The organism is Aminobacter sp. LjRoot7 (assembly GCF_964252895.1).
Taxonomy (GTDB): Bacteria; Pseudomonadota; Alphaproteobacteria; order Rhizobiales; family Rhizobiaceae; genus Aminobacter; species Aminobacter aminovorans_B.
On the sequence record NZ_CAXUPX020000001.1, the window covers coordinates 331407 to 446749 of the forward strand.

Consider the following 115343-nt stretch of genomic DNA (forward strand, 5'->3'; position numbering starts at 1 on the left):
GCTAGTTCCCGCACAAAAGAAAAGCCCGGAGCGACTGCTCCGGGCTTGCCTCCTCCCGCAACTTTACTGGGCGGGTGCAGCCGGCTCGACAGGCTTGGGCTGCATCGGATCGGTGTTCTGCATCTCGCCGCTCGTGCCGCTGTCCGGCGCAGGCGTGATGCTCTTGGTCGTGGTGTTGTCGGTCGCCGGCGGCGAAACCTCAGGCGTCGCGGGTGCAGGCGTCACAGGTGCCGGCTGCTCGGTCACAGGCGGCTTCACGCTTTCGGTGGTGGTGCTGTCGGTATTGCTGTCGCTACAGGCGGCGACGCCAAACAGCGCGATGGCGGAAACCGAGGCGAGAATGAACTTCTTCATAACAATCTCCTTTCGAGAACGGCCCGTCGAACGGGCGTCGGAGATGAAATGCACAGGCAGCCCAGCGGTTTCGTAACGTTCGGAGTCGGCCTGTCACATAAGACCTGTCGTGCCGCCGTCATCACTCCGTCACCGCGCTGTCACGCCGGTACGTTACCCGCTGCGCCCAACAACGAAGCGGGGAATCGCATTTCCATGACCGACGTTTCCGGAGAACTTGTCTTTCGTCGCGGCAAGAAAGTTGGAAAGGCGGTTTACCAGAACCGCGCACTTTCGAAAGAAGGCCTGTCCGAGCGACTGTTCGCCCTTCTGTTTTCGGGCCTCGTCTACCCGCAGATATGGGAAGACCCCGACGTCGACATGGAGGCGATGCAGCTTGGCGAGGGCCACAAGGTCGTCACCATCGCCTCGGGCGGCTGCAATATCCTCGCCTATCTGACCCGCTCGCCGGCACGGATCGACGCCGTCGACCTCAACGGCGCCCACATCGCGCTGAACCGGATGAAGTTGGCTGCCGTGCGTCACCTGCCGACGCAAGGCGATCTCTTCCGCTTCTTCGGTGAAGCCGATGTCGAGCACAACTCGCACGCCTATGACCGCTTCATCGCGCCGCATCTCGATGCCTCGAGCCGCGCCTATTGGGAGCGCCGCAGCTGGCGCGGCAAGCGCCGTATCGCCACCTTCGACGGCAATTTCTACAAGACCGGCCTGCTCGGCCTGTTCATCGCCGCCGGCCATCGCATCGCCAAGCTTTACGGCGTCGACCCGGCGGCCATCATGGCGACGGGCAGTCAGCAAGAGCAGCGCCGCTTCTTCGACGAAAAGATCGCGCCGGTGTTCGAGCGCCGCATGCTGCGCTTCATCACCGCGCGCAAATCCTCGCTGTTCGGTCTCGGCATCCCACCGGCGCAATACGACTCGCTGCTGACCTCGGGCGACGGCTCGATGGCCGGCGTGCTCAAGGCCAGGCTGGAGAAACTTGCCTGCGACTTCCCGCTCGACACCAACTACTTCGCCTGGCAGGCCTTCGCTCGCCGCTACCCCAAGCCCGGCGAAGCTGCCCTGCCCGCCTATCTCGAGCAGGACAACTACTCAACGATCCGCGCCAACGTCGATCGCGTCGCCATCCACCACGCCAACTTCACCGAGCTTTTGGCCGGCAAGGATGCCGGCTCGGTCGACCGCTACATCCTGCTCGATGCCCAGGACTGGATGAGCGACGACCAGCTCAACGCGCTGTGGACCGAAATCACCCGCACCGCCGCATCAGGCGCCCGCGTCATCTTCCGCACCGCGGCCGAACCCAGCCTGCTGCCGGGCCGCCTGTCGCCGGCACTGCTCGACCAATGGACCTACGAAGAGCAGGCCTCGCGCGACTACACCGCCCGCGACCGCTCGGCCATCTATGGCGGCTTCCACCTCTATATGAAGAAATCCTGATGAGCGCGCCCGAGCTTTCGGCCGGCCATTCCGGCCTGATGGACAGCGTCTACCGGCACCAGCGCCACATCTACGACCTGACGCGCAAATACTACCTGCTCGGCCGCGACCGCATGATCTCCGAGCTCGCCCCGCCCAAGGGCGGCACCGTGCTCGAACTCGGTTGCGGCACAGGACGCAACCTGATCCTCGCTGCCAGGCGTTTTCCCGACGCCCATTTCTATGGCCTCGACATATCGGCCGAGATGCTCGCGACGGCCAGGGCGTCGATCGCCCGTGCCGGCCTGTCGGATCGTATTTCACTGGCGGAAGCCGACGCGACCTCGTTTGACCCGGCAGCCCTGTTCGGCCGCGCCGGCTTCGACCGCGTCTTCATTTCCTATTCGCTGTCGATGATCCCCGGTTGGGAACGCTCGGTGTCGGCGGCTCTCGCTGCTTCCACGGGCTCAGTCCACATCGTCGATTTCGGCCAGCAGGAAGGCTTGCCCAACGGATTCCGCAACCTGCTGCGCGGCTGGCTGGCAAAGTTTCATGTCGCCCCGCGCGAGACGCTCGCGTCCGAAATCGCCGCCCAGGCCCGCGCCGTCGACAAGAGCTGCCGCTTCACCTCGCTCTACCGTGGTTACGCCTGGCTCGTCGTCGTTGGCGGGCCCAAGCCTATTTGAGTGCCGCCACCAGCGCCGACAGCATCGCCTGCGGCTTGTAGCGCAGCTTGGACGGCGTCAGCCCAAGCCGCACGACGACCACATTGGCCGACGGCACCATCGCCACCGTCTGGCCGTCATGGCCCTGCATCCAGAAGGTGTCGTCGGGCAGGTCGAAGCCGACATCGGGGTCCTCGCCTTCCGGCGTGCCACCCTCCGGCCCCTGCAACCACAGCTGGCCACGGCCGTACTCGCCAATCGGGGCAGCCGGCGCCTTCTCGCGCATCCAGGTCACATAACCTTCGGGCAGGATGCGCGAACCGTTCCACACACCGTCCTGCAGCAGGAACTGGCCGAAGCGCGCCCAGTCATGCGCCGAGGCGTAGAGATAGGACGAGCCGGCGAAGGTGCCGCGCGCATCGGCCTCCAGCACGGCACTGGTCATGCCGAGCGGCCCGAACAGCTTTTCGCGCGGCCAGGCCAAGGCCTTGGCCGGGTCGCTGACGGCATCCTGCCACAGCCGCGACAGAAGCAACGTCGTTCCGCTGGAATAGGAGAATTTCTTGCCGACGTCGGCAGCCAACGGCTTGGCTGCGGCGAAACCTGCCATGTCGGGCTCGAGATAGAGCATGCGGGTGACATCGGTGACGTCGCCGTAATCTTCGTTGAACTCCAGCCCGCTCGACATCGCCATGAGATCGGCCAGGCTGATTGCCGCGCGTCCGTCGGCCTTCCACGGCTCGAACAGCGCGGTCTTGTCGACCGACATCTTGCCGTCGCCGACGAGCGTGCCGATGATCGCGGCGGTCACCGTCTTGGTCATCGACCAGCCGAGCAGCGGTGTCGATGCAGCAAATCCCTCGCCATAGCGTTCGCCGACGATCCGGCCATTCTGCACCACGACGATGGCGCGCATGCCCGGACCGGCCAGCGCCGCATCGTCGAGAACGGCAGCAATCGCCGGGTTCTGCGAGGCATCAACCTTCTCGCCCTCCGGCCACAGCGCCTCGGCATTGGCCGCGGGTGCCGCAGGAACAGCGCCGAGTGCTGCCGCAGTGATGTCGCCGTCGGGCACGTTGCTGCAGCCAGCACCGTCATGGGCAACCGCCAGCCCCCTGCCGAAGACGCCGAACAGGCCCGCGCGCACCGTGCCCGCACTCTGGTCGACGCTCACCGACATCAGCCTGAGCAACGGATGGCCCGGCGCCTGGACATCGTCGGCCAGCACCTGATTGGCGTCACGACCGGCAATGAAGACGTTGGAACAGACGATCTTGGCAGCATAACCGGAGCCGACGCGGATCAGCGCCGGTGGCGCGAAGTAGAGCCAGGCTGACATGCCAGCGACCGCCAGGACAATGAGGGCGACCAGCCATTTCAGAATCTTGCCGATGATACGCATTGCTTCCCCCGCCCCCGACATCATCCGTCCGCCATGGAATTGCCGTCATTCCTCCGCCAAATCTTTGAGGCTGTCGAGCGCGATCAACGGTTTATCAACCATGATCGGCGATCACAGAGGGGGATGTGCGGTGTCTCGGGGAAACCGCTGATCCATCGGAATAGTATCCGGGCCGCAGGGCCCGCCCCATAAACGATGTGCTCTGGCCGGCTCCCGCCGGTCGCAAGGAGAAGTAATGCGCCGCGCTTCGGCTCTTGTGCTGCTCGCCTTCCTCGGCGCTTGCTCGACTTCCGACACCCTTTCGCTTGGCCCTGTCGGCAACCCCGGCAGCATGGCCTCCGTCTCGGTCAAGAACCCGCGCTTCAGCGACAGCGACCCGCATCAGTGGGAAAGCGGCGCGCCCTGGACCTACGCCATCCACGGCACCGACGTCTCCAAGTACCAGACATCGATCGACTGGCAGCAGGCCAAGGGCAGCGGCATTTCCTTCGCCTTCATCAAGGCGACCGAGGGCGGCGACCGCGTCGACGACTATTTCGCCGAGCACTGGCGCGAGACCAAGTCCGCCGGCGTGCCGCGCGGCGCCTACCATTTCTACTATTTCTGCCGGCCTGCCGCCGAACAGGCGCGCTGGTTCATCCAGAACGTGCCCAACGAGCGCTCGTCGCTGCCGCCGATCCTCGACATGGAATGGAACCCGCAGTCGCCGAGCTGCAAGCTTCGTCCGCCCGCCGCCACCGTGCGCAGCGAGATGAAGATCTTCCTCGAAATGGTCGAGCAGCACTACGGCAAGAAGCCGATCATCTACACCTCGATCGATTTCTTCGACGACAACAACCTGTCGACGTTCCGCGGCTACCCCTACTGGCTGCGTTCGGTCGCCGGCCATCCGACATCGCGATACGGCAGCCACCCCTTCACCTTCTGGCAGTACACCGGCACCGGTGTCGTGCCTGGCATCAGGGGCGACGCCGACATCAACGTCTTCAACGGCAGCGAATCTCACTGGAAGAAGTGGCTCGCCGCCAACACCAGATAGCCCGGACTGCACCGCCGGGCTGCGCATTTCGCATGGCAGATGCGACAAGAAGAGGGGGTGCGGCCCTCGCCCGGGTTCTGTAGAAGGCGCGGCAAGACATTGAGCTGGCCGTCTGCCTGCTTTCGCCGTTCCGCGAAGGCCTGACCGGTCAAGCAGGAGAGCTGCCCATGAAACTGCTGAGCAAGGCGCTGGTCGCCGCCCTTTTCGCCACCGCCGCACTGCCGGCAAACGCGCAGAATACCGCTGCCGTCACCCCGGCCGCGCCCGCGGTGACCTCCGAATGCGGCGACGACTTCGCCACCTGGAAGCAGAACCTCGCCAACGAGGCACGCGCTGCCGGTGTCGGCGAAAAGGGCCTGTCTGCCCTGGCAAACGCCACCCTCGATCCCAAGGTGCTCGAGCGCGACCGCGCCCAGGGCGTGTTCGCCCAGACCTTTACCCAGTTTTCCGAGCGCATGATCAGCGACTATCGGCTGAAGCATGGCGCCGCCAACCTGCAGAAATACGGCCAGTACTTCACCATGGCCGAGCAGGAGTTTGGCGTGCCGGGCCCGGTCATCGCCGCCTTCTGGGCGCTGGAAACCGACTTCGGCGCGGTGCAGGGCAATTTCAACTCGCTCAACGCACTAGTCACATTGGCGCATGACTGCCGCCGCCCGGACCTGTTCCGGCCGCAGGTGATCCCGCTGATCACCCTTATCGACCGCAACGTGCTGCCCGCCGACGTCCAGGGTGCCTGGGCCGGCGAGATCGGCCAGACCCAGATCCTGCCCTCCGACTATCTGGCGCGCGGCGTCGATGGCGATGGCGATGGCATTGTCGACCTCCGCAACACACCTGCCGACGTCATCCTGACGACCGGCAAGAAGATCCAGTCGCGCGGGTGGAAGCGCGGTGAGCCATGGATCGAAGAGGTCAAGGTACCGGCCGAGATGGCCTGGGAAGAAACCGGCCGCACCAACAAGCAGCCGCTGTCGAAGTGGGCAGCTATGGGCGTGACCATGCGTGACGGCACGCCGCTCAAGGACACCGGCCTGAAGGCAGGCATCGTGCTACCGATGGGCCGCAAGGGCCCGGCTTTCCTGACCTATGACAATTACGACGTCTATCTCGAGTGGAACCAGTCGGCGACCTACACGCTGACGGCAGCCCACCTCGCCGCCCGCCTCGCCGGCCAGCCGGCCTTCGACCGCGGCAACCCCGACGCTGGTCTCACCGGCGACGCGATGAAGGCCCTGCAGCAGAAGCTGCATGACAAGGGTTACGACGTCGGCGGCATCGACGGCATCCTCGGCACCAACACCCGCGAAGCCATCCGCCAGGAGCAGATGCGTCTCAAGCTGCCGGTCGACGGCTGGCCGACGGACGAGCTGCTGGCGGATCTGTGAGGGAATAGGGAAGGATTGCCAACGCCTTGCCGTTGGAACCTTCCCTGCCCGTCACATCGCGCTATTCGCTACTCACCATTCCCACTTCGCTTCTTCAAAACAACGCCGCGGCGCGCTCGTGCCACGGCTTCCAGCCGAGCTCGGCACGCGCCTTGTCGCCGCTCAGCCGCTGGCTGATGGCATAGCCGCGCGCCCACTCGCCAAGCCGCTCCGCAGCCTCGTCGACAGCCGTAGCCCGGACTTCGGGCAGCGCCGTTCCCATATGCTGCGCCACGGCTGAGACGATGTCCCCCACGCTCATGCCTTCAATGGCCGAGCCATTGTAGACGGAGCCAGGCCGAGCCTTCTCCATGCCCCGCACATACAGGTCGGCAAGATCCTCGGCATGGACGAGCGGCCAGACCACATCAATCGATCCGACAACGTCGATGCCCCCGCCCTCGCGGATCGCCTCCATGAACGACGAAAACACCCCGCCCTCACCGGAATAGACCATCGCAGGATGAATGACGGTGCCCTCGACCTCCGGTGCTGCCAGCACGCGGCGCATGTTGTCGATCATCCAGCCAAAAGCCGGCAGCGGATCGAACGGGCTGTCCTCCGTGGCCACCTGCTCCCCAGTCGCCCCGAACAGCCAGCAGCCGCCGGTGTAGACGAAGCGCGGCCGCTTCGGCATGGCGCCGAGCACAGGCAATAGCGCATCGAGCAGCGCCGTCTCGACCTCGCCCATGTCGTCGCCGAAATCGGCGGCGGCGTGGATCACGGCGTCCACCGGCGGAAGCTTGCCAGCCCATTCCCCTGCCGCCCGCAGGTCACCGAGTAGCGGAGTGGCACCTGCTGACCTCAGGCGCTCGGCCGACGCCTCGGAACGCGCGAGGCCGATCACCTCATGGCCGCCCTCGACCAGGCGCTGGAGGATATGGCGACCGATGAAGCCGGTGCCGCCGAGAAGGAAAACATGCATGGGGATGGTCACTTAGCGAATGATGAGACGGTAGTGAGTTGCGTAGATCGGAGCAGCCGCGCGGCAATTCAAGCCGCGCGCCCTATTCCCCACTCACTATTCCCTATTCGTCTCCCTCACTCCGCCGCCATCGTCTCCAGGCTGGCAAAGCCTTGCGGCGCGTCGCCCTCGTCGAACGGCGTCGTCACCTCAACGAAGGTGTCGGGGTAGAAGCCGTTGAAGCGGGTCCTCAGCGACAGCGAGTAGGCCCCGATATGACCAATCTCGATCCAGTCGCCGGTGTCGATCGTCTCCGGCAGCCAGAACGGCCGGGACAGGATGTCGACGGAATCGCAAGTCGCGCCGCACACCTTGAATGGCACGATGTTGCTGGCGTCGCCGTTGCGGGTGCGGATCGCCGGATCGGGGATGAAGCGCGCCGGCAGTGTGATCTTGCCGGTCCATGAGTCCGACAGCGACGCCCAGATGCCGTCATTGATGTAGAGCCGCCTGCCCTTGCGCAACAGCACGCGTACTATCAGCGACAGGCAGCGCGCAACGATCACCCGGCCCGGTTCGGCGACGAGCGGCATCTCGTCGAAATTGTACTCCGTCAGGTCGCCGCGCAAGCGCGACATGATCTGCCCGATCGAAGGCATGACCGGCTTTTTCGAATTGGGGTCATGGCCATATTCGGCGGGAAAGCCGCCGCCGACGTCGAGCCCGGCAAGGTCGAACGATACGCGATTGCGCACCCAGTCGACCGAGGCCAGCGCCCGCTCATAGGTGTCGGGGTCCTCGATCTGGCTGCCGACATGGAAGCACAGGCCGACCTTGTAGCCGTTGCGGTTGAGCCGTTCACAGAGCTCTACGGCATTGGCCGGCCCGGCGCCGAACTTCTTCGACAGCTCGTAGGCCGCCGAGCCCTTGGTCTGCACACGCACGAAGACGGTGATCGCACCGGGATCGATGTCGAGTGCCCTGACGACACGGTTCAGCTTGTTGATCTCGTCTTCGTGGTCGACGGCGATCACCCGGATGCCATAGGTCTCGAGCGCCAGGCGGATGTCGGACTGCGCCTTGACCGGGTGCATGTAGATCATCTCGGCTTCGGCAGAGACCTCCCGCACAGCGGCGAACTCGCCGGGTGAAGCGACGTCGAACATCGTCACGCCGGCCTCGACCAGCGCCTTGAGCACAATCAGTTCGCCATTGGTCTTGACCGCATAGGCGGTCCTGCCTGGAAACATCTCCATGAAGGCCCGGGCGTCGGTCTTCAGCACTTCGGGCCGGAAGCAATAGACCGGGGCGTCGGGGCGAAGAGCGAGGGCTGCCTCGCGTGCATTTTCGAATCGCTGCATGGAAGCTCCTCGTTTGCCGGCCGAAATCTAAACCAAGCGGTCCGCGATGCAACCCGACAGGGCTTGGCAGGAGTGTTGCGTCAGCCAAAGGAATCGGGTGGCCCTACCCTGGAATCGCGCGTAGCTGTCGAATGTGACGAAGCGAAGAAGGAGCGGACATGAGTGCACGCGATTGGGCCAGGCTGTTGCTTCTCGGCGCCATCTGGGGCGGGTCGTTCTTTTGCGTGCACATTGCGGTCGCCGAAATCGCGCCGCTCAAGCTCGTGCTGTTCAGGGTGCTCATCGCGGGAGCGGCACTCCAGCTGTTCCTCCTGCTGCGCGGCCCCTCCTTCCGCCTCGCCTTTCCCCACATCGGCACACTGTTCGTGCTCGCGGTGCTCAACAACGTCATTCCGTTCACGCTGATATGCCTCGGCCAGACCGAGATCGGCGCCGGCCTCGCCTCGGTGCTCAACGCCACGACGCCGTTCTGGACGCTTGTCATCGCAAACGCCTTCACCAGCGATGAGAAGCTGAACTGGAACAAGCTGGCCGGCATCGGATTGGGAATCGCCGGCACCGCCATCATGGTCGGGCCGGGTATCGTCGCCGGGCTTGGCGGCCCGGTCTGGGCCAAGTTCGCCCTCGTCGGTGCCTCGCTGTCCTACGCCTGCGCCCTGATGGTGGCGCGCCGGCTGAGGGGCGTGCCGCCGGCCATCATCGCCACTGGCCAGCTGACGGCCTCATCGGTCATCATGATCCCTATCGTGCTGGCGATCTACGGCACGTCGGGCCTGTTTGCGGCCAGCACCAATGCCTGGCTGGCAACTTTTGCGCTGGCGCTTGTCGCCACCGCCTTCGCCTACATCCTGTTCTTCAAGCTGGTGGCCTCGGCCGGCGCCACCAACACCTCGCTGGTGACGCTGATCGTTCCGGCGAGCGCCATGCTTTTGTCGGTAAGTTTCCTCGGCGAGCGCCTCGAAGCCTTCGAACTGGGCGGCATGGCGCTCATCGCGCTTGGGCTCATCACCATCGATGGACGGCTGTTCAAGCGGCGCCAGCCGGCGGGCGCATGAGCGAAAAATCGGATCGGCGTTCGGGAAGGTGATGCCTGGATCAGGATGCTGCAGCGCCGTCTTTCGCCCCTCCGAAGCGGCGGTCGGCGCTGTCGTGGCTAATCGATTTGCCACAATTTCTCCACAACCCTTGCCGGCGCGTTTACCAAGCAAATCCAACGGCTAAGCGCGGAAAACGCGTCGCATTTTCCACAATCTTGTCGCAATGCAGCACATTTTTCGCTTGTGTGTGACCGAAATGACCCTAGATTCCGGCCTGTGGCTTGCAAACAGGAGGCTATGCATGGGACTGACTAGGTCAATCAATGCAGTCATGATTTGCGCTGCCTTTGCCTTCATCGGCGCGCTTATTGTTGGAGTTCTTCCATAGGCCGCTCAACGGCGGAAGACCAAAGCACCTCCAAGGGAAGCTTCGAAAAGGCCGGGATCACCCTCCCGGCCTTTTTGATTCCGCCTTGCCACTTCCGACTTACCGTCAGGCAGCAGCGGATCCCTGCACCACCGGCTGCGGCCGGATGCCGATCATGTGGCACACCGCCACCACCAGGTCGGCGCGGTTCATGGTGTAAAAGTGGAAGTCGTTGACGCCGCGCTCGACGAGGTCGAGCACCTGCTCCACCGCCACGGCCGACGCCACCAGCGCATGCGTCTGCGGGTCCTTGTCCAGGCCCTCGAAGCGCTCGGCCAGCCAGCCCGGGACATGCGCGCCGCAGCGCGAGGCAAAGTTGGCAACCTGCGTGAAGCTGTGGATCGGCAGCACGCCCGGCACGATCGGGATGTAGATGCCGGCCTTGCGGGCCCGCTCGACGTAACGCTCGTAAAGATCGTTGTCGAAGAAGAACTGGGTCACGGCGCGCGTCGCGCCATTGTCGACCTTGCGCTTCAGCATGTCGAAATCAGTGACGAAATCGGGGCTTTCCGGGTGCTTTTCCGGGTAAGCCGAGACCGAGATGTCGAAGTCGCCCTGCGCCTTCAGCGCGCCGACGAGCTCGGCGCCATTGGCGTAGCCGCCGGGATGCGGCTGGTAGGCAGCGCCCACGCCCTCCTTCGGGTCACCGCGCAGCGCCACGAAGCGCTTCACGCCCATGGCGGCAAACTCTGCGATCACCTGGTCGACCTCCTCGCGGGTCGCGTCGACGCAAGTCATGTGCGCGGCGGGCGTCAGCGTCGATTCCTCAAGGATGCGCTTGACCGTGCGGGCAGTGCGCTCGCGGGTCGAACCGCCCGCACCATAGGTCACCGAGACGAACTGCGGGCGAAGCGGCTCAAGGCGGGTCACGGTCTCCCAGAGACGCGCTTCCATGTCGTCGTTCTTGGGCGGGAAGAACTCGAAGGAAACCCGGATCTTGTTGCCGATGTCGGAACGCCTGGAGAGCGGAAATTGGTTCATCAGGCGGTTTCCCTTTGGGCTTGCAATTCAGGATTGGGATCGGCGACCAGCAGGCGCTTGTCGCGCGCCAGCCAGAGCTTCACGGTCAGGCTGGCCTTGGCCGAGCCGCGCGGTTCGAATTCCAGGGTCTCCTCGAGCTCCAGACCAGCCTCGGACAGCCAGTCCTCAATCTGCCGGTCGGAGAAGCCGAGGCGCGCATGCGCATGCTCGGAGCGCAGGAAATCGAGCCCGTGCGGAGCAAAGTCGACGATCACCAGCCGACCCGAAGGGCGCAGCAGCCGCGCCGCTTCCTGGATGGCGCGGGCCGGATCGTCGAGATAATGCAGCACCTGGTGGATGGTGACGAGGTCGAAGGCATCGCGCTCGACCGGCGGCGAGAAGATGTCGCCCTGGCGCACCTGGGCATTGGCCACGCCCGCCTTGTCGAGATTTGCGCGGGCAACGGCCAGCATCTCGCGTGACTGGTCGATGCCGACACCGCGACGATAGAGCGGGGCGAAGATTTCAAGCAGCCGGCCGGTGCCGGTGCCGAGGTCGAGCATCGACTGGAACGGCCGCTTGCCGACCAGCTTGACGAGTGCGGCTTCCACGGCGCGATCAGGTGCATGCAGCGAGCGCAATTCGTCCCAGCTCGCGGCATTGGCGCTGAAATAGCGGGCGGCGCGTTCCTGGCGCTTGTGCTTGACGTCATCGAGGCGTTCGAAATCGCGCACCACCTGGCTGTCGGAAGTGTCGATGCCTGACACCAGCCCCTGCACGAAACCGCGCGCCTGGTCGGCATCCGACAGGCGGAAGAACGCCCAGGAACCTTCCTGGTAGCGGTCGATCAGGCCTGCTTCGAGCAACAGCTTGAGATGGCGCGAAACGCGCGGCTGCGACTGGCCGAGGATCTCGGTCAGGTCGGAAACCGTCAGGTCGCCGCGCGAAAGCAGCGTCAAGATGCGAAGTCGGCTGGATTCGGCCGCCGCCTTCAAGGTATCTACCATGGTGTCGAGCGTCACATGCATCGGCTTTGGTTCTCGCCAAAAGACATAAACATATCTTTATGTGACGCAGCGGATGATTGCAACGCCCAATGTCGCATGCGGGCAAGAAAATGGCGCGACCGTGGGAGGCGGCATGAAGATGTTCGAACAGCGCGAGGGCGAAATCCCGCTGGCCGGCGATCCGGCGGCGGATGCCGACGACGCCCGCCTCGCCTATATCGGCCGCATCGCCTCGCCGTGGAAGCAACGCGAGGACTGCCCCAAGAACATGAATGCCGCGCGCGAGCGTGGCGGCGGCGCGACGGTGACAGTCGACGCCCCCTATCGCGCTGGCCTCGCCGGCCTCAGCGGCTTCAGCCATGTCATCGTTCTCAGCTGGTTCGAGCAGGCGCCACGGAATCTGATTGTCCAGAAACCGCGCCATGCCTCTGACGCCAAAGGCGTTTTCGCCTTGCGTTCGCCGGCACGGCCGAACCCGATCGGCCTGCATGTCGCAGCGGTCCTTTCGCTCGACATCGAAAACGGCGTGATCGAGCTCGATGCCATCGACGCGCTCGACGGCACGCCGGTCATCGACCTGAAACCCTATTTCGCCTCGGTCGACGCCATCCCCGACGCCAAGCGTCCAAACAAGGACGCCTGAGCATGCCAGCCTCCACCGGCCGCCAACGCGCCGTGGCCAAGGCGCTGACAGCGCTTCTGCCGCTAGCGCCCTATGCCGACACGGAAGTGATCCGCACCGATGCGCTCGCCGTGCATCTGAAGACGCTGCCGCCGACAATCGCCGTGTGGCTGGCGACAGTCGCCCATGTCCGCCATGCCCACACCGACTACGAGAAGCTGCTGTCGGAGGGCTATGATCGCGATTCCGCTCGCTTCTTTGTCATAGACCAGGTCAACACCACCCTCACCCGCTGGCGCGCCACCCGCCTGCTCGACGCTGATGACGACGCGGAATGATGGAAAAGCCACTGGCCGCCTCATCTGGCCCGGCATTTTGACCGAAATGGCGTATCGCGGGGCGGCATAGTCCAGCCGATCATCCTGTCAGTGGAGAGCGCGCCTCATGGACTTCAAGCCAATGCAACTGCCTGCACTCAAAAGCCGCCACGTCGATCCGCACGCCTACCCCTCAGGCGTGGCGTTCCTGGACGGGCAGTACCTGCCGATGTCGGAAGCGAAGATCTCGGTGCTCGACTGGGGTTTCCTGCATTCCGACGCGACATATGACACCGTCCATGTCTGGAACGGCGCCTTCTTCCGGCTCGACCTGCATATCGAGCGCTTCTTTGGCGGCCTGGAGCGGCTGCGCATGTCGATCCCCTTCGACCGGGCCGGCGTCACCGAGATCCTGCACAATTGCGTAGCACTTTCGGGCCACCGCTCGGCCTATGTCGAGATGCTGTGCACGCGCGGCGCCTCGCCGACCTTCAGCCGCGACCCGCGCGACGCCATCAACCGCTTCATGGCCTTCGCCGTGCCGTTCGGCTCCGTCGCCAACCCTGGTCAGCTCGTTCGTGGCCTGCATGTGTCGATCAGCCAGCGCGTGCGCATTCCGCCGGCCTCGATCGACCCCGCGATCAAGAACTACCACTGGCTCGATCTCGTGCGCGGTCTCTATGACGCCTATGACAACAACGCTGAGACAGCGCTCCTGCTCGACTTCAACGGCAATGTCGCCGAAGGGCCGGGCTTCAACGTATTTGCCGTGAAGGACGGACGCCTCGCGACGCCAGCCATCGGCGTCCTGCCCGGCATCACCCGGCGCAGCGTCTTCGACCTATGCGCGGAAGCTAGCCTTGCCGCCGATGCCCAGGATGTCAGCGTCGAGGCACTGCTTAGTGCCGACGAGGTGTTCATCACCTCGACCGCCGGCGGCATCATGCCGGTGACCAAGATCGACGGAGCGCCCATTGCCAATGGCAAGGTCGGCCCGATCACCACGAGGCTGAAAGACGCCTATTGGGCGAAACACGACGACCCCGACTGGTCGTCGCCGGTCGCCTATCCCTGAGCGGCAGGGGCTGCACTCACGCCCTGTAAATCCACTGCTCCGGCACGCGTACGGAAACCTCTTCGCCCGCAGCAATGACGCCGGGCTTCTCGACCCAGCCGACAAGCCCGCGCAAGCGACGCGAAACCTTCGGAAACAAGAGCGAGCCGGCGTCGTGATCGGCCATGCCGGCATGCTCGGCAATCGAGCGGCCGGCGACGCGGCATGGTGCGTTCTGGCCGTCGATCTTGATCGTCACCCCGCCCTTGAAGAACAGCATAGCGCCCGAAGGCAGCATCGACAGCATTGGCACGCCCTCGAGCAGGAGGTTGGCGCCGATCCACTCTGGCTTGATCTCGGCCAGCCCCATGCGTTCGGCGACGATCGCCATCTCGTCGGGTGCCACGATCGACAGCTGGCGCTCGTTGCGCATCTCGGTGCCGCGCGGGTACCACGGCTCGCGCCCGCCCGAGCGCCTGGTATGGCCGGCATGGACGTCGCCGATGATGCCCTCGAAGGTCAGCGGCAGCGTTTCCACCGCCCGGGTGACGAAATGGTCCGCCGGCGCGATGTAGACGCCAGCGACGCGCGCGGCGAGCTTGCGGCCAGGCAGGATTTCAGGTTCGCCCTCGCGGTGCATTGTCGGATCGAGCATCTTTGGCCTCTCGGTTTCGGACTGCTGCTTTGAACGGCATGTGACCACAAATCCAGACAAAAAGCCTGAACCTTGGGATCATCCGAAATGATGGATCCCCAGGGACCCGCTCACATCATGCGGACCAGCGCGCCACCGATCGAGTAGCCGGCGCCGAAGGCGCAGATCAGCCCGTGGTCGCCTGGCTTCATGTCCTCGTGATTTTCCTTGAGCGCAATGACAGCACCTGCCGCCGCCGTGTTACCCAGTCGCTCCAGCACCATAGGTGCCTTGTCGTGGTCCGCGTCATGGCCGAGCGCCAGCTTCAGGATCATGGCGTTCATCCGCGCATTGGCCTGGTGCAGCCAGTAGCGCCTGATGTCGGACGGCGTCATGCCATGGTCGGCAAGGAAGGCGGTTATGAAGCGATGCGCCGCATGCGTCACCTCCTTGAACACCTTGTTGCCGACCTGCTTGATCATGTTGCCCTCCATCTCGACGACGGAGGTGTTTTCCTGACCAGTGCGCAGCAGGAAGCCGAAATTGGTGCGGATGTTGTTGGAGAACTGCGTCCAGTTGCGCGTGTCGAGCAACTCGAAGCGCCCCGGCCGGGTCTCCTTCGGCCCGATCGCCTCGACCACCATCGCCACCGAGGCGTCGCCGAAGATGAAATGCGTCTGCCGGTCGCGGAAATTGAGGTGCCCGGTGATGATCTCGGGCGTCACGATCAGCACGCGCTTCTGCCCGCCCGAGCGGACGAGATTGAAGGCGACGTGCAGGGCGGCCGCCGCCGACGAGCAGCCGAGGCTCATGTCGAAGGCAGCGCCCTCGATGCCAAGCTCCTTCTGGATCTCGATCGAAATCGCCGGATAGGGCCGCTGCTGGTGCGAGGCAGCGCAGATCACCATGTCGATGTCAGCGCCGGTCAGCCCGGCATGGGCCAGCGCCTTGCGCGCCGAGGCGACGCCGAACTCGGCCTCGACCGACAGATCATCGTCGGCGCGTGGCGCGATGCGCGGCGTCATCCGTTCAGGGTCGAGTATGCCGTCGAGCGTGTGGACGTGCCGGTTCTTCACGCCGGAGGCATAGACGATGAATTCGCTGTCCGATTTCTTGATCGGCTCCTGCCCTGCCGCCTCGCGCCTGGCATTCTCGATATCGGCCCAGGCATTGAAGCTTTCGACGAGTTCATCGTTGCTGATGGTGGCCTCGGGGATTTCTACGCCGATACCGCTGATGATGACGCGATGCATTAGACCGTCCATGCCTGAATTCCCGAAGCATGCCCGATAGCAGTTACCGCTTCGGAAAAACCCATGCCCCAGCGACAAAAATGGAGCCATCGGGCCCCGGCGCGTCCTGTCCCCGTCTCACCGGACCCGCCATTTGGCAGCTTACGTCACATGGAGGCGTTCGAATACGCCCCGCGCGCAACACTCGCCCCGATATCCCGCCTCATCTTCGGCCTACCCTCTCTGGGCGACCATGAAAATCCGGGGGAAGCGCAACAGCACCTTGCCGTCGGCGGCGGGCGGATAGGCAGCGGCGATGCGCGCCGTGTAGGCGGCGAGATAGGCTTCGCGCTCGGCTGGATCGAGCGGATCGACGAAGGGCTTGAGCCCCGTGCCCTTGACCCACTCGACGATCGCGGCCGCGTCGGCCAGCGGATGGTTGTAGACCGTGTGCCAGATGTCGACCCGTGCCGACAGCGGCACGAGCAGGTCATAGTAGGACGCGACCGACGGCAACTTTTTCCGCGCAGCACCTGCGATCTTGGCGGCGAACGGCGCGGCCGCAGCCGTCTCGCGCATCGCCACATGCGACGGCTCGCCGATATTGTCGGGCATCTGCACCGCAAGGTACCCGCCCGGAGCAAGCAGCGTCATCAGTCGGGTAAGAACGGCCTGGTGGTCCGGCAGCCACTGGAACACGGCATTGGCGAAGATCACGTCGACAGGTTCGTCCGGCGTCCAGTCTCGCGCATTGGCGAGCTGGAACTCGACGCCCGGCAGCCGCTGCCTGGCCTGGTCGATCATGTCGGGCGACGTGTCGAAGCCGGAAACCTCTGAACCCGGCCAGCGCTTGACCAGAAGCTCGGTCGAATTGCCCGGCCCGCAGCCGATGTCGACCACTCGCCTCGGCCGCTCCAGCGGGATCTGCGCCAGAAGATCTCGGGACGGCCGCGTCCGCTCGTCCTCGAACTTGAGATATTGCGCGGCGGACCAGTCTTTCATGTCGCGAACTCCGGAAGGTATGCCGAAAACAAAAACGCCCCGCTTTGGGCGGGGCGTTTTCAGAAACTTTAGCGCGTCAGGCGCTTGTGGCTCATCCGGTGCGGGGTGGCCGCATCGGCGCCGAGACGACGGATCTTGTCCTTCTCGTACTCTTCGAAGTTGCCTTCGAACCACTCGACATGCGCGTCGCCTTCATAGGCCAGCATGTGGGTGGCCATGCGGTCGAGGAACATACGATCGTGGGAGATGATGACGGCGCAGCCGGCATATGCTTCGAGTGCGTCTTCGAGCGCGCCCAACGTTTCGGTGTCGAGATCGTTGGTCGGTTCGTCGAGGAGCAGAACGTTGCCGCCGTTCTTCAGCATCTTGGCGAGGTGGACGCGGTTGCGCTGACCACCCGACAGGTTGCCGACCTTCTGCTGCTGGTCGCCGCCACGGAAGTTGAACGACGAGCAATAGGCGCGGCTGTTCACTTCGTGCTTGCCGAGCTTGATGACTTCAGCGCCGCCGGAGATCTCTTCCCAGACCGTCTTGGTCGGGTCGAGCGCGTCGCGGCTCTGGTCGACATAACCGAGCTTGACGGTCTCACCGACGCGGATCGAGCCGCTATCGGGCGTTTCCTGGCCGGTGATCATCCTGAACAGCGTGGTCTTGCCGGCGCCGTTGGGACCGATGACGCCGACGATGCCGCCGGGCGGCAGCTTGAAGTTCAGGTTTTCGATCAGCAGTTCGTCGCCATAGCCCTTGTTCACGCTATCGACCTCGATCACCACGTTGCCGAGGCGTTCGCCGGCCGGGATGACGATCTGCGTGTCGGTCGGCTTGCGGTTCTGCGACTGCTCGACCAGTTCCTCATAGGCCTTGATACGCGCCTTGGACTTGGTCTGGCGTGCCTTGGGCGAGGATGCGATCCACTCGCGCTCACGCCAGATCGCCTTCTGGCGCGAATCGTCTTCGCGGCCTTCCTGGATCAGGCGCTTGGCCTTGGCGTCGAGATATTTGGTGTAGTTGCCCTCGTAAGGAATGCCGCGGCCGCGATCGAGTTCGAGGATCCAGCCGGTGACGTTGTCGAGGAAGTAGCGATCGTGGGTGATGATCAGCACCGAGCCCGGATAGTCGCGCAGGTGCTTTTCCAGCCACGCCGTGGTCTCAGCGTCCAGATGGTTAGTCGGTTCGTCGAGCAGCAGAAGGTCAGGCTGTTCGAGCAGCAGGCGGCACAACGCGATGCGGCGGCGTTCGCCGCCCGACAGCTGGGTCACTTCGGAATCGCCGGGCGGGCACTGCAGCGCGTCCATCGCCATCTCGACCTGCTGTTCCAGGTCCCACAGGTTGAGACGATCCATCTCGTCCTGCAGCTTGGCGCCCTCGTCGGCGGTCTCGTCCGAGTAGTTCATCATCAGCTCGTTGTAGCGCTCGATGATGGCGGTCTTCTTGGCGACGCCGTCCATGACGTTCTCGAACACGGTCTTGGCCGGGTCGAGATGCGGCTCCTGCGCCAGGTAGCCGACGGTCGCGCCGTCAGCCAGCCAGGCTTCGCCCGACCATTCCTTGTCGAGGCCGGCCATGATCTTGAGCACGGTCGACTTGCCGGCGCCGTTGGGGCCGAGGATGCCGATCTTGGCATCCGGGTAGAACGACAGGTTGAGGTTTTCCAGCACCTTCTTGGTGCCGTAGGACTTGGTCAGTCCCGACATGTGATAGATGAACTGGCGTGCCACGCGCGCGTATCCTGCTTCAGGTGAACGGAGATTTGCGCGCTATGTAGGCCATCCCACCCCAAACGGCAAATGCTTTCGGGGCATATGTGACGGCGATGCGCTGCAAAGGCGGACAGCTCACCGCGCCTGCCCGACGGCGGGCGGCACCAAGCCTTAACGACAATCCGGCCGGTCCAACATCGCTGGTTGCCAATGGCTGCCATGGGTCTAAATTGCCGTGGCTAGAAAGTGCTTATGGGGGGATGCAATGCTCCGCTTGGGTAATACTTACCAGCACCTTGTCCATGGAACCGGCTGCGGCTGCTTCAGCCCCGAGATCCAGCAAGCATCACGACGCCTTGAGGCCCTGACGCGACGCGGCTTCATGGCGGGCATGGGAGCAACCTTTGCCGCTCTTGCCTCGCCGTCCCTCGCCCAGACACCCGGCCCGTCACAAAAAACCCTGTTCCGGCAGGTCAGGCTGTTCGACGGCACCTCCGACACACTCAAGACCGGCCTTCAGGTCCTGGTCGAAGGCAACCGTGTCGCAGCCATAGACACGACAAACAGCGCAGCTCCTTCCGACGCAACTGTCATCGACTGCGGCGATCGTGTGCTCATGCCGGGCCTGATCGACGCCCACTGGCATACGGTCTTTGCGGCGGTGCCGTTGAACGTATTGCTGGCGGGCGATCCGGGCATCATCTTCGCTGCCACCACGGCCGAGGCAGAGCGTACCTTGCTACGCGGCTTCACCACGGTCCGGGATTTGGGCGGGCCGGTTTTCTCGTTCAAACAGGCAGTCGACAGCGGCATCATTCCGGGCCCGCGCATCTTTCCTTGCGGAGCGATGATCACGACGACCGGAGGCCACGGCGATTTGCGCATGCCGACGGAGATCCCGCGAAATGGCAACCAGCTCAGCGTCGGCGAACTGATGGGAGCCAACGCGGTCGTCGACGGGATCCCCGACTTGAAGATGCGCATCCGCGAGCAGTTGATCCAGGGAGCATCGCAGATCAAGCTTGTCGGCGGCGGTGGGGTTTCGTCGCCGCGCAGCCCGCTCGACATGTCGACCTTTGCCGAAGACGAGATACGCGCTGCCGTCTCGGTGGCAAAAGACTGGAATACATACATCACCGTCCACGCCTATGCCCCGAACACCGTTCAGCGGGCGATCAACGCCGGGGCGGCCTGCGTCGAGCATGCGCACCTGATGGACGAGGAGACGGCAAAGCTCTTTGCCGAAAAAGACGTATGGCTCAGCATGCAACCGTTCCTCACCGTCGATGATGCGGAGCCCCAGACCGGTCCAAGCGCGGAACGCATCCAGCAGCTGTTCGCCGGCACTCCCAAAGTCTACGAGTTTGTTCGCAAGCACGGCATCAAGACCGCCTGGGGATCTGACGTGCTGTTTTCACCTGCCATGACCGCGCGCCAAAGCGTCATGCTCACCCATCTCAGCAATTTCTACACCAACGCCGAGGCACTCCGCATGGCAACTTCGGGGAATGCGCAGCTGCTGGCGCTGTCCAATCTGCGCAATCCCTATCCCGGCAAGCTCGGCCTGATCGAACAAGGCGCCCTCGCCGACATGCTGCTTGTGGACGGCAATCCGCTCGAAAATATCGACCTGATCAGCGAGCCCGCCAAGAACATGGTCGTGATCATGAAGGACGGCATCATCCACAAGAACACGCTTCGCTGACCTGGAAATTCTCTTGCGCGGTTCTCACCTGGACTGATGCCAATACTGGCGTTGACCATGCGGCTCCGTACCGGCGGATACCGCTGACGCAGGGTTCTCGGGGCCCGAATACCGGGCCTGCGATGTTTGGCTCGGCCGCAAAGCAAAAATTAACCACATTTGTCCATCCTTTCTCCATCGTTCTTTCGAGTTGGGGACATTCCGGAAATCACGCACTGCGGTCGCTTCACCGGCCGTACGACGTTGCGGGACAACTGGTCTGCTACGCGTTTTGAGTAAAATCGTTCGTCCACAATCCTTGCGCCGTCTGTTGCGCCCGCTTGTCATCGCTTGTGCCGGCACGGCTTTCGCCGGCATGGCCGCGTGGTCGATGGCCGGCATGGCCGCGATGAGCAATGTCAGCGCCTTCGATCCGGCCCACCTGGCGCCCAGGCCGCACGCGCAGCCGGTGATCGTCAAGCAGGCTCGGCTCACGGCCTATGTCAGCACCGACAAGGCATCGCGTCTGGTCGCCTCGGCCAAGCCCCTGATTTTAGCCAACAATGCCAAACCGGCCGTCACGGCCAGCTTGTCTGGCAGCATGGGCAAATCCGCCCGCCACGCCACCGTCGCTGCAACAGCCCCCGCAACCGGCCATGCCGCCCGCTTTGACACCATAGCCGGCCAGGCCGATCTGAGCGCCAAGAAGCTCGCCAGCCTGTTCGCGGCCAGCTCCGTCGAACTGCAACAGCTCGCCGCTGCCGACGCGGCTGAGGCTGACCAGCCGGTATCCCTGCCCACTTCGGTCGCAGAACGCCCGACCATCCTCGCCTATGCAGATCCGTCACCCGGCGGGACTGCCGATACGGCTCTGTCGACCCTGCTGACCGGCCCCTCAGAGGAAGAACTGGCTGCGGCGCAGGCCGAAGCTGAAGCAGCCGCCCTGCCCGACTATGCCGAAACCCCATCCGCAGCTCCGCGTCCGGAGCTGCGCCCGGAAGAAGCTGCTGCCAAGCCTGCCGACGCAGGAAAGGCGGACGCCCGTGCGCCGGAAGCCGATGCGCCAAAGACAGCCGAAAAGCCTGAAACGCAAAAACCTGCGAAGCTCGCCTATGCCCGCCCGGAAGTTCCCGAGGACAAGCCGGGCAGCACGCTTGGCCAGTCGCTGCGCAGCCTGTTCGGCGGCAAGACCCGCGCCGGCAACGGCGTCGCCGTCTATGACATCAGCGCCGCCAAGGTCTACATGCCCGACGGCAGCGTGCTCGAGGCGCATTCGGGCATCGGCAACATGGCCGACAACCCGCGCTACGTGCACGTCAAGATGAACGGCCCGACCCCGCCGCACACCTACAATCTCAAGATGCGCGAGAGCCGCTTCCATGGTGTCGAGGCAATCCGCATGCTGCCGGTCGACGGCAAGAACAAATATGGCCGCGACGGCTTCCTGACGCACAGCTACCTGCTGCGCGGCGGACGCGAGGAGTCGCATGGCTGCGTCGCCTTCGCCGACTACAAGCGCTTCCTCACCGCCTTCAAGCAGGGCAAGGTCAAGCAGATCATCGTCGTGCCAAGCGGCGGCCGCGAGAGCTTCCGCCTGGCTTCGAACGGAAAGAGCATCTGAGAGAAAACGCCTCAAAACTGCCAACAGTGGACATCGGCAGGCGGCTATTTCATAGCTGAGGCATGAAAACCGAAACAAATCTGCTTCGGATGTCGATCGCCGTGACGTTTGTTGTCGCGCTGTTCGGCATCGTTTTCGGCGTCCTCAGCGGCTCCTTCTCGATCGCCTTCGACGGCGCCTACTCGCTCGCCGACGCGACGATGACCATCCTGGCGCTGATCGTCGCCCGCCTGATCACCAGCAACGCCAAGCACAACCGTCGGCTGGACAAGCGCTTCTCGGTCGGTTTCTGGCACCTCGAGCCCATCGTGCTCGGCCTGAACGGCATCGTGCTGATCAGCGTGTCCTGCTACGCGCTGATCAACGCGGTGGCCAACCTGCTTGCCGGCGGACACCACCTCGAATTCGACTATGCCATCATCTATGCGGCGGTCACGCTCGCGGCATGCCTGACAATGGCCTTCATCGGCAGTCGCGCCAATAAGACGATCCAGTCCGATTTCGTGCGCCTCGACGTCACTGCCTGGATGATGTCGGGCGGCATCACCGCAGCCCTGCTCATCGCCTTCATCGGCGGCTGGCTGGTCGAAGGCACGACGCTTGCGTGGACAGCGCCCTATGTCGACCCCGCCGTGCTGGCGCTTGTCTGCCTGGTCATCATCCCGATGCCCGTCGGCACCATCCGCCAGGCCTTTTCAGACATTTTGCTGATCACGCCGGAGGCGCTCAAGGCGCATGTCGACGAGGTCGCCCGAGCAACGGTAACGAAGCACGGCTTCGTTTCATACCGCGCCTATGTCGCCAAGGTCGGCCGCCTGATGCAGGTCGAGCTTTATTTCATCGTCCCGCCCGGCTGGCCGGCCAAGACCATCGAGGAATGGGACGCCCTGCGCAACGAGATCGGCGACGCGCTTGGCGATGAAGGTCCCGACCGTTGGCTGACGATCGCCTTCACCGCCGACAAGGAATGGGCGGAGTAAAAACTCCGCCTCACTTATACCTTGATGCGCCAGCCGGTCCTGAATATCCACCACACCGCGGCAAGGCAGGCGGCCAGGAACACCAGCGTCATGCCGAGGCTGATGCCGACATTGACGTCGGATATGCCGAAGAAGCTCCAGCGGAAGCCGCTGACCAGGTAGACCACCGGGTTGAACAGCGACACGGTGCGCCAGAACGGCGGCAGCATGTCGATGGAGTAGAAGCTGCCACCCAGGAAGGTCAGCGGCGTGACGATCAGCAGCGGCACCAGCTGCAGCTGTTCAAAGCTGCGCGCCCAGATGCCGATGATGAAGCCGAACAGGCTGAAGGTGACCGCCGTCAGCACCAAAAACAGCAGCATCCAGACCGGATGCTGGACCTGCAGCGGCACGAACAGGGCAGCGGTCGCCAGAATGATCAGCCCGAGGATGATCGACTTGGACGCAGCCGCCCCGACATAAGCGATGACGATCTCCAGATAAGACACCGGCGCCGACAGAAGCTCGTAGATGGTGCCGACGAATTTCGGGAAGTAGATGCCGAACGAGGCGTTGGAGATGCTCTGGGTCAACAGCGACAGCATGACCAGGCCAGGCACGATGAAGGCGCCATAGCTGATACCGTTGATCTCGCTGATGCGCGAGCCGATGGCAGCACCAAAGACGACGAAATAGAGCGAGGTCGAGATGACGGGCGAAACGATGCTCTGCAGCAGCGTGCGCCATGTACGCGCCATTTCGAACAGATAGATTGCGCGGATCGCGTAAAAATTCATCGCCGTTCACTCACCAGATTGACGAAAATCTCTTCGAGCGAGCTCTGCTTGGTCTGCAGGTCGCGGAAGCGGATTCCGGCGTCGTTGAGGTCCTTGAGCAGGGCCGTGATGCCCGTCCGCTCGCCTTGGGTGTCGTAGGTGTAGACGAGCTCGTTGCCGTCTTCGGACAGCTCGAGCCCATGGCTCAACAATGCCGGCGGCACCTGCTCCAGCGGGTGCTGCAGCTGCAACGTCAGCTGCTTGCGGCCAAGCTTGCGCATCAGCTCGGCTTTTTCCTCGACCAGGATGATCTCGCCATGACTGATGACGCCGACGCGATCGGCCATCTGCTCGGCTTCCTCGATGTAGTGCGTGGTCAGGATGATGGTGACGCCGGTTTCGCGCAGCAGGCGCACAACCTCCCACATATCTCGCCGCAGCTCGACGTCGACGCCCGCGGTGGGTTCGTCGAGAAACAGGATCTGCGGCTCGTGCGACAGCGCCTTGGCGATCATCACCCGGCGCTTCATGCCGCCCGACAGCGTGATGATCTTGTTGTCCTTCTTGTCCCACAGCGAGAGGTCCTTGAGGATCTTCTCGATATGGGCCGGGTTGGCCGGCTTGCCGAACAGGCCGCGGCTGAAGCTCACCGTCGCCCACACCGTCTCGAAGGCGTCGGTCGTCAGCTCCTGCGGCACGAGGCCGATCAGCGTGCGCGCCGCGCGATAGTCGCGAACGATGTCGTGGCCATCAGCGAGCACCGTGCCCGAGGTCGGATTGACGATGCCGCAGATGACGCTGATCAGCGTCGTCTTGCCGGCGCCGTTGGGCCCGAGCAGTGCGAAGATCTCGCCGCGGCGAATGTCCAGATTGATGCTCTTCAGCGCCGAAAAGCCCGACGCATAGGTCTTGGAAAGATTGGAAACGGAAATAATCGGCTGCATGACGATCATCACTTCAGCTGGGAATGGTAAGGAAAATCGCGAAAATGCCGGCGGAGGCGGCCGGTTCTGGGGTTAGCGCAATATATGGGCTGACTTCCGCCGAACAAGGGCAGTCGTGACAGCTCCTGACATTGTCCCTGTGCACCACGGTCAGCCGGCCTTGACGGGCACACTGCACTTCCCCGACAGTCCGCCCAGGGGGAGACAGCAATGCCGTTCGACACCACCACCACGCTTGCCTCTCCAACTGGGGCAAAACTCAATCTCTATTTCAAGCGCGCCGAGGCCCCTGCCCGCGCCGTTGTCCAGATCAATCACGGCCTCGCCGAACACGGCGCACGCTACACCCGCTTCGCCGATTTCCTTGCCGCGCGCGGCTGCCATGTCTACGCGCACGACCATCGCGGCCATGGCGCGACCACCGCTCCTGACGCGCCCAAGGGCCGTTTCGCCGGCAAAAACGGGCTGGATATCGTTGTTGCCGACGTAGCTGCGATCCACGATCACATCGCCGAACAGCATCCCGGCCTGCCAGTGGTCATTTTCGGCCACTCCATGGGCGGGCTCATCGCGCTCAACTTCGTCCTGCGCCACTCCGAACGCATTGCAGCCGCCGCGATCTGGAACGCCAATTTCTCCGCCGGCATCCTCGGCCGCCTGGCCCAGGCGATCCTCGCCTTCGAGCGCTTCCGGCTGGGCTCGGACGTGCCCTCCCGCATGCTGCCCAAGCTGACCTTCGGTGACTGGGCCAAGAAGATCCCCAACCGACGCACCGAATTCGACTGGCTGTCCCGCGACCAGGCCGAGGTCGACGCCTATGTCGCCGACCCACTCTGCGGCTGGGATGCATCTGTGTCGATGTGGATCGATGTCTTCGAGCTGGTCTTCGCCGGTGCCGACGATGCCAACTTTGCCGGCGTGCGCAGGGACCTGCCGTTCAATCTCGTCGGCGGTCAGCGCGATCCGGCAACCGATGGTGGCAAGGCCGTCGAGACGCTTGCCGGGCGCCTGCGCCGGATGGGTTTTTCGAATCTCGTTTCAAAGGTTTATCCCGAGACCCGCCACGAAAGCCTGAACGAGATCAACCGCGAGCCGATCATGGCCGATTTCGCCGGTTGGCTCGACCAGACGCTTCCCAGGTGAACGGCGGGGCTGGCCCAGTGTAACGCTGTGGCGGCCAATCGGGACTCCTGTTAGAGCCAATTGTGTACAATCTGCTGAAATGACATCTGGTGCCTCATGAGCAATCCGCCTCTTCACGGAATCCGCGTCATCGAACTTGCTCGCATCCTTGCCGGCCCTTGGGCCGGGCAGTTGCTGGCAGACCTCGGCGCCGATGTCATCAAGGTCGAAAATCCCGACGGCGGCGATGACACCCGCAAATGGGGCCCGCCCTTCGTCACCGGCCATGACGGCGAAAACCTGTCTGCCGCCTATTACCACTCGTGCAATCGCGGCAAGCGCTCGATCGCGCTCGACTTCTCGACGCCTGAGGGTGCCGAGATCGTGCGCAAGCTGGTCGCCGATGCCGACGTGCTGATCGAGAACTTCAAGCTCGGCGGCCTCAAGAAATACGGCCTCGACTATGAGAGCCTGAAGAAGATCAATCCGAAGCTGGTCTATTGCTCGATCACCGGCTTCGGCCAGGACGGGCCCTATGCCCCCCGCGCCGGCTACGACTTCATCGTCCAGGGCATGTCCGGCCTGATGTCGATCACCGGCCCCGCCGGCGGTGAGCCGCAGAAGGTCGGCGTCGCCGTCACCGACATCTTCACCGGGCTCTACTCCGTCATCGCCATCCAGGCGGCACTGCGCCACGCCGAGGCCACGGGCCAAGGCCAGCACGTCGACATGGCACTGTTCGACGCCCAGATGTCGGTGCTCGCCAACCAGAACCTCAACTACCTGGTCTCGGGCAACTCGCCGGTGCAGATGGGCAATGCCCACCCCAACATCTCGCCCTACGAGGTGCTGCCGGTGCGCGATGGCCACTTCATCCTCGCCGTCGGCAATGACGGCCAGTTCCAGAAGTTCTGCGCCATCGTCGGCCTCGAAGCCATCGCCACCAATCCGCTCTTCGCCACCAACTCGGCTCGTGTCGCCAACCGTGTCGCGCTGCGCGAGAAGATCGTCGCAGCCCTGGCCGGCTTCGGCCGCGAGGAGCTGCTTGCCAGGCTCGAAGCCTCAGGCGTGCCGGCAAGCCCGATCAACACCATCGGCCAGGCTTTCGCCGACCCGCAGGCGATCGCGCGCGGCATGCGCATGGATCTCGACGACGGCCTCGGCAACAAGCTGCCGTCGGTGCGCGCGCCGATGGTCATGTCCGAAACGCCGCTTGCCTATGACCGCCCGTCGCCACGCCTCGGGCAACACACCGCTGAGATCCTTGCCGAACTGGAGAAGACTGCGAAATGAAGACCGGCGGAAAACTGATCGTCGAGGCGCTCGAAGCCAATGGCGTCGACCGCATCTATTGCGTGCCGGGCGAATCCTATCTCGCCGTGCTCGATGCGCTGCATGATTCCAGGATCCAGAGCATCGTTTGCCGCCAGGAAGGCGGTACTGCGATGATGGCCGACTGCCATGGCCGCCTCACCGGCAAGCCCGGCATCTGCTTCGTCACCCGCGGCCCTGGTGCCACCAATGCCTCCGCCGGCGTTCACATTGCCATGCAGGATTCGATCCCGATGATCCTGTTCATCGGCCAGGTGGCGAGCCACGCCAAGGAGCGCGAGGCCTTCCAGGAGGTCAACTACCGCCGCTTCTTCGGCGACATCGCCAAATGGGTTGTCGAAATCGACGATGCCGCGCGCATTCCCGAGCTGCTCACCCGCGCCTTTTCGGTGGCGACCTCGGGCCGTCCGGGCCCGGTCGTCATCTCTCTGCCCGAGGACATGCTGACCAGTGAGGTCGAAGCTCCGGTTGCGCTTCCCGCGGTGCAGGTCGAAACCCATCCTGGCGAGGCCGAGCTGGATCGGGTCGAAGCACTGCTCAACGCAGCCAAGCGGCCTTTCGTCATTCTCGGCGGCACGCGCTGGGACTACCGTTTGTCCTTCATGGAAATGCAGGCGATCGCCGAGAGCTGGCAGATTCCGGTCGGCGTTTCCTTCCGCCGCCAGATGCTGTTCGACCACCTGCATCCCAACTATGCCGGCGATGTCGGCATCGGCATCAATCCCAAACTCGCCGCGCGCATCAAGGACGCCGACCTCGTGCTGCTGATCGGCGGCCGCTTCGGCGAAATGCCGTCCTCCGACTACACGCTGCTCAAGAGCCCCTATCCGGACCAGCAGCTCGTGCATGTCCATGCCGACCCTGATGAACTCGGCCGCGTCTACCGGCCGACACTCGCCATCAACGCCTCGCCGGCCGCTTTCGTGCGGGCCTTCGCCAGGCGCAAGGGACCGTCGGCACCGGGCTGGGCCGAGGAGACGAAGAGGGCGCATGCCGACTATCTCGCTTGGTCGACCCCGCCGCTCACCGGCCCCGGCCCGGTGCAGATGGGCCCGATCATGAACTGGCTGGAAAAGGTGCTGCCCGAGGACGCGATCCTCACCAACGGCGCCGGCAACTATGCCACCTGGGTACACCGCTTCCACCGCTTCCGCCGCTACGCCACGCAGGCAGCGCCGACCTCGGGCTCGATGGGCTATGGCACGCCGGCCGCGGTCGCCGCCAAGGGCCTGTTCCCCGAGCGCGAGGTCATCGCGTTTGCCGGCGACGGCTGCTTCATGATGAACGGCCAGGAGTTCGCCACCGCCGTGCAATACGGCCTGCCGATCATCGTGATCGTCGTCAACAACGGTATCTACGGCACCATCCGCATGCACCAGGAGCGCGAATATCCCGGCCGCGTCGAGGCAACCGACCTCAAGAACCCTGACTTCGCAGCCCTCGCCCGCGCCTATGGCGGCCATGGCGAAACGGTGCGCGAGACCGACGAGTTCGCACCCGCCTTCGAACGCGCGCGCGCCAGCGGCAAGCCGTCGATCATCGAGATCAAGCTCGATCCCGAGGCGATCACCCCGACACGCACGCTGAGCGACATCAGGGACAAGCGCTGAGTATTGCATCGGGGCAAGGGAGACCTTGCCCCGTCGACAAGTGGGACTTGCCTTGGGGGGACAAGTTGAACTTGCCCCTGGGAAAGGCGCAACCATCGTGGCAAATGCGTGGCTTTGGTGCTATTGAAGCCGCGAATTTCGCCATCCTGTTGCAACCTTCCCCAGGCAAACTGATGATTTCAATCGTCATTCCGTGCAAGAACGAGGCTGAGAACCTGCCGATCCTGGTCGGCGAGGTTCACGCCGCGATGGCCGGCCGCGACTACGAGATCATCGTCGTCGACGATGGCTCCACCGACCGCACGCCCGATGTTCTTGCCGAGCTCGCACGCAGCGCCGGCCGCCTGCGCCATGTCAGGCACGACCGTTCCGCCGGCCAGAGCGCCGCCGTACGTTCCGGCGTTTTCGCCGCGAAGGGCAAAATCGTCGTTACCATGGACGGCGATGGCCAGAACGATCCGGCCTACCTGCCCAAGCTCGCCGATGCGCTCATTGCTGCTGGTCCTTCCATCGGCATCGCCGCCGGCCAGCGCCTCAAGCGCACCGACACCAAGCTCAAGCAGCTGTCCTCGCGCTTCGCCAACGGCCTGCGCGAGAGAATCCTGCACGACGGCACCCGCGACTCGGGCTGCGGCCTCAAGGCGCTCCACACCGACCTGTTCCGCCAGCTGCCATTCTTCGACGGCTGGCATCGTTACCTGCCGGCACTTGCCCTGCGCGAAGGCCGTGGCGTGGTCCATGTCGATGTCGTCGACCGCTCGCGCATCCACGGTAAGTCCAATTACGGCATCCTCGATCGCGGCCTGCGCGGCATTCTCGACCTCTTCGGCGTGTGGTGGCTGCGCCGCCGCCGCAAGGTCGTGCCATCAGTCACGGAGCTTGGCCAATGAACCTGATCTCGGAACTCGGCACCTGGCTGCACGACGTCTTCATCGCCCAGTTCGACGGCTGGATCCTGCTAGGCTTCGTTGCCCAGGGCTTCTTCACCATGCGCTTCGTGGTGCAGTGGCTCGCCTCCGAACGCGCCAAGCGTTCCGTTGTGCCGATCGCCTTCTGGTTCTTCTCGCTCGGCGGCGGCGCGCTGCTTCTGATCTACGCCATCAAGCGCCAGGACCCGGTCTTCATTGCCGGCCAGGGGCTCGGCCTGTTCATCTACATCCGCAATCTCTGGCTGATCGCCAATGAGCGGCGCCTGGCCATGTCCAAGACGGACTGACCACGGCATGTCGACGACCGGACTCAAAACCTCCGCAACGTCCCGCAAGACGTTGACGCCGCTGACTTATCTTCTCCTCGGCCTGCTCGCCCTGTTTGCCTTCGCGCCGGGCACCTCGACCTTGCCGCCGACTGACCGTGACGAGTCGCGCTTTGTTCAGGCGACCAAGCAGATGGTCGAGAGCGGCGACTATGTCGACATCCGCTTCCAGGACGTGCCGCGCTACAAGAAACCCGCCGGCATCTACTGGCTGCAATCCGCCGCCGTTCTCATCAGCGGCCAGGGCAGCGACGCCCCGATTTGGGTCTACCGTCTGATCTCGGTGCTCGCCGGCACCTTCTCGGTGCTGGCGTTGGCCTTCATCGGCGACCGCATGTTTGGCCGGACCGCAGGTGTCATTGCCGGCCTCGGCCTGATGGGCATGCTGCTGCTGGGCGTCGAGGCACGCATCGCCAAGACCGACGCGACCTTGCTGGCCACCGCCCTGCTCGCCCAGGGCGCGCTTGCCACCATCTATCTCGGCCACAAGGCCGGCAGGCCGCAGGGCCGCGCCAACTGGCTTTTCTGGGCCGCCCAAGGTCTGGCGCTGCTGATCAAGGGACCTGTCATCCCCTTCCTCAGCCTGCTCACCATCGCCGGCCTCGTCGTGTTCGACAAGGACCGCGCCTGGTTACGCAAGCTTCGGCCATTCACCGGCCTGCTGCTGACCCTGCTAGTTGCTGCCCCCTGGCTGGTCCTCATCACGCTCAAGACCGGCGCCGAATTCTGGCAGGAATCGGTCGGCAAGGACCTGCTGAGCAAGGTCGGCTCGGGCCAGGAATCGCATGGCTTCCCGCCCGGATACTATTTCCTGACCTATTCGCTGTTCATGTGGCCCTTCGCGCTGGTGGCGCTCGAAGGCGGACTCAAGGCGCTCAACACCTTCCGCCAGGACCCGCGCCTGCTGTTCTGCCTTGCCTGGTACCTGCCCTACTGGGTGGCGATCGAGCTGATCCCGACCAAGCTGCCGCACTACGCGCTGCCGGCCTACCCCGCGATGATCCTGTTGATGACCTGGCTCCTGACCTCCAAGTCGGCGGCCAGCATCGAGCTGTCGCGCTGGCAGCTCTGGCTGCGACGCGCCGCCGCCTTCGGCATGTTCGGCATCAGCATCGGCCTTGCCGCGATCGCTTTCGGCATTACGCCCTATTTCCTCGGCCATGTCTCCTGGTGGGGGCTCCTGGCTGCCGTGCTGGTCCTGATCGCCGCGCGCTACGGCATTGGCGCGCCCGACGGCATGGATCCGGTCAAGCGTGTCGCCTTCGCCGCGGCGGCAGCCGCCTCGGTTTTCGGCGTGCTGACGCTGAAGATCCTGCCGCCGCTCAAGCCGTTGTGGCTCAGCCCCGAGATCGCCGAGCGTTTCGAGAAGCTGAAGCCCTGCCCGACCTCGGTGCTGGCTTCCGCGGGCTATGGCGAACCCAGCCTTGTCTTCCTCGCTGGCACCAACACCCAGCTGACCGACGGCAAGGGTGCGGCAGCCGCACTCATTGCCGATCCCGCCTGCGCCATCGCTGTCGTCGCCGAAGCCGAGAGCAAGGCCTTCCTCGCAGCAATCCCGGGCGGTGTCGACGCGCTCCGGCAACGCGGCATCATCGAAGGCATGAACTACTCCAAGGGCGAGCCGCGCATGCTGACCTTCTACACTCTGGCGAAGTAGCCGACCTCAGGGCGAAGGCACTCCAGTAGCCCTCATGGTGAGCCTGTCATTCGGCCGAGTGGACAGGTCAGCATCCACTAAGCGGGCCTGGAAGGGCGCACCCCTCAAAGAAAAAGGGGCGGTCGCCCGCCCCTTTTCCGATTTCCGATCACCCAGCGCTTACTTGATCGCCTTGTCGGTGATCGTTGACGTCCAGGCGCCGGTGGGCTCCTTGGTGATGATCTTCTGCGCCAGCAGCGCATCGGCCGTGCGCTTGTAGGCCGCCTCGATCAGCTTGCCGTCGGCATTGTCGATCAGCTTGGCCACTTCGCCCATCATGCGCTTCTGGTGGTTTTCATCCTGGCCGCCATTGTCGACGACGATGCCGGCGGCCTCGTCAGGATTGTCGACGGCATATTTCCAGCCCTTCATCGAGGCGCGCACGAAGCGAACCATCTTGTCTTCGAAGGCCGGGTCCTTGAGCTTGTCTTCCATCGCATAGAGGCCGTCCTCGAGCAGGTCGTTGCCCATGGCGGTGTAATTGAAGACGGTCAGCTCTTCCGGCTTGAAGCCGGCGTCGATCAGCTGCCAGTACTCGTTGTAGGTCATGACCGAGATGCAGTCGGCCTGCTTCTGGATCAGCGGCTGCACGTCGAAGCTCTGCTTCAGCACCGTCACGCCATCGGCGCCGCCCTCGGTCGACAGGCCAAGCTTGTTCATCCAGGCGAAGAACGGATATTCGTTGCCGAAGAACCAGACGCCCAGCGTCTTGCCCTTGAAGTCGGCTTCGGTCTTGACCGGACCGTCTTTCGGGCAGACCAGCTCCATGCCGGCCTTCTTGTAGGGCTGGGCGATGTTGACGAGGCCAACGCCCTTTTCGCGGGCCGCAAGCGCGCCGCCCATCCAGTCGACGATGACGTCGGCACCGCCGCCGGCGATCACCTGCTCGGGCGCGATATCAGGGCCGCCCGGCTTGATGTCGACGTCGAGGTTTTCCTCGCCATAAAAGCCCTTTTCCTTGGCGACGTAGTAGCCGGCAAACTGCGACTGCGTCACCCACTTGAGCTGCAGCGTCACCTTGTCGGCGGCAAGCGCCGCCTGCGCGGCGGCCAGCGACATCGCTCCCGCCATCAACGATACCATCAGTCTTTTCATCTTCTTTTTTCCCTCTGAAGTTGGACCGCGGCCCCGCCCAAGGAGCTCAGGTCACGCCCGCCCACCACGGACAGACGGATGCCAGAAAGTGGTGGCCCTCTCGATCAGGGCGACCACGCCATAGAAGACGGAACCGGCCAGAGCCGCAACAGCGATCTCCGCCCAGACCATGTCGACATTCATGCGCCCGATCTCGGTCGAGATGCGGAAGCCCATGCCGACGATCGGCGTGCCGAAGAATTCGGCGACGATGGCGCCGATCAGCGCCAGCGTGGAGTTGATCTTCAACGCGTTGAAGATGAAGGGTGCGGCCGCCGGCAGGCGCAGCTTGAACAGCGTCTGCCAGTAGTTGGACGCATAGGTGCGCATCAGGTCGCGCTCCATGTGGCCCGATGCGGCGAGGCCGGCGACCGTGTTCACCAGCATCGGGAAGAAGGTCATGATGATGACAACGGCTGCCTTCGACTGCCACTCGAAGCCGAACCAGATCACCATGATGGGCGCCACGCCGATGATCGGCAGCGCCGACACCATGTTGCCGATGGGCAAGAGCCCCCGGCGCAGGAACGGCACGCGGTCGGCGAGGATCGCGACGACGAAGCCCGAGGCGCAGCCGACGATGTAGCCGAACAGCACCGCCTTGAAGATCGTCTGGCGCACGTCGGCGGCAAGCGTCGGCAGCGATGCCGCGATGCGCGCGGCGATCGCGCTTGGCGGCGGGAGCAGGATGAATGGCACACCCGCGCCGCGCGTCACCCCCTCCCAAATGATCAGGATCCAAGCGCCGAAAATCGCCGGGATCAAGAGCCTGAGCAGCGTCCTTGCCTGCTTCGACACCGGCCGGATCGCCGACAAGACGGCGACGCAGCGCCATGCCAGCAGCCAGGCGGCGGCCAACAGCAGGAAGTAGGGCAAGCGCGCCATGCCTTCGTTGCCGGCAATGCCGGCAATCAGCAGCCATGCAGCGCCATGCGCTCCGACGAACAGCACGGCGGCACTGGCGATGCCGGAAAACATCGCGAAGGAGGCGACGCCGCTCAACGCAATGAGCCCGATGACCAGCGACGTCGTGCCTCTCGACATTGGTGCGGTTGCCTCGGCGGCGAGCATCGGCATCGTCGCCATGGCCACGGCGCAAAGCAGAACCGCCAGTGCGACCTGCCAGGATGGCTTGGAGTTCATCATGCCGGCCTCCCGCCCATCGAGCGTTCGACAACCTTGCCAACGATCCCCACCAGCACGACCAGCATTGCCGCCACCACCGAGCCGGCGACGAGCGCTGCCCACATATCAATGGTCTGGCTGTAGTAGGAGCCGGCCAACAGCTTGGCGCCAATGCCTGCGACAGCACCCGTCGGCAGCTCGCCGACGATGGCGCCGACGAGGCTCGCCGCCACCGCCACCTTCATCGAGGCGAACAGGAACGGCACCGAGGCCGGCACGCGCAGCTTCCAGAAGGTCTGCGACGCACTGGCATTGTAGGTGTGCATCAGGTCGAGATGCATGAGATCAGGCGAACGCAACCCCTTCACCATGCCGACCGCCACGGGGAAGAACGACAGATAGGTCGAGATCAGCGCCTTGGGGATCAGCCCGGTGATTCCGATTGCCGCCAGAACGACGATGATCATCGGCGCCACCGCCAGGATCGGGATCGTCTGCGAGGCGATGATCCACGGCATCAGGCTGCGGTCCAGCGCGATCACATGCACGATGCCGACGGCGATCAGGATGCCGAGTGCGGTGCCGAAGGTGAAGCCAAGCAGCGTCGACGACAGCGTCACCCACGAATGGTAGACGAGGCTGCGCGCACTGGTGACCTTCCTCAGAAATGTGTTTTCGAAGAAGTTCTGCGCCACCTGGTGCGGTGCGGGCATCGTCGGCTTGGGCTGCGACAGCGTCTTGCCGATGAATTCCATTGTCGTCGGCGTCTCGCCCGCGCGCCGGTCGAGATCACGCTGGAACGGCGCGTTCATGAAGACGGCAAAGGCATACCAGGCGACGACGATGACCGCGAGGATGGTGATGACGGGCACGACCCGATCTCGAACACGATCCATTGTGGCTCAATCCTCGTAGGAATGGCCGGCGCGCAGCCCATCGCGGACACGCGCTGCGATCGCCAGGAATTCTGGACTCTCGCGGATATCGAGCGGCCGCTCGGTGGGCAGCGTCGACTCGATCACGTCGGTCACACGACCCGGGCGCGGCGACATGACGACGATGCGCGTCGACAGATAGACGGCCTCGGGGATCGAGTGGGTGACGAAGCAGATCGTCTTGTTGGTTTGCCGCCAAAGCCTGAGCAGCTGTTCGTTGAGATGATCGCGGACGATCTCGTCGAGCGCGCCGAACGGCTCGTCCATCAGCAGAAGGTCGGCGTCGAAGGCGAGCGCGCGCGCAATCGAAGCGCGCTGCTGCATGCCGCCGGACAGCTGCCAAGGGTACTTCTTCTCGAAGCCGGAGAGGTTGACGAGGTCGAGCGTGCGCTTGATGCGCTCCTGCTGCTCGGCCTTGGACAGGCCGATGATCTCGAGCGGCAGGCCGACATTGCTCTCGATGGTGCGCCACGGAAACAGCGCCGCCGCCTGGAACACGTAGCCATAGGCGCGCGCCTCGCGGGCCTGCTCGGGCGACATGCCGTTGATCGAGATCTTGCCTTCGGTCGGCTGCTCGAGATCGGCGATGACACGCAGAAACGTCGTCTTGCCGCAGCCCGAAGGCCCAATGAAGGAGACGAACTCGCCCTTGTTGATTGTCAGATTGACGTCAGACAGCGCCCGCACCGGGCCGTCATTGGTCTGGAAGGTCAGCCCCAGTTGTCTGGCTTCGACGACGGCGTTCTGATCGACACGCGTCGCCGTGGCTTGATTGACTGTCATGAGCATTGCCCGACTTTACCCCACATAGTGCCATCCTCGTCGAAGATGAGGTAGGCGTCCACTTGATCAGGCGCTTTTTCGATGCGGATGGTGCGAACCGTGGTTTCGGTCTCGCCCTCGTGAGTACAGGTCGCACTCAACACTCTGGATCCATCCGCTGAAATCGACTGCGTGACGAATTCGCACTCCGTCACATATGTCGAGACGCCCCTCGGTGTGAGCAGGAGAAGATCGTCGGAGGTGGCATTGTCCGTCACGGCGTAGTTGCAGCCCGCCGCATTGCCGTAGTTGCCATCCAGGTCGATCGTCTCCGCCGCAGCACCCACTGCGATCGTCATCGCGGCGGCCGTCAATGCGAGCCGCCGCACCCGTTCAAACTCCCGTCGCCGGGATGCCCGTCCGTTCGACCTTGCGAGGTGCGGTGATCTCCTTCCACTGCGACAGCGCCCGATTGACTGCGGCATGCGGCTCACGGGCGACGAATTCGCCATGGCCGGGTTGCGCCTTGACCTCATGCTCTTGGATCGCCAGCTCGCCGCGCGTGAAGACGAAGCGCGGCAGGCCGGTCACCTCGATGCCCTCGAAGACGTTGTAGTCGATGACCGACTGCTGGCTCTTCGCCGCAATGGTCTTCTTACGCCTGGGATCCCACACGATGATGTCGGCGTCGGCGCCTTCAACGATGGCGCCCTTCTTCGGGTACATGTTGAGGATCTTGGCGATGTTGGTCGAGGTCACCGCCACGAACTCGTTCATCGTCAGCCGGCCGGTGTTGACGCCTTTGGTCCACAGCACCGGCATGCGGTCTTCAAGGCCGCCGGTGCCGTTGGGGATCTTGGTGAAGTTGCCGACGCCGGTGCGCTTCTGCTGAGTGGTAAACGAGCAATGGTCGGTCGCCACCACCTGCAGCGAGCCTGCCTGCAGGCCGGCCCACAGCGAATCCTGGTGCAGCTTGTTGCGGAAGGGCGGGCTCATCACCCGGCGCGCCGCGTGGTCCCAGTCCTTGTTGAAATACTCGGTCTCGTCGAGCACCAGATGCTGGATCAGCGGCTCGCCATAGACGCGCATGCCCTTCTGGCGGGCCCGGCGGATCGCCTCATGCGCCTGCTCGCAGGAAGTGTGCACGACATAGAGCGGGCTGCCCACCATGTCGGCGATCATGATCGCGCGGTTGGTCGCCTCGCCCTCGACCTCGGGCGGCCGCGAATAGGCATGCGCCTCGGGCCCGTTGTTGCCTTCGGCCAGCAGCTTGGCAGACAGCTGGGCGACGACGTCGCCGTTTTCGGCATGGACCAGCGGCAGTGCGCCGAGTTCGGCGCAGCGCTTGAACGACGAGTACATCTCGTCGTCGTCGACCATCAGCGCGCCCTTGTAGGCCATGAAGTGCTTGAACGAGGTGATGCCCTTGTCGACGACCTGGGCCATCTCGTTGAACACCTGCTCGCCCCACCAGGTGATCGCCATGTGGAACGAATAGTCGGAACAGGCCTTGGAGGTCTTGTTGTCCCACATCTGCAGCGCTTCGAGCAGCGACTGGCCGGGCGAAGGCAGGCAGAAGTCGACGACCATGGTCGTGCCGCCGGAAAGGGCCGCGCGCGTGCCGCTCTCGAAGTCGTCGGCCGAATAGGTGCCCATGAACGGCATTTCGAGATGGGTGTGCGGGTCGATGCCGCCGGGCATGATGTAGCAGCCGGTGGCGTCGAACTCATGGTCGGCATGCAAATTCTCGCCGATGGCGACGATCTTGCCATGCTGGATCAGCACATCGGCCTTCCACGTCCGGTCGGCCGTGACGATGGTGCCGTTTCTGATGACTTTGGTCATTCTTCAGTTCCCCTATTGTTGCCGCGCTTCTTTGCGAGCGCTGAGGCATTGGTTCAGATCATACAAGGATCACATGGTGATTTGGCGGAACGCCCGCATCTCCTCTTGAAGTTCCTCAGCGGCAACGTCCTCGTCGTCACCCGAGAGGTCCAGATTTTCGACCTTCGCCAGCAACTGATGGCGTAACCGGGGCTCCAGGGCCCAGAAATCCTTGTTCACGCGGAGGCAAGCTGAAAGCAGGTCGCCAGGATAATGGGTCACGCCAATCATCGGGTCTTCAGTCAGTATGGCGAGCGCCTTGGGCACCAAGTATTCAAGCCCAATCTCCTGCCCGATCAGAAGCCTGATCTGCTCCTTGGAAAAATCGCGGAGGCGGGTGTCGAGAGCAATTTCGCAACGTTCGACGAGTGGCGTCGGCGCAGGTTCCTTGCTCGCCGGCCAGGCAAGCAAGACCCTAAGCGTCCGATCCTCGTCGAGATTGCGCCTTGCCTTCACTCAACGATCTCCGCGGTCTCCACCACGGCGTGGAACAGCACGTCGCAACCGGCGGCGGCCCATTCCGGATAGATTTCCTCGTCTTCGTTGTGGCTCAGGCCGTCGACGCATGGGCAGAACACCATCGCCGTCGGCGCCACGCGGTTGATCCAGCAGGCGTCGTGGCCGGCACCCGAGACGATATCACGATGGCTGTAGCCAAGCCGGTCGGCGGCGTCGCGCACGGCTTTGACGCAGTTCTCGTCGAAGGCGACCGGGTCGAAATGGCCGACCTGCTCGATCTCGTAGGAGATATCCAGCGCCTCGCAGATCGTGGCGATCCCTTCGCGGATGCGCCCGTCCATGGCGTCGAGCACTTCCTTCTCCGGCGAGCGGATGTCGATGGTGAAGACGGTGCGGCCGGCGATGATGTTGCGCGAGTTGGGATAGACCTCCATGTGGCCGACGGCGCCGACCGCGTCGGGCTGGTAGTCCATGGCGGTCTCGTGCACCAGCTCGGTCACCCTTGCCATGCCGAGGCCGGCGTTGCGGCGCTTGTACATCGGCGTCGAGCCGGTGTGCGCCTCGCGACCCGTCAACGTCACTTGCAACCACTTCAGGCCCTGGCCGTGGGTGACGACGCCGATTTCGATATCCTCGTCCTCAAGGATCGGCCCCTGCTCGATATGCAGCTCGAAGAAGGCCTTCATCTTGCGGGCGCCAACCTTCTCGGTACCCTTCCAGCCGATGCGCTCCAGCTCGTCGCCGAAGCGAGCGCCATGGGCATCGGTGCGGGCATAGGCAAAATCCTGGTCGAGCACGCCGGCAAACACGCCCGATGCCAGCATCGCCGGCGCAAAGCGCGTGCCTTCCTCGTTGGTCCAGTTGGCCACGACGATCGGATGCCTGGTCTTGATGCCGAGATCGTTGAGCGTGCGCACCACCTCGAGGCCACCGAGCACACCGAGCACGCCGTCGAACTTGCCGCCGGTCGGCTGGGTATCGAGGTGGCTGCCGACATAGACCGGCAGCGCCTCGGGGTCAGTGCCTTCGCGACGGGCAAACATCGTGCCCATCTCGTCGACGCCCATTTCGAGCCCGGCCGCGTCGCACCACGTCTTGAACAGATGGCGGCCCTCGCCGTCCTCGTCGGTCAGTGTCTGGCGATTGTTGCCGCCGGCAATGCCGGGGCCGATCTTCGCCATCTCCATCAGCGAATCCCACAAACGCTCTGAATTGATTCGGAGATTTTCGCCTGGTGCGGACATGGTTCGGACCCTTATGCTTTCAACTCGACTTCAACGAACGACATAGGCTTGTCGCCAGCATTGACCACATTGTGCTCGACGCCTTCGTCGCGCCTATAGGCGACACCGGCAGCCATGTCGACGCGTCGCGTACCACCGCCGGGCTCTTCCAGCAGAAATGCGCACGGCGTGATCGTCGTCACGACATAGTCCATGCCATGGCGGTGCCAGCGCGTTTCCGCGCCGGGATCGAAATCCCAGCGCGTGACGCGGACCTTGTCGTCGTCGACGAGCACTTCGCTCGTCGCCTGTTGCCGCGCCTGGTAGGTCAATCCACCATCCTCAGCACTTCCCGGACGTGATCGATCAGTTCGTTGATCTGGCCCTTGGTGATGATGAGCGGCGGCGACAGCGCGATGATATCGCCCGTGGTGCGGATCAGCGCGCCGCGCTCGAACGCCTTGACGAACGCCGAGAACGCCCGCTTGGTCGGAGCGCCCGCAATCGGCGAAAGCTCGATCGCGCCGATCAGGCCGATGTTGCGGATGTCGATGACATGCGGCTCGCCCTTCAGCGAATGCAGCGCCTCTTCCCAGTAGGAAGCAAGCTCGGCGCCACGAGTGAGCAGGCCCTCTTCCTTGTAGGTGTCGAGGGTGGCGAGTGCCGCGGCCGAAGCGATCGGATTGCCCGAATAGGTGTAGCCGTGGAAGAACTCGATCATGTGCTCGGGGCCGGTCATGAAGGCGTCGTGGATTTCCTTCTTGACGAACACAGCACCCATCGGGATGACGCCGTTGGAGACGCCCTTGGCGGTGGTGATGATGTCGGGGATGACGCCGAAGTAGTCGGCGGCAAACGGCGTGCCGAGGCGGCCGAAACCGGTGATGACCTCGTCGAAGATCAGCAGGATGCCGTGCTTGGTGCAGATGTCGCGCAGCTTCTGGAGATAGCCCTTCGGCGGGATCAGCACGCCGGTGGAACCTGCGACCGGTTCGACGATGACGGCGGCGACGGTCGAAGCGTCATGCAACGTGACGATGCGCTCGAGTTCGTCGGCGAGTTCAGCGCCATACTCCGGCTCGCCCTTGGTGAAGGCATTCTTGGCCGGCAAATGCGTGTGCGGCATGTGGTCGACGCCGGTCAGCAGCGTGCCGAACATCTTGCGGTTGGTGACGATGCCGCCGACCGAGATGCCGCCGAAATTGACGCCGTGATAGCCGCGCTCGCGGCCGATGAGGCGGGTGCGCGCGCCATCGCCCTTCACGCGGTGATAGGCCAACGCCATCTTGAGCGCGGTATCGACCGATTCAGAGCCCGAATTGGTGAAGAAGACGTGGTCCATGCCCTCGGGCGCGATGTCGACGAGGCGGTTGGCCAGTTCGAAGACAATCGGGTGGCCCATCTGGAACGCCGGCGCATAGTCGAGCTCTGCGGTCTGCTTCTGGATCGCCTCGGTGATCTTGGGCCGGCAGTGGCCGGCATTGACGCACCAGAGACCGGCGGTGCCGTCTAGAATCTTGCGGCCGTCGCTCGACGTGTAATGCATGTCCTTGGCCGCAACCATCATGCGCGGCGCCTGCTTGAACTGCCGGTTCGAGGTGAACGGCATCCAGAATGCGCTGAGATCGTTGGGCGTAACTTTGAGCCTGTCCGACATGACCAAGCTTTCCTTTCTTCCCCTGTTTAGGTACGGCCAACGCTTGGTCTTCGGTGCGTTTTCATGCTACGCAATTTTTTGACCGAATGGACAAACGTTAGCACCGCCGCTTTGGCGGTCAAGGGATTACTACCGGAAATGCGGCTTGGGAGGCGCGCTCCACAGGTCAGCAAGAACTGGTCCAGCCGATTGGTCCAGAGACTGCAGTCACCTACCCTCGATTTCGGGACGTCATGACTATGGAAGGCTCGACACCGCGCGGCCGCACCCGCATCCAGAAGGAGAAGCGCGAGGTCATCCTCGAAGCCGCCCTGGAGGTGTTTTCCACCAACGGCTTCCGTGGTTCGACCATCGACCAGATCGCCGAAGCGGCGGGCATGTCGAAGCCCAATTTGCTCTATTATTTCAGGCGCAAGGAAGACATCCACGAGACGCTGATGCACCGGCTGCTCGACACTTGGCTCGCGCCCTTGAAGGAACTCGACAACATCGGCGACCCGATGACCGAGCTGCGCAGCTACATCAGGCGCAAGCTCGAAATGGCGCGCGACTACCCGCGCGAGAGCCGGCTCTTCGCCAACGAGATCCTGCAGGGCGCACCGCGCATCATGCCGATGCTGGAAGGCGAGCTGAAAGAGCTCGTCGACGAGAAAGCCGAGGTCATCAAGGGCTGGATGCGGGCAGGCAAGATCGCCAGGACCGACCCCTGGCACCTGATCTTCTCGATCTGGGCGACGACCCAGCACTATGCCGATTTCGACGTCCAGGTCCGCGCCGTGCTCGGCCCGGACCGTGGCGGCGACGGCCGCTTCGAGGATGCTGCCCGGTTTCTCGAGCAGTTGTTCCTCGAAGGGCTCAAGCCGAAGGGTTGACCGCCGCAGGCGCGTCCATCCGGACGCCTGGCGTCACTCGCAACGGCTGGGTTCTCTCGCCTTACTCCCTGGGCGCCATGAACTCCTGACGCGACAGCCTGCCATCGGCATCACGGTCGAAGGCAGCAACGATATCGGGGCGATTGCCATCGCTGCCGACCTCGCCTGGCGACAGGAAGCCGTCCTTGTCGGCATCGACAGCGGCAAACGCCCGGTCGACCAATGCCCGGTGATGCGCCTCGAATTCCCCGAAGTTCAATCTGCCATCGCCGTCGAGGTCCATTTTCCTGAACTGGCCGGCGCGATCCTTGCCGGCGCCTGACTCATCTGGCACGCGCACCGACAGTGACACTGGCTTGTCGCCCGCCCCGGTTGCGGCGCGCACGACGAACATCAGCCCAGGCTGGGCTTTATCAGCTTTCGGCGGCGCCGGCAGCTCGGCCGCCCCCGCCGGACCGATCTTGAATGTTCTGGCCAACGTGCCACCGAATTCCTCTGGGCTGAGCGCGCCATTGCCGTCGGCGTCCGCTTCCTTGAAGGCGGCCTGCAGATCCGGCAGCGCAGTTGCCGGCGACACAGCGAGCCCGACGCCGCCCACGGCGACGAGGGTGGCGAAAAGGGCCATGGATGGCCGTGCGTAGAGGCGAAGTCTGGTCATGTTTCTGTCCCATGCTGAGGGTGTTGAACATGCCGCTTCGGCCAGATAGGCGTCGATAAAACCGCGCACGACCTCGCTGGCCGGCTTCCCCTCGGCCCGGCTGCGGGCCATCAGGGCCTGCTTGGTCTCGTGCGGGATCCGGATTTCCAGCGTTTCGCTTTTCTTGGGAGCTCTGGTCATGGCGTGTCTCGTCTTCGCCGCCGGCTTGGCGGCCCACCAATCACGACAGGCCGCAGCACTCATTGAAACACGAGAGGCGTCCCGATGCAGGCGTTTTCGTGTCCGGACAGAGCGAAGTCACCACGCTTGAAGACAAAAGCGCCGCTGACCGCAGACCAGCCACCAATCGGGAAAGCACTTGCGCTGTCGTGACTTGGCAGCGGAAGTTGAATCTGTTCCTTCGCTGCCAGGCGGTTTAGCTTCCCGCTGCGATCACCATCAGAAAACTGCCGGCCAGCGCCACGTTGCTGACCACGCCATTGATTCGCGAGGCGCGGTCCGGGCCCTGATGATCCCAGAAATTGTTGAACATCAGCGTGCCGGCAATCAGAAACACGATCAGCGCCGCGGCCGCATAGGCAGCGTGAAAACCGACCACCAGCATCAGGCCGGCGGTGATCTGCAGGATGATCCCAGCCCATAGGACGAGATGGGCCTGCGGCACGCCGCGCGCCGTCATCATGCCTGACAGAAGCTTGGTGTTGGCGATGTTGCGCAGGCCGGCAAAAACGAAAGCGCCGCCGAGCAAAAGACGGCCGACCGCGGCCAGCGCCGAAATATCCGTTTCGAACATGAACAGCTCCTTGCGCGACCGCCATCGGCGGCCGCTGAAAAATGCTTTTGATTTTGGGAAGGCTCGAAAAGTCAGGCGGCCTTGGCTTCGGCGACCGGATGGACGGCGTGGAACGTCACGCAGAGCCGGTTCCAGGTGTTGATCATGCCGACCGCCATGGTGAGCTTGACCAGCTCTTCACCGGAAAAATGCTTCTGCCCTTCGGCATAAAGCTCGGCCGGAACACCGGCATCAGCAATGTTCGTGACGGCTTCGGTCCAGGCAAAGGCCATGCGCTCGCGCTCGCTGAAAAGCGGCGATTCCTTCCATGCCGCAACGAGCCAGAGGCGCTGCTCGGTCTCGCCGTCCTGCTTCGCCTCGCGGCTGTGCATGTCGACGCAATAGGAGCAGCCGTTGATCTGCGACGCGCGCAGCTTGATCAGGTGCAGCAGGCTGTGCTCGAGCCCGCATTCATTGATCGCGGTATTGAGCGAGACCAGAAGCTTGGTCAGCTCGGGTGCGGCGGTGTAGAAATTCATCCTTGGTTTCACGGCATCTTCCTTTCGTTGACGGTTCTTGTCTTCTGTGGCCGCTGGTTCAGCGCGACAAAGGCGCAGCTGGCGGCGACGATGCGCTGGTCGGTGTTGTCGGTGAAGTCGGTGACGATGTCGGAAAGCCGCGTGCCGGCGAGCGCCATCCGGTAGGCGCGCTCGGCCTTGAGCATGGCGACGTTGATGCCGCAGGGCTTTACATAGGCCGATGGGTCGAGCGCATAGCTGCCCTTCTGCCTGATCTCACCGCAACGGAATGCCGGCTCCCTGCCCTCGATCGCCAGCACGATGTCGAGCAACGTGATCTGCTCGGCCGGCTTCGCCAGCCTGTAGCCGCCGCTCGGACCCGGCACCGACTCCAGCACCTTCGCCGCCGTCAGAGCCTTGAGATGCTTGAGCAGGTAACTCGGCGACAGCCCAAAAGCCTCGGCCATGGCATTGCCCGGCAGCGTGCCGTCGCCGTCGACGCCAGCCAGCATTGCCGCACAATGGATCGCCGCCTCCACGCCATCGCCAAGCTTCATCGCCATCTCCTTATCGCGGATATTTTATATCGTGGATAAACATTATCCGCAATAGGCGCAGGCTGGAGGGACCCGCGTCGCGGCTCACTGCTTCGGCAGTTGTGCGATGGTGAAGATGCCGTCGATCTCCTGTGCCGCGATATAGGTCACGTCGGGCACGGTGAAGCGCAGGCGCATCTGCCTGACCGCGTCGACGAGGTCGATGGCCCACCCCTCCTTGAGGCGCCAGGCAGCAATCTCGTCCATGATAGGAAAGGCTTTGGCGCAGGCCGGGTCGACATCGATCTGCATGCCGCCGATGGTCATCTCGCGCTTGAGCACGACGTCGCAGCTCTTGTCGCCGGCCTCGTTGCGGATCTGCCATTTGCCGAGAAAGTCCGCGCCCTCGGCCTTGTCGAGCGCATCGAGGTCGAGCGACTGAAGATCGTCGGCCTGCGCCAACCCGGAAAGCAGGCTCGCCGCGACCATCCCACCTGCCACGATCAGCCGCATCGTCCCTCTCCCTAACGCAACCAGGGCGACGATATCGGCACGCGCGCGCCTTTGTCGAGCGGGGTCGTTCGGACGAGTTGGCGGCAGGCGCGAGACGTCAGTCGCCGTCGGCCGTCCCCTTCGCTGCAGGCGTCACGTGGCTGAGCACGCATTTCCAGCTTGCGCCGTCGCGGACGAAGACATCGCTGGTCCATTCGTCGGCTGTGAAACGCGGTCCGCGAAAATGGCCGCTGTTGGTCACCCGGGCGGTGTAGACGGCTGTGGCGCCATGGACCTCGACGCGTGGTTCGCTGGCAGTTCGCATCATGTCGTGGGTGAGGTCGCCCGAGGCGACCAAGCCAAGAAAATCCGCCTTGGCGGTGGCGCCGTCGGGGCCGACGATCAACCAGTCGTCGGCCATGAAGGCGCCAATGGCGGTGGCGTCATTCGAAACGATCGCCTCCGCCCAGGCAAGAGCGAGTTCAATGATCTCGCCCTTGTCGTCCATGGATCGCCGCCCCTACTCCGCCGCCACCTTGGCCATCGGGTTGTTGGGATGCGTCGTCCAGTTGGCATAGTGTGGCGACACCGGCTTGCCGGTGCGCTTGTCCATGGCGCCAACAGCGAGAGGCTCCATGGTGATGCAGCCATCGACCGGGCAGACATTGACGCAAAGGTTGCAGCCGACGCACTCTTCCTCGATCACCTCGAAGTGGCGCGCGCCGTCGAGCATGCTGGTGATCGCCTGGTGCGAGGTGTCCTCGCAGGCGATGTGGCAGCGGCCGCACTTGATGCAGGCGTCCTGGTCGATACGCGCCTTGGCGACGTAGTTGAGGTTGAGATGCTGCCAGTCGGTGACGTTGGGCGTTGCACGGCCAACGATGTCGTCGAGCGACTTGTGGCCCTTCTCGTCCATCCAGTTTTCGAGGCCGGCGATCATCTCCTGCACGATCTTGAAGCCGTAGGTCATGGCTGCAGTGCAGACCTGCACGTTGCCGGCACCAAGCGCCATGAATTCGGCCGCATCGCGCCAAGTGGTGATGCCGCCGATGCCGGAGATCGGCAGCCCGGCGGTTTCAGGGTCGCGAGCGATCTCGGCCACCATGTTCATGGCGATCGGTTTGACCGCTGGGCCGCAATAGCCGCCATGCGAGCCCTTGCCGTCGATTGTCGGCTGCGGCGCGAAGCTGTCGAGATCGACGCCTGTTATCGAGTTGATGGTGTTGATCAGCGACACCGCGTCGGTGCCGCCGGCGAGTGCGGCGCGCGCGGGCTTGCGCACGTCGGTGATGTTGGGCGTCAGCTTGGTGATGACGGGCATGCGGGTGTTTGCCTTGCACCAGCGCACCACCATCTCGATGTATTCGGGCACCTGGCCGACAGCAGCACCCATGCCGCGCTCCGACATGCCGTGCGGGCAGCCGAAATTGAGCTCGATACCGTCGGCGCCGGTCTCCTCGACCACAGGCAGTATCGCCTTCCAGGCTTCCTCGATGCAGGGCACCATCAGCGACACGACGATCGCCCGGTCGGGCCACTCCATCTTGGTCTGCTTGATCTCGCGCAGGTTGGTCTGCAGGTCGCGATCGGTGATCAGCTCGATGTTGTTGAGGCCGAGCAGGCGCCGGTCGGCACCCCAGATCGCGCCATAGCGCGGGCCATTGACGTTGACGACGGGCGGGCCTTCCTCGCCCAGCGTCTTCCAGACCACTCCACCCCAGCCTGCCTTGAAGGCGCGGACGACGTTGTAGGCCTTGTCGGTCGGCGGCGCGGACGCCAGCCAGAACGGGTTGGGCGACTTGATGCCGACGAAATTGTTGCGGATGTCTGCCATCTTGTCCTCCCTCAGCCGACCAGGGCGCGGTGGATGGATTCAGCCGCGTCGCGCCCTTGCGCCACGGCCGAGACGGTCAGGTCGTCGCCTCCTGCGATGCAGTCGCCACCGGCCCAGACCTTGGCGAGCGAGGTGCGGCCTTCGCCATCGACCTTGATGCGGCCGCCTTCCATGGCAACCGAGGGGCCGCTGCCATTAAGCGCCGAAGGCTCGAAGCTCTGGCCGATCGCCTTGAACACCTGGTCGGCGGCAAGCCTGACGATCTCGCCAGTGCCGCTCAGCTTGTCGCCCTTCATCGCAGTGTATTCGAGCTCGATGGCAACGACCTTGCCGCCTTCCGAAATGACCTTCTTCGGCTGCAGCCAGTGACGGATGACGACGCCGTTGGCAGCCGCCAGATCCTGTTCGAACTCCGAAGCGTTCATGTGCTCTTGGCCGCGGCGGTAGCAGATCGTCACCTCCTCGGCGCCAAGCAGCTTGGACTGCACGGCGGCGTCAACCGCCGTCATGCCACCACCGATGACGACGACGCGGCGCCCGACCGGCAGGCCGGCGAGATCACTCGACTGGCGCAGCACAGAGATGAAGTCGACGGCGTTGGAGACACCAGAGGCATCCTCGCCTTCGGCGCGCAGCGCATTGACGCCGGCGAGGCCGAGACCGAGGAACACCGCGTCATAAGAAGAGGTCAGGTCGGCGAGATGGTAGTCGCGGCCGAGCGCCTTGCCGTTCTCGGTGTTGATGCCGCCGATCGCGGTGACGTAGTCGACTTCCGCCTGGGCGAAATCGTCGGTGCTCTTGTAGGCGGCGATGCCGTATTCGTTGAGGCCGCCCGACTTGGGCCGCGCCTCAAGGATTGTCACGTCATGGCCGTGGCGCGCCAGGCGGTGCGCGGCGGCAAGGCCGGCCGGGCCCGCGCCGACGATAGCGACCTTCTTGCCGGTCGGCTCGGCGCGGCTGTAGAACTGCTTGCCCTGCTGCATCGCGACATCGGTGGCGTAGCGCTGCAGGCGGCCGATCTGCACCGGCTTGCCTTCGGCGACCTCGCGGACGCAGACCTCTTCGCACAAGGTCTCGGTCGGGCAGACTCGCGCGCACATGCCGCCGAGGATGTTCTGGTCGAAGATCGTCTTGGCCGAACCGATCGGATTGCCGGTCGAGATCTGGCGGATGAACATCGGGATGTCGATCGATGTCGGGCATGCCTGCATGCAGGGCGCATCGTAGCAGAAATAGCAACGATCCGACTCCACCAGCGCCTCGTGATGGTCGAGCGCGGGGTGCAGGTCGGAGAAATTATCGGCGTATTGTGCTGGCGCAAGGCGGCCGCCGACGATGCCTTCCTTGAAAAGACCTTCTGCCATTCCAGTTCCCCAATTTATTCTCGTTTTGAGGAAGCGTAGCACGTTCTATTTTTTTATCAATTGGTCAATTTTTGGCGTAAGCCTTTGATTTTGCGTGAAAATAAGATGATTATTTTGGTCAAGATTTGCTGATTCTGGGGTGATTCCTTCCGTTGGGAGAGGCAGGGCATTGGCAAGGCCTTCTCCCCTTGCGGGAGAAGGCCTGTTCTCGCCTTGCCACGCCCCGTTTCCGGTCTGGCTATTGTTTGAGAAAACTTCGGGAAGCGGGGCGCGAGGCCGTGCCTTCCGATTGTAAGTATGTGGCGCGACGTTCGCGCCCCGCCCGGTGTTCTTGCCCCGCTCAGTCGCCTCGGCTTTCACCGCCAGCCGCCGCAAGGCCCGGGCTTGGGGGCTCATCACCCAGCAGGAGATCCGACCTCCTGCCAGCCCGGCACCGGCGCTTCCCCCCGCTGCCCGGTGCGCACCGGAGTCCCGTGGAAGATCGCAAGGGGGATTTTACGGGAGGTGGAGAGGGCGAGGACAAACCGGGGCGGTTATCCACGCGGGTTGGTGACAGAGATGCTGACAGGGAGCGGGTTCAAAGGGTGGTTCGGTAGCGCCCTACGAAGCCAACCTTCCCCTCGGTGATCCTTCGCACCCCCCTCTGACCTGCCGGCCATCTCCCCCACAAGGAGGGAGATTAGTCGCGTCGCTGGCGGCGCCCATTCTGCAACGCCCCACGGAAAAGCGCGGAAGGACTGGCGACCTTGGCGATTGGCCGCGGCGGCGATGACGGCCTGATCTCCCCCTGCGGGGGAGATGCCCGGCAGGGCAGAGGGAGTGGGAAGGATCGCGGCTGAGGCGATCTGCGGGAATTCCGCTTGGCGATGGTGTTCAGAAAAATGGAGGGGCGTGGAGAAGTTGTCCACACCCTCACCCTTCCTGACCGCCGGCACACTAGCGCCGAAGCGACCGGCGTTATCCGGCGTTCGAGCCACCACCAGTGCCCGCCCCTCACGCCTCCGGCGTGATGTCGTGCGCGCCTGGCACAGCTCCCTTGCCAAGGCTGATGACCGGTTCCATGGCTTCGAAGGCACTGGGCGGGAGGTGGCATTTGATCTGGTGGCCGTTGCCGAACTCGCGCACCGGCGGCACCTGGGTCTCGCAGAGATTGCCCGGAACCTGGCTCTTGTAGCGGCAGCGGGTCTGGAACGGGCAACCCGGCGGCGGGTTCATTGCCGAGGGAATGTCACCTTCGAGCACGATATGCTTCTTCACCACCGACGTGTCGGCAATCGGGATCGCCGAGAGCAGTGCCTCGGTATAGGGGTGATAGGGCGGAGAGAAAATCTGGTCGGTGGTGCCCTGCTCGACGATGTGGCCGAGATACATGACCACCACGCGGTCGGCGATGTAGCGCACGACTGAGAGATCGTGGCTGATGAACAGCATCGTCGTCTTCGACTTGCGCTGGATGTCCATCAGAAGCTCGGTCACGGCTGCCTGGACCGAGACGTCGAGCGCCGAGACCGGCTCGTCGGCGACGACGACCCTGGCCTGGCCGGCGAAGGCGCGGGCGACGCCGATGCGCTGCTTCTGCCCGCCCGAGAGCTGGCGCGGCATGCGTTCGGCGAAAGCGCGTGGCAGCTTGACCAGGTCGAGCAGCTCCAGCATGCGCTGCTTGCGGTCGTTTGCCGTCTTGCCGACCTTGAACTTCTCCAGCGTGCGCACGATCTGCGAGCCCACCGAATGGCTCGGGTTGAGCGTGTCGAACGGGTTTTGGAACACCATCTGGATCGACGCGACGGTGGCGACGTCGCGGTCCTCGATGCCGGTCGACTGGATCTCCTTGTTGCCGAGCAGCACCTTGCCGGAACTGGCCGTCTCGAGGCCGAGCAACACCTTGGCAAGCGTCGATTTTCCGCAGCCGCTCTCGCCGACGATGGCGACGGTTTCGGATTCGCGCGCCTCGAAACTGATGGTCTCATTGGCCTTGACCACCCTGCCCTCGCTGGAGCCGAAGACCTCGCTGCCGCCGACGCGGTAATATTTCCTGAGGTCCTCAATCCGGAGCACCGGCGCGCCCGGCTTGACCGGCTCGTGCTTCTTTTCGGCGCCCGGCGGCATGGCCGCCCAGTCGATCTCGTTGAAGCGCACGCAGCGACTGAAATGGCCGTCGTGCCCAGTGACCGGGATCATCGGGATTTCGTCGGCGTTGCAGACGCCTTCGACGAAATGGTGGCAGCGCGGGCCGAAATTGCAGCCCTTGGGACGCTGGTGCGGCAAAGGCAGCTGGCCGGGAATGGCGACCAGCGGGCGCGAGTTCTTGTCAGCACCCGGCAGCGGAATCGAGCGGAACAGCCCCTGCGTATAGGGGTGGCGCATCCGGTCGAAGACGTCCTTGATCGAGCCGGTCTCCACCGCCTCGCCCGAATACATCACTGTAATCCGGTCACAGGTCTCGAGGATCAGCCCGAGATTGTGCGACACGAAGATCATCGAGGTGCCGAACTGCTTGCCGAGCCCCTTGACCAGTTGAACGATACCGGCCTCGACGGTGACGTCGAGCGCCGTCGTCGGCTCATCGAGCAAAAGCAGCGCCGGATTGGACAGCAGCGCCATGGCAATGACGATGCGCTGCTGCTGGCCGCCAGAGAGCTGGTGCGGGAAGGAGCGCATCATGCGCTCGGGGTCGGGCAGCTTGACGGAGCGGACCATTTCCAGTGCGCGTTTGTAGGCCTCTTCCTTCGACACCTTGTCGTGGATCATCGGCACTTCCATCAGCTGCTGGCCGACCTTCATCGCCGGGTTCAGGCTGGCCATCGGCTCCTGGTAGATCATGGCGATCTTGTTGCCGCGGATGGAGCGCAGCTCCTCGTCGGACATGTCGCCCATGTCCTTGCCCTGGAACTTGATGCGGCCGCCGACGATCTTTCCGATGTTGGAGAGGTCGCGCATGATACCGAGCGACACGGTCGACTTGCCGCAGCCGCTTTCGCCGACGATTCCCATCGCCTCGCCCGGCATGACGGTGCAGGAAAAATCCATCACCGCAGGGATTTCGCCGCGGCGGGTGAAGAACGAGATCGACAGGTTTTCGATCTCGATGATCGGTTCGGCGGCAGCGTTTCTGACGGTCTCGTTCATGACGCTCTCCTTCAGTCCTTCATCGATTGTTCGCGCAGCGCATCGGCAAGAAGGTTGAGGCCGAGCACGAAGGACATCAGCGCGATTGTCGGCGGCAATGCCGGGTGGATGAACGAGCGCAGCAGGCGGCTGGCGTCCTTGATCGCCGTACCCCAGTCCGGGCTTTCGGGCGCCAGGCCGAGGCCGAAATAGCCGAGCGTGCCGAGCAGGATGGTGGTGTAGCCGATACGCAGGCAGGCATCGACGATCAGCGGACCGCGCGCGTTTGGCAAGATCTCCCACAGCATGATGTACCACGGGCTCTCGCCGCGGGTCTGGGCGGCGGAGACGTAGTCGCGCGTCTTGATGTCCATGGTCAGGCCGCGGACGATGCGGAACACGCCCGGGCTGGAAGCGAAGACGACGGCGACGAAGATGTTGAGCTGGTTGGGGTCTATCGAGATGATGCCGAGCGGATCGGCGTTGAAGACCAGTCCGACATAGACCCAGCCGCCGAGCAGCAGGGTGAGCCCGAGCTGCAGGTAGATGCGTTCGGGTCGGCTCTTGAAGCGGGTGTAGAACAGCACCGAAAAGAAGATGATCGGGAACAGGAAGAACACGCCGGCCATGGCATAGGGGATCGGCGTGTCCATGATGCCCGGGGTGACCAGCAGGTAGAAGAGCAGGATCACCGGGAAGGCGAGCACCAGATTGGCGAGGAAGGACAGGAAGGAGTCGATTCGCCCACCGTAGTAGCCGGCCGGCAGGCCGAGCGTGATGCCTACCATCAGCGCGAAGGCGGTGGCCGCCGGTGCGATGATCAGCACGATCTGGCTGCCATAGACCATGCGCGAGAACACGTCGCGGGCGAGCTTGTCGCCGCCGAACAGATAGACCTGCTTCGATGCCGGCTCGATGGCGCCGGGCAGCGCGTCCTTCATGATCGGGATCTGGCTGAGCGGGTCGAAGGGCGCGACCTTGGCCGCGAAGATCGCTGTGAACAGCCAGAAGAAGCAGATGCCGACGCCGGCAATGCCGACGCCCGAGTCGAAGAGCTGGCCGTAGAGGCCAAGATGCTTGCGGAAGTTGAAGCTGGCGACCAGCACGATGGCCATGGCCAGCCACACCGGCCAGAAGCGGGCGAGCACGCCGAGGAAGACCTGGAAGGCGCCGATGAATTCGAGCTGCATGCGGCCGTCTCCCTACTGAACGCGGATGCGTGGATTGAGGTAGGCGTAGCCGACATCTGAGATCAGCTGGGTGATAAGCACGATGAAGACCGAGACCAGCGAGCAGCCGAGCAACAGGTCGATGTCGTTATTGCCGGCGGCTTCGACAAGCGTGTAGCCAAAGCCCTGGTAGCGGAACATCACCTCGACGATGACGACGCCGGTGAGCAGCCACGGGAACTGCAGCATGATGACGGTGAAGGGTGCGATCAGCGCGTTGCGCAACGCGTGCTTGACCACGACATTTCCGAAGGACAGGCCCTTGAGGCGCGCGGTGCGGATATATTGCTGGGTCATCACCTCGACCATCGAGGCGCGTGTCATGCGGGCGATGTAGCCGATGCCGTAGATGGCGAGCGTCATGACCGGCAGGGTGAAGTTGTAGAAGGTGATGCCCTGGCTGGCGGAGGCGGCCGAGCCGTTGAGCCAGCCGAGCCACGAGGCGAAGATGACGGTGAAGATGACGCCCGAGACATATTCAGGCGTCGCCGTCGTTGCGATCGAGGCAACCGACAATGTCCGGTCGGTGCGCGACCCTTCGCGCATGCCGGCGAGGATGCCGATCAGCAGCGATATCGGCACCATGGTGACGAGCACCCAGAACATCAGGATGCCGGTGGCGCCCAGGGCCGGGAAGAGCTTGGTTGCGACAGGTGTCTTGAACTTGGTCGAGCAGCCGAAATCGCCCTGCAGGATGCCGGAATAGGTCGGCTCCGCCGCCTCGTTGCAGAAGCGGAAGCGCGGCACCGCCTGGCCGGTGGCCGGGTCGATGTTGGGCTGCTTCTGAACGACGCCGAGCCACTGGCCGTAGCGGATGAAGAAGTTCTGGCGGTAGCCGTTGCGCTGCAGCCAGCTTTCGAGCTGATCAGACGTCGTGCGCATTTCGGTCTGGCTGATTGCCAGCTTCTTCAGGTTGGGCTCGAGATTGATGAGGAAGAACACCACGAGGGTCAGGCACAGCATGGTCAGTACCATGGTGCCGAGGCGGCGCGAGATGAAGGATAGCATTGGCGTCCCCTGCCTTTGTGGGTTTGGGGTCCGTGGCGATCAACCCGGTTGCGGAAGGCGGGAGGGGTGCAGGACACCCCTCCCCGAAATGCGGCCCAGGCTTAGGCCTGGTCGAGCCACACCTTGCCGTAATCGTGCTCGAAGGTCGGGTGCATGCCGCCGCCCTTCACCGCGGCGACCGAGTGGTTGTAGAGCTTGCGCCAGAACGGCTGGATGATGATGCCGGCATCCTGCAGTGTCTGCTCGATGTCCTTCATCATGTCCTTGCGCTTGGCGACGTCGGCGACGGCCAGTGCTGCGTTCAGCTTCTTGTCCCACTCAGGGTTCGACCAGGCGCTTTCGTTCCAGGCTTCGCCGGTGCGGTAGGCCAGCGCCAGAACCTGCACGCCGAGCGGGCGCATGTTCCAGTTGGTCATCGAGAACGGGTACTTGGTCCAGTCGTTCCAGAAGGTCGAACCGGGCAGAACGGTGCGCTTGACCTTGATGCCGGCATCGCGCAGCTGGGCGGCGATCGCGTCGCCGGTGTTCTTGTGCCAGTCCTCGTCGACGGTGATCAGCTCGTGCTCGAAGTCGGCCTGGCCGGCTTCCGCCATCAGCGCCTTGGCCGCTGCCGGATCGCGGGTCTGCTTGGGCAGCTCGAAGTATTCCGGATGGATCGGCGCAACGTGGTGGTTTTCGGCGACAGCGCCGGCATTGCCGTAGCCGAGCTGCAGCACGACCGCGTTGTCGACGGCCTTGTGCAGCGCCTGACGCACCTTCTGGTCGTCATAGGGCTTGTTGGCGACGTTGGTGCGGGCAACGATGGTGGCTGCGGTCACGACTTCCGACTTGACCAGGCCGAGGCCGTCAAGGATCGAGACATAGTCGGCCGAGGTTTCGAAGTTGGTGTGCACTTCGTTGGCCTCGAAGGCGCTGACCATGGCGGCCGGGTCGGTGCCGTAGTCGATCAGCTCGACGCCGTCGAGATAGACCTCGCCGTTCCACCACTTGTTGTCTTCGCGGCGCTTGTAGACCACCTTCGAGCCGACATCGTAGGAGACGAGCTCGAACGGACCGGTGCCGATCGGGCAGGCTTTGAAGTCGCCGCCCTTCTCGTCGAAGGTCTTGTGGACGATGAGGCCAGGATAGTCGCAGAGATTCGGGATGATCGAGATGTCGGAGGTGGTCAGCTTGAGCTTGACCGTCATGTCGTCGACCTTCTCGACCGAGCCTTCGCGCAGCTTGCCGGACTTCTCGTCGACCAGCGTGCCGAGGCGGCCGGGCATCGAATTGCCTTCAGCGCTCTTGTCGGCCCAGCGGGTGAAGTTGAAGATCACATCATCGGCGTTGAACGCATCGCCATTCGACCAGGTCACGCCCGGACGGACGTGCAGGACGTATTCGGTGGCGTCGTCGTTCACTTCCCAGCTGGCCAGCAGATAGGGTTCGAAGGTGTATTTGTCGGTGTACTTGACCAGCGGCTCGATCGCCTGGCGCTCGGCATTGGCGATCTCGGACCAGTCCGCCTTGCGCGGATCCTTGGGGTCCTTGATCCACTGCGCGACTTTCAGGATGCCGCCCTTCTTGGCTTCCTGCGCCTGGGCCTCGACGGGCATGGCGAGACCGATCATGCCATAAGCCATGGCTGCGGATGCGCCGAAGGTCGTTGCCATCGCGAGGAACTCGCGACGGTCCATCTTGCCGTCGACGACAGCATCGGCCAGTTCACGGATGTGGCCGGGAACAAGATCAGAGTTGCTCTTGTAGAATGTCATTTCCGTCTCCCATTGAAGCTGTAACGTTACCATTTCGCATCCGATTGCCGTTGTCAAAACGGTCGGACGTCATCGTTCCCATAGGTAAGTCTGCAATTTTGAAAGGAGAGCAGTTCGCGTGATAGCGACAGAGTTGGCGCAAAAATGGTAGTGCGTTGCGGATTCGTCGGAATCTTCGCCCCGAGCTAATATGCCCGAGTTCCGACAACCGACGGCAGTGCCACGACACTTCGCCTGATATGTCAGCGCAGAGGTTACCGCAGCGGCAGTCCGCTCAGTATTCCTTCTCGTAGAAGATGCCGCCCTTGGCCTCACCGGCGTCGGTGGCCTGGCCACGCAGCTTGACGCCACGGCCGACATTGAGGTCGATCGTGGCCTTGCCCGAGCCGGGCTGGTCGCCGGCTTCGATCGACAGATAGGTGCGGTCGTTCAGATACTTGCCGACGGCAACCGAGGTGTCGCCCTGCTCGTTGGTCTTGATGTCGAGATCGTCGACGCCGAGCGTGGCGCGCAGGCTCGACAGCAGCGACGTCGAGCCGCCGATGCCGGCCATCTGGGCGGCGGCGTCGGCGAGCTGGGCGATCTGCAGCGGCGACAGGTTGGACATCGAACGGCCGAAGATCAGCCGCGCCAGTACTTCGTCCTCAGGCAGCGCCGGCACCGAGGAGAAGGCGAATTTCGGATTGTTGGCTTCGCCCGTAATGCCGATGGTGACGGTGGCATCGCCGGCGGTCGTCTCGGCGGCGAAGTTGATCGTCGGCACCAACGAGCCGGAGAAGCCGACCGAGCCCGAGGTGAAGTTGAGCCGCTTGCCGAGGATGGAGAGACGGCCACGGCGCAGTGTGAACTCGCCTACGGCCTGCGGCGACGCAGACGAGCCCGACAGGCGCAGCGAACCGCCAAGCTCGGCGTCGAGGCCGCGGCCCTGGACGAAGATCTGGTTGGGCGCGTTGACGGTGACGTCGAGCATCAGCGCGCCGCTGCCGCCACTCGCCTTGGCAGGCGGACGCATCGCGTCCTGCTGGGCGACGACCGCCTTGGGCGCGTTCTTGTGCTTGACGTCGACGGCAGTCAGTGCGCCGGGGAACTTTTCCGGAATGCTGATGACGGTACGGGCCAGGTTGATGGTGCCCGACAGCACCGGCGCCGAAACCAGCGGGCCCTTGATGGCGATGTCGCCGCCAAGATTGGCGGTGACGACACGGCCATCGGTGTAGCGACCGTCGGTCAGCTTGATGGCGATGTCGGCCGGGAAGCCTTGCGCCGCATTGGTGCCGACAGTGCCGCTGGCGGTGAGCTGGCCGCCCGTCGAGAGCGCGCCAGTCAGGCGATTGATGCGGGCAACACCGGCGGCGATGCCGATGTCGAGATTGATGTCGTTGATAGCGATGCCCGACTGGGCGATCAAAAGCCGCGCACCGGAAGCGCGGATGCTGCCGCCGATGACGGGCGATGTGGCGGGACCGCGGACCTGGACATTGACGTCAGCCGTGCCGTTCAGGGCCATGCCCTGGGCGGCCAGCGTGCGACCGAGGAACTGGAACGGCACGGGCCCAGCGAAACTGAGGTCGAGCGCCACCGGCTTGGCAGTGGTGACGACACTGCCGCCGCCCTTGATCGCGAGGCCCGACCCTTCGCTGATCGTCGACTGGAAGGTGAGCTTGCCGCCGGCAAAAGTGCCGGTCGAACCGATGTTCATGGCGCCGAAGCCGGCGCCGGTGGTCTGCGCGGTCGCCGCACCCGCGACCTTGAGGTCGTAGCCGACGGTCGGATTGGCGGCAGCGCCCGAGACCTTGACCGTACCTGAGATCGAACCGGCAGCGCCAAGGCCCGGCGCGAAAGAATTGGCGAGCGAGGCCGGCACGTTGGCCAGCGTGGCGTTGAGGTTGAGCGCGGAGCCGGCGGTGCCGGAGACAGTCGCCGTGCCGCCGCCGAGATTGAGCGCGAGCTTGTCGAGGGTCGTCGAACCACCTGCGATCGAGACCGTCGTCGGCCGCGCAATGGCAGCCTTGATGCCGCGCATGACGGCTTCGCCCGAGGCGAGCTCGATTGTCGTGGTGCCGCCTGCCAGCTTCACGCGGCCGGCAGCCTTTGCCGGAATGTCGGCTACGGTGGCGCCGCCGGAGAAGCCGGTCCATTCGCCATCGCGCTTGAGATCGACATCGATGCCGGAAATGACCGTCTTGCCCGAGGTCACCGACTTGGCCTTGATCGTGCCCGAGATCGCCGGCGCCTTGAGGTAGTTGAGGATGTCGGCATTGATGGAAACGCCGTTGGCGGCGAGATCGCCACGCTTGAGCGAAGCGGTGCCCAGTTCGAGGCGCGCCTGCGGAACGTCGCCGGAGCGGGTGAAGTCGATCTTGCCGCGCAGGTCGCCTTCGGCCTTCTCGAGCGCCAGTGCTGCAAGCGGGCCGATATCGGGCATATCGATATTGACGGTGCCGAGCGGGGCGAAATCCTGGTCGAGGACCAGGTCGCCCGACAGCTTGTTTTCACCCAGCGACAGCGACAGGCCCTTGATCTCGCGCTTGCCGTCGGCGGTGGCAAGCACGGCGCTGCCCTGGAGCGGCTGGCCGGCGACGTTGCCCGAAAGCGCTACATTGGCGGCCGGATTGGCCGGATCGATCTTGCCTGAAGCCTTCAGGCTGAGCCCGGTGATTTCGCGCGCCGCCGCCTCGATACGGTCGCTTGTGACGGTCAGCGAAATGTCGGGCGCGGTTCGCGCGCCCTTGGCGGTCAGCGCGAAGTCGACCGCACCCTTAGCGTCCTTGGACAGCAATGAGATATCGGCGAAGGAACCCTTGAGATTGGCATCGACATCGGTGCCCTTGATCCGTGCCGTGCCGCTGGCGGTCAGCGCACCGGAGGTGAATTCAATCGCATTGGCAGCGAAGCTGCCTTCGGCGTCGCGGCTGGCGGTGGCCGAGAACTGCGTGCGCTCGGCGAGCGCGATGCGGACGCCTGATGGCAGCGCGCTGGAGGCGACGTCGGCCTTGACGCCGAGTTCGAGCGACATGTCGGCCAGGTTGAGCTTGGCGTTCAGCGAGCCGTTGAGCGCGTCGCTACGGATCGTACCCTCGTCGACGGCGACCTGGTCCTTGCTGATGGAGCCCGCCATGTCGACGGCGACACGGCCGGCGACCAGCGGTGCGAGCGTGGCGACGTCGGTCTTGAGTTCGGCGACGCCGAGCTTGATCGACAGCGGGCCGCTGCGGTTGGCGATGTCGAAGCCGTCGGAATGGGCGGAGGCGGCGATGTCGCGCAGTTCGGTGTTGCCAGCGATGACCGAGAGCAGCGAGGCGCTGAAATCGACTGCCGGCTCCTTGCCGTCGCCAAAGGCGCGCAGGCTCGCGGCGTTGATAGCGACAGTCACCGGCTGAGCGTCGCTGCCGAGGCTGAGCACGATCGGCCCCTCATTGGCCTTGACGTCGAGCGACAGGTCAGCAGCGCCTTCCGGATTGAGCGAGCCGGCGGCGGTGGCGGTCAGCGCGCTGCTGGCAACGGTGGCGCGCTCGATGTCGAGGCCGCCTGTCGTCGTCCGCGTGCCGGCGACGTCGAAGGTGGTGTTGCCGGCGAGCAGCGGCTTGAACGCGGCCGGCAGGAAATCCTCGAAGGCGCCTTCGCCCTTGGCCGAAATGACATTGCCATTGTCGGTCAGCTGGTGGGTGCCGGAAATGCGGGTGACGACCTTGCCGTCGACGGCGAAGGTGCCGTTGCCGCTCCAGTTGGCGGCTGGCCCCTCGCCCGCAACGACGAGTTCGACCGCCGGCTGGTTGGGCAGCTTGAGAATGTTGGCGATGATGCCGCCGGCGGGCTCAGAGGCACGGATGTTGAGCGCGATGCGGTTGTCGGCGGGCGCAAACGCGATGTCGGCGTCGACCACGCCCTGCTTGCCGTCGCTGCGCGAAACGTTGAGCTTGGTCTCAATGCCGAGCGGCGAGCGGTCGGCGCGCAGCATGCCCTTAGCGGCAAGCTCGGCGATGCCGCTGCCAGCAAGTGCTTCGCCGAGCGCGATCTCGGGCAGCTCGATCGCCTTGATGTCGACAGAAACAGGCAGCGACAGGCCGCCACTGCTGCTTTCCTTCTTCGTGCCGCCCTGCGGCAGGCGGGCAAGCTCGATGCGGTCGGCGGCGATCCTGTCGGCGCGGAAGGTGCGCGACAGAAGCGCCAGCGGCGACCAATCCACGGAGACACCGCGCAAGGCGAGCCAGGCACCCTGGGCGTCTTCGATCACCACGTTGTCGAGCCGGAGATTGCCCGACCAGATGCCATTGAGCCCGCTCAGCCTGATCTTCTGGTCGGGCGTCGAGGCGACGCTGGAGATCAGCCCGGCGAGGTTTTCGCGGCCCTTCGAGGTCAGCGTGAAGACGGCGGTGGCGCCGATGACGAAGGCCAGCACGACGAGAACCGCGATGCGGAGGATGCGCAGGATTTTCTTCAGCATAACCATCGCGGTCAGAACGCCTGGCCGACGCCGGCGTAGAAGCCATAGCTGGGGTCGCCCGGCCCCGGATTGAGCGGCACGGCGACATCGACGCGCAGCGGGCCGAACGGCGTGAGATAGCGGACGCCGATGCCGGCGCCGACCTTGACGGTGCCAAAATCGGGGAACTGCTTGGCGGAGACGGTGCCGGCGTCGATGAACGGCACGATGCCAATCTTGTCGTTGTAGTTGTAGCGAATCTCGACCGAAGTCTCGGCATAGGACAGGCCGCCCGTCGGTTTGCCGTTAATCTCCGGGCCGATGCCCTGATAGGAATAGCCGCGCACCGAGCCACCGCCGCCGGAATAGAAGCGCCGGTCGGCTGGCACGTCGTCGAGACCGGCGCCGAGGATCGAGCCCATGGCGACGCGGCCGGCGAGAACGAAGCGGTTCTGGTCGCCGAGGCCGTAATAGGCCGAACCCTCGCCCTTGAGCTTGACGAAGGCGTTGCCATTCAGCGCGTCATAGGTCGGCTCAACATAGGCGAGCGCGCGGAAGCCGCGCGTCGGGTTGAGCTTGTCGTCGCGGTTGTCGAAGGCATATTGCAGCGGCGTCGAGACCAGCAAATAGCGCTTGCCGTCAGGGTTGAGCGCGTCCTCGATGTCGGAATAGTCGACGGCGAGCGAGGCCGAGACGGTCTGCTGCGGATCCAGCGCGTAGGAAACGCCGGCATTGCCCTTGACCGAGAAGATGTCATAGGCGTCGGGATGCTCGAACGACGCCCTGAGATTGGCGAAGAACTTCGAGGCCGGCCCGATGACCCCGGGCTTCTCGAACATGATGGCGGCGTTGTAGTTGAGCCTGCTGAGTTCGGTGGTGTTGCTGATACCGGCGATCGAGCCGCTGATGCGCAACTTTTCGGCGCGGCCAAACAGGTTGCGGTGGCCCCAATAGCCTTCAATGCCAGCGCCTTCGGTGTTGGAATAGGCGGCACCAGCACCGAAATAGCGCATTTTGCGCTCGCTGACGCGGACATCCATCGGGATGTTGCCGGTCGGATCGAGCGCCAGCGCCTCGTTGATCGAGACAGAGCTGAACACTTCAAGCGCCAGGAGGCGGTTGCGCGCCTCCTCGATTTCCTTGGGCGAGTATTTCCGGCCGGGTTCAAGCCCGGTCATGTAGACGGTGAAGTCGCGATCGACGGCCTCGGTGCCTTCGACCGTCGTTGCGCCGTAACCGGCGATCGGGCCAGCGGCGACGTCGAGGGTAACGTCGAGCGTTGTCGTGGCATGATCGGCGACGATGGTGCGGCTGGTCACCTTGGCGAGCGGCCTGCCCTCTTCCTTGAGCGCACGAACGATGCCGGCCTCGGCCTTCAGGATGGCGTCGGAGGCGGCATTGCCACCAGCGATCAGGCCGAAATCGGCGCCCCTGATGTTGGCGGCGTCGCCCTTGAGCACGACATCGCCAAGCGTGAACATCGAGCCGGGCTGGACCGTGACGCTGACCGGGATCGGCTGCGGCCCGTCGAAGACGGCGTCGGGCGCAAGATCGTCGAGGTTCTTGCCGGCAATGGAAATGTTGACGACGCCGTCATAGTGCGCCTTGGAGAACAGTGCGGCGACGAGGCGCTCGCGGTCGTTGCGCGCCTTGGCGAGCAGGCCGAGCGAACCGGACACCGGCCGATCCTCCTCGCCCTTGAGCAGCGAGGCGTTTTCGATCGCTTCCTTGAGGTCGTCGTCAGTGGTGTCGACCTCGAAGGTGACGGCATAGTCGAGCGGATCGACGACGTCGGCGTCGTCGTCCTTCGACGAGCCCCACAGCTTGATTCCGAAGATTTCGAAAGCTGAGGCGCGCTGGGTTTCCACGGCCAGGATGCTTGTAGACAACAGCATTGCAACCGCCGCGCGCGGAAGCGCACGGGCGATCGTCGGGCTGTCGAATCCACGCAAACGCCGCACAAACATCAAGCCAAGGTAACTCCCAATCCTAAAATTGGAATGAAGTTTCTGCCATTTCGTAAAGCAGCCACATTCGATATGTCAGAATTCATTGGGCAAATGAACGACAGCCGGGCCAGGGATTCGGGTGTTGTCATCGGAGCAATCCGCATGGGCGGGCAATACCATGCACAGCGTCCAAGACAAGTATTAACGTAGCAGGCCGTGCCTGCGCGGCTGCAGTATTGACTGGACTGTGGCAAGCTTAACATGTCGTCTAGAGCGACGATCAGGGTGGTGGAGGGATTTGGCGATGCGTGCGCTGCGGGCTTTTCCGGTATTCGTTCTTCTCGTTCTGGCCATAGCATTCGGGCTGGCCAACACATTCGAGGCGGCGGCAGTCGAAGCCCGTCGGGTCGTGACGACCGAAAACTCGGATTATTTCGGTTTTGACCTGCGCTCGGAGCAGAATGTCAGCCTCGACCAGTGCCAGACATCGTGCTTGGGCGACCAGTCCTGCCGCGCCTTCACCTACAACACCAAGGCGAAATGGTGCTTCCTGAAATCCGACTTCGCCACGATCAAGCCGTTCACCGGCGCGGTTGCAGGCAAGGTCGTGCCGGTCAGCGGCGATCCAGATATCGGCGCACCCGCCGAGCTGTCGTTCTTCCCGGCCTCGATGGTCGACGAGGCGCGCCAGTATCGTAGCGCGCTGACGACCAACACGGTCGTCGACCCCGCCCTCGGCCTCGCCGCACTGATTGATGCCGGCGAACAGGCGCTCTTGGGCGGCGACGGCCGCACGGCGATGCAGAAGTTCCGCGCAGCGGCGATCATCCTGCCCGACGACGCCGCGATCTGGACCCGCCTCGCCCGCGCCACGCCGGTCGTGTCGCCGATCAATGGCGAAGAGACCGCGTCGCTGCAGCGCGACACGACGTCGACCGCCTACAACGCCTATCTTTTGTCGCGCTCGGCTAGCAACCGCGCCGAGACGCTGGCGCTTCTGGCGCGCGGCCTCGACAAGCGCGACATGTTCCGCCCCTCGCTGCAGGCCTATGAGGCGAGCCTGGCACTCGACAATTCGGCTTCTATCCGCGCCGAATACGAGGACCTGAAGGCGCGCAAAGGCTTCCGCGTCGTCGAGCACACCATCGACGCCGACACCACCTCGCCGCGCGTCTGCGCCCAGTTCTCCGAGGCGCTGGTCAAGACGGGCGTCGACTACGCGCCCTTCGTCACCATCGATGACCAAGCGCCGAAAAGCGTCGAGGCCAAGGATCAGCAAATCTGCGTCGAGGGCCTGCAGCATGGCCAGCATTACCGCGTAACCTTCCGCTCCGGACTGCCGGCAGCGCTCGGCGAGGTGCTGGAAGCGCCCGTCGTGCTCTCTGTCTATGTCCAGGATCGCGGCCAGTCGGCCCGCTTCACCGGCGACAGCTTCGTTCTGCCCTCGACCGCCCGCCGCGGCATCCCCGTCGTGACGGTCAACATGGAAGCGGCAGACATGAAGCTCTACCGCATCGGCGACCGCTCGCTGGCGCAGCTTCTGTCCGGCTACCAGTTCCTGCGCCAGCTCGACGGCTATGACCTCTCCTCGATCGCCGACCAGATGGGCGAGCCGGTGTGGGAAGGCCAGCTGGCGATCGCAAACGAGCTCAACAAGGACGTGACGACATCCTTCCCGGTCGACGAGGCGCTGCCCAACCGCAAGCCCGGCGTCTATGTGCTGACCGCCCAGCCGATCGACGACAAGAGCGACACCTGGGCGAGCAAGGCGACGCAATGGTTCGTCGTCTCCGACATCGGGCTTTCGACCTACACCGGCCAGGACGGGCTCAACGTGTTTGCCCGCTCGCTCGCCTCGGCCAAGCCGATCGCCGATGCGGAGCTGACGCTGCTTGCCCGCAACAACGAGATCCTCGGCACCGGCAAGACCGACGCCGAAGGCCGCGCCACCTTCAACCCGGGCCTGACCCGCGGCAATGGCGGCCTGGCACCTGCGGTGCTGATGGCGAGGCAAGGCGACGCCGACTTCGTCTTCCTCGACATGACCCGCGCCGGCTTCGACCTGTCCGACCGTGGCGTCACCGGCCGCGCTGCACCGGCTGCGCTCGACGTCTATGCCTGGACCGAGCGCGGCATCTACCGCGTCGGCGAAACCGTGCATGCGGCAGCCCTTGCCCGCGACGATGCCGCCAACGGCGTCGACAACCTGCCGCTGACCTTCATCTTCACCCGCCCCGACGGCGTCGAGGACCGGCGCGTCGTCAGCCAGGGCGGCAATGCGGGCGGCCACAGCGTTGACCTGCCGCTGTCCACTGCCGCCATGCGCGGCACCTGGACGCTTGCTATTTACACCGACCCCAAGCAGCCGGCGGTGTCGAGCCAGATGTTTTTGGTCGAGGACTTCGTGCCCGACCGCATCGAGTTCACGCTGACCTCCGATCGCAACGAGATCGCAGCTGGCGAAACCGCTGAGGCCACCGTCGACGGCCGCTTCCTCTATGGCGCACCCGCTGCGGGCCTCGCGCTCGAAGGGGAACTGACTTTGTCGACCAAGCGCCAGTGGGACAGCTTCAAGGGCTATTATTTCGGCCTCGCCGACGAACAGGAAGGCGAAGCCACCCGCATTCCGCTGACCGACCTGCCGGTCGTCGGCGACGACGGCAAGGCAACCTTCCCCGTCTCGGTCGACCAGCTGCCGTCGACGACGCGGCTGGTCAATGCAGCACTCAGCGTGCGCATGCGCGAAACCGGCGGCCGCGCTGTCGAGGAAAAGCTCGACATCGGCATCCGCCCACAGGCGACGATGATCGGCATTCGGCCCGATTTCTCGGGCGAGGAAGTACCGCAGGGCGGCACAGCCAAGTTCAGCCTGATCGCCGCCGAACCCGGCGGCAAACGCACCGATCTCAAGGGCGCGCAGTGGTCGCTGGTCAAGGTCGAGCGGAACTACCAGTGGTACCGCTCCGGTAACAGCTGGAACTACGAGCCGGTGACCTTCACCAAGTCGGTCGCCACCGGCCAGGTCGACCTCACCGCAGGCGCCGAAGCCACCGTTGCGCTGCCCGTCGACTGGGGCCGCTACCGCCTCGAGGTCGAGACGGCCGATCCGGCCGGCCCAGCAACGAGCTACGAATTCGACGCCGGCTGGTATGTCTCGCAAACCTCGACCGAGACGCCCGACGGCCTCGAAGTCGCGCTCGACAAGGAAAAATATGCCGCTGGCGAAGTTGCCAAGCTTCAGGTCTCGCCGCGTTTTGCCGGCGAGCTGCTTGTGACGATCGGCGCCGAAAAGCTGCTCAAGACGATTTCTGCGAGCATTCCCGAAGGCGGCGCCACCGTCGACATCCCCGTCGGCGAGGATTGGGGTGCCGGCGCCTATGTCACCGCCACGCTCTACCGGCCCGGCGACGCGCAGGAATCGCGCATGCCGGCCCGCGCCATCGGCCTGAAGTGGCTGGCGGTCGATCCCGCCGACAAAAAGCTCAACGTCGCACTTGCGCTGCCCGAGAAGACCGAGCCGCGCAAGACGCTGTCGATCCCGGTTTCGGTGACCGGCGCTGCGGCCGGCGAAAAGGCCTATGTCACTGTCGCTGCCGTCGATGTCGGCATCCTCAACCTGACCAACTACAAGGTTCCGGACCCGGAAGGCTGGTATTTCGGCCAGCGCATGCTGGGGCTTGAACTGCGCGACCTCTATGGCCGCCTGATCGACGGCTCGCTGGGTGCCATGGGCAAGCTGCGCACCGGCGGTGACGGTGCGGCGCTGACCTCGCAAGGCAGCCCGCCCAAGGAAAAGCTCGTCGCATTCTTCTCCGGCATCGTCGAGCTCGACGCCGACGGCAAGACGACGGTCGACTTCGACATTCCGCAGTTCAACGGCACGGTGCGCGTGATGAGCGTCGCCTGGACCAAGAACGCTGTCGGCCACGCCACCGGCGACGTGATCGTGCGCGATCCGATCGTGCTGACGGCGGGCATGCCACGCTTCATGGCGCCGGGCGACTTCGCCGAGATGACCCTCGACATCGCCAACACAGACGCGCCGGCTGGCGACTACAGCCTTTCGGTGGCGACGACTGGCGACCTGTCGACCGGCGACGCCGCCCTGCCCGAGAAGCTGACGCTCGAACCGGGCAAGCGGCAAACGATCAGGATCCCGCTGATGCCTGTCACCGCAGGCACCGCCGGGCTGACCATCAAGCTCGCCAATGCCGACGGCCTCGAGGTCGAGCAGGAGCTGTCGCTGCCGGTGCGCCCCGGCCAGCTGCCGGTGACCACACGCATGGTCGTCGACCTCAAGCCCGCCACCTCGCTGCGCGTCGACAAGGAGCTGCTGGCTGCAAGCCTGCTCGACGACGCCCATGTCAGCGTCGGCGTGTCGCTGGCGTCGGCCTTTGACGTACCGTCGCTGCTTATGACGCTCGACCGCTACCCCTATGGTTGCGCCGAGCAGACGACCAGCCGGGCGCTGCCCCTGCTCTATGTCAGCGAGCTCAGCGCGGAGAACGGCATGGCCGAAGACCCCGAGTTGCGCGAGCGCATCCAGGGCGCGATCTACCGCGTGCTCAACTACCAGTCCTCGTCGGGCAGCTTCGGCCTGTGGGGCCCGGGCTCGGGCGATCTGTGGCTCGACGCCTATGTCTCCGACTTCCTGACCCGGGCGCGCGAAAAGAACTTCGACGTGCCTCAGCAGGCGATGATGCAGGCGCTCAACAACTTGCAGAACTCGATCGGCTATGACGTCGACGTCGAGGATCGCGGCTCCGAGATCGCCTATGCGCTCTATGTGCTGGCGCGCAACAAGAAGGCCTCGGTCGGTGACCTGCGCTACTTCGCCGACACCAAGCTGGAGGCCTTCTCCAGTGCGATGGCGGTGGCACAGCTCGGCGCGAGCCTCGCGCTTTATGGCGATGCCCAGCGCTCGGAAAGCCTGTTCGGCACTGCCCTGCAGATCGCCAAGACGACGACCGAGCACAACTGGTACCGCTCCGACTATGGCTCGCGCTTGCGCGATGGTGCTGCCATGCTGGCGCTTGCCGCCGAAAGCAAGCCGTTGCCTTCGGTGGTGCCGGCGCTGGTCAAGATGGTGGCGGCAGATCGTGCCGCGGCCCGCTGGACCAGCACCCAGGACGATGCCTGGATGCTGCTTGCGGCACGTGCGCTGAAAGCCGGCAACGAGGCGATCTCGCTCGACGTCAACGGCACGGCCCACAACGGCGCCTATTCCGAACGCGTCGACGGTGCCGATCTGCTGACCAACCCGATCGTCATCGCCAACACCGGCAAGGACGCGCTGCAGGCCGTGGTGACGACAGTCGCCGCCCCTGCCCAGCCGCTGCCCGCCGGCGGCGACGGCTTCACCATCGAGCGCACCTACTACCGGCTTGACGGCAGCGAGGCCAACGTCACCGAGGTCAAGCAGAACGAGCGCTTCGTCGTCGTGCTCAAGATCAACGAGCTCAACGACTGGCCCTCGCGCATCGTGGTGGCCGACATGCTGCCGGCCGGCTTCGAGATCGACAATCCGGGGCTGGTCAACAGCGCCAACCTGTCGAACTTCTCCTGGCTGGAGCAAACGGAAGCCGCCCATCTCGAATTCCGCAACGACCGCTTCGTCGCCGCCATGAACAGCGGCGAAGGCTCCGACCAGGAATTCACGCTGGCCTATGTCGTGCGCGCAGTGACACCCGGCACCTACGCGCATCCGGCGGCCAACGTCGAGGACATGTACCGTCCGCAATATTCGGCACGGACGGCGACCGGCATGATGGAGGTGAAGGCGGAATAGTATGTCTGCTTTCAGCCCAGCAGCGACTTCGGCGGAGGGGCTCGCGCTGCCCCTCATCCGCCTGCCGGCATCTTCTCTCCGTGACCGCGGAGAAGGGATAAGCGGCAACGTTCGAGCACAGCGCCGCCCCTCACCCTTACCCTCTCCCCGTGAAGAACGGGGAGCGGGAGGCGTCGGCATTCCGGCCAGCCTCCTTCTCCCCGTCCTTGCGGGGAGAAGGTCTGGCAGGGGATGAGGGGCAGCAATGCGCCCGACCGGAAAGACACTGCGTAGACTGCTGCTTGCAGGTGCCGTGACGACTAGTCTCGGCGCCCTCGCCCTTGGCGGCCTGGTCGCGCTCGATCGCGCCTTTCCACCACCCCTGGCTGAAAAGCTGACCGTGTCCGCCGAGGTGCTCGATCGCGACGGCCAGCTGTTGCGCGCCTATGCGACACCGTCGGGCCACTGGCGGCTTGGCACAGACCTCGACCAGGTCGACCCTCAACTGGTGAAGATGCTGGTCGCCTATGAGGACAAGCGCTTCTGGGACCATGAGGGCATCGACGTGCTGGCGCTCGGCCGCGCCGCCTGGCAATTCCTGAGCAATGGCCGCATCGTCTCCGGCGGCTCGACGCTGTCTATGCAGCTGGCGCGGCTGATCGAACCACGCGAAAGCCGCAGTTTCAGCTCGAAGCTCAAGCAACTGGCCCGCGCACTGCAGATCGAGCGGCGGCTGTCCAAGCAAGAAATCCTCGAGCGCTACCTGACGCTGGCACCTTATGGCGGCAATCTCGAAGGCGCGCGCGCGGCAGCGCTTGCCTATTTCGGCAAGGAGCCGAAGCGGCTGACGGTGTCGGAAGCAGCTCTTCTCGTCGCCCTGCCGCAATTGCCCGAGCGGCGCCGGCCCGACCGCAACCCGGTAAATGCCCAGGCCGCGCGCGACCGGGTACTCGAGCGCATGGTGACGGCGGGCCTGCTCGGCGAGAATGAGGCGGCGCGGGCATCGTTGGAAATGGCCACGGCCACCCGGCTCGCCCTGCCGCAGCTTGCACCGCACGCCTCAGACACGGCTCTTCGCAATCAGCCCAGCCTCGTCAGCCACCAGCTGACCTTGCGCAGAAACGTGCAGGAAGGGCTGGAAGTGGTGGCGCGCGAGGCTGCCACCCGGCTTGGCCCGAAAATTTCGGTCGCCTTGGTTCTGGCCGACGCGATGACAGGCGAAATCCTCGGCGAGGTCGGCTCGGCCAATTTCTTCGACGCCTCGCGCTCCGGCTGGATCGACATGACCCGGACCGTGCGTTCGCCCGGCTCGACGCTGAAGCCGTTCATCTACGGCCTCGCCTTCGAACAGGGGCTGGTGGCGCAGGAAACGATGATCGAGGACCGGCCGGCCGATTTCGGTGGCTACCGGCCCAAGAACTTCGACATGAGCTACCAGGGCGATGTGTCGGTGCGCCAGGCACTGCAGCTGTCGCTCAACGTGCCGGCGATCCGCCTGCTCGACGCCGTCGGGCCGCAGCGGCTGACGGCGCGTTTCCGCCAGGCCGGCGTCACCCCCCAGCTGCCACCCAACGAAGTGCCGGGCCTCGCCATTGGCCTCGGCGGCGTCGGTGTCACCCTGCGCGACCTCGTCCAGCTCTACACCGGGCTCGCCAATGGCGGTCGCGCCAAGATTCTCCGCGATGGGGCGGAGGCGACGGTCCCTGCTCCGCTCGCCAACGGCACGATCCTGGAGGAGCAAGCCGCCTGGCAGATCGCCGACATCCTTGCAGGCGTGAAGCCACCCGAGGGCGCGGCCAAGCGCACTATCGCCTACAAGACCGGCACCTCCTACGGCTACCGCGACGCCTGGTCGATCGGCTATGACGGCCGCTACGTGCTCGGCGTCTGGGCCGGGCGGCCGGATGCCGGTGCGGTGCCCGGCCTGTCGGGCTATGTCTCGGCGGCCCCCATCCTGTTCGAGGGTTTCGTCCGCTCCGGCCTGCCGTCGATGCCGCTGCCGCGCCCGCCGGCCGGCACGCTGCGCACCGCCCGCGCCGACCTGCCGGTGACGCTGGGACGATTCTCGACCGCAACCGAATTGCCGGCGGTCGCCACAGCCATCACCGAACCGGCACCGCAGATCGTCTTCCCGCCCGACGGCGCCCGCGTCGAGCTGGGTGCCGCGACCTCGGCCGCCTCGCCGCTGGTGCTCAAGCTGCAGGGCGGCCGCGCGCCATTCCGCTGGCTCGCCAACGGCAAGCCGCTGGCCGCCCTCGCCCGCCGCCGCGAGGCGACCTGGCAGCCCGACGGCGCTGGTTTTTCGACGCTGACCGTCATCGACGCGGCAGGCCGCGCGGCGAGCGTCAGGGTGTTCGTGGAGTAGGCCCAAGCTTTCGTTGCATGCAAATTTACCACAACCTGCAACCGAGCAAGTTGATCAGTCCTCCGGTTGTTGACTTGTCCGTTAGCTTCCCAGCATAAACAATTGTTAAGTTTCAGGGTTGGGGAACCATGGGCAGGGTAAAAATACTGAAGGTCGCGTTCGGCGCGGCCGCGGCATTGATGGCGTCGCAGATGCATGCAAGTGCGGATCAGGTCATCGCCGACGATCTCATCGTCCAGGGCAGCACCTGCGTCGGGCTCGATTGCGTCAACAACGAGAACTTCGGTTTCGACACCATCATCCTGAAGGAAAACAACACCCGCATCTTCTTCAACGACACCAGCACCTCGCCCGGTTTTCCGGCGAATGACTGGGCGATCGAGATCAACGATTCGGCGTCCGGCGGCAGGTCGCATTTTTCGATCGTCGACCGCACCGCGGGCAAGACGCTGCTTCGCCTCTGCGCGGTGGCCGACACCAATTGCACGCCGATCCTGCCGGGTGCGGGACTTGATCCGCAGACCGCGATCAACACCGCCGACATTGCCACCAACACCGCCAACATAGCCTCGAACACCGCTCGTATCGGCTCGCTCGAGCAGACCGTCGGCAACCTGCAGGAAGAGAACCAGACCAACAAGGAAGGCGTTGCCATGGCGCTTGCCATGGGCGGCGGCGGGCTGGCGTCCGACGAGAACTACGCGCTCAACTTCAACTACGGCAATTTCGACGGCGCCAGCGCCGCCGCCATGTTCGGCAGCGCCCGCCTCGACGACCGCTGGTCGCTGAACGGCGGCATCGGCTACGGCTTCGGCAACCAGTCTGTCGGTGGACGCCTCGGCGTGCGCGTCGGCTGGTAATCTTGTCTCGCATGCACCGGCGCACGCTCACCCTGGCTTCGCTCGGCTTGTGCGCCATGCTGTTGCCGGCCACCGCACAGGAAAAGGCGGATCCGGTTACGGAGACGCCGGCGACGGCGACACCTGCGCCGTCGGCGTCTGCTCCGGTCGGCAAGGCCGATGAGGTCAAGGCAAAGGCCGAGATCGTGACCGAGCCCAAGGCGGCATGGGACGTCTCGTGCAAGCCGGACGCCGCGGGCCTCAGGATGGCTTGCGTCATGTCGCAGGCGCTCACCCTCGCCGACACGAGCCGGCGCCTGCTGCGTGTCGAGATCGTGCCGCCAAAGACGATCGGCAACGACAACGCGCTGATCAAGCTCAGCCTTCCGCATGGAACCCTGTTGCAGCCGGGCGCCGAAATCCGCGTCGACGACGGCCAGAACTTCCGCGTGCCGTTCCAGGTCAGCGACGCCGACGGCGTCTACACGACGCAGCCGCTCGGCAGCGACCTGATCGCCACCATGAAGCGCGGCGCCAAGCTTTTCGTCTCGGCGACGTTTTCGGATGGCAAGAAGCGCGAGATCCCGGCCTCCCTCGCCGGCTTCAGCCTGGCTTATGCGAAGATAGTCGACTAGCAAGCCGCGAAGCCTTACAGGGCGGCTGCCTCGTGCTGGCGCCCGAGTTGTCGGCGCGCGGCAAGCGTCAGGGCATTCGTGGAGCAGCTGAAATGATCTCGCAACCGGACATGTTCGACCTGCTTCTGGAAGCCGACCCGACATTCCAGCCGGTCTGGGACGCGTTTGTGGACAAATGGCGCGACCAGATCGAGCTGCCGCTTTACCTGGCCCTGGGAGACCTCGCTCGACACGTGGTCGCCAAGCTTGAGGGTGGCCACACCAGTGAACTTCAGCAAATCTTCGCGGTCGTCGAGCGTTGGCTCGCCGACGGCGATGAGCTCGTGCGGGAAGCGACGACGATCGGGCTGCTGGAAGACCTCCAGAACCCGAACCTCCATAAGACCACATCGCCGGATCAACTGAAGCAGTGGCTCGGCCCGCTGAGCGCAACGCAGTGGATCGAGGTCGAACGATTTTGGTCGGGGCAAATCGCCAGGGCCTGACTGCCCTTGCCACCCCCGCCAACTCCCCTAGCTGTCATCATTCGTGTCGAACGTTTTGATCGCGCTGGCGGTGCAGGACTTTTTAAGCGAGCAAAAAAATTTCCGGCGCCGCGGCAGTTCGCACGAAATTTGCCCATGCGGCGTGAAATTCGGAACATTCGCCGCATCTAATTTCTACCAGTTCGATAGAGTAGAACCATATTCGAACGGAGGCGGAAATGACGACTTCACGCAGAACCATCCTGCTTTCGGCCGTGCTGGCCGGCGCAGTCCAACTCGGTGGCCTGGGCTTTGCCTATGCCGATACGACGCTCCTCAACGTCTCCTATGACCCGACGCGCGAGTTGTACAAAGAGTACAACGAGGCCTTCGCCAAGCACTGGAAGGCGGAGAGCGGCGAGACGGTGACGATCCAGCAGTCGCATGGCGGCTCGGGCAAGCAGGCGCGTGCAGTGATCGACGGCCTCGACGCCGACGTCGTCACGCTGGCACTCGAAAGCGACATCAACGCGATCGTCGAAAAGTCGAAGAAGATCAATCCCGACTGGCGCTCGAAGCTGCCCAACAATGCTTCGCCCTACACCTCGACGATCATCTTCCTGGTGCGCAAGGGCAACCCCAAGGGCATCAATGACTGGGGCGACCTGATCAAGGACGGCGTCCAGGTGATCACGCCGAACCCGAAGACCTCGGGCGGCGCGCGCTGGAACTACCTTGCCGCCTGGGCCTGGGCCAACGGCCAGTTCGCCGGCGACGAGACCAAGATCAAGGAATTCGTCGGCAACCTCTACGCCCATGTGCCGATCCTCGACACGGGCGCGCGTGGTTCGACGGTAACGTTTGCTGAGCGTGAACAGGGCGACGTGCTGCTCGCCTGGGAAAACGAGGCCTATCTGGCGCTCGACGAGTTCGGCGCCGACAAGTTCGACATCGTGTTCCCGCCGCAGTCGATCCTGGCCGAGCCGCCGGTCGCCGTGGTCGACGCCAATGTTGACGCCAAGGGCACCCGCAAGGTCGCCGAAGCTTACCTCAACTACCTCTACTCGGCGGAAGGCCAGACCCTTGCCGCCAAGCATCATTACCGTCCGTCCAAGCCGGAACTGGTACCCGCAGCCGACCTGCAGAAGCAGCATGAGCTGAAACTGGTTTCTATCGACGACCCGATTTTCGGCGGATGGAAGAAAGCACAGCCCTATCATTTTGGAGATGGTGGTATATTCGACCAGATCTACAAGCCGGCCCAGTAAGCCAAGGTAAGACCAGGACGATATGACCACAGCACCCGCCAAGGCGGGGTGGCGGTTCAGACAGCCGAGCGTCATTCCGGGTTTCGGATTGACGCTCGGCTTCTCGCTTGCCTACCTCACGCTCATCATCCTCATCCCGCTTTCGGGGCTCGTCTGGCGTTCGGCATCGCTTGGCTGGACCGATTTCTGGGCCATCGCCACCGACCGCCGCACCGTCAAGGCACTGGAGATCAGCTTCGGCACAGCCTTCATCGCCGCCGCGATCAACGTCGTGTTCGGCACCATCGTTGCGTGGGTGCTGGTGCGCTACCGCTTTCCCGGCCGCCGCGTCATCGACGCGATGGTCGATTTGCCCTTTGCGCTGCCGACGGCAGTCGCCGGCATCGCGCTGACAACGCTCTATTCGCCGAAGGGCTGGATGGGCGCGCTGTTGGCGCCGCTCGGCATCAAGGTCGCCTACACCCCGCTCGGCATCGTCATCGCTCTGGTCTTCATCGGCCTGCCCTTTGTCGTACGCACGGTGCAGCCGATCATCGAGGAGATCGACAAGGAGGTCGAGGAAGCCGCCGCAACGCTCGGCGCCAACCGCTTCCAGACGATTTTCCTCGTGCTGTTTCCGGGACTGGCGCCGGCCGTCGTCACCGGCTTCGCGCTCGCTTTCGCGCGTGGCGTCGGCGAATACGGCTCGGTGATCTTCATCGCCGGCAACCTGCCCTACATCTCGGAAATCGCGCCGCTGCTGATCGTCATCCGGCTCGAGGAATACGACTACGCCGCGGCCACCGCGATCGCCACGATCATGCTGGCGCTGTCGTTTGCGATGCTGCTCGTCATCAACCTCATCCAGTCGTGGACCCGCAAGCGCTATGGCTGATCCAGAGCTTTACCCCGCAGACGTCCATCACGAGCACGCATCGCTTGCGGTGACCGAACGGCCTTGGGCGCGCGCGGCACTGATGCTTGTCGCCTTCGGCTTCCTCGCCATTTTCCTGCTTTTGCCGCTGGTGGTGGTGTTCGAGCAGGCGTTTTCACGCGGCATCGGGGCGTTCCTCGAAGCCATCAACGAACACGACACGATTGCCGCGATCAAACTGACGCTTCTGGTCGCCGTCATCTCGGTGCCGCTCAACCTGGTGTTCGGCGTCGCTGCCGCCTGGGCGATCGCCAAGTTCGAGTTCAAGGGCAAGGCCTTCCTGATCACCTTGGTCGACCTGCCGTTTTCGGTCTCGCCGGTCATTTCGGGCCTGGTCTATGTGCTGTTGTTTGGCGCGCAAAGCCTGCTTGGGCCATGGCTCAAGATGCACGGCATCGTCATCCTGTTTGCCGTGCCGGGCATCGTTTTGGCCACCGTCTTCGTCACCTTCCCCTTCGTTGCCCGCGAACTGATCCCGCTGATGCAGGAACAGGGCACTGGCGACGAGGAGGCAGCATTGTCGCTCGGCGCCAATGGCTGGCAGACCTTCTGGCATGTCACCTTGCCCAACATCAAATGGGGCCTGCTCTACGGCGTGTTGCTGTGCAACGCCCGCGCCATGGGCGAGTTCGGCGCCGTCTCGGTGGTTTCGGGCCACATCAGGGGCATGACCAACACCATGCCGCTGCATGTCGAGATCCTCTACAACGAATACAATGCCGTCGGCGCCTTTGCCGTGGCGTCCGTGCTCGCCGGCCTCGCCCTGGTGACGCTTGTGCTCAAAACCCTTCTCGAGCTCCGCTACGGCGCCGAGATCGCCGCCACGCGCGGACACTGACAGAGGTCGACTGATGGAAGTTCGCGTTTCAAATGTGCGCAAGGAATTCGACCGGTTTCCGGCACTGCGCGACGTCTCGCTCGACATCAGGTCGGGCGAGCTGATCGCGTTGCTCGGGCCCTCGGGCTCGGGCAAGACCACGCTTCTGCGCCTCATCGCCGGGCTTGAGCGGCCGACGCGCGGCACGATCTTCTTCGGCGACGAGGATGCGTCCAACAGGACGATACAGGAGCGCAATGTCGGCTTCGTGTTCCAGCATTACGCGCTGTTCCGCCATATGACGGTGGCCGACAATATCGGCTTCGGCCTCAAGGTGCGGCCATCGGCCAAGCGCCCGACCAGGGCCGAGATCCGCCGCCGCGCCTCCGAACTGCTCGACCTGGTGCAGCTCAGCGGGCTGGAAAAGCGCTACCCGGCCCAGCTTTCGGGCGGCCAGCGCCAGCGCGTGGCCCTTGCCCGCGCCATGGCGATCGAGCCCAAGGTGCTGCTGCTCGACGAGCCGTTCGGCGCGCTCGACGCACAGGTGCGGCGCGAACTCCGGCGCTGGCTGCGCGAGATCCACGATGCCACCGGCCACACCACGATCTTCGTCACCCACGACCAGGAAGAAGCGCTTGAGCTCGCCGACCGCGTCGTGGTGATGAGCCAGGGCCGCATCGAGCAGATCGGCACCGCCGACGAGGTCTACGACACGCCCAACTCGCCCTTCGTCTACGGCTTCATCGGCGAGTCGAGCTCGCTGCCGGTCAAGGTCGAGGATGGCCAGGTGTGGATATCGGACCGCCCGATCGGGCTGGCGACGCCCGAACTGGCCGATGGCGAAGCCACCCTCTATTTCCGCCCGCACGACATCGAACTGCTCGACGAGTGCAATGGCTGCATTGCCGGCACGGTGGCGGCGAGCCGGCGCGTTGCCGGCACGCGTCGTGTCGAGCTGGAGATCGGCGGCGGCCGCGAGCGCATCGAGATCGAGCTCCCCGTCGGCCACCCCGCCACCCAGAAAAGCCGGGTGGCATTCAGGCCGAAGCGCTGGAAGGTGTTTCCGAAGGCGGTCGAGGGCTGAGTGTTGGGGCTGCGGCCCCTTGCCCTACCTCGATAGTCCTCGCCCGCTGGGCAATGAAATACGAGGTGTCACCGCCCGGCGGCGACACCTCGATGATCGCGGGCTGGGGGAACTGAAGTCGCCCGATGCAGCTTGTGCATCAGGGCCGTCAGTCCATGATGTAGACGACCTTGCGGGTCTGCGGGTCGATGAGAACAGTACGGCCGTCCATCACGACATACTGATACTTGTTGTCGGCAAGTGCGCCCGGCTTCAGAATGTCGGGAATGATCGCGCCGACGACCAATTCGAAGTTGGACGGACGTTCGACGATCACCGGATTGGTCTTTACATATTCGCGGACGATCACTTGTTCTTCGGGAGTCACGACCACAGTTTGGGCAGTGGCGAATGCGGTGCCTGCGAGCAGCATGGTTACAGCAAGAGTGCTTCGGAAAGTCATATCACTAACCTCCTCGGTTGATGGGTTAACAACCGGTGGGGAGCGAAACGGTTCCGAGATTTGTTGCGGGGACGAGCGCAACGGTTGCGTTGCCGGCACGGTAGCGGCCAGGCCATTCGTCGTGTCGAACAGGAGATCGGTGGTGGCCGCGAGCGCATCGAGATCCGGCTGCCCGTCGGCCACCCCGCCACCCAGAAAAGCCGCGTGGCGTTCAGGCCGAAGCGCTGGAAGGTGTTTCCGAAGGCCGTCGAGGGCTGAGTGTTGGGGGCTGCGGCCCCTTGCCCTCCATTTCGCCACCCTATCCCCGCCGGGGAGGAGGTCTGCAACGACGACGCCAGTTGCCAGCTAGTAGCTTGCCGCCCCCATAAAAAGCCGATTAGATCAAGCTAAGGTTGACTCTGGGGAGGGTGAGCAATTGGACACTGTCGTCGTACATTCGCGGTATCTGAAACATATTGACTTGGGAAAGCTAAGTGCACGGCACAGTGCTGACGGGTCGCGAATATTGCGCTACTATGTTGATCTGCGCCACGACCTTCTAAAGGTACACAAGGAGCTTAACGCGCCCGAACTTTTCCTACTGCAGCACAAGGTGAATGCCCTTGTTTCCCAGTGGGACGAAAAGACGGACGAGTTCCAAAAGCGTCGAGCCATTTTCGGTGGCAAAGCTAGCGCCGAGCAGCTGACTGTCGATGCCACAGCAGCCATCGACCGCCTATCGCGGATTCTTGGCCACACGCTAGGCATTAATGATCGTATCGACTGGGAGGCCATGAAAGATCGATCGCCATATGGCGGCAAAATGTCGTTCGACAAACCACAACCTCATCGCCTCAAGGCTGCGGAGCCCCAATACTACGCACCGGACATCGGTTTTTGGGACAAGCTATTCGGCCGCGCACGGTCAAAGATCGAGACCGCAGAAACCGTGCATAGGCATATTCTCGAAGACTGGCGTAAAGCGGAAATCAAGGCAGAACAAGACTTGGCGCGCCAAACCGCAGCTTGGACAGCCGAGAAAGCATCATTCGAGTATCAAGCTGAAGCCGCAAAGCAGGCATTCTTTGCGGCGCAAGTCGCAGTGAACGCTAAAATTGATCGGCTGGCCGCTGGCGTACGCTCTGGGGATGAAGCGTCAGTGGTCGAGCATGCCAGCCTAGTGCTTGATGAATCAGACTATGACGAGCTTTTCGAGAAGATGTTTGAGATTGAGTACAACAGAAGCTCGAAGACGCTTTTGGTCCAATATCGGCTTCCCTCACCAGATGACATGCCAAGGATAAAAACCGTACGCTTTATATCTGCAACCGGCGAGCTCAAAGAAACCTACATTTCAGATCGTGAGTTGAAAGCAAACTACGACAGCGTTGGCTACCAGATTTGCCTCCGAACGCTACACGAGCTGCTTGAGGCGGACGAGCACGACAATCTCGATCGAGTTCTCTTCAACGGCTACGCAAACTACGTCGACCGCGCGAGCGGACGCGACGTGTCCGCGACAATTATGTCGGTGCTAGTCGAGAGAAAAGCCTTCTTAGAAATTGACCTGTCGCGGGTAGACCCGAAAGCTTGTTTCAAGAGCCTCAAAGGTGTTTCAGCATCCGCTCTTTCTGCACTAGCGCCAATCGCACCGGTCATGAAATTGAACAAGGAGGATCGCCGTTTTATCGACGCGCGAGATCAGTCAGAGTTTTTGGACGACTCCACGAACCTCGCGGCGATGGACTGGGAAGACTTCGAGCATTTGGTGAGAGAAGTATTCGAGAAAGAATTCGCCTCACGTGGTGGCGAAGTACGGATCACGCAGTCCAGTAGTGATGGCGGCGTGGACGCTGTCGCGTTCGATCCCGACCCGATTACCGGGGGCAAGATTGTCATACAAGCCAAGCGCTACACGCGAACAGTCGGCGTTGCCGCCGTGCGGGATTTGTATGGCACGATGCAGCACGAGCAAGCTTCTCGCGGAATACTAGTAACAACGGCCGATTACGGGCCAGACGCCCACAAATTCTCGTCAGGCAAACCTATCACTCTGATGACCGGTGGCAATTTGCTTCACCTATTGGGGCGCCATGGCATTAAGGCAAAGATCGACCTTCGAGAGGCACGAAAGAGCCTCAATCTGCGTGACTACGGAGATGTAGCAAACTAGCGGCGTAAGATGGCATTCTAACGATACGACGTATTGAAATGCCGCTCCAGGAACCGGCTGTAAGCTCCCATCAGCGCACTGAACAGGAAGTAGACAGCGGCCGCAAAGACGTAGCCTTCGAGCACGGCGATGCCTTGCCAGTCGGGGTCGCGCAGAGCGGTGCGGACGGTGTCGAGGAAATCGAGCAGGCCGATGATGGTCACCAGCGTGGTGTCCTGGAAGAAGGCGATGAACAGGCTGACCAGCGCCGGAATGACCTTCTTCAGCGCCTGCGGCAGGATGATCTTGAACATCACCTGCCAGTAATGCAGCCCGAGCGCGCGGCCGGCCTCGTACTGGCCTGATGGCACGTCCTGCAGGCCGCCGCGGACGATCTCGGCGATGTAGGCTGCAGCAAACAGGATGATCGCCACCTGGGCGCGCAACAGCTTGTCGATGGTGACGCCGTCCGGCATGAACAGCGGCAGCATGACGGCGGCCATGAACAGGATGCTGATCAGCGGCACGCCGCGCACCAGTTCGATGAAGCCGACACCAAGCACGCGGATGGCCGGCAGGTGCGAGGCGCGCGCGAGCGCCAGGCCAATGCCGAGCGGCAAGGCGAAGGCCAGGCCGACGAAGGACAGCATGAACGACAGCGGCAGGCCGCCCCATTTCGACGTCGGCACAGCCGTCAGGCCGAAAATGCCGCCGGCCATGATCACATAGAGCACCGGCAGGATGACGATCGCCCAGGCAAGCAGCAGGCCCCTGCCCCAAACGCGCAGGATCATCGACACAGCGCAGGCACCGAGGAACAGGCAAAGGGCAACCAGCGGGCGCCATTGCTCCTCGAACGGATAGAAGCCGAACAGCATGTAGCGCAGCTTGTCGGCGAGGAACGGCCAGCAGGCGCCGGAGCTTTGCTTGCAGGCATCGGCGCCGCCGTCGAAGACGGCGTTCACAAACAGCCAGCCGAGCGCCAGCTTGGCCAGCAGCAGGATGAGCGCGCCGCAGACGAGCGTTGTGAGCGCATTGCCCGGCGTGCCGAAATAGGCGGTGCGCCACTGCGACCGCCGCGCCGGGCGGGCGACCGGGTTGATGGCGGAGGCAATGACCTGGGTGTCGCTCATGTCAGCGCGCCTTCAGCGCGACACGCGCATTGTACCAGTTCATGAACAGCGAGATCGCCACCGACAGGCCGAGATAGATGCCCATGAAGATGGCGATCGTCTCCATCGCCTGGCCAGTCTGGTTCATGATGGTGTTGGAGACCATGACGAGGTCGGGATAGCCGATGGCAATCGCCAGCGAGCTGTTCTTGAACACGGTGAGATAGGTGTTGGTCAAAGGCGGGATGATGACCCTGAGCGCTTGCGGCAGCACGACAAGCCGGAGCGTGCGCGAGCGCGGCAGGCCGAGCGCCTGGGCGGCTTCCCACTGCCCCTTGCTGACCGCCTGGATGCCGGCCCGGACGATTTCGGCGACGCTGGCCGACAGGTTGAGCATCAGGCCGACCAGAAGTGCCACGAATTCCGGGCGGATCTGCAGCCCGCCGGTGAGGCGGAAGCGCCCGGCCTCCGGTGCGCTCCAGCTCAGCGAAACCGCGCCGCTGGCCCAGACGGCGAGCACCGGCAGCACGAGCAGGGCAAGTGCTACGATCCAGCCGGCATTGGCCTTGCCGCTCAGGATACGACGGCGCTGGCTGACACTGCGCACGATAAGTGCGGCGACGACGCCAAAGGCGAGTGCCGCGAAGGTCAGCCCGAAACCGCTCTGCCACTCGACCGCAGGCATGGCGAGGCCGCTGTTGGACAGGAAAAAACCGGGAAACAGCTGGATCGCCTGGCGAACGGGGGGAAACACCAGGATGATCAGGAAATACCACAGGAACAGATAGAGCAGCAGCGGCACGTTGCGCAGCAGCTCGACATAGGCAAGCATCAGCCGGCTGAGCAGTGGGTTTGTCGACATGCGGCCGATGCCGACAAGCACGCCGATGATGGTGCCGAACAGGGCCGCGAGGAACGACACCTTGATGGTGTTGATGAGCCCGACGAGGATGGCGCGAGCGACCGTATCGGTCGGCCCGTAGGCGATCGAGCTTTCGCTGATGGCGATGCCGGCCTGCCTGGACAGGAAGTCGAAGCCGGTGGCGATGTCCTGCTTGGCAAGGTTCGCGCTCGCGGTCGCATACATCGCCCAGGCGGCGAGCAGCACCAGCGAAATGGCCAGAAATTGGTAGAAGACCGCGCGAAACCGCGCGTCGTTCAAAAACAGCATGGGCGCGCCGATGTCAGAAGGCCGATGGGAACAAGAAAAAGGTCCGCGCCGGGTGGCGGCGCGGACCTTGAAGCTTGTTAGCGGACCGGCGGTGCGTAGAGCAGGCCCCCGGCATTCCACTGCGTGTTGGGGCCGCGCGTCATGCCCAACTTGGTCTTTTCGCCGAGATTGCGGTCGAACACCTCGGCGTAGTTGCCGACGCCCTTGACGATGTTGTAGCCCCACTTGTTGTCGAGGCCGAGCATCTTGCCGAGCTCGTCGGCGCCGCCCAGCATGCGCTGGATCTCGGGATCCTCGCTCTTGGCCATCTCGTCGACATTGGCCTGGGTGATGCCCTTCTCCTCGGCAGCCATCAGCATGTAGACCGACCACGAGACGATGTCGCGCCAGTTGGAATCGTTCTGGCGCACGGCCGGTGCCAGCGGCTCCTTGGAGATGGTTTCGGGCAGCAGCACGTAGTCGTCGGGGTTGTTGGCAACCGCGCGGATCGAGGCCAGGTCCGATCGGTCGGACGAGATCGCCTCGCAGCGGCCGGAATAGAAGGCGGCGCGGTTTTCGTCTGGGCTCTCGAACACCACCAGCTCGAACTTGCCGCCGACGGTGCGGAAGAAGTCGGTCAGGTTCTGCGAGGTGGTGGTGCCTGGCAAGGTGCAGATCGCGGCATCGGTCAGTTCCTTGGCCGAGGCGACGCCGAGCGACTTGGGCACCAAGAGGCCCTGGCCATCATAAAACACGGTCGGGCCGAAATCGATGCCGAGCGAGGCTTCGCGCGAAAAAGTCGCCGTCGTCTGGCGCGACAGAACGTCGATCTCGCCCGACTGCAGCGCCTGGAAGCGCGTGTTGATGTTGGTCAAGACGAAGTCGACCTTGTCGGGATCGCCGAACACCGCAGCCGCGATCGAGCGGCAGATGTCGGCGTCAAACCCCTGCATGCGGCCCTTGTCGTCGGCGGCGGCAAAGCCGGGCGTGCTGAGCGAGACGCCGCAGATCAGCTTGCCGCGTGCCTTGACGGTTTCGAGCGTGGTGGCGGACTGTGCCGCAGTTGCACCCACCATCAGCGCGGCCGTTGCGGCGCAGAGCGCCAGGAATTTACGTTTCATGCTTTCCCTCCCTTGATGTGACCGCAGGCCGCCATGCCAATGTCTCCCCCGGCACGGCGTCGCCTCGATCTGTCGCGGGACTATGTATGCATAGATTGTGTACGATTTGGAAGATTAATGTTGGGCAATATGTATACAATTATTCGTGGGTGTGAATAAGCCGCCCAACGCCCATGCGAAGCGGGCGACACCAAAGGCAAGACAAGGCTTAGCGCCTGGCCCTCACTCGCTCAGCTCTTGCCCTGCACCGCCGGCCCCCTCCTACGGCGTGTTTCCAGTGATGATGGTGTCGCCGACCGTCGTCAGCACACCGCTGTCGCCGCGCCCGACAAGGCGATTGCCGCGTACTGCCACGCCGGAGGCCATGCTGACGTAGACGCCATGCGCGCCAGCTGACGTCACGGTGTTGTTTTCCACCACCCCGTTGTCGCTGTAGAGCCCCATGGATACGCCATACGAATAATTCGGGTTCGTGGTCGTCAGGGTGTTGCCGCTGATGGTGTTGGAGGTCGAGCGCACCAAGGCGATGGCCGATGCGTTCTCGCCATGGGTTGTCACGGTGTTGCCTGAAGCCGTGCTGTTGGCGCCGTAGCGCAGGAGGATGCCGCTAGCACCGCGCCCACGCGTCGTGACCGAATTGCCGCTGACGGTCACATTGTCGCTTCCTTCGGCCCAGATGCCGAAGGCCGCCGTCAGGATCGAAATATAGGCATCGTTCGTCGAGTTGGTGGCGACCGTGTTGCCGGAAATGGTGGCGCCGGCGCTGTCGATCAGGCGGATGCCGCGGCTCATGTAATTGTTGGTGGTGACCCTGTTGCCGGAAATGGCGATGCCGGCACTGTTGGTGACGTGGATGCCGTTGGCCTGCTCGCCATTGGTGGTGACGGTATTGTTGGCGATGGTCAGGCCGCCGCTGTTGTTGACCAACAGGCCGTGGGCCGGGCGCGCCGACGTATGGGTGTCGTTGTAGCCGTTGCCGTTGCCATTGGTGGTGATGGTGTTGCCCTCGATACGGCCCGCGACATTGTCGGCGACGATCCCGATGCTGCTTACGCCGCTCTGCACGATGGTGGCGCCACTGATGCCGACCCCGGTGCTGTCCTTGATGGCGATGGCGCTGCCCTGGGCTGCGGTGATGTTGCCGCCCTGCAGGGTGAAGTTGGTAGTGTTGTCCACCTTTAGCCCGTTTGCGGCTGAAATGACGGTGACGTCGCGCAGACTGGCGCCGCTGGCACCTGACACAGCCCAGGAATTGGCGTTCGACGAGGTGTTTTCCACTGAGATGCCGCGCATCGTGCTGTCAGTTGCCATCCTGACCAGGGTGAATGTGGCCGCACCGGAGATGCGGCCCGAACTGCCCGGCGCGGCATAGTCGACTGCAACGCCGCTGGTTGCGCCCTTGAGTTTCAGGACCGTGCCGCCGCCGACGAGCAATTGCTTGTCGTTGAGGGTAATCCCCCCTGACGCAGCAAGGTTGCCGTTCAGCAGCACGATTCCATCGGCACCGACGCTGTCGAGCGCGGCCTGCAGGGCAGCCTGGTCCTGCGTCGTGCCGTCAATCCGCACGACCGAGGTGATGGTCTTGCCGTTCCAAGCGTTGACAGCGTCTTCGGTCGAGGTGAGCGTATCGTTCCTCGACCTGGTCCCGTTGCGGGTGTTCGAGACGATATCGACATCGCGCGCCACAGTGTCGGTCATGCGCCGTTCCATGTAGGACAGCGGCTCGCGCTCGGCAGATGAAGAGGCTTGCAGGGGAATGCGCAGCCGCGCCTGGGTGATCCATTGTTCGCCGCGGACATCGTCATGCTGGAAGGTCAGCCCGGCGGTCACCTTGACGCCAGGCAGGTCGGCGAAGTCGTCGGCGCTGAATTCGAGCCGAGCACGCGGACCGGCGACAGCCTCCACGCCGGAGCCACCGAAATAATAGCCGCCGACGAAGGCGCGCATGTCGAAGCCTGAATCCGATTCGAACACCGGCAGCCGGATGCCGATCTCGGCATCGGCGCCCGCCAGCGCCTTCTCGACCCGGTAGCTGGTCGTCGTCGTCTGCACCGCCTGGTGCCGGATTGCCAGCGACGTGCCGGTCAGCAAGGCCTCGCTGCTCCAGGGACCGATCGCAGTGGTCGCGCCGAGATCCATTCGCCGCTCGGTCTCGCCGACCGGCAGGTAGGCGTTGACGCGCAGGTCGAAGACCTCGCTCAGCGCTTCAGCGCCGAGCGTCAACTGATGAAACGTATTGCCGTAGGGCGAACGGCGGACGTCGTAATAGCCATAGGCTCCCAGATTCCAGCCGGACGGCAGCATGTGCCTGATGCCGAGGCCGAAATTGCCTTCGACGGAGTCGTTGTTGTCGAACTTGCCGCGCAGGTCGGTGAAGACGAGCGTATCGCTATTCTGGAGCAGAGGGACGAACAGGTTCACCTCGCCGAGCGAACGGCCCTTGCCGAGTTGCCCGCCGGTTTCGACCCACGCCCCCCATCGCTTGGCCAAGGCGTCTTCCGCATGGGCTGATGAAGCGGCGCAGATCGCCAATAGGGACGCCGAAAGAGCCCATCTCGAATGCATGAATAGATGTCCAGCAGATGCAAAGACCTGCTGGTTGCCACGGGCCGCCGAGCGCGGCTAGCCGGTTGGAACGATGATACCAAAGTTGGTTCGGGAGCATTGCCAGCCGATTGGACTGCAAATGCTCCCGAACAGGAACTGGCAAAAGCCTGCCGCTACAACTTCGTCCAAGCCGCGTTCTTCTTCGACGAGCGCACGCAGGCCTCGACGAAGGCGACGCCTTCGACGCCGTCCTGTACTGTCGGGTAAATCACACCTGACGATACCCGCAAGTTCGTCACCTCCCCGATCCGTGCGCACTGCCGGCGCGTGCTGATCGAGCCGCTGGACCCCGATCCCGAAATCGCCCTACGCGATGCCGAGGAAATGGAAGCGATCGTCCTCGCCGCCGGCATCACTCTGCCGCAGGTGCACCACGGCTATGACGGCTCGTGCTGGGCGGTGAACCGCCGCGCGCTGACCCGAGGCCACGGGCTGGAGAACGTGGCCATCCTGCCAGGCGGGACGGCGGCCGAGACCAATTTGCAGCTGGTGGAGGCGGCCCGGGCGCTGATTGCGGAGGTGACGGGGGCGTTAACGGGTGCCGCTCTTGCTCTTCCACTCCAGCCACTCGGCGTATGTCTGGCTTTCGTTCCCGTTGGCCTGATGCCATGCTACCCATTCCGCATGCGTTGGCAGCTTGTCGATAGCCGGTAGGTAGCCTCGGGCCACGTACTCTTCATTAGCCAGTACCATGGAGTTGTGGTCGTAAAGCACCATCACTCGATTACCGCCGTCGCGGTAAAGGCCTCTTGGCATTGATCTCTCCATGGCTTCGGACCATCGCCAGCAGCCAGTCCACCCATTGAAAAACAATCAAACCCGCTGCAGGAAACCAAACAAGCCTCGGAGCGGCAAGAGGCCCGCACGTTATGCAGCGTTCGCTTACCACCTCACAACTTCGTCCACGCCGCGTTCTTCTTCGATGACCTTACACACGCCTCGACGAACGCCACCCCTTCGACCCCGTCCTGCACCGTCGGGTAGATGACGTCCTTGCCCGGCTTGCCGCCCTTCTTGCGCGCGGCGCGGATGGCTCTGGCGGCTTCCTGGTAGATGTTGGCGAAACCTTCGAGATAGCCCTCCGGGTGGCCCGACGGTACGCGGGTGACGCGGGCTGCGGCGGGGCCCGCGCCGACGCCGCCACGGGTGATCAGCTGCTTGGCTTGGCCGAAAGGCGTATACCAGAGATAGTTCGGGTCGGCCTGCACCCATTCGATGCCGCCCTTGGAGCCATAGACACGCAGCTTGAGGCCGTTCTCGTGGCCCGGTGCCACCTGGCTTGCCCAGATCATGCCCTTGGCGCGCCCCTTGAAGCGCAGCATGACATTGACGTTGTCGTCGAGCAGCCGGCCCGGCACAAAGGCGTCGAGATCGGCCGACAGGCTGTCGACTTCCAAGCCGGTGACGAAGCGGGCGAGATTGTAGGCGTGTGTGCCGATGTCGCCGGTGGCCCCGCCGACGCCCGACTGCTTGGGATCGGCACGCCAGGACGCCTGCTTCTGGCCGGTGGCCGCGAGGTCCTCGGTCAGCCAGTCCTGCGGGTATTCGGCCTGGACGACCCTGATGTCGCCAAGCTGGCCCTTGGCGACCATCTCGCGCGCCTGCCGGATCATCGGATAGCCGGTGTAGTTGTGGGTGAGCACGAAGACCTTGCCCGTCTTCTCGACCAGTGCCGCAAGTTTCTTCGCTTCGGCCAGCGTCGCCGTCAGCGGCTTGTCGCAGATGACGTGGATGCCGGCCTCGAGGAAGGCCTTGGCGGCGGGAAAATGGACGTTGTTGGGCGTGACGATGGCGACCGCCTCGATGCCGTCGGGACGCTTTGCTTCGGCCTTGGCCATCTCGGCATAGAAGGTGTAGCTGCGCTCGGGATCGAGGCCGATCTCGGCGGCGGAAGCTTTCGCGCGCTCCGGGTTGGACGACAGCGCGCCGGCGACGAGCTGGAAATCACCGTCCATGCGGGCGGCGATGCGATGTACGGCGCCGATGAAGGCGCCCTGCCCGCCGCCGACCATGCCGTAGCGGATCGGGCCGCTGCCATTCCCGGAATTCGATGCACCGACCATGTGTGTCCTCCCTTGATATGTTCGTGCTGCCCCTCATCCCCCTGCCGGGACCTTCTCCCCGTGAACAGGGAGAAGGGGGCTACTCGATTCCCATCATCTTCCGCAGCATAGCCCGATCCGTCGTCCCACCGGCAAAGTCGTCAAATGCCTTGTCGGTGACGCGGATGATGTGGCTTTCGATGAACGGCGCGCCTTCGGCGGCACCGTCCTCCGGATGCTTGAGGCAGCATTCCCATTCGAGCACCGCCCAGCTGTCGTAGCCGTACTGCGCGAGCTTCGAGAAGATGCCAGTGAAATCGACCTGGCCGTCACCAAGCGAGCGGAAGCGGCCGGCGCGACCGAGCCACCCCTGGTAGCCGGAATAGACGCCTTGGCGCCCCGTCGGATTGAACTCGGCATCCTTGACGTGAAACGCCTTGATGCGCTCGTGGTAGATGTCGATGAAGGCGAGATAGTCGAGCTGCTGCAACAGGAAGTGCGAGGGGTCGTAGTTGATGTTGCAGCGCTTGTGGCCGCCGACAGCGTCGAGGAACATCTCGAAGGTGGCTCCGTCGAAGGCGTCCTCGCCCGGGTGCAGCTCGAAGCAGAGGTCGACGCCAGCCTCGTCATAGGCGTTCAGGATCGGCGTCCAGCGCTTGCCGAGCTCGGCGAAGGCCTCCTCGATCAACCCGGCGGGGCGCTGCGGCCACGGGTAGAGATAGGGGAACGCCAGCGCGCCGGTGAAGGAGACGCAGGCTGTGAGCCCGAGATTCTGCGATGCCTTGGCGCCGAGCTTCATCTGCTCGACCGCCCATTGCTGGCGCGCCTTGGGATTGCCGTGGACCGCAGCAGGCGCAAATCCGTCGAACTGCGCGTCATAGGCCGGGTGCACCGCCACCAATTGGCCCTGCAGATGGGTGGAGAGTTCTGTGATCTCGACGCCCGCGTCAGCGCAGATGCCCTTGATCTCGTCGCAATAGGTTCTGGACGTCGCAGCCTTGTGCAGGTCGAACAGGCGCGCGTCTGGCGTCGGGATCTGCACGCCCTTGTAGCCGAGGTCGCCGGCCCACGATGTAATCGATTTCAGTGTATTGAACGGCGCGGCGTCGCCAGCGAACTGGGCGAGGAAGATCGCGGGACCCTTCATTGTCGATGGCATGGCAAACTCCTCGTCCGATTCCGGCCTGCAACGTTGTAGGCGCAGATGACCATTATTCAGGCCGGCTCCGCAAGGGCCAGCAAACAGCAGGCTTACCGGTCCTCGACACGGCGATAGATGGCGGTGAGCGGGTTGCGCAAAAAGCGGCCGCTCTCGAACAATTCGCGCCTCAGCAAGGCCCAGTCGCCGAAGCTGTGATGGCGCTTGAGGATGTCGTTGACCTCGCGCTCGCTGTAGTCGCGGCCTGTCTCGAACTTGGCGGCGAGGAAATCGAGCACCAGCACGCGATCGGCCGATTTGGCCGGCCAGCGCGTGACGATGCCTTCGTCGGTGATCAGCGCGGTCATGGCCTATCCTTTCAGCAGCGCCTCGACGGCAAGGCCAGCGGAGAGCAGACGGCGGTCGTGGCCATGGCGGGCCATCAGCATCAGGCCGGAGGGCAGCACGGTGCCGGGAATCGGCAGCGACAGGGCACATAGGTCGAACTGGTTGGCGACCTGGGTGTTGCGCAGCAACAGCCCCTCGATGCGGTTGGCATGCGCCCCGTCGGCCAGCATGTCGGCGATCGGCTGGGCCGGCACGGGTGTCGTCGGCAGGACGACGAGATCATGCGCCGACAGCCGCGCATCCATGGCGGCGGCAAGTTCGGCGCGGCGGTTCATCGTCCTGATGTAGCTGACCGCCGGCACCTGCATGGCGCGGCCAAGCGCGCCGCTGACATTGGGATCGATGGGCGCGGAGGCGCCATTGGCCAGCCAGTCGGCGTGGATCGACGCCCCTTCTATCGCCGCGATGGTTCCCGTTCGCGTCGCCGCGCGGAAGTCGGCCAAAAGGTCGTCGATCTGGCAGTCGCCGATCAAAGCACCGGCTGCCGAAAGCTTGTGCAGCGCGCGTTCGAAGCTGGCAGCCATGCTAGGCGCCATCTCATCGAGCAGGCGTCCGCGCGGCACGGCGATGCGCAGGCTTGCAAGCGACAGAGGCTGCAGGGAAAAATGCTCCTTGCCTGCCATGACCGCGTCGGTGGCAATGCATTGCGCCACAGTTCTTGCGAGCGGGCCGATGGAATCGAGCGACGGCGACAGGGGAAACGCGCCGTCGAGCGGTATGCGCCGCGCCGTCGGCTTGATGCCCGTAACACCGTTGAGGGCGGCGGGCACCCTGACCGAGCCACCGGTATCCGAGCCGATCGAAATGTCGGAGCTGCCTTCGGCTGCCGAAACACCGGCACCCGACGACGAGCCGCCGGGGATGAGCGTCGGGTCCGCCGCGTTGCCCGGCGTGCCATAGTGCGGGTTGATGCCGAGCGCGGTGAAGGCGAACTCGGTCATGTGGGTCTTGCCGATGATGACGGCACCTGCGCGGCGCAGGCGCTTGACCACAAGCGCGTCATCCCGCGCCGGTTCGGCGTCGCGCCGCAGCACCGAGCCGGCCAGCGTCGGCTCGCCGGCAACGTCGAACAGGTCCTTGATCGAGACGATTGCGCCGTCGAGCGGCCCAAGCGACAGCCCTGCCCGGCGGCGCGCATCAGTGGCATCCGCTGCAGCACGCGCGGCTTCGGCATAGAGCTTCATAAAAACGCGTTCTTCGCCGGCACGCGCTGCAAGCCCAGAAAGAACTGCCTCCAGCCTGTCTCTTGTCGCGGTCATGCACGCTCCCGTATTCGCCGCGCCGCAAAGCACGACGCCAGTTGCGCCGACTGTTAACATGGCGTGGCCCGATGCAACACGGTTGCTGGCAGCTGCAAACATCTTACAGTCGCCTTTCCCAGCCCCAGGAGCCGCCCATGACCGTCCATCTGTTTTCACCAATCACGCTCGGCAAGCTTGAGTTTCCCAACCGCATCGCGGTTGCGCCGATGTGCCAGTATTCGGCCGACGACGGCTCGGCGACCGACTGGCACCTGCAGCACTGGATGAACCTGGCGATGTCCGGCGCCGGCATGATCACCGTCGAGATGACCGATGTCGAGCGACGCGGCCGCATCAGCCATGGCTGCATGGGGCTCTATTCCGATGCCAATGAGGCGGCGGCGAAACGCGCGCTCGACGCGGCAAAACGCGTCGCGACGCCGGGCGCGAAGTTTGGCGTGCAGCTCGCCCATGCTGGCCGCAAGGCCTCCAACCACCGCCCCTGGGAAGGCTCCGGCCCGCTCAAGCCGGAAGAGGACGCATGGCCGGTGGTGTCGTGCTCGGCGCTTGCTTACGCCGACGGCTGGCAGGTGGCGCATGCGCTCGATGAAGACGAGATCGAGCAGACGATCGGCCATTTCGTCCAGGCGGCGAAGCGGGCCGAGCGTGCCGGCTTCGATTTTGTCGAGCTGCATTCGGCGCATGGCTATTTGCTGCACCAGTTCCTGTCGCCGCTGTCCAACCATCGCACCGACCGCTGGGGCGGTGTGCTGGAAAACCGCATGCGCTTTGCCATGACGATTGCCCGCAGGGTCAAGGAAGCGGTGCCAAACCTGATGCTCGGCGCCCGCATGTCGCTGACCGACTGGGTCGATGGCGGCTTCACGCTCGAGGAAGCCATCGAGGTCGCCAAGTCCTATCGCGAGGCGGGCGTAGCCTATATCTGCTGTTCGAGCGGCGGCAACTCCCCGCATCAGAGCCTGCGCACCGGCCCGGGCTACCAGGTCCATCTCGCCGAAGCGGTGAAGAAGGCGACCGGCATCCCCGTCCGCGCCGTCGGCATGATCGACCAGCCTGTACAGGCCGACACGATCATCCGCGAGGGCCAGGCCGACATGGTGGCGCTCGGCCGCGCCTTGCTCGCCGATCCGCGCTGGCCGTGGCGCGCCGCAGCCAGGCTCGGCCACGAGTTCCACGCGACACCCCAGCTTGCACGCTCGGCGGCGCTGATGAAGCAATGGGGCTCGGCCGCCTGAGTTCGCCTTAGGCTGGCGCGCTGGCTTGATCGCGCTGGATCACGACACGGTGCTGCCGCTCTGGTGAATCACCTGCCAAACGGCTAGGTCTGTCGCCGGAAGCACAAAGGGAAATCGGATGAAGAAGTCGGTCGAGACGATCAGGGGCGACAGCGAAGGCATCGCCTATGAGTTGCCGCTCTACCGCATCGCGGGCACCACGCCCGACGCGCCTTCGGCCTACATCCAGGCGGCGCTGCATGGCGACGAACTGCCCGGCGTCGTTGCCATCGACGCGCTGATGCCCAAGCTGCGCGAGGCCGAAAGCGAGGGCCGCGTGCGCGGCAACCTGACGATCGTTCCGCGCGCCAACCCAATCGGCGCCAACCAGCTGCTGTTTGGTGCATCGCAAGGCCGCTTCGATCTCGGCACCCGCGTCAACTACAACCGCGATTTCCCGCTGCTCGACAGGCCCGACGTTGCGCTGTTGCCGGGCGAAGACGTGCCGATGTCGTCGGACAAGCGGCTGAAGGCGCGCCTGCTCAAGCTGTCGCTCGGCCACGACATCGTGCTCGACCTGCATTGCGACGACGAGGGTGTCGCCTACCTCTACGTGCCCGACGAGTTGTGGCCAGCTATGGCCGACTGCGCCGCAAACATGGGCGTCGATGCCGTCATCCTGTGGAGCGGCCAGTCGGGCTCTTCCTTCGACGAGGCCTCGCTGCACCCCTATCTCAAGATGCCGCGCAAGGAAGCACGGCTCGAAAGCCGAGTCGTCACGACTGTCGAGTATCGCGGCGTCTCGGATGTCTACTCGACTGTCGCCGAAGCCGATGCCCAGGGCCTCTACCGCCTGCTGGTGGCGCGCGGCGTGATCGAGGACGTTACGGTCGAGACCAGGCAGGCATTCGAAGGCGTGGTGGCGCCGATCGACCATATCGAGATGGTGCCCGCCCCTTGCGCCGGTGCCATCCTCTACCACGTCAATCCCGGCGACACCGTCAAGGCCGGCGCCCATATCGCGACGATCCTGCGCGCGCCCGGAGAGGATGGCGGCAGGGTCGAAGTACTGGCGCCGCAGGACGGCTACATCCTCACCCGCCGCTCCCACCGCGCCACGCGCGCCGGCGACGATCTCGTCAAGCTGGTGGGCGTAGCGCCCAGTAGCGACGCTCGGTCAGGCGCGCTGGAGGCGTAGACCGGCCCGCAAGGGCCGGCTTGGCTTCGTCTCAGCCAGCCTTTGCCTTCTTCGGCGCACGGGCGGCCTTGACCGACATATTCAGCGCCACGGCGGCCTGAACCAGCGCCTTCAGCGCCTTTTCGTCGAGCGTGTCGCCCTCGTGAATGTCGATCGCGCGGCGCGTGTTGCCGTCGAGGCTGGAGTTGAACAGCCCTGACGGATCCTCAAGCGACGCACCCTTGGCGAAGGTCAGCTTGACCACGCTCTTGTAGGTCTCGCCGGTGCAGATGATGCCGGCGTGCTCCCAGACGGGAACCCCGCGCCATTTCCACTCCTCGACCACCTCAGGGGCGGCCTGCTTGATCAGGGCGCGGACGTAGGCCAGCATCTCGCCACGCCAGTCGCCCAGTTCCTTGATCCGCGCATCGATCTGTTGCGATGGCGTCGCGCCATCGCCGCTCTTGCTGTCCATGGTCATCTCCTCATTTCCATGATCGTTTCAGGCGAGCCGGGCGTCCGCCAACGCCCGTGTCCCGCAAGCTTCACTCGCCTGCCGGCGAGCCCGTTGCCCTATGCCTCCGCTCCATAGACCAGCCTGTCCTGTCGTGCCCTGAGCTCGGCGATCTTCGAGTTTGGCGCAACCGCGGCATTGGCCGTGGTGATCAGCTCGCCCTTCCTGATCGGGGCAGTGACGGTACCGCCCTGCAGCAGGCCGCAGGGGATCGCCTTGGCAGCGCGTGCCTCGCCGGCCGTCATGATCCAGGCGCGGTAGGTGTATTCGCCGATGGCATCGAGCGCGTCGCCAGGCTTCAGATCCTTCTTGGCGACGGCACAGACGTCGGCCACGGGCTTTGCCAGCGGCACCATGTCGGCCTTGCCGTAGAGCACCACACGCGCACAGGTCAGCGGCACCTCGAGCGAGGTCAGATGATAAGGCCGGTGGAAGGTGAAATACGGGCCATGGCCCATCTTCAAATCTTCCATGCGCTCGCGGATGCGCGGATGCGACATGTCGGCGATGACGAAGACGCCCGGTGCAACGCCCTTGCCGATCGAGTAGTCGACGACACCGACTTTTGTCAGCACGCCGCCGTCCTTCTCTGGGACGAGAACCTTGTTGAGCTCCGGCAAGGTCGCTGCCGGACCGTGCATGCCGGCCTTGTCGGGCACCAGCCCCGTCGCATTGGCGATCGCCGCCATCTCGACCATGGTCTTCGATCCGTCGACGAACTCGACAAGCATGCGCACGTTCATGTTGCGGCGGGCTGCTTCCTCGGCATAGTCCTCGGGAATGGCATCGATGTTGAGCGGGTTGTTCTTGCCCTTGCCGGCGGCAACGATGGTATGGCCCATCGCCGAGACGAACTCGATCAGCTCCATGCACGACGACGGCTCGTCGCCGGCACCGAGCGAATAGGTGACGCCAAGCCTGTCGGCCTCGCTCTTGAGATAGGCGCCGATGGTGACGTCCGCCTCGACATTCATCATGACAAGATGCTTGCCATGCTCCATGGCGCGCAGGCCGATCTCGGCACCGACGGCGGGCACGCCCGTCGCATCGATGACGACGTCGATCAGGCCGCTGTTGAGGATGAGATCAGCATCGTTGGTCACCGCAACCTTGCCGGCCTCGATGGCCTCGCTCAGCGCCGAGCCGGAGGCCACTTCACGGGCATGGCCTTTCTCCTGGTAGGCGATGTCGACGGCGCGGTGCGCGTTGGGCAGGTTGAGCTCGGAGATCGCGCCGACCTCGATGCCCGGCATATGCGCCACCCGCGCCACGATGTCGGTGCCCATCTCGCCCGAGCCGATCAGGCCGATGCGGATCGGCTTGCCCGACTTGCCGCGCTCCACAAGATCCCGCGCCAAGCCGACTGGTGCGACGTTGATGGTCATCCGATGGTTCCTCCCGAGCACGCTGACATGTCTAACCTAATGCGCGACGGGTATTGAATTATGGCGCCCTGTCAACTCGAATGTCGGCCACGTAGGCGGTGTGGCCGTTTGTCAGGAGCATGGCCGCTCAATCTGGCCCGCCTGCCGCTTTGCCGTTATTGTCGACGGGCTTTGCCAGCGACTGGATTGCCCCCGGGAGGAGCCGGGACTCCGCACAGGCATCGCCAGGAAAAAGCCAGCGTTTGAAATGCGATAGCCGCCGATCCGGATTCGTTCCCTGAAGATCGGTGCTGCGGGAGGATAACATGGCAGAAAAAGTGCTTGTCCTGCTCGGCACCAAGAAAGGTGCCTTCATCGCCGAAAGCGACGCTGCACGGCAGAGCTGGAAGCTGCGCGGACCGTTCTGCGAGACATGGCCGATGAACCATGTCGTCGCCGACCAGAAGACCGGCACCATCTGGGGTGCTGGCGGCAATGAGTGGTTCGGTCCGGCCGTGTGGAAATCGACCGATCTCGGCGAGACCTGGACGCATTCCTCCGAAGGGCTCGCTTATGCCGAGGGCGAGGAGCCGATCAAGGCGGTGTGGAGCCTCGCCAAGGGCAATGGCAGCCTTTATGCCGGCGTCCAGCCGGCGGGCCTGTTCCGCAGCGACGATTCCGGCCAAAGCTGGCAACACATAGACGGTCTGCAGCAGCACCCGTCCCGGCCGCACTGGAACCCCGGCGGCGCTGGCCTCATCCTGCATTCGCTGGTGCTCGATCCCGACGACCACGATCGCATCTGGATCGGCATCTCGGCGGCGGGCGTGTTCTACACCGGCGATGGCGGCGCGACCTGGGAGCCACGCAATCTCGGCACCCGCGCCGATTTCATGCCCGAGGGCGAGAACTATCCCGAGTTCGGCCAATGCGTGCACAATCTGGTCATGGCGCCTGGCATGCCCGACCGGCTCTACCAGCAAAACCATTGCGGCATGTACCGGTCAGACGACGGCGGCAAGCGCTGGGTGAGCATCGAAAAGGGCCTGCCCTCGACCTTCGGCTTCCCGGCGGCGGCGCATCCGCGCGACCCCGAAACGCTCTATCTCGTGCCGCTCAACGGCGCCAGCGACGGCCGCTACGTGCCCGACGCCAAGGCGGCCGTGTGGCGGACACGCGACGCCGGCCGCGAGTGGCAGGCGATGCGCAACGGCCTGCCGCAGGAAAATGCCTATATCGGCGTGCTGCGCCAGGCGATGGCGACCGACCGGCTCGACCCCGCCGGCGTCTATTTCGGCACCAGTTCGGGCGCGCTGTTTGCCAGTGCCGACGAAGGCGAGAGCTGGGTCAGCGTCGCCCAGCACCTGCCGACGATCCTGTCGGTCGAAACGCTCGTCGTCGACGGCTGACAGGGCCATGGACAACAGCCCTGCCCCGGAAAGTCGACAAGCAGCGCTCAGCACCGTCGTTGTGCGCCTGCCCGGGGTGCTGGTCGACCTGTTTCCAGGCGCTCCAAGGCGCGTCGAAGTGCCGGCCGCAACCGTCCGCGACATGGTCGATGAACTGGACAAACGTTGGCTCGGCATGCGCGACCGCATCTGCGACAGCCGCCCCGCCATCCGCAAGCACATGAACGTCTTCGTCGAAGGCGAGCGGGCGACGCTGAAGACGAAGCTCAGCCCCGGCGTCGAAGTCTTTGTATTGACGGCGATCAGCGGCGGTTAGGGCGTTCGTCGAAATTGGATTCCTCTATGCCGGCGCATCGGCTAACATCCCCAAGCTATTGATCAAGCGGGGATACCAGATGCGGAAACTCGGTCTTCTTCTTGCAATGATGCTGGCCTTTGCGCCTGCCGTGACACATCAGGCGGCGGCGCAGGAGCGGATGGAAACGCTGCGCATGCGCCCAGGTGCGACGCAGACGACGGTGCGCGGCATCGTCTTCGGGCCGATCAGCGCCTCCTATCGGCTCGAAGCGCGGGCCGGCCAGCGCATGAGCCTCGACCTCAACTCGCGCAACACGTTCCTCTATTTCAACGTGCTCGATCCGCGCGGCCGGGCGATTGCGCGCGAGCAAACGCAATGGGACGGCCGCCTGCCGGCTTCCGGGCTCTACACCATCCAGATCTACCTGGTTCGCGCCGAAGCACGGCGCAACCGGCCGGCGCCCTTCTCGCTCAGTGTCTCGATCTTCGGCCGCGGCGGCGAGCCTGGCCCCGGCCCCAACCCGGGTCCTGGCCCAGGGCCCGATCCGCGCTCCTGGCGCGTTGTCGGCGTGACGCCCAACGACGTGCTCAACATGCGCTCGACGCCATCGCCGCGCGGTTTCCTGGTCGCGGAAATTCCCTTCGATGCCAGCCTACGCAATCTCGGCTGCCAGGACCGCCAGAGCTGGTGCAAGGTGCGCTATCGCGGCCAGGAAGGCTGGGTCAACGGCCGCTTCCTACGCCCGGAATAGGATCTGGAACCGCAGGGGGCCACCGGCGAAACGGTGGCCTCAGCCAAGCATCGACTCAGATTTCCGGCACGGGATCGACCAGCAGCGGGCCGCTGTGCAGGTAGCGCGTCGTCTTGCGCTTGGAGGCGATGTCGGTCCAGACGCGGCCGACCTGCTCTGCGGTCAACCCGGCGGCGCGGCCGACATCCTCTGCCGCAATACCGTTGTTGAGCCCGTAGAGGCACAAATCCATGCGGTCGTACGGCAAGGAGAAATAGAACTCCTCCTGCGTCTGCTGCAGCGAATAGGTGTCGGTGGTCGGGGGCCGCCGGCGGATTTCCTCGGGCACACCGAGATGGGCGGCGAGCTGATAGACCTGCGACTTGTAGAGATGGGCGATCGGCTTGACGTCGGCGGCACCGTCGCCGTTCTTGACGAAGAAGCCCTGGTCGTATTCCAGCCGGTTCGGTGTGCCGATGACGGCATAGTTGAGCCGGTCGGCGTGGAAATACTCGACCTGCTTGCGCGAGCGCTGCTTCATGTTGGTCGAGGCGACGATGCCGAGATAGACATGAGGCGGCATGCGCAGCTTGGTCTGCTTGCCCTCGGGGTCCTGCACCACCAGCGACGAAATGTTGTAGCCTTCATTGGTCAGCGCGTTGGCGATGACGATCTTGCACGCCCAGCCGGCACCGTATTCGGGTACCAGTTCGCGAATGAAGGCGTCACGGCGCTCGTAGCAGCCCATCGCCTTGAGCGTCGGGCCGATGTTTTCGACGACCGCCGATATCCCGAAGGTCTCAGCGACCAGCCGTCCAAGACGCAGGCTTTCGGGATCGGAATCGTCTTCCGGCATGAACAGCGCAAAGACGTTCTTGGCACCGACAGCACGCACCGCAAGAGCAGCACTGACGCTCGAATCGACGCCGCCCGACAAGCCGAGCACCAAGCCGCGCCGGCGCAGCGTGCCGGTCAGCTGGCTGCGCAAGGCAGCTGATATCCTCGCGGCCTCGGTTTCAGGGTCGATCGTCAGCGTTGCCGCGCCGAAACTGCCGGTTTGCGCCAGTGGCATGTTCATTGCGTCGGCTCCATGGATTCGGCGGCGAGACGCCGGCTGACCTTGCCAGTGTCGGTCCGAGGCAATTCGGACCGGAACTCGATGATCTTCGGCACCATGAAATCCTCGAGATGGGCCTGACAGTGGCGCAGGATTTCACGCTGGGTGAGGTTGGGATCGGAGAGCACGATCAGCGCGCCGATGGCATGGCCGAGGATGGGATCGGGTATGCCGATCACCACCGCCTCGGCGACGCCGGGACAGGCATGCAGCACCGCCTCGACCTCCTTGGGAGCCACCTTTTCGCCGCGCGTCTTGATGATATCGTCCTTGCGCCCGACGAAATAGAGAAAACCCTCGGCGTCGCGGCGGAACAGGTCGCCGGTGTAGAGCAGCTTTTCCCACGGGTTGAAGCCCGGGCGCAGCATGCGGTTGGTCGCCTCGGAGTTCTCCCAGTAGCCTTGCATGACATGCGGCCCGCGGATGACCAGCTCGCCAGGCATATCCGGCGGCACCGGCTGGCCGAAATCGTCGACGACGAAGGCTTCGGTGTTGGGAATGGCAATGCCAACCGATCCGGGGCGCCGGTCGAGTTCCGCCGGTGGCAGATAGGTGCAGCGCTTGCACTCGGTCAGGCCATACATGGAATAGAGCCGGGCACCGGGGAACAGTTCACGCAGCCGGGCGATGTGCGCCGGCGGCAGGGCGGCCGCGGTGTTGGTGACGTAGCGCAGGCTGGGCAGGAAGCCCGGCTTGATGTCGCGCATCTGCAGGATCAGCGCCGCCATTGTCGGCACCAGCGGGAAGCCGGTGACGTTCTCAGCGCGAATGACATCGAAGATCGCCTGCGGGAAGGAGAACGACTTCTCCAGCATCAGCGTCGCGCCCATCTTGATCGACATGATCAGCTGGTAGAGCCCGTAGTCGAAGGCCAGTGGCAGGACGTTGAGGATGATGTCGTCCGGCGTGTTTTCGAGATAGGTGGTGATCGAGCCTGCCGCCGCTTCGATGTTGCGGTGGGTCATCATCACGCCCTTGGGCCGGCCGGTCGAGCCCGAGGTGTAGATCAGCATGGCAAGGTCGACGTCGATGCCGCCATGACGGGGCAGCGCAGCAGCGCTTTGCAGGCATTCTTCGAACGAGACGGCGCCATCAGGCGCCTTGCCGCCGGCAGAAGTCGACACGACGATCAGCTCGCCGCCATCATTGGCCTCGGTGACGACAGGCAGCAGCCGGGCCTGGGTCAGCACGGCGCGCGCGCGGCAGTTGCCGATGATGAAATCGAGCTTGTCGGCCTTGGTAGACGGATTGATCGGGCTGAAGACGGCACCGGCCTTGGCGATGGCGAACACCGACACCGCGGCTTCCCAGCAATTGTCCATGAAGACCAGCACGCGGTCGCCACGGCCGACGCCGAGATCGCCGAGCCTTGCTGCCAGCCGGTCCGACATGCTGTCGAGCTCGGCATAGGTCAGGCGCACGTCGCGGGCAATCAGCGCGGTCTTGTCGCCCCGCAACCGTGCACTGTCGCGTAAGAATTGCTCCAGTCGCATTGCCCCCTCCCCGGGCGCCGTCAGGCGGCGCCAGCTGCCTGCTTGATTGGCTGTGCTGCCGCCTGCTTGGCCTCGATGAAGGCGGCGATCCGCACCAGCGAGTCGAGATTGGCCGGAACGATATCGGAATCCGCCATTTCGAGCCCGAACTGGTCCTCGATATAGGTCACCAGTTCCAGCACGCCGGTGGAGTCGATCACGCCGCTTTCGATCAGCGAAACGTCATCGGCGAGCGCGTAGGAAGTGTCCCCGAACAGGAAGTTGTCGATGATGAAGGCCTTGACCGTGTCCTTGATCTGCTGCGTCATGCTCTCTCCTTTTGCTCCATCGTCAGGCGGCCTCGGTTACGTCGGACCTGGATCCGGCGAATGACCGGTTCCACAGCTGCGTCGACAGGATGCCGACGAAGGCCGCATTGTCCCGGAAGCCCGATACTGCCTGTTGCCGGCATTTTTCCGTCAGCTTCCTTACCGTCGAAACGTCGAAGAATCCTGAATCGGCGATCGCCTCGGAACTGATCGCGTCGTGCAGCCACGGCTGCTCGCCAGCGCCGACGAAGGATTGCGAATCCGGGGCGCGGTAGGGCTGTTTCGTGCGGTTGCCGATCGACGGCGGCAGCAGGTCCTTGGTCGCCTCGCGCAATATGTGCTTTTCGACCAGCCCCTTGAGCTTCATGCCAGGCGCAAGCCGGCTGGCGAACTCGACTAGGCGGTGATCGAGGAACGGGAAGCGGCCTTCGATGCCGTGCGCCATCGACATGCGGTCGCCCTGGCTCGACAGGATGTAGCCCGGCAAAAGGTAGCGGCTTTCGAGATACTGCGCCTGATGCAGCGGATGCCAGCGGGCGAAACGTTCCGGCAGCTGGGACGCGAGTTCGGCTGCCGCATCGTAGGATGCGAGTCTGGCGCGCAGGTCGCCCGAGAAGAACAGCTTTGCAGCAGCGGTGTTGCGCATGCGCGGACGGTGCGAATAGAGCGGGTCGTCGAGGCTGTCCTTGCCGGCGCCGAAGAAGGCGGCGAGATAGGACGCCGACTGTTTCTGCAGCCCCGGCAGATAGGGATAAAGCTTGCGGAAGAGGTGCGGCCGGCTGGCCGAGCCGGGATGGCGGTCGCAGAAGCGCCGCACCAGCGTTTCCTTGAAGATGTCGTAGCCGGCGAAAACCTCGTCGGCGCCCTCGCCCGTCAGCACCACCTTGATGCCCTTGGCGCGGACGAGCCCGGAGAGTTGGTAGAGCGGCGCTGGTGCTGTGCGAATGATCGGCCGCTCGGTGGACTTGATCACCTCTGGGAAGATCGAGGCGATGTCGCCGGGGCCGACATTGACCGCGCTGTGATGCGAGCCGATGGCCAGTGCCATCTCTTCCTGGAACTCGCTTTCGTCATGTTCGGCGCTGTCGAAGGTGACCGAGAAGGTGCGCAGTCCGCCAGTGGCCATCGGCGCTGCCAGCGCCGATACGATGGAAGAATCGAGGCCGCCCGAGAGATAGGAGCCGACGGTGACGTCGGCGCGCATGCGGATGCGGGTCGCATCGGTCAGAAGCTCCCTCAGTTCCTCCGCCGCCTGCCTTTCGTCGCGCGGCGCGCGGGCTGCTTCGGCATCGGGGAAATCGAGCTGCCAGTAGGGACGCGTGACGAGACCGCCCTTGTCGGCGATCATGATGTGTCCGGGTTCGAGCTCGTAGACGTTCTTGAACGCAGTGCGCGGCGCGATCGGGGCCCACAGCGTGAAGATCTGGTCGAGCGCGGTTTCGTCGAGTTCGGCGGTGAAGCCCGGCACCCTGGCAAACGCCTTGACCTCGGAAGCAAAATACAAGGTGCCGCGCACTTCGGTGTAGAACAGCGGCCGCACGCCCATCCGGTCACGGGCGAAGAACATGCGCTGCCGTGGCGCGTCCCAGATGGCGAAGGCGAAGTCGCCATTCATCAGGTCCACGCAGTCGGGGCCCATCTCCTCGTAGAGATGCAGGATCACTTCGGTGTCGCTGCCAGTGCGGAAGCGGCGGCCACGCGCCTTGAGCTCATCGCGCAGCTCGACATAGTTGAATATCTCGCCATTGAAGGCGATGTGGAGATCGCCCGAGGCGTTGGCCATCGGCTGCTGCCCATCGCCGAGGCCGACGACCGACAGGCGCGCATGGCCAAGGCCGGCGGACGGACAGACGAACACGCCCTGCTCATCGGGGCCCCGGTGGGCGATGCTGCCGGTCATGCGTCGCAGCAGCTGTTCAGCAGCCGCTGGCTCGACATTCCCGAGATACCCGACAAATCCACACATACGCCGGACTCTGTTTCGCTAGTGCGACAAGCGCACGTGTTTAGCGCAGGTTAACCAATGGTAGGAAAGCACACTTCCGATATCAAAACACATCACAAAGCCGATAGTCTCGGTTTCGCGACCGGAGATACGGTAGTAGATATTGATATAGGGTTCTTTGTGTAACGAATTGTATGAACAAGTCATGTTGATGACAATTGCCCCTGACAGAAGCATTGATTGGTTGACGATCCGGGGCGCTGGGGTTGTCATGCGCGGGGCAAAGGACTTGGCGAGGGCAACAATGCATATCGTTGAGAACAACGACGGCAAGTCGGGCATCAGGCTGCACAAATTCATGGACATCGAGCTCGAGCTCGGGCCCGACGTGCTCGTGCCGCGCGAGGAAACCGAAATTCTTGGCCGCGCCGCGCTCGGCCTCCTGGACGGCCGCGAGGGGGATGCCAGGGTGATCGACATGTGCTGCGGCTCCGGCAATCTCGGCCTGGCGATTGCCAGCACGATGCCGGGCGCGCGCGTCTGGAGCGCCGACCTGACCGACAGCACCGTGGCCACCGCCCGCCGCAATGCCGAGCGCCTCGGCGTGGCCGACCGGGTGACGATCGCACAAGGCGATCTGTTCGGCGCCTTCGACGGGATCGACCTCACTGGTTCGATCGACCTCGTCGTCTGCAATCCGCCCTACATCTCGTCCGCGCGCCTCGAAGGCGAGCGCAGCGAATTGTTGGCCTCCGAACCAAGGGAAGCCTTCGACGGCGGACCTTATGGCCTTTCGATCCACCAGCGGCTGATCCGCGATGCGGCGGCTTTCCTCAAGCCGGGCGGCTGGCTCGCCTTCGAATTCGGCGTCGGCCAGGACCGCCAGGTGGCAGCACTGCTTGCCCGGGCGCGCGTCTACGCACCGGTGGAATTCGTGGCTGACGCCGCCAAGACACCCCGCGTGGCCATCGTCCGCAAACGCGATCCCGCGTGACCGGGAGCCCGACCTTCACCCTTCCTAGATGTTTCCCGCCTAAGCCATTGCTGCCGTGACATGACCGAGGCTTCGCCCGATGCCTGAAATTCGTCCATTGCAGGCCGCCGATATGGCGGTCGTCGCAGACATGTTCCAGCGCGTGCTGCGCAAGCGGCGCACGCCGACGCCTGTCTCGCTGCCCGGCTATCTCGAACGCCTCTATCTCGACTCCACTGACGGTACGGTGGGATCGCCATCGCTCGTCAACGTCGCCGACGACGGCAGCATTTCGGGCTTCATCGGCGTGACGTCGCTGCCCATGCGGTTCGGCGACAGGAAGCTGAATGCCTCTATCTGCGGTTCGCTGATGGTCGATGAGGACCAGCGTAACGACCTGTCCGGCGCAAGGCTGCTCAAGGCATTTCTCGCCGGCCCGCAGGACCTGTCGTTCAGCGAGACGGCGAGCGACGTCACCGCCAACATGTGGACGACGCTGCGCGGCTCGATCCTGCCCGATTACAGCCTCGACTGGATCAAGGTGTTCAGGCCGGCAGCCTTCGCCGTTGCCGGCGCCCGGCAGCGCCTGCCCATTGCACGCCTTGGCGCGCCGCTGGCTCGCGCCGTCGATGCCTGTCTCGGCCTTCGCCGCAGCGGCGAATTCTCGCGCTGGTTCGGCGCAGGCGACGCGGCCGCGTCGCAAGGCCGCTACACCGTGGCAAGCGTCGATGCCGACGGCTTCGCCGGACTGCTCGGCAACTTCACCTCTCGCTTTGCCGTTCATCCTGATTGGGACGAGCAGGTGCTGTCCCGTATCATGTCGGACGCCTCGGCCAAGACGGATTTTGGTGACGTCTTCCGCTGCACGGTTGCCGCACGCACCGGTGCCATCATCGGCGCATTCGTCTATTTCGGCCGGCCCGGTGGCATCGGTCACGTGCTGCAGGTCCTGGCCTTGCCCGGCCAGGCTGGTGCCGTGATCGACTGCGTGATCAACCATGCCGCAGGTGCTGGCCTTGCCGGTCTCAGGGGCAGGACCCAGCCGGCCTTACTGGAAGCGATGCTCGGCCGGCGCATCATCTTCATCAACGTCAACTCGACGGTGGTGCATTCGCGCGATCCGGAACTCGTCCGTCAGTTCCAGACCGGCAACGGCTTCTTCAACGGGCTGGTCGGCGAGCACTGGAGCCGAATCTTCGGCGACCACTTCGACTGAAGCAAGATTGAGCCAAAGCTAAAACGCGTAGGACAGCACGTCCCCCGCCTGGCTGCTCATCGGGCCGAAGCGGCAGGCGTTGGGCACCGACTTCGCCGCGCAATAACGGCTGACCGCCCGCGTGGTCGTGCCACTGAGCACACCGGTGACGGGCCCATTGTAGAAACCGGCCTGCTTGAGCTGCTGCTGCGCCAGATAGATGTAACCGTTCGGATGGGTTGTCCGCATCATGCGGATCAGCGACTGGCGCTGCTCGGCGGAGAGTTCATGCATGCGCGCCACGATCGACTGGTAGCTCCGCCGGTCATTCGTGGCAGCCGCAAACAGCATCTCCTCGACAAGGCGGTCGCCGCGCGAAAGCCACGGCGACACCCCGGCGATCAATTGCCTGGCACGTTTCGGATCGGCCTTGATGAACGTCGTGCGGCCATAGCGCCGGCCGTCGCGATAGTAACTGATCAAGTGGCGGGCTGCCGCGACGTTGCCGCTGGCCGCCGCCTTTTCGAGCAGTGCCACGGCACCCTTGGCGTCGCGCTTGGTGCCCATGCCGTAGAGCATGGCATCGGCGAGCGCGATGGTGGCATCGTCGAGCCCGGTCGCTTCGGCCTGGCGCAAGGCAGCGACCCCATCGGCCGGCTTGCCGGCATTGCGCAACAGACTCTCCGACAGCGCCGAGCCGAGGATGAGCAGCCCATAGGCATCGCCGGCCTCCGCCGCCTGGCGATAGTAGCCGGCGGCCTTCTTGCCATTGCTCTGCAACAGCTTGCCTTCGCGATAGAGATCGCCGAGCCGGATCAGCCCCTGCGTCCGGCCGAGCGCCGCCGCCTCGGCATACTCGCGCATTGCCGCCTGGATGTCGGGCGGGCCGGCATCGCCCCGGGTCAGCAGGTCGCCCATCACGACATGCGCCTCGGCTTCGCCGCTCTTGGTCGCAGCCTTCACCATGGCCCGGCCGGCAGCGACATCCTGGGCTATGCCTTGTCCACGCGCCAACATGGCGCCGGCGCGGACGGCCCCGATGACATCGCCGAGCCCGGCGGCCTTGCTGTAGAAGTCGAGCGCCTTGGGCAGATCCACCGCAACGGTCATGCCGTCGCTGTAGAAGTCGCCCAGGCGCACCAGCGCCTCCGGTTCGTTCAAGCCCGCGGCACGTTCATAGGCGGCAATTGCGCCGTCTGCGTCGACGGTGCCCGACTCCGGTTCGCGCAAAAGGTCGCCGAGGCTGATCAGTGCCAGCGGATTGCCCGTATCGGCCATCCGGCGAACCATGTCGCGCCCGCCCGAGACGTCGCGCAACGTGCCCAAGCCATGCGCCGTCATCTCGCCCACCCGCAGGGCTGCGGGGATGTTGCCGGCTCCGGCGGCGCGTTGGTAGTAGGCGTAGGCAGCGGTGAGATCGCTCGCGACCGGCGACGGAGTAGCCCCGCTATAGACGTCGCCAAGGAAATTAAGCGCATCCGCGTCGTTTCGATCGGCCAGCGCCTTTATCGACGACAGCCCGCCTTCGACATCCCGCCGAGTGCCCTGACCGCGGAACGTCAATTCGGCGACACGCAGCTTGCCAAATTGCTGTCCGGCCTGCGCAGCCTTGTCGTAGAATTCGAACGCCTTGGCATAATCCGGCTTGCCGGCACGGCCGCTGCCATAGAGATCGCCAAGCCGCAGCAAGGCCTCTGGATGCCCGCCGGCTGCCGCCTTGTTGTAAGCTGTTTCCGCAGCCTGTGCGTCGGGCGAGCCGGCGTCGGCATCATTCATGAGGTCGCCCAAGGAAACGAGCGCGTAAATGTTGCCACGATCGGCAAGCGACCGGACCTGGGCAATTCCGGCATCCCTGTCCTTGGCGATGCCTTGCCCGCGCGCCAGCATCTCGCCACTACGCAGGATACCCGTTTCGTATCCTGCCGCAGCAGCGCGGCGGTAATAATCATAGGCGCGCGGCAGGTCGCGCGGGATCGCCTGGCTGCCTGCCTGGCTGTAGAAACCACCCAGCAAGACAAGCGCCGCACCGTTGCCGGCGGCGGCCACTTCCTCGATTGTCGCAAGGCCAGCGGTGACATCCCGTTCGGTGCCCTCGCCCAGTACCCGCATCTCGCCGACGCGGAGCCGTGCCGCGGCATTGCCAGCGTCCGCCGCCTGGCGGTAGTAGTCGAACGCCTTGGCCGGATCGCGGTTGGCGTTACTGGCATTGCTGTAGAGGTCGCCGAGCCGCAGCAAGGCGTCGGCGTTGACGGCGCGCTCCTGGGTTGCCGCACTTGTTGTGGCCGGCGTACCCGCATCGGGCGCGGTTTCCGCCGACAAGGCCGTGCCCGCCGAAAGTGCGGCAAACACCGTCATCAGAGCCAAATGGCAGATACGTGACAATGCCAACTCCCTGATCGGCGCCGGAAAGCGGCGCCGATGCCACTCAGTTCTGTACATCTCCCGCTGAAGCCGCCGGGTTCTCCGCGTCGACCGCCTTCAGGTAATATTCGGCCGCCTTGCCACCGTCTGCCGGAACGCCCTTGCCGTCACGATAGAGGTCGCCGAGCCTGAGCAAGGCATCGGCGCGTCCCTGCCGAGCCGCGTTCTCATAGGCCGCGACCGCAGCATGACCGTCGACCGGCCCTACTGCGCCGGACAGATGGAGATCGCCAAGCACGACATAGGCATAAGGATCGCCTGATATGCCAACCTGCCTGACGAGCTCGAGACCCGCCGGAATGTCCTGGCGCGTGCCTTCGCCGCGCGCGGTCATCTCGCCCTGGCGCAGCCTGCCGGTCTCGTCGCCGGCCATGCCGGCGCGGCGGTAATAGTCGAAGGCCTTGGTGGGGTCAGCCGGCATCGCCCCGCCGAGCCGGTAGATGTCGCCGATGCGCACCAGCGCGTCCGGGCGCCCCAATGCCGCTGCCTTCTCATAGGCCAGCACCGCCTCCGTCGCGTCGACCTTGCCCGTCGAGCCATCGCCCAGAAGGGCGGCCAGCGACATCAACGCCTCGCTGTTGCCGGCATCCGCCACCGCCTTGACCATCTGCAGGCCACCAGTAACGTCCTTGGCCGTACCTTGACCGCGCACCTTCATTTCGCCCGCATGCACGGCGCCCATCACGCTGCCGGCCTCGGCGGATTTGCTGAAATAGCCGAATGCCGTTGCCGGATTGGCCGGCAACAGCCGGCCAATGCCACGCTGATAGAGCCCGCCGAGCAGGTTCATCGCGTCGGCATCGCCCTCGTCGGCGAGCGAGTTCATCTGCGCGAGGCCGGCGGCGACGTTGCGATCGGTGCCCTGGCCGAGAACCGTCATTTCGCCGACGCGCAACTTGCCAGCCAGGTTACCGGCCTGCGACGCCCGGACGTAGTAGGCGAAGGCCCTGGGCGGATCGGCGGTGATCGCGCCATTGCGGCTATAGAGGTCGCCCAGCCTGACCAGCGCATCGCTATGACCCAGCGACGCCGCCTTTTCGTAGGATGCCACAGAGGCGGCAAGGTCGACAGGAGCGACCGCCGCGTCGCTGAGCAGGTCGCCGAGCGCGATCAGCGCGAAGGTGTCGCCGTGATCGGCAAGGCCGGCCAGCATCGCCCGCCCGGCCTGGTAGGACTGGCTCGTGCCACGCCCCCGCGCCAGCATGTCGCCGGCTCGCAGGATGCCGGTTTCGTCGCCGCTGTCGGCGGCGCGGCGGAAATATCCGAATGCCTTGCCGAGATCGATGGCGATGACACCGCCATCTGCGCGGCTGTAGAGCGAACCGAGCAGAACCAGCCCTGCCGGGTTGCGAGTCCGCGCCACCACCTCCTCGATCATCGCGAGGCCGGCTTCGACGTCCTGGGGCGTGCCCTGGCCGGTGGCGGTCATCTCGCCGACGCGCAGCTTACCCACGTCATAACCGAGGCTTGTGGCCTTGCGGTAATAGCCCAGCGCCTTTTCCGGCTCCATCGCCACCATGCCCTGGCCGCCGGGGCGGTAGAGGTCGCCAAGCAGCACCAGCGCCTCGGGGTTGCCGGCATCGGCGAGCGCGCCGATGATCGCCAGGCCCTTGCCGGTGTCGCGCGCAACGCCTTGCCCGCGCGCCAGCATCTCGCCGACGCGCAGCTTGCCGTCAGCGTTTCCGGACTTGGCGGCCTGATCGTAAAACAGATAGGCGCGCTTGGCGTCGGCGGCGACGACCCTGCCCTCGCGGTAGAGGTCACCGAGCCGCATCAAGGCTTCGGAACTGCCCATGCTCGCCGCCTGCAGGTAAAGCTCGGAAGCGGCGAACGGGTCGGCCGGCGCATCCTTGACGACGCCGATCAGGTCGGACGGCGAGATGACCGCGTAGATCGCGGCAGGCCGGCCCGGATTGTCCAGGCCGCGATAATAGGCGAGTGCCGCTTCCGCCGCAGCAGCGGTCGTCTTGCCGTCGCGGTAGAGGTCGCCCAAGGCGATGTACGACGCCGCGAGCGCCTGCATGAAGCCGTCGCGGCTGTCTTCGCTTGGCTTGGTGGCCTGGATCGCATGGGGTTCGGCCGAGGACGCCAGGCCCAAAGCCGGCGACATTGGAGCCTGTCCGGCGGGACTGGCTTCAGCACTTCCCGACACAACAACGCTGGCAACCAACAACCAGCCGATACGCATGGGCCCAAGCTCCCAACAGCGCGGGCGCATCCAGGATGCGCCGCAGCTAATATGAAACAGTCATTACATTTTTCCGGCAAGAGCATTCTTGAATGGCGCCGTTCACGAAGCCGTATCCTCTGATGTATCCGTCAGCTTCTTCATCCGGATGCTTCAGCGCGAACACGTTCATCACTTGATCCATTCGCCCATCCCGATGCCTTGGTCGTTTGGCGCGAAGACGCTCGCGTCGGCTGTGGCGCGGACCAGCCGGAAGCGCGCCGAGCCGCGCAGGGCTTTCTCGATCGCGTCGAGCGAACCCTTCGGCATCACGCCGAGATCGTCGATATAGGCCTTCTGGCTGCGCGTAATGATGATGAAGGCAGAGCCAGCCGGCACCGGCCGCAGCCAGTCCCCGAGCTCGGCCGCCGGATCGGCGAGAACCGCCGATATGGATTGCTTGCTCTCGTTGGAGATCGGCACGTAGGTGAAATTCTCGTAGTTCATGAACTGCTCGGGATAGTTGGGTGCGCCCTCAACAAGGACCGAACCGGCCGGCGCATTGCGGTAGAGCCATTCGGACACCTGAACTTCGGCCTGCGAGAAGGTGTACTGCCGATCCTTGCCATTGTTGGCGAGAACGAAGGCGACCGAGAGCGCAGCGCCAAACGCGCCGATCGCATAGCGCGCGATGGCGTCGCGTTGCGTGCCAGACCACGGGAAGAACAGCGCCGCGGCAAAGAAGGCCAGGAACGGCAGCGCGAAAAGATAGACGCGGAACACGATCTCGCCGCCATAGGAAGTGGCAACGATCATGAATGCGGGCGCCAGCGTCAGTACGATGGCCGGTCCGTCGCGAAAGCCCGCCACGAGCCGGCGCAGGCCGCCCAAAACGGCTGCCAGCGCAATCGCACCGGTCAGCGCCCGCGACGCCCAGGACACCACCACTTGTCCTTCGCTCACGATCGAGGTGTCCACCAGGCGTTCGCTGATCTCGTTCGACGTGTCGCCGAAGCGCTGGACCAGCTCGGGCAGGACCGAGGCCATATAGCCGTCGGCGTAGAACAGGAGCCACGCGACTTCGACGAGGCCGGCAAAGACGACGTAGCCGAGGCTCAACTGGCCGATGGCCCACAGGCCGCCAAGGGCCATCAGCACGACGATCGGTGTCAGCGGATGCGTCGCGGTGATCATCACGATCAATGCCATGGCCGCCAGCGACGCGGCGGCACGCAGTTTTGGCGGGACAGCCAGCGTGAGCGGCGGCTGGCCGCGCGAGACGAAAGCGAAATAGCGGCCACAAAGCCTGGACAGGCCGCGCCCGTTGGGATCGGCCCAGACGGGCGAGATACGCAGCGGACCGACGCAAAGGGCGACCAACATGAGATAGAACAGGAAGGCGACGCCCTGCGGCGAGAAGTAATCCTGGCCGATCCAGTTGCCGATGACGAACAGCCAGACCCCGCCCCACACCAGCCGCGGATCGGCGGTGAAGCGGCGATAGACCTGCGGCAACACCAGCACATAGAGCAGGTTGAGCGCTGGTGGCGAAAAGCGCGCGATATCAGCCAGTTGGATCGGCTTGATGTCGAACAGGTTGGCAATTGCAGCACAGACGACGAACAGGCCAGGCCAATTGGCATAAGCGGCAAGGAACGGCGCCTTGGGATCAATCTGGCCGTGCCGCTGGACATAATCGACGACACCGACATGCTTCCAGGCCCAAGCGTAACGCAACTCGTCGTAGACGATCGCCGACGTGCCGTGGAGCAGCAGCACCAGCATGACGATCATCAGCAGCGGCATCCGGGTCTCGCAAACGCCACGCTTCAGGCTGAAGGCGAAGCCGAGCCCGACGGCGGCATAGGCCGCCCAGATGATGCCTGGCAGGACCGAGATAAGGCCATAGTCGTCGACACCGGCGGGATCGGTGATGAAAAGAACGACCAGCCACAACGTAAAAGCCAGGCAAAGACAGATCAACGTGAGGCCAAACGACAATGTCGCGGCGCGGCCAGCATCTGCCACAGGCGGCGCCTTCAGCGCCGGCGACAAGGCAAGACTGGCTTCCCGCGTCATCACATTCATATCGCGCCTCCATCGGTGGAGACGATTCTAAGAACACGATCGACATTCGAAGCAATCCAGAGCCGGCCGACACCTGCATGCGCAGGGCGCCGCGCCCGCTCGCTGACCTGATGCAGCCAGACAAGGCCGACCATGGCACGGATCGCCGCGCCATCGCGGCTCCAGTCATCCTCGCCGTCCGAGCCGATGCCCAGCCACTGCCGTTCGTCGCCGTGCCATTGCGACGCCCACAACAGATCGGCAACGACCGCACCCAGCGGCTCGGTGCTCGTCATCATGCGCATGGCAACCGCAAGCACGCAGCCGTCGAAGCCCCGTGGCGCGTTGGATCGCGCATTGCCCCATTCCAGCAGGCAAGTTAGCCGGACCCCGCCGTCCTCCCCTGCCGCATCTATGGGAGCGAAGTTCAGGCTCTGCGGCAGCAAGCCTCCATGGCACCAGCCGAGGCGCGCCTCCCGACCAAGCCAGTATCGGCGCTGCTGGGCAACGAAACTGTCGATTGCCCGCCGTCTTGTCGTGGCCGACATCGTCGATCCGCCGAGATCCACGAGCTTTGCCGCCGGGCGCTCTACCCATTGCTGGAACCAGACTTCGTCGATAGTGCGCATCGCCGATGTCAGGTCGTGCAAGATGGTGGCAACGTTTGCAGCCGCTTCGAGGCCCGCCTGCCGCTCGGAGGCATTGCGCAACAGCACGCGCCCGTCCGTCCCGAGCGCAATGGTCTCGATGCAGTCGACGGCGCCATCGACGCGGGTCACAGCCAGCCTCGTCGGCAGGATCGGCCAAAGGGCCTCGAGACGCGCATCTGCCCGCAACAGGTCGAGATTGTCGATCAGGCGCTCGAGATAGGCGGCAGCGATAGGATCGCGCGAGCTGCGGAGGACGGCATATGTGCCTTGCGACCGGACTGGCTCGTGCCTCGCCTCATCGTCCAGCACCGGGTCACCGAGATAGACAATTTCTGTTCCTTCGGGTCCGTATTCGGATTTCAGCGCGTGCCAGCCCGTGGCGTCGGAACTTCCCGTCATCGCCAGCAGCGGCCGAAGCTCGGCGTCACCGGGAACGGCGATGCCCTTGCTGCGGCCGAAGGGCAGGAACTGGGCCGAGAGCGTCTTCAGCGAAGCGGCAACCGCAAGCCCCCAGTCATGCAGGCTGTGGCGACGGCTGGTGACAAGGGCGAGCGCGCCGACACCAACGGTGACCACCAGCATTGCCAGCAGCCAGGCATGCGCCATGCCGATCGGCCCTTCGCTGCGCACCAGAAGCGCACCGGCGCCGAGCGCGATGACGAGCGTTGCGAATTCGGCAGCCGCCACCGAACGCATCCAGCCCTTGGTACGGGCGATCGACAGATAGATGGAGAGCACGGCGGAAACGACGCTGGCAAGCGTGAACACCCTGAGGATCGATGCACCTTCGGTGGCATAGGCAGCACCGAACACCGACATGATGGGATGGGCGAACACCAGCATCAGCGCCACGAGGCCGAGCAGCGGCAGCACGGACATGACCGCCGCATCCGCCGCCAGCGAGCGCAGCCGGCCGGCATCGCTTGCACCCTCGGCCAACAGCGACAGCCCCATCGAACTGCCGACATAATAGAGCGAGGTGAAGATCGTCCAGGCGACGAAGAAGCTGGCGCTTTCGGCCGCGCCGACAAGATTGAGCACGACCAGCGGCGTCGCCGTCCAGGCCACCATCATCGACACCGAGCCGATGTAGTCCCAGCCAAAGAAGCGCGCCATGGCGCGGCGGTCGATCAGATGGGAATGGCCGGTGCCGGCCTGCGCGGTCGGAACGAGACGCTTGAAAATCAACAGGTTGACGGCAAGAACGAAGACCAGCACGGGTGCTGTCCACGACAGCGCGATGGCTTCCCAACCCAGCCCGGCGAGCGCCAGGGGGATGAGCATGGCGATCTTGACGACCTGGTAGATGGTCTTCGAGACCGGAACCCAGATCGACTGGCGCAGGCCCGACAGCGCGCTGTCCTGCAGCGCGAACACCGACCAGACGGCGACAGTCGCCACGAACCACAATATGACGCCGGCGCTCTCGGTCAGCACATCGAGCTTGGGCATGAAGGCGCCGACAACCAGCAGGAAGACGACAGCGACGACGACCGAGGCGACGAAGGACGTGGCGTATGCAAACAGGATCAGCCGGCCGGCGCGTCCACCAACCGTCGGCACGAAGCGGACGAGCAGGTTACCGAAATTGAGCTGGGCGGCGTTGGACAGGTTGACGATGGTGGCGGTGATCGCGCCGCCGAGACCGATCGCCTCCTGCGAACAATAGCGCGCGGCCAGGAACCAGAAGGCCAACCCCAGCACCGCACTCAGGCCGCTGTTGGCGATCAGCGCGTAGCCGTTGCGCATCAGCGACGACCCCGTCAGCGCCGCCGGGATGAGTGACCTCCAGCCACTGCCACGCCTGCCGCCCACCCGCGCCGCCGCGGGCTGTTGGTGCCGCAGGGTTGGCGGGTGCGCGGTCATGGCCCGGCACGCCGCCAGACACGAACATAGTCGATCAGGAAATCGGCCGGAAACTTGGTCTTGGCGTCAGGCGAACCGGGCCATTTGCCACCGACGGCCAGGTTGATGAGCAGGTACATCGGCTCCTGCGAGATACCCTCGGGCTTGGTATAGCGCCACATCTCCTTGCCATCGAGATACCAGACGACGGCATCCTTGCTCCATTCAAGGCCATAGGCATGCCAGTCGGCGGAAAGATCGACCACCTTGGCGTTCTTGCCCTCGCTCTTCCAGTTCTTCTGCTTGTCGAGATAGTGCAGGTGCATCTCGTAGACGTCGGGCGCGTGCCCCAGGACTTCGAGGATGTCGATTTCCGGACGCGGCTCCTGCGTCGACGGCAAAAGCCAGATCGCCGGCCACAACCCCTTGCCCTTGGGTATCTTGGCGCGGATTTCGAAGTAACCGTATTTGGTGGCGAAACGGTCTGGCTTGGCGCGTTCGAGATAATCGCGGCCCGTGGTCACCATACCCGAGGTGTAGTCGAAGGTTCGCCCTTCATGGCCGGTCACCGTCTCCGGCCGCGCCGTCAGGCGCAGCACGCCGTCGGCGACGCTGACGTTGTCGGGCATGTACCACTGCAGTTCCTTGTTGGCGAGATTGGTACAACCGTCCTTGTCCCACCAATAGCAGCGGGTCCACTTGTCGCGATCGAGCTTGGGCTGGTCGAACTCCTCGGTGAAGATCCGCTCCCATTGCCCCTTGATCAAAGGCGGCTCGGCGCCTTGCGCCAAGGCTCCCGCATGCCCGAACCACCAGGCGCCCGCCAGCGCCGCACCCCACAACCCCTTACCCATGCACCAACCCGATAGGCCTGATTACTCTGGCTCGTCGCGATAGAGGGTTGCCGGCCGTTGCCTGCGTGGTTCCGCAAAGTGGCGGTTCGCGCGCATTTGCCGGTTACCCGGAAATCTGTCGCTTACGATCTGTTAACTAGGACGGTTGCCAGACGCCGCGTCAAGCTGTTTCGCCGAGCTCGGTAAATGACACGGTCCATTCCGCCTCATATCCAAGATCATGTCCCTGGATTTTCCACGCATCGACTTGTTTGTCGAAATAGCGATTATCTGTCCGGAATGCTTTATTTAAGTGGCTTTGACTTTGATTGGCGTTCCGAAGATATCGTTCCATCACGAAGAAATAACAAAATTGTGATACACAATATCTTCATGGCGATGCGGTAACCGTTTCTGAACAAACGAAAATTCGAAAAGCAACTCTTTGACTGCGAATGTAGTGATCTCTCACAAAATCTGAGACATTAGGTGGAACGGCGGGAGGTTGCAGACGTATACCGATCCGACAGATTTTGGGAGCTCACCGGGCGTGCAAGCCATAGCGCGCGCGCCGGCAGCGTTCGACGTCCAAAGCCCGGCGCCGCGCGATCTCTGGCATCGCCTCATGCTCGCCGATCCCGAAGCCCTGCCCTACCAGTCGCCGGCCTGGCTCGACAGCCTGTGCGCCCTCGGCAAGTACCAGGACGCCAGCCGCGCCTATCGTTTTGCAGGCGGGCACCACTACGTGCTGCCGATGGTGCGCAACAGGCATCTGCCGGCCCGGCTGTCGGTCGCCGAGTCGATGCCTTATGCCTGGGGTCGCGGCGGCGTGCTCTCGTCGCTGGTGCCGAAGGTCGAACATCTGCGCGCCATTTTCGAAGACCTGGCCAGCCTGCCCTATCTCAGGATCTCAGTGCGACCCAATCCGCGCCATGCCCATCTGTGGGCCGCCGCGGCACCCGCCCACGTCACCGCAGTGCCAGGGCTCGCCCACATCCTCGACCTCGACGGCGGCTTCGACGCAGTGTGGTCGTCGCGCTTCAAGAAGACGACGCGAACGCGGGTGCGCAAGGCCGAACGCGGCAACATCATTGTCGAGCGCGACACCACCGGCAAACTCGTGCCGGTGTTCCATGAGCTGTTGCGGTCGTCCTTCGACCGCTGGGCCGACAAGCAGCACGAGCCGAGAATGCTCGCGCATCTGCGCGGCCGGCGGCGCGATCCGATCGCCAAGTTCAACTCGATCGCCAGACATTTCGGCGACGCCTGCCGCATCTGGGTCGCCTGGGTCGACGGCAAGCCGGCGGCCGCCGCCTTCGTGCTGCAATACGGCAATGTCAACGACGCCCGCGGCGCGATCGACCGCCATGCGCTTGGCAGCTCGGGCGCCAACGACCTGATCCAGAAGCTCGCCATTGAAGAGGCCTGCCACAGCGGCTGCCGCTACTACCACTTCGGCGAAACCGGTGCCTCGGCCTCGCTCGCGCACTACAAGCAGCGATTTGGCGCAACCCCGCACGCCCATGCCGAATACTTCCTGGAGAAACTGCCTATCACCGCCGTCGACGCCCGCGTGCGACACGCGGCGAAATGGACGATAGGCTTCAAGGATACCTAGGCCGGCCCTCAGCCGGGAAATGCCAGAAGCAGCATCCTTTGCGCAATCAGGTAGAACGCGGCGGCAAGCAGCAGCACCGGCACCACTTCGAGCCAGAGTGGCCAGCGCGAGCGGCCAGGACGGAGGCTGGCGACAGAAACCTGCCGGATCGCCAGCGCCGCGATGGCCGAAACGGCCGCAATAAACCCGGTCCGATAGTTGCCGGTGGCGTCATCGGCGCGGAGCTGTTCTTCCTCGATCTCGGCGCGCAGTTGCAACTGGCCGTTGGCGTCCACCGCGTCCGGCAGCCGCATCCTGACATTCTTGACCGACGCATGCGAAAGCAGCGCCTCGCGGAAACGCTCGAGCGCGTCGGGATCGTAGGGATCGCCCTGCTTGAAGGGTTGCAGGCGGCTCAGTTCGTCTTCCTTGAGAGCGACAAGGCCGCTGTAGGCGACCGAGCCGAACCGCGCCGACGCGCCCGGCTCGACGACGATGCGGGCTGCTGCCAACGCCTGGCCCGCCATCGGTAACAACGCGCGCTCGGTGACACGGACAAACGGATAGGATGCGGTACGCAGTCGCCACAGCACCTCATCTTCGAGGGTTGCCAGAAGATCACCGCGCGCGGCCTTGCCGGCGGCTTCCATCATCTGCCGCGAAACGTCGCCGCGAACCGCATCGGTGGCAACGCCATCGAGACCGTCGACCTCGACCATGCCGACGCGGAAAAGCGGTCCGGCAACCGGCTTGAGCGTGATCTTGTCGGGAGAACCAGCGCCAGTCGCGGCATCAGGCATCTCGACCCGCGCGTGGAGATAGCCCTGGCCGCGCATCAGCTCTTCCAGCCGGTGGCGTTCGGCTTCGACGGCGGCCTGCCAGCCTTTCGCGGCCCCTCCCTCGGCCGCGCGCTCGAGCTCGGGAGCGTTCAGCGCAGCACGCAAGACACCGTCGAGCGTGTCGTTTGACGTCGTCTCGAGTTCTATCGCGGGAAAGTCTGCGGCAACAGACGGACCGGCGAACAGCGAAAGCATCGCCACGCAAGCCAGTGTCGCCACGATGGCCGGCAAGAAACATGCGCTTCGCTGGGCGTCTCGCGTTCTCACCCGTTCTAAATACACTGCAACCACGCGCGCTGGAAATAGCCGTTGCCAACTCCATGCCGATGGCGGCTGCGCGCTGAATGTGGCGACCTCGCAAGTGGGT

General features: G+C 64.3%; 95 protein-coding genes and 1 pseudogene (1 of these 96 only partly in view). 39 read left to right on the forward strand and 57 right to left on the reverse strand.

Annotated features, from left to right (window positions below):
* Window positions 1–5, forward strand: partial view of a DMT family transporter gene (locus ACSQ3E_RS01670; protein ID WP_436121350.1) — the 3' end only. The gene continues 898 nt to the left of window position 1, outside the view; only the last 5 of its 903 coding nucleotides appear in the window; its start codon lies beyond the left edge, outside the window; it ends in the stop codon at window positions 3–5.
* A 58-nt stretch (window positions 6–63) separates the two neighbouring features.
* Here the strand turns inward: ACSQ3E_RS01670 and ACSQ3E_RS01675 are convergent, their stop codons facing one another.
* Window positions 64–354, reverse strand: a complete 291-nt coding sequence (locus ACSQ3E_RS01675) for a hypothetical protein (protein ID WP_436121351.1) — start codon at window positions 352–354, stop codon at window positions 64–66.
* 195 nt (window positions 355–549) lie between these two features.
* Between ACSQ3E_RS01675 and ACSQ3E_RS01680 the strand changes: the two genes are divergently transcribed.
* Together ACSQ3E_RS01680 and ACSQ3E_RS01685 are read left to right on the forward strand one after the other, a co-directional pair.
* Window positions 550–1794, forward strand: coding sequence for a DUF3419 family protein (locus tag ACSQ3E_RS01680; RefSeq protein ID WP_436121352.1), 1245 nt, complete (start codon window positions 550–552; stop codon window positions 1792–1794).
* Entirely contained in the window at window positions 1794–2459 is a 666-nt protein-coding gene (locus ACSQ3E_RS01685) for a class I SAM-dependent methyltransferase (RefSeq protein ID WP_436121353.1), read from the forward strand. Before ACSQ3E_RS01680 ends, ACSQ3E_RS01685 begins: the two co-directional genes overlap by 1 nt.
* Here ACSQ3E_RS01685 and ACSQ3E_RS01690 read toward each other — a convergent pair.
* Window positions 2452–3840, reverse strand: a complete 1389-nt coding sequence (locus ACSQ3E_RS01690) for a serine hydrolase domain-containing protein (protein ID WP_436121354.1) — start codon at window positions 3838–3840, stop codon at window positions 2452–2454. The two genes, ACSQ3E_RS01685 and ACSQ3E_RS01690, sit on opposite strands and share 8 nt — an antisense overlap.
* Window positions 3841–4075: 235 nt before the next feature.
* Here ACSQ3E_RS01690 and ACSQ3E_RS01695 point away from each other — a divergent pair, with 235 nt between their 5' ends.
* Entirely contained in the window at window positions 4076–4879 is an 804-nt protein-coding gene (locus tag ACSQ3E_RS01695; protein ID WP_436121355.1) for a glycoside hydrolase family 25 protein, read from the forward strand.
* Window positions 4880–5046: 167 nt separating this feature from the next.
* The gene (locus ACSQ3E_RS01700) at window positions 5047–6267 is read left to right on the forward strand and encodes a lytic murein transglycosylase (RefSeq protein ID WP_436121356.1); all 1221 of its coding nucleotides are present in this window, start codon (window positions 5047–5049) and stop codon (window positions 6265–6267) included.
* Window positions 6268–6361: 94 nt separating this feature from the next.
* Here the strand turns inward: ACSQ3E_RS01700 and ACSQ3E_RS01705 are convergent, their stop codons facing one another.
* Together ACSQ3E_RS01705 and ACSQ3E_RS01710 are read right to left on the reverse strand one after the other, a co-directional pair.
* Window positions 6362–7231, reverse strand: coding sequence for an NAD-dependent epimerase/dehydratase family protein (locus tag ACSQ3E_RS01705; protein WP_436121357.1), 870 nt, complete (start codon window positions 7229–7231; stop codon window positions 6362–6364).
* 116 nt (window positions 7232–7347) lie between these two features.
* A complete protein-coding gene (locus ACSQ3E_RS01710; RefSeq protein ID WP_436121358.1) occupies window positions 7348–8571 on the reverse strand; it encodes an alanine racemase in 1224 nt (407 codons plus the stop codon).
* A gap of 158 nt (window positions 8572–8729) precedes the next feature.
* Here ACSQ3E_RS01710 and ACSQ3E_RS01715 point away from each other — a divergent pair, with 158 nt between their 5' ends.
* Window positions 8730–9626, forward strand: a complete 897-nt coding sequence (locus ACSQ3E_RS01715; RefSeq protein ID WP_436121359.1) for a DMT family transporter — start codon at window positions 8730–8732, stop codon at window positions 9624–9626.
* A gap of 475 nt (window positions 9627–10101) precedes the next feature.
* Here ACSQ3E_RS01715 and metF read toward each other — a convergent pair whose 3' ends face one another.
* Both metF and ACSQ3E_RS01725 read right to left on the reverse strand, forming a co-directional pair.
* Window positions 10102–11016, reverse strand: a complete 915-nt coding sequence (metF, locus tag ACSQ3E_RS01720; protein ID WP_067960329.1) for a methylenetetrahydrofolate reductase [NAD(P)H] — start codon at window positions 11014–11016, stop codon at window positions 10102–10104.
* Complete coding sequence (locus ACSQ3E_RS01725; RefSeq protein WP_436121360.1) at window positions 11016–12023, reverse strand: ArsR/SmtB family transcription factor; 1008 nt, start codon at window positions 12021–12023, stop codon at window positions 11016–11018. Before ACSQ3E_RS01725 ends, metF begins: the two co-directional genes overlap by 1 nt.
* A 118-nt stretch (window positions 12024–12141) precedes the next feature.
* On the opposite strand from ACSQ3E_RS01725, the gene tsaA reads away from it, so the two are divergent.
* The 3 genes from tsaA to ACSQ3E_RS01740 all read left to right on the forward strand — a co-directional run bounded on the left by tsaA (window position 12142) and on the right by ACSQ3E_RS01740 (window position 14016).
* A complete protein-coding gene (tsaA, locus tag ACSQ3E_RS01730; protein WP_436121957.1) occupies window positions 12142–12645 on the forward strand; it encodes a tRNA (N6-threonylcarbamoyladenosine(37)-N6)-methyltransferase TrmO in 504 nt (167 codons plus the stop codon).
* A gap of 2 nt (window positions 12646–12647) precedes the next feature.
* Window positions 12648–12962: a DUF2293 domain-containing protein gene (locus tag ACSQ3E_RS01735; protein WP_436121361.1), complete on the forward strand. Its 315-nt coding sequence runs from the start codon at window positions 12648–12650 to the stop codon at window positions 12960–12962.
* Window positions 12963–13068: 106 nt separating this feature from the next.
* Window positions 13069–14016 carry an aminotransferase class IV gene (locus ACSQ3E_RS01740; RefSeq protein ID WP_436121362.1) on the forward strand — a complete coding sequence of 316 codons (948 nt, stop codon included), beginning with the start codon at window positions 13069–13071 and terminating at the stop codon, window positions 14014–14016.
* Between the two features lie 16 nt (window positions 14017–14032).
* Here the strand turns inward: ACSQ3E_RS01740 and ACSQ3E_RS01745 are convergent, their stop codons facing one another.
* The 4 genes from ACSQ3E_RS01745 to ettA all read right to left on the reverse strand — a co-directional run bounded on the left by ACSQ3E_RS01745 (window position 14033) and on the right by ettA (window position 18581).
* On the reverse strand, window positions 14033–14650 hold the full coding sequence (locus tag ACSQ3E_RS01745) for an MOSC domain-containing protein (protein WP_436121363.1): 618 nt from the start codon (window positions 14648–14650) through the stop codon (window positions 14033–14035).
* 110 nt (window positions 14651–14760) lie between these two features.
* Complete coding sequence (locus ACSQ3E_RS01750; RefSeq protein WP_436121958.1) at window positions 14761–15882, reverse strand: beta-ketoacyl-ACP synthase III; 1122 nt, start codon at window positions 15880–15882, stop codon at window positions 14761–14763.
* Window positions 15883–16095: 213 nt separating this feature from the next.
* Window positions 16096–16863 carry a trans-aconitate 2-methyltransferase gene (gene tam / locus ACSQ3E_RS01755; protein ID WP_436121364.1) on the reverse strand — a complete coding sequence of 256 codons (768 nt, stop codon included), beginning with the start codon at window positions 16861–16863 and terminating at the stop codon, window positions 16096–16098.
* Between the two features lie 68 nt (window positions 16864–16931).
* Window positions 16932–18581 (reverse strand): energy-dependent translational throttle protein EttA, encoded by a 1650-nt coding sequence (ettA, locus tag ACSQ3E_RS01760; protein ID WP_310317071.1) that lies wholly within the window; start codon window positions 18579–18581, stop codon window positions 16932–16934.
* Window positions 18582–18828: 247 nt separating this feature from the next.
* On the opposite strand from ettA, the gene ACSQ3E_RS01765 reads away from it, so the two are divergent.
* The 3 genes from ACSQ3E_RS01765 to ACSQ3E_RS01775 all read left to right on the forward strand — a co-directional run bounded on the left by ACSQ3E_RS01765 (window position 18829) and on the right by ACSQ3E_RS01775 (window position 22848).
* Window positions 18829–20268, forward strand: coding sequence for an amidohydrolase family protein (locus ACSQ3E_RS01765; RefSeq protein ID WP_436121365.1), 1440 nt, complete (start codon window positions 18829–18831; stop codon window positions 20266–20268).
* Between the two features lie 310 nt (window positions 20269–20578).
* On the forward strand, window positions 20579–21868 hold the full coding sequence (locus ACSQ3E_RS01770) for a tlde1 domain-containing protein (RefSeq protein ID WP_436121366.1): 1290 nt from the start codon (window positions 20579–20581) through the stop codon (window positions 21866–21868).
* A 62-nt stretch (window positions 21869–21930) separates the two neighbouring features.
* Window positions 21931–22848: a cation diffusion facilitator family transporter gene (locus ACSQ3E_RS01775; RefSeq protein WP_436121367.1), complete on the forward strand. Its 918-nt coding sequence runs from the start codon at window positions 21931–21933 to the stop codon at window positions 22846–22848.
* 14 nt (window positions 22849–22862) lie between these two features.
* On the opposite strand, the gene ACSQ3E_RS01780 is transcribed toward ACSQ3E_RS01775, so the two are convergent.
* The gene (locus ACSQ3E_RS01780; protein WP_214389269.1) at window positions 22863–23624 is read right to left on the reverse strand and encodes an ABC transporter permease; all 762 of its coding nucleotides are present in this window, start codon (window positions 23622–23624) and stop codon (window positions 22863–22865) included.
* Window positions 23621–24547 (reverse strand): ABC transporter ATP-binding protein, encoded by a 927-nt coding sequence (locus tag ACSQ3E_RS01785; RefSeq protein WP_436121959.1) that lies wholly within the window; start codon window positions 24545–24547, stop codon window positions 23621–23623. The genes ACSQ3E_RS01780 and ACSQ3E_RS01785 overlap by 4 nt, the downstream gene beginning before the upstream one ends.
* 210 nt (window positions 24548–24757) lie before the next feature.
* Here ACSQ3E_RS01785 and ACSQ3E_RS01790 point away from each other — a divergent pair, with 210 nt between their 5' ends.
* The 6 genes from ACSQ3E_RS01790 to ACSQ3E_RS01815 all read left to right on the forward strand — a co-directional run bounded on the left by ACSQ3E_RS01790 (window position 24758) and on the right by ACSQ3E_RS01815 (window position 31523).
* Window positions 24758–25690 carry an alpha/beta fold hydrolase gene (locus tag ACSQ3E_RS01790; protein WP_436121368.1) on the forward strand — a complete coding sequence of 311 codons (933 nt, stop codon included), beginning with the start codon at window positions 24758–24760 and terminating at the stop codon, window positions 25688–25690.
* Window positions 25691–25786: 96 nt separating this feature from the next.
* Window positions 25787–26962, forward strand: coding sequence for a CaiB/BaiF CoA transferase family protein (locus tag ACSQ3E_RS01795; RefSeq protein WP_436121369.1), 1176 nt, complete (start codon window positions 25787–25789; stop codon window positions 26960–26962).
* Window positions 26959–28611, forward strand: a complete 1653-nt coding sequence (locus ACSQ3E_RS01800) for a thiamine pyrophosphate-binding protein (RefSeq protein WP_436121370.1) — start codon at window positions 26959–26961, stop codon at window positions 28609–28611. Before ACSQ3E_RS01795 ends, ACSQ3E_RS01800 begins: the two co-directional genes overlap by 4 nt.
* Window positions 28612–28784: 173 nt before the next feature.
* Window positions 28785–29501, forward strand: a complete 717-nt coding sequence (locus tag ACSQ3E_RS01805; RefSeq protein ID WP_436121371.1) for a glycosyltransferase family 2 protein — start codon at window positions 28785–28787, stop codon at window positions 29499–29501.
* Complete coding sequence (locus ACSQ3E_RS01810) at window positions 29498–29827, forward strand: lipid-A-disaccharide synthase N-terminal domain-containing protein (protein WP_067960293.1); 330 nt, start codon at window positions 29498–29500, stop codon at window positions 29825–29827. Before ACSQ3E_RS01805 ends, ACSQ3E_RS01810 begins: the two co-directional genes overlap by 4 nt.
* A 7-nt stretch (window positions 29828–29834) precedes the next feature.
* Window positions 29835–31523, forward strand: a complete 1689-nt coding sequence (locus tag ACSQ3E_RS01815; protein ID WP_436121372.1) for an ArnT family glycosyltransferase — start codon at window positions 29835–29837, stop codon at window positions 31521–31523.
* A 159-nt stretch (window positions 31524–31682) separates the two neighbouring features.
* On the opposite strand, the gene ACSQ3E_RS01820 is transcribed toward ACSQ3E_RS01815, so the two are convergent.
* The 10 genes from ACSQ3E_RS01820 to ACSQ3E_RS01865 form a co-directional block, all read right to left on the reverse strand.
* On the reverse strand, window positions 31683–32657 hold the full coding sequence (locus ACSQ3E_RS01820) for an ABC transporter substrate-binding protein (RefSeq protein WP_310317033.1): 975 nt from the start codon (window positions 32655–32657) through the stop codon (window positions 31683–31685).
* Between the two features lie 51 nt (window positions 32658–32708).
* Window positions 32709–33842, reverse strand: a complete 1134-nt coding sequence (locus ACSQ3E_RS01825; protein ID WP_436121373.1) for an ABC transporter permease — start codon at window positions 33840–33842, stop codon at window positions 32709–32711.
* Entirely contained in the window at window positions 33839–34717 is an 879-nt protein-coding gene (locus tag ACSQ3E_RS01830; RefSeq protein WP_436121374.1) for an ABC transporter permease, read from the reverse strand. Before ACSQ3E_RS01830 ends, ACSQ3E_RS01825 begins: the two co-directional genes overlap by 4 nt.
* A gap of 6 nt (window positions 34718–34723) precedes the next feature.
* Window positions 34724–35545: an ABC transporter ATP-binding protein gene (locus ACSQ3E_RS01835; protein ID WP_310317026.1), complete on the reverse strand. Its 822-nt coding sequence runs from the start codon at window positions 35543–35545 to the stop codon at window positions 34724–34726.
* Entirely contained in the window at window positions 35536–35877 is a 342-nt protein-coding gene (locus ACSQ3E_RS01840; protein WP_436121375.1) for a hypothetical protein, read from the reverse strand. Before ACSQ3E_RS01840 ends, ACSQ3E_RS01835 begins: the two co-directional genes overlap by 10 nt.
* Before the next feature lie 34 nt (window positions 35878–35911).
* Window positions 35912–37363: a dihydropyrimidinase gene (hydA, locus tag ACSQ3E_RS01845; RefSeq protein ID WP_436121376.1), complete on the reverse strand. Its 1452-nt coding sequence runs from the start codon at window positions 37361–37363 to the stop codon at window positions 35912–35914.
* Window positions 37364–37432: 69 nt separating this feature from the next.
* Window positions 37433–37858, reverse strand: coding sequence for a contact-dependent growth inhibition system immunity protein (locus ACSQ3E_RS01850; RefSeq protein ID WP_436121377.1), 426 nt, complete (start codon window positions 37856–37858; stop codon window positions 37433–37435).
* The gene (locus tag ACSQ3E_RS01855) at window positions 37855–39105 is read right to left on the reverse strand and encodes a Zn-dependent hydrolase (RefSeq protein ID WP_436121378.1); all 1251 of its coding nucleotides are present in this window, start codon (window positions 39103–39105) and stop codon (window positions 37855–37857) included. The genes ACSQ3E_RS01850 and ACSQ3E_RS01855 overlap by 4 nt, the downstream gene beginning before the upstream one ends.
* Window positions 39106–39116: 11 nt before the next feature.
* Window positions 39117–39416 (reverse strand): cupin domain-containing protein, encoded by a 300-nt coding sequence (locus ACSQ3E_RS01860; RefSeq protein WP_310317013.1) that lies wholly within the window; start codon window positions 39414–39416, stop codon window positions 39117–39119.
* Window positions 39413–40741: an aspartate aminotransferase family protein gene (locus ACSQ3E_RS01865; protein ID WP_436121379.1), complete on the reverse strand. Its 1329-nt coding sequence runs from the start codon at window positions 40739–40741 to the stop codon at window positions 39413–39415. The genes ACSQ3E_RS01860 and ACSQ3E_RS01865 overlap by 4 nt, the downstream gene beginning before the upstream one ends.
* A 239-nt stretch (window positions 40742–40980) precedes the next feature.
* On the opposite strand from ACSQ3E_RS01865, the gene ACSQ3E_RS01870 reads away from it, so the two are divergent.
* Window positions 40981–41613: a TetR family transcriptional regulator C-terminal domain-containing protein gene (locus tag ACSQ3E_RS01870; RefSeq protein WP_436121960.1), complete on the forward strand. Its 633-nt coding sequence runs from the start codon at window positions 40981–40983 to the stop codon at window positions 41611–41613.
* Window positions 41614–41674: 61 nt separating this feature from the next.
* Here ACSQ3E_RS01870 and ACSQ3E_RS01875 read toward each other — a convergent pair whose 3' ends face one another.
* From ACSQ3E_RS01875 to ACSQ3E_RS01940, 14 genes are all read right to left on the reverse strand, one after another.
* Window positions 41675–42451 (reverse strand): EF-hand domain-containing protein, encoded by a 777-nt coding sequence (locus tag ACSQ3E_RS01875; protein ID WP_436121380.1) that lies wholly within the window; start codon window positions 42449–42451, stop codon window positions 41675–41677.
* Window positions 42452–42686: 235 nt separating this feature from the next.
* Window positions 42687–43064 (reverse strand): DoxX family protein, encoded by a 378-nt coding sequence (locus tag ACSQ3E_RS01880; protein ID WP_310317000.1) that lies wholly within the window; start codon window positions 43062–43064, stop codon window positions 42687–42689.
* Between the two features lie 71 nt (window positions 43065–43135).
* Complete coding sequence (locus ACSQ3E_RS01885; RefSeq protein WP_436121381.1) at window positions 43136–43594, reverse strand: carboxymuconolactone decarboxylase family protein; 459 nt, start codon at window positions 43592–43594, stop codon at window positions 43136–43138.
* Window positions 43591–44118 (reverse strand): RrF2 family transcriptional regulator, encoded by a 528-nt coding sequence (locus ACSQ3E_RS01890; RefSeq protein ID WP_436121382.1) that lies wholly within the window; start codon window positions 44116–44118, stop codon window positions 43591–43593. Before ACSQ3E_RS01890 ends, ACSQ3E_RS01885 begins: the two co-directional genes overlap by 4 nt.
* Window positions 44119–44202: 84 nt before the next feature.
* On the reverse strand, window positions 44203–44610 hold the full coding sequence (locus ACSQ3E_RS01895) for an AprI/Inh family metalloprotease inhibitor (protein WP_436121383.1): 408 nt from the start codon (window positions 44608–44610) through the stop codon (window positions 44203–44205).
* 97 nt (window positions 44611–44707) lie between these two features.
* The gene (locus ACSQ3E_RS01900) at window positions 44708–45097 is read right to left on the reverse strand and encodes a nuclear transport factor 2 family protein (protein WP_436121384.1); all 390 of its coding nucleotides are present in this window, start codon (window positions 45095–45097) and stop codon (window positions 44708–44710) included.
* Window positions 45098–45109: 12 nt separating this feature from the next.
* The gene (gene preA, locus ACSQ3E_RS01905) at window positions 45110–46423 is read right to left on the reverse strand and encodes an NAD-dependent dihydropyrimidine dehydrogenase subunit PreA (RefSeq protein ID WP_436121385.1); all 1314 of its coding nucleotides are present in this window, start codon (window positions 46421–46423) and stop codon (window positions 45110–45112) included.
* An 11-nt stretch (window positions 46424–46434) separates the two neighbouring features.
* A complete protein-coding gene (locus ACSQ3E_RS01910) occupies window positions 46435–47787 on the reverse strand; it encodes an NAD(P)-dependent oxidoreductase (protein WP_436121386.1) in 1353 nt (450 codons plus the stop codon).
* 993 nt (window positions 47788–48780) lie between these two features.
* Complete coding sequence (locus ACSQ3E_RS01915) at window positions 48781–50913, reverse strand: dipeptide ABC transporter ATP-binding protein (protein ID WP_436121387.1); 2133 nt, start codon at window positions 50911–50913, stop codon at window positions 48781–48783.
* Between the two features lie 11 nt (window positions 50914–50924).
* Complete coding sequence (locus ACSQ3E_RS01920) at window positions 50925–52082, reverse strand: ABC transporter permease (protein WP_310316977.1); 1158 nt, start codon at window positions 52080–52082, stop codon at window positions 50925–50927.
* Between the two features lie 12 nt (window positions 52083–52094).
* The gene (locus tag ACSQ3E_RS01925; RefSeq protein WP_436121388.1) at window positions 52095–53129 is read right to left on the reverse strand and encodes an ABC transporter permease; all 1035 of its coding nucleotides are present in this window, start codon (window positions 53127–53129) and stop codon (window positions 52095–52097) included.
* Window positions 53130–53230: 101 nt separating this feature from the next.
* Window positions 53231–54883, reverse strand: coding sequence for an ABC transporter substrate-binding protein (locus ACSQ3E_RS01930; RefSeq protein WP_310316971.1), 1653 nt, complete (start codon window positions 54881–54883; stop codon window positions 53231–53233).
* A gap of 274 nt (window positions 54884–55157) precedes the next feature.
* Window positions 55158–59327 (reverse strand): translocation/assembly module TamB domain-containing protein, encoded by a 4170-nt coding sequence (locus ACSQ3E_RS01935; RefSeq protein ID WP_436121389.1) that lies wholly within the window; start codon window positions 59325–59327, stop codon window positions 55158–55160.
* Between the two features lie 11 nt (window positions 59328–59338).
* Window positions 59339–61201 (reverse strand): autotransporter assembly complex protein TamA, encoded by a 1863-nt coding sequence (locus ACSQ3E_RS01940; protein ID WP_436121390.1) that lies wholly within the window; start codon window positions 61199–61201, stop codon window positions 59339–59341.
* 358 nt (window positions 61202–61559) lie between these two features.
* On the opposite strand from ACSQ3E_RS01940, the gene ACSQ3E_RS01945 reads away from it, so the two are divergent.
* The 9 genes from ACSQ3E_RS01945 to ACSQ3E_RS01985 all read left to right on the forward strand — a co-directional run bounded on the left by ACSQ3E_RS01945 (window position 61560) and on the right by ACSQ3E_RS01985 (window position 75407).
* Entirely contained in the window at window positions 61560–67043 is a 5484-nt protein-coding gene (locus ACSQ3E_RS01945) for an alpha-2-macroglobulin family protein (protein WP_436121391.1), read from the forward strand.
* Between the two features lie 244 nt (window positions 67044–67287).
* Window positions 67288–69387 carry a penicillin-binding protein 1C gene (gene pbpC, locus ACSQ3E_RS01950; protein WP_436121392.1) on the forward strand — a complete coding sequence of 700 codons (2100 nt, stop codon included), beginning with the start codon at window positions 67288–67290 and terminating at the stop codon, window positions 69385–69387.
* A 128-nt stretch (window positions 69388–69515) separates the two neighbouring features.
* Window positions 69516–70247 carry a YadA C-terminal domain-containing protein gene (locus ACSQ3E_RS01955; protein WP_436121393.1) on the forward strand — a complete coding sequence of 244 codons (732 nt, stop codon included), beginning with the start codon at window positions 69516–69518 and terminating at the stop codon, window positions 70245–70247.
* An 11-nt stretch (window positions 70248–70258) separates the two neighbouring features.
* Window positions 70259–70861: an invasion associated locus B family protein gene (locus ACSQ3E_RS01960; RefSeq protein WP_436121394.1), complete on the forward strand. Its 603-nt coding sequence runs from the start codon at window positions 70259–70261 to the stop codon at window positions 70859–70861.
* A gap of 32 nt (window positions 70862–70893) precedes the next feature.
* On the forward strand, window positions 70894–71346 hold the full coding sequence (locus tag ACSQ3E_RS01965) for a DUF7674 family protein (RefSeq protein WP_436121395.1): 453 nt from the start codon (window positions 70894–70896) through the stop codon (window positions 71344–71346).
* Between the two features lie 218 nt (window positions 71347–71564).
* Entirely contained in the window at window positions 71565–72593 is a 1029-nt protein-coding gene (locus ACSQ3E_RS01970; RefSeq protein WP_436121396.1) for a sulfate ABC transporter substrate-binding protein, read from the forward strand.
* A gap of 22 nt (window positions 72594–72615) precedes the next feature.
* The gene (cysT, locus tag ACSQ3E_RS01975) at window positions 72616–73467 is read left to right on the forward strand and encodes a sulfate ABC transporter permease subunit CysT (RefSeq protein ID WP_214389342.1); all 852 of its coding nucleotides are present in this window, start codon (window positions 72616–72618) and stop codon (window positions 73465–73467) included.
* Window positions 73460–74344, forward strand: coding sequence for a sulfate ABC transporter permease subunit CysW (gene cysW, locus ACSQ3E_RS01980; protein WP_436121397.1), 885 nt, complete (start codon window positions 73460–73462; stop codon window positions 74342–74344). The genes cysT and cysW overlap by 8 nt, the downstream gene beginning before the upstream one ends.
* Before the next feature lie 13 nt (window positions 74345–74357).
* The gene (locus ACSQ3E_RS01985; RefSeq protein ID WP_436121398.1) at window positions 74358–75407 is read left to right on the forward strand and encodes a sulfate/molybdate ABC transporter ATP-binding protein; all 1050 of its coding nucleotides are present in this window, start codon (window positions 74358–74360) and stop codon (window positions 75405–75407) included.
* A 148-nt stretch (window positions 75408–75555) separates the two neighbouring features.
* Here the strand turns inward: ACSQ3E_RS01985 and ACSQ3E_RS01990 are convergent, their stop codons facing one another.
* Window positions 75556–75849: a DUF1236 domain-containing protein gene (locus ACSQ3E_RS01990; RefSeq protein ID WP_436121399.1), complete on the reverse strand. Its 294-nt coding sequence runs from the start codon at window positions 75847–75849 to the stop codon at window positions 75556–75558.
* Window positions 75850–75919: 70 nt separating this feature from the next.
* Between ACSQ3E_RS01990 and ACSQ3E_RS01995 the strand changes: the two are divergent.
* Window positions 75920–76107, forward strand: a pseudogene (locus ACSQ3E_RS01995) (sulfate ABC transporter ATP-binding protein); the annotation flags it as partial.
* Window positions 76108–76264: 157 nt separating this feature from the next.
* Window positions 76265–78001, forward strand: coding sequence for a restriction endonuclease (locus ACSQ3E_RS02000; protein ID WP_436121400.1), 1737 nt, complete (start codon window positions 76265–76267; stop codon window positions 77999–78001).
* A 17-nt stretch (window positions 78002–78018) separates the two neighbouring features.
* Here ACSQ3E_RS02000 and ACSQ3E_RS02005 read toward each other — a convergent pair whose 3' ends face one another.
* The 4 genes from ACSQ3E_RS02005 to ACSQ3E_RS02020 all read right to left on the reverse strand — a co-directional run bounded on the left by ACSQ3E_RS02005 (window position 78019) and on the right by ACSQ3E_RS02020 (window position 83853).
* Window positions 78019–79113, reverse strand: a complete 1095-nt coding sequence (locus ACSQ3E_RS02005; protein ID WP_436121401.1) for an amino acid ABC transporter permease — start codon at window positions 79111–79113, stop codon at window positions 78019–78021.
* Between the two features lies 1 nt (window position 79114).
* Window positions 79115–80263, reverse strand: coding sequence for an amino acid ABC transporter permease (locus ACSQ3E_RS02010; protein ID WP_436121402.1), 1149 nt, complete (start codon window positions 80261–80263; stop codon window positions 79115–79117).
* Between the two features lie 77 nt (window positions 80264–80340).
* Entirely contained in the window at window positions 80341–81363 is a 1023-nt protein-coding gene (locus ACSQ3E_RS02015) for an amino acid ABC transporter substrate-binding protein (RefSeq protein ID WP_280226466.1), read from the reverse strand.
* A gap of 261 nt (window positions 81364–81624) precedes the next feature.
* Window positions 81625–83853 carry a right-handed parallel beta-helix repeat-containing protein gene (locus ACSQ3E_RS02020; protein WP_436121403.1) on the reverse strand — a complete coding sequence of 743 codons (2229 nt, stop codon included), beginning with the start codon at window positions 83851–83853 and terminating at the stop codon, window positions 81625–81627.
* Between the two features lie 384 nt (window positions 83854–84237).
* Here ACSQ3E_RS02020 and ACSQ3E_RS02025 point away from each other — a divergent pair, with 384 nt between their 5' ends.
* Window positions 84238–84624, forward strand: coding sequence for a hypothetical protein (locus ACSQ3E_RS02025; protein WP_436121404.1), 387 nt, complete (start codon window positions 84238–84240; stop codon window positions 84622–84624).
* A gap of 236 nt (window positions 84625–84860) precedes the next feature.
* On the opposite strand, the gene ACSQ3E_RS02030 is transcribed toward ACSQ3E_RS02025, so the two are convergent.
* From ACSQ3E_RS02030 to ACSQ3E_RS02045, 4 genes are all read right to left on the reverse strand, one after another.
* Window positions 84861–86033 carry a Gfo/Idh/MocA family protein gene (locus ACSQ3E_RS02030; RefSeq protein ID WP_436121405.1) on the reverse strand — a complete coding sequence of 391 codons (1173 nt, stop codon included), beginning with the start codon at window positions 86031–86033 and terminating at the stop codon, window positions 84861–84863.
* Between the two features lie 79 nt (window positions 86034–86112).
* On the reverse strand, window positions 86113–87171 hold the full coding sequence (locus tag ACSQ3E_RS02035) for a sugar phosphate isomerase/epimerase family protein (RefSeq protein WP_436121406.1): 1059 nt from the start codon (window positions 87169–87171) through the stop codon (window positions 86113–86115).
* 92 nt (window positions 87172–87263) lie between these two features.
* Window positions 87264–87518, reverse strand: coding sequence for a DUF2087 domain-containing protein (locus ACSQ3E_RS02040; protein WP_436121407.1), 255 nt, complete (start codon window positions 87516–87518; stop codon window positions 87264–87266).
* A 3-nt stretch (window positions 87519–87521) separates the two neighbouring features.
* Window positions 87522–88817, reverse strand: a complete 1296-nt coding sequence (locus ACSQ3E_RS02045) for an amidase (RefSeq protein WP_436121408.1) — start codon at window positions 88815–88817, stop codon at window positions 87522–87524.
* Between the two features lie 137 nt (window positions 88818–88954).
* On the opposite strand from ACSQ3E_RS02045, the gene ACSQ3E_RS02050 reads away from it, so the two are divergent.
* Entirely contained in the window at window positions 88955–90055 is a 1101-nt protein-coding gene (locus ACSQ3E_RS02050) for an NADH:flavin oxidoreductase/NADH oxidase (RefSeq protein ID WP_436121409.1), read from the forward strand.
* Between the two features lie 118 nt (window positions 90056–90173).
* On the forward strand, window positions 90174–91232 hold the full coding sequence (locus ACSQ3E_RS02055; RefSeq protein WP_436121410.1) for a peptidase M14: 1059 nt from the start codon (window positions 90174–90176) through the stop codon (window positions 91230–91232).
* 31 nt (window positions 91233–91263) lie between these two features.
* Here ACSQ3E_RS02055 and ACSQ3E_RS02060 read toward each other — a convergent pair whose 3' ends face one another.
* Complete coding sequence (locus ACSQ3E_RS02060) at window positions 91264–91686, reverse strand: DUF1801 domain-containing protein (RefSeq protein WP_436121411.1); 423 nt, start codon at window positions 91684–91686, stop codon at window positions 91264–91266.
* A gap of 98 nt (window positions 91687–91784) precedes the next feature.
* The gene (locus ACSQ3E_RS02065) at window positions 91785–93110 is read right to left on the reverse strand and encodes an NAD(P)H-dependent oxidoreductase (RefSeq protein WP_436121412.1); all 1326 of its coding nucleotides are present in this window, start codon (window positions 93108–93110) and stop codon (window positions 91785–91787) included.
* Window positions 93111–93415: 305 nt separating this feature from the next.
* Here ACSQ3E_RS02065 and ACSQ3E_RS02070 point away from each other — a divergent pair, with 305 nt between their 5' ends.
* From ACSQ3E_RS02070 to ACSQ3E_RS02080, 3 genes are all read left to right on the forward strand, one after another.
* Window positions 93416–94498, forward strand: a complete 1083-nt coding sequence (locus tag ACSQ3E_RS02070; protein ID WP_436121413.1) for a WD40/YVTN/BNR-like repeat-containing protein — start codon at window positions 93416–93418, stop codon at window positions 94496–94498.
* Between the two features lie 7 nt (window positions 94499–94505).
* The gene (locus tag ACSQ3E_RS02075; RefSeq protein WP_436121414.1) at window positions 94506–94814 is read left to right on the forward strand and encodes a MoaD/ThiS family protein; all 309 of its coding nucleotides are present in this window, start codon (window positions 94506–94508) and stop codon (window positions 94812–94814) included.
* Between the two features lie 79 nt (window positions 94815–94893).
* Complete coding sequence (locus ACSQ3E_RS02080; protein WP_436121415.1) at window positions 94894–95547, forward strand: SH3 domain-containing protein; 654 nt, start codon at window positions 94894–94896, stop codon at window positions 95545–95547.
* A gap of 55 nt (window positions 95548–95602) precedes the next feature.
* Here the strand turns inward: ACSQ3E_RS02080 and nadE are convergent, their stop codons facing one another.
* Genes nadE through asnB form a run of 4 tightly spaced genes read right to left on the reverse strand, consistent with a single transcriptional unit; the run spans window position 95603 to window position 100410 of the window.
* Complete coding sequence (gene nadE / locus ACSQ3E_RS02085) at window positions 95603–96604, reverse strand: NAD(+) synthase (RefSeq protein WP_436121416.1); 1002 nt, start codon at window positions 96602–96604, stop codon at window positions 95603–95605.
* A complete protein-coding gene (locus ACSQ3E_RS02090) occupies window positions 96601–98136 on the reverse strand; it encodes a class I adenylate-forming enzyme family protein (RefSeq protein WP_436121417.1) in 1536 nt (511 codons plus the stop codon). The genes nadE and ACSQ3E_RS02090 overlap by 4 nt, the downstream gene beginning before the upstream one ends.
* 20 nt (window positions 98137–98156) lie before the next feature.
* Window positions 98157–98444 carry an acyl carrier protein gene (locus ACSQ3E_RS02095; protein WP_214389373.1) on the reverse strand — a complete coding sequence of 96 codons (288 nt, stop codon included), beginning with the start codon at window positions 98442–98444 and terminating at the stop codon, window positions 98157–98159.
* Window positions 98445–98466: 22 nt separating this feature from the next.
* Entirely contained in the window at window positions 98467–100410 is a 1944-nt protein-coding gene (gene asnB, locus ACSQ3E_RS02100) for an asparagine synthase (glutamine-hydrolyzing) (protein WP_436121418.1), read from the reverse strand.
* A gap of 283 nt (window positions 100411–100693) precedes the next feature.
* Between asnB and ACSQ3E_RS02105 the strand changes: the two genes are divergently transcribed.
* Together ACSQ3E_RS02105 and ACSQ3E_RS02110 are read left to right on the forward strand one after the other, a co-directional pair.
* Window positions 100694–101383 (forward strand): N5-glutamine methyltransferase family protein, encoded by a 690-nt coding sequence (locus ACSQ3E_RS02105; protein WP_436121419.1) that lies wholly within the window; start codon window positions 100694–100696, stop codon window positions 101381–101383.
* A 79-nt stretch (window positions 101384–101462) separates the two neighbouring features.
* Entirely contained in the window at window positions 101463–102578 is a 1116-nt protein-coding gene (locus ACSQ3E_RS02110; protein ID WP_436121420.1) for a hypothetical protein, read from the forward strand.
* A gap of 18 nt (window positions 102579–102596) precedes the next feature.
* On the opposite strand, the gene ACSQ3E_RS02115 is transcribed toward ACSQ3E_RS02110, so the two are convergent.
* The 5 genes from ACSQ3E_RS02115 to ACSQ3E_RS02135 form a co-directional block, all read right to left on the reverse strand.
* Complete coding sequence (locus ACSQ3E_RS02115; protein ID WP_436121421.1) at window positions 102597–104912, reverse strand: SEL1-like repeat protein; 2316 nt, start codon at window positions 104910–104912, stop codon at window positions 102597–102599.
* Window positions 104913–104982: 70 nt separating this feature from the next.
* A complete protein-coding gene (locus ACSQ3E_RS02120) occupies window positions 104983–107088 on the reverse strand; it encodes a tetratricopeptide repeat protein (RefSeq protein WP_436121422.1) in 2106 nt (701 codons plus the stop codon).
* A gap of 249 nt (window positions 107089–107337) precedes the next feature.
* Complete coding sequence (locus ACSQ3E_RS02125) at window positions 107338–109233, reverse strand: hypothetical protein (RefSeq protein WP_436121423.1); 1896 nt, start codon at window positions 109231–109233, stop codon at window positions 107338–107340.
* Window positions 109230–111728 (reverse strand): lipopolysaccharide biosynthesis protein, encoded by a 2499-nt coding sequence (locus tag ACSQ3E_RS02130; protein WP_436121424.1) that lies wholly within the window; start codon window positions 111726–111728, stop codon window positions 109230–109232. Before ACSQ3E_RS02130 ends, ACSQ3E_RS02125 begins: the two co-directional genes overlap by 4 nt.
* Window positions 111725–112561 (reverse strand): glycoside hydrolase family 16 protein, encoded by an 837-nt coding sequence (locus ACSQ3E_RS02135; protein ID WP_310316852.1) that lies wholly within the window; start codon window positions 112559–112561, stop codon window positions 111725–111727. The genes ACSQ3E_RS02130 and ACSQ3E_RS02135 overlap by 4 nt, the downstream gene beginning before the upstream one ends.
* A gap of 529 nt (window positions 112562–113090) precedes the next feature.
* On the opposite strand from ACSQ3E_RS02135, the gene ACSQ3E_RS02140 reads away from it, so the two are divergent.
* Window positions 113091–114158 (forward strand): GNAT family N-acetyltransferase, encoded by a 1068-nt coding sequence (locus tag ACSQ3E_RS02140; RefSeq protein ID WP_436121425.1) that lies wholly within the window; start codon window positions 113091–113093, stop codon window positions 114156–114158.
* A gap of 8 nt (window positions 114159–114166) precedes the next feature.
* Here the strand turns inward: ACSQ3E_RS02140 and ACSQ3E_RS02145 are convergent, their stop codons facing one another.
* The gene (locus ACSQ3E_RS02145) at window positions 114167–115207 is read right to left on the reverse strand and encodes a POTRA domain-containing protein (RefSeq protein ID WP_436121426.1); all 1041 of its coding nucleotides are present in this window, start codon (window positions 115205–115207) and stop codon (window positions 114167–114169) included.
* Between the last annotated feature and the right edge of the window lie 136 nt (window positions 115208–115343).

Coding starts and splice junctions, on each gene's coding strand:
- ACSQ3E_RS01675 (WP_436121351.1), bottom strand. CDS start 354: ATGAAGAAGTTCATTCTCGCCTCGGTTTCCGCCATCGCGCTGTTTGGC.
- ACSQ3E_RS01680 (WP_436121352.1), top strand. CDS start 550: ATGACCGACGTTTCCGGAGAACTTGTCTTTCGTCGCGGCAAGAAAGTT.
- ACSQ3E_RS01685 (WP_436121353.1), top strand. CDS start 1,794: ATGAGCGCGCCCGAGCTTTCGGCCGGCCATTCCGGCCTGATGGACAGC.
- ACSQ3E_RS01690 (WP_436121354.1), bottom strand. CDS start 3,840: ATGCGTATCATCGGCAAGATTCTGAAATGGCTGGTCGCCCTCATTGTC.
- ACSQ3E_RS01695 (WP_436121355.1), top strand. CDS start 4,076: ATGCGCCGCGCTTCGGCTCTTGTGCTGCTCGCCTTCCTCGGCGCTTGC.
- ACSQ3E_RS01700 (WP_436121356.1), top strand. CDS start 5,047: ATGAAACTGCTGAGCAAGGCGCTGGTCGCCGCCCTTTTCGCCACCGCC.
- ACSQ3E_RS01705 (WP_436121357.1), bottom strand. CDS start 7,231: ATGCATGTTTTCCTTCTCGGCGGCACCGGCTTCATCGGTCGCCATATC.
- ACSQ3E_RS01710 (WP_436121358.1), bottom strand. CDS start 8,571: ATGCAGCGATTCGAAAATGCACGCGAGGCAGCCCTCGCTCTTCGCCCC.
- ACSQ3E_RS01715 (WP_436121359.1), top strand. CDS start 8,730: ATGAGTGCACGCGATTGGGCCAGGCTGTTGCTTCTCGGCGCCATCTGG.
- metF (WP_067960329.1), bottom strand. CDS start 11,016: ATGAACCAATTTCCGCTCTCCAGGCGTTCCGACATCGGCAACAAGATC.
- ACSQ3E_RS01725 (WP_436121360.1), bottom strand. CDS start 12,023: ATGCATGTGACGCTCGACACCATGGTAGATACCTTGAAGGCGGCGGCC.
- tsaA (WP_436121957.1), top strand. CDS start 12,142: ATGTTCGAACAGCGCGAGGGCGAAATCCCGCTGGCCGGCGATCCGGCG.
- ACSQ3E_RS01735 (WP_436121361.1), top strand. CDS start 12,648: ATGCCAGCCTCCACCGGCCGCCAACGCGCCGTGGCCAAGGCGCTGACA.
- ACSQ3E_RS01740 (WP_436121362.1), top strand. CDS start 13,069: ATGGACTTCAAGCCAATGCAACTGCCTGCACTCAAAAGCCGCCACGTC.
- ACSQ3E_RS01745 (WP_436121363.1), bottom strand. CDS start 14,650: ATGCTCGATCCGACAATGCACCGCGAGGGCGAACCTGAAATCCTGCCT.
- ACSQ3E_RS01750 (WP_436121958.1), bottom strand. CDS start 15,882: ATGCATCGCGTCATCATCAGCGGTATCGGCGTAGAAATCCCCGAGGCC.
- tam (WP_436121364.1), bottom strand. CDS start 16,863: ATGAAAGACTGGTCCGCCGCGCAATATCTCAAGTTCGAGGACGAGCGG.
- ACSQ3E_RS01765 (WP_436121365.1), top strand. CDS start 18,829: ATGCTCCGCTTGGGTAATACTTACCAGCACCTTGTCCATGGAACCGGC.
- ACSQ3E_RS01775 (WP_436121367.1), top strand. CDS start 21,931: ATGAAAACCGAAACAAATCTGCTTCGGATGTCGATCGCCGTGACGTTT.
- ACSQ3E_RS01780 (WP_214389269.1), bottom strand. CDS start 23,624: ATGAATTTTTACGCGATCCGCGCAATCTATCTGTTCGAAATGGCGCGT.
- ACSQ3E_RS01785 (WP_436121959.1), bottom strand. CDS start 24,547: ATGCAGCCGATTATTTCCGTTTCCAATCTTTCCAAGACCTATGCGTCG.
- ACSQ3E_RS01790 (WP_436121368.1), top strand. CDS start 24,758: ATGCCGTTCGACACCACCACCACGCTTGCCTCTCCAACTGGGGCAAAA.
- ACSQ3E_RS01795 (WP_436121369.1), top strand. CDS start 25,787: ATGAGCAATCCGCCTCTTCACGGAATCCGCGTCATCGAACTTGCTCGC.
- ACSQ3E_RS01800 (WP_436121370.1), top strand. CDS start 26,959: ATGAAGACCGGCGGAAAACTGATCGTCGAGGCGCTCGAAGCCAATGGC.
- ACSQ3E_RS01805 (WP_436121371.1), top strand. CDS start 28,785: ATGATTTCAATCGTCATTCCGTGCAAGAACGAGGCTGAGAACCTGCCG.
- ACSQ3E_RS01810 (WP_067960293.1), top strand. CDS start 29,498: ATGAACCTGATCTCGGAACTCGGCACCTGGCTGCACGACGTCTTCATC.
- ACSQ3E_RS01815 (WP_436121372.1), top strand. CDS start 29,835: ATGTCGACGACCGGACTCAAAACCTCCGCAACGTCCCGCAAGACGTTG.
- ACSQ3E_RS01820 (WP_310317033.1), bottom strand. CDS start 32,657: ATGAAAAGACTGATGGTATCGTTGATGGCGGGAGCGATGTCGCTGGCC.
- ACSQ3E_RS01825 (WP_436121373.1), bottom strand. CDS start 33,842: ATGATGAACTCCAAGCCATCCTGGCAGGTCGCACTGGCGGTTCTGCTT.
- ACSQ3E_RS01830 (WP_436121374.1), bottom strand. CDS start 34,717: ATGGATCGTGTTCGAGATCGGGTCGTGCCCGTCATCACCATCCTCGCG.
- ACSQ3E_RS01835 (WP_310317026.1), bottom strand. CDS start 35,545: ATGCTCATGACAGTCAATCAAGCCACGGCGACGCGTGTCGATCAGAAC.
- ACSQ3E_RS01840 (WP_436121375.1), bottom strand. CDS start 35,877: ATGACGATCGCAGTGGGTGCTGCGGCGGAGACGATCGACCTGGATGGC.
- hydA (WP_436121376.1), bottom strand. CDS start 37,363: ATGACCAAAGTCATCAGAAACGGCACCATCGTCACGGCCGACCGGACG.
- ACSQ3E_RS01855 (WP_436121378.1), bottom strand. CDS start 39,105: ATGTCCGCACCAGGCGAAAATCTCCGAATCAATTCAGAGCGTTTGTGG.
- ACSQ3E_RS01865 (WP_436121379.1), bottom strand. CDS start 40,741: ATGTCGGACAGGCTCAAAGTTACGCCCAACGATCTCAGCGCATTCTGG.
- ACSQ3E_RS01870 (WP_436121960.1), top strand. CDS start 40,981: ATGGAAGGCTCGACACCGCGCGGCCGCACCCGCATCCAGAAGGAGAAG.
- ACSQ3E_RS01875 (WP_436121380.1), bottom strand. CDS start 42,451: ATGACCAGAGCTCCCAAGAAAAGCGAAACGCTGGAAATCCGGATCCCG.
- ACSQ3E_RS01880 (WP_310317000.1), bottom strand. CDS start 43,064: ATGTTCGAAACGGATATTTCGGCGCTGGCCGCGGTCGGCCGTCTTTTG.
- ACSQ3E_RS01890 (WP_436121382.1), bottom strand. CDS start 44,118: ATGAAGCTTGGCGATGGCGTGGAGGCGGCGATCCATTGTGCGGCAATG.
- ACSQ3E_RS01895 (WP_436121383.1), bottom strand. CDS start 44,610: ATGCGGCTGATCGTGGCAGGTGGGATGGTCGCGGCGAGCCTGCTTTCC.
- ACSQ3E_RS01900 (WP_436121384.1), bottom strand. CDS start 45,097: ATGGACGACAAGGGCGAGATCATTGAACTCGCTCTTGCCTGGGCGGAG.
- preA (WP_436121385.1), bottom strand. CDS start 46,423: ATGGCAGACATCCGCAACAATTTCGTCGGCATCAAGTCGCCCAACCCG.
- ACSQ3E_RS01910 (WP_436121386.1), bottom strand. CDS start 47,787: ATGGCAGAAGGTCTTTTCAAGGAAGGCATCGTCGGCGGCCGCCTTGCG.
- ACSQ3E_RS01915 (WP_436121387.1), bottom strand. CDS start 50,913: ATGAACGAGACCGTCAGAAACGCTGCCGCCGAACCGATCATCGAGATC.
- ACSQ3E_RS01920 (WP_310316977.1), bottom strand. CDS start 52,082: ATGCAGCTCGAATTCATCGGCGCCTTCCAGGTCTTCCTCGGCGTGCTC.
- ACSQ3E_RS01925 (WP_436121388.1), bottom strand. CDS start 53,129: ATGCTATCCTTCATCTCGCGCCGCCTCGGCACCATGGTACTGACCATG.
- ACSQ3E_RS01930 (WP_310316971.1), bottom strand. CDS start 54,883: ATGACATTCTACAAGAGCAACTCTGATCTTGTTCCCGGCCACATCCGT.
- ACSQ3E_RS01935 (WP_436121389.1), bottom strand. CDS start 59,327: ATGCTGAAGAAAATCCTGCGCATCCTCCGCATCGCGGTTCTCGTCGTG.
- ACSQ3E_RS01940 (WP_436121390.1), bottom strand. CDS start 61,201: ATGCTGTTGTCTACAAGCATCCTGGCCGTGGAAACCCAGCGCGCCTCA.
- ACSQ3E_RS01945 (WP_436121391.1), top strand. CDS start 61,560: ATGCGTGCGCTGCGGGCTTTTCCGGTATTCGTTCTTCTCGTTCTGGCC.
- pbpC (WP_436121392.1), top strand. CDS start 67,288: ATGCGCCCGACCGGAAAGACACTGCGTAGACTGCTGCTTGCAGGTGCC.
- ACSQ3E_RS01955 (WP_436121393.1), top strand. CDS start 69,516: ATGGGCAGGGTAAAAATACTGAAGGTCGCGTTCGGCGCGGCCGCGGCA.
- ACSQ3E_RS01960 (WP_436121394.1), top strand. CDS start 70,259: ATGCACCGGCGCACGCTCACCCTGGCTTCGCTCGGCTTGTGCGCCATG.
- ACSQ3E_RS01970 (WP_436121396.1), top strand. CDS start 71,565: ATGACGACTTCACGCAGAACCATCCTGCTTTCGGCCGTGCTGGCCGGC.
- cysT (WP_214389342.1), top strand. CDS start 72,616: ATGACCACAGCACCCGCCAAGGCGGGGTGGCGGTTCAGACAGCCGAGC.
- cysW (WP_436121397.1), top strand. CDS start 73,460: ATGGCTGATCCAGAGCTTTACCCCGCAGACGTCCATCACGAGCACGCA.
- ACSQ3E_RS01985 (WP_436121398.1), top strand. CDS start 74,358: ATGGAAGTTCGCGTTTCAAATGTGCGCAAGGAATTCGACCGGTTTCCG.
- ACSQ3E_RS01990 (WP_436121399.1), bottom strand. CDS start 75,849: ATGACTTTCCGAAGCACTCTTGCTGTAACCATGCTGCTCGCAGGCACC.
- ACSQ3E_RS02005 (WP_436121401.1), bottom strand. CDS start 79,113: ATGAGCGACACCCAGGTCATTGCCTCCGCCATCAACCCGGTCGCCCGC.
- ACSQ3E_RS02010 (WP_436121402.1), bottom strand. CDS start 80,263: ATGCTGTTTTTGAACGACGCGCGGTTTCGCGCGGTCTTCTACCAATTT.
- ACSQ3E_RS02015 (WP_280226466.1), bottom strand. CDS start 81,363: ATGAAACGTAAATTCCTGGCGCTCTGCGCCGCAACGGCCGCGCTGATG.
- ACSQ3E_RS02030 (WP_436121405.1), bottom strand. CDS start 86,033: ATGGTCGGTGCATCGAATTCCGGGAATGGCAGCGGCCCGATCCGCTAC.
- ACSQ3E_RS02035 (WP_436121406.1), bottom strand. CDS start 87,171: ATGCCATCGACAATGAAGGGTCCCGCGATCTTCCTCGCCCAGTTCGCT.
- ACSQ3E_RS02040 (WP_436121407.1), bottom strand. CDS start 87,518: ATGACCGCGCTGATCACCGACGAAGGCATCGTCACGCGCTGGCCGGCC.
- ACSQ3E_RS02045 (WP_436121408.1), bottom strand. CDS start 88,817: ATGACCGCGACAAGAGACAGGCTGGAGGCAGTTCTTTCTGGGCTTGCA.
- ACSQ3E_RS02050 (WP_436121409.1), top strand. CDS start 88,955: ATGACCGTCCATCTGTTTTCACCAATCACGCTCGGCAAGCTTGAGTTT.
- ACSQ3E_RS02055 (WP_436121410.1), top strand. CDS start 90,174: ATGAAGAAGTCGGTCGAGACGATCAGGGGCGACAGCGAAGGCATCGCC.
- ACSQ3E_RS02060 (WP_436121411.1), bottom strand. CDS start 91,686: ATGGACAGCAAGAGCGGCGATGGCGCGACGCCATCGCAACAGATCGAT.
- ACSQ3E_RS02065 (WP_436121412.1), bottom strand. CDS start 93,110: ATGACCATCAACGTCGCACCAGTCGGCTTGGCGCGGGATCTTGTGGAG.
- ACSQ3E_RS02070 (WP_436121413.1), top strand. CDS start 93,416: ATGGCAGAAAAAGTGCTTGTCCTGCTCGGCACCAAGAAAGGTGCCTTC.
- ACSQ3E_RS02075 (WP_436121414.1), top strand. CDS start 94,506: ATGGACAACAGCCCTGCCCCGGAAAGTCGACAAGCAGCGCTCAGCACC.
- ACSQ3E_RS02080 (WP_436121415.1), top strand. CDS start 94,894: ATGCGGAAACTCGGTCTTCTTCTTGCAATGATGCTGGCCTTTGCGCCT.
- nadE (WP_436121416.1), bottom strand. CDS start 96,604: ATGAACATGCCACTGGCGCAAACCGGCAGTTTCGGCGCGGCAACGCTG.
- ACSQ3E_RS02090 (WP_436121417.1), bottom strand. CDS start 98,136: ATGCGACTGGAGCAATTCTTACGCGACAGTGCACGGTTGCGGGGCGAC.
- ACSQ3E_RS02095 (WP_214389373.1), bottom strand. CDS start 98,444: ATGACGCAGCAGATCAAGGACACGGTCAAGGCCTTCATCATCGACAAC.
- asnB (WP_436121418.1), bottom strand. CDS start 100,410: ATGTGTGGATTTGTCGGGTATCTCGGGAATGTCGAGCCAGCGGCTGCT.
- ACSQ3E_RS02105 (WP_436121419.1), top strand. CDS start 100,694: ATGCATATCGTTGAGAACAACGACGGCAAGTCGGGCATCAGGCTGCAC.
- ACSQ3E_RS02110 (WP_436121420.1), top strand. CDS start 101,463: ATGCCTGAAATTCGTCCATTGCAGGCCGCCGATATGGCGGTCGTCGCA.
- ACSQ3E_RS02115 (WP_436121421.1), bottom strand. CDS start 104,912: ATGACGGTGTTTGCCGCACTTTCGGCGGGCACGGCCTTGTCGGCGGAA.
- ACSQ3E_RS02120 (WP_436121422.1), bottom strand. CDS start 107,088: ATGTCGCCGGCTTTGGGCCTGGCGTCCTCGGCCGAACCCCATGCGATC.
- ACSQ3E_RS02125 (WP_436121423.1), bottom strand. CDS start 109,233: ATGAATGTGATGACGCGGGAAGCCAGTCTTGCCTTGTCGCCGGCGCTG.
- ACSQ3E_RS02130 (WP_436121424.1), bottom strand. CDS start 111,728: ATGACCGCGCACCCGCCAACCCTGCGGCACCAACAGCCCGCGGCGGCG.
- ACSQ3E_RS02135 (WP_310316852.1), bottom strand. CDS start 112,561: ATGGGTAAGGGGTTGTGGGGTGCGGCGCTGGCGGGCGCCTGGTGGTTC.